Origin of the sequence: Saccharomonospora amisosensis (assembly GCF_011761185.1) — a bacterium.
GTDB classification, from domain to species: Bacteria; Actinomycetota; Actinomycetes; order Mycobacteriales; family Pseudonocardiaceae; genus Saccharomonospora_A; species Saccharomonospora_A amisosensis.
On the sequence record NZ_JAAOYM010000002.1, the window covers coordinates 1 to 113734 of the forward strand.

Here is a 113734-nt window from a genome sequence, read left to right on the forward strand (position 1 = left end):
AGCCTGTAGCTGCAACAGCAGAGTCGTGCGGTCGGCCAGCGACTCGTAGTACCGCGCGCCCATCAGCGCCAGCGCGTCTATGCCTCGGGCATCCCTGGCTGCCTGCGCCATTCCATCGCTGAACCGATCGAAGGCCATGCCGACCAGTTCCGAGAAGAGCGCCTTCTTCGTCCGAAACATCCGGAACACGTAGGCCTGCGTAATGCCCGCCTCGCGCGCGATCGCGTCGATCGACGCGCCGTGAAGTCCATGATTCGCGAACTCTCGCGCGGCGATCCCCAACACCTGGGATCGTCGTGCCGTCCCGCTCATACGTGTGGCCACAGCGAAAAGGTTACTAGTTACTAACTTATAACTGTAGGCTGGGCCGGTGAGCAGCGATCCCTGGGCGAGCTTGGCCGACCGATTCGTTGACGAGGCATATACCTCGGTGAAGGGGTACGTGCGTACGTACGTGATGCACCAACAGCTGCTGGAGCAACTGCCGCCGCCTCCGGCGGCCGTGCTCGACGTGGGTGGCGGCGCGGGTCATCAGTCGTTCCCGCTCGCTCGGGCAGGCTATGACGTGACGTTGCTCGACCCGTCGGCCGCGATGCTGGAAAAGGCTCGACAACGGCTACAGCGGCTGCCCGGCGAGAGCCGACGACGGGTGACGCTCGTGCAAGCCGACGGTGAGCGCGCGGAGGACGCGGTGCGGGGTCGGCGCTTCGCCGCCGTGCTGTGCCACGGCGTGCTCGGGTACCTCGAACAGCCGCAGATTTTGGTCGAGCAACTGTGCCGCTGCACCGCTGCCGGTGGCCTCGTGTCAATCATGACGGGCAACAGCAGGACGATGGCGGTGCGTCCAGCACTGGAGCGGCGCTGGCAGGACGCGCTCGCCTCGTTCGACGCCAGCACCGCGATCGGGGTACTGGGAGTGCCGAGCCGAGCCGACACGGTGGAAGAACTGGGCGAGCTGCTGCGCACCCACGACGTGGAGCCAGTGCGCTGGTACGGGGTATGGCTGTTCGTCGACTGGCTCGAGTTCAGCGGAGCCGAGTTGGACCCGACCGACTCCGAGCAGGTCGCCGCGATGGCGGCGGTCGAACTGGAAGCCGGCCGACGAGACCCCTACCGGCAGCTCAGTCGCGCCTTTCATCTCGTGGGACGCAACGGGTCACCGTAACGGCAGCAGTGAAGCACAGAGCGCCGCCAGGCGGGCGACGACCAAGCCGACGGACTGGAAACCGACAACAGACTCTCGTGCCGCCGTTGGCCCTGGGCTAGGATGAAGTTGAAACTTCAATGGGAGCGGCCCGAATGTCAGTCGAACCCGGCACGATGCCAGTCCTCTACCTCAGCCACGGCGCGCCGCCACTGGCCGACGACACCACCTGGACCCGGCAACTCGCGGACATCTCCGCAGGACTGCCCCGGCCGGAAGCGGTGCTGATCGTGTCGGCCCACTGGGAGCGAGCACCACTGACACTCGGCGCTACCACAACGGTTCCGCTCGTGTACGACTTCTGGGGCTTCGACGAGCGGTACTACCGCGTCCGGTACCCCGCTCCCGGAGCGCCCGCACTCGCGAGCAGGGTGCGTGGCCTCCTGCACGACACCGGCACGCCCTTGCACGAGGACCCCGAACGCGGCCTCGACCACGGTGCCTACGTGCCACTGGTCGAGATGTACCCCGAAGCCGACGTGCCGGTGCTGCAGGTTTCCATGCCGTCGCTCGACCCGCGGCGGTTGTACGACCTCGGGCGCAGGCTCGCGCCGTTGCGTGAGGAGGGGGTGCTGATCGTCGGCAGCGGGTTCTTCACCCACAACCTCGCCGCGCTGCGCATGGTCGACGGCGTCGACTCAACGCCACCGGCCTGGTCCGCAGAGTTCGACCAGTGGGGACGGCAGGCACTGGAGGCAGGCGACATCGACTCCGTGCTCGACTTCGAGCGCAAGGCTCCCGCCGCCCGGCTGGCGCACCCACGCAGCGAGCACTTCGCACCACTGTTCGTGGCTCTCGGCGCGGGAGAAGGCTCCGGCGCCGTCCGCACCGTCGTCGACGGGTACTGGTACGGCCTGGCCAAGCGATCGCTACGACTTGGCTGAACGCGGCGATCCTCACCCGGCGGTTGCACCGAGTTGGCATCGCAGTAACAGCGTTCCCGCTACTGTGTGCCCGTGAGCGAGCCTGAACCCCAACGCCGGAAAGCCACGAACCGGACAGCTTCCGTGGTCGCCGAGGGAGCCGACGTGACGGCGGCGGTGCCGAAGGGATTGCGCGTCAGCGCCGCACTGGCATGGCGGTTCCTCGTCGTCATAGCAGCCCTCTACGTCATCGGCTGGGTCGTCGGCTACCTCTCGGTGGCCGTCATTCCGGTCGCCATCGCCTTGCTGCTGGCCGCGCTGCTGGCCCCGGCCGTGCACCGGCTGGTGCGGCTGCGCGTACCGAGGGGGCTGGCGGCCGCGATCGTGCTGATCGCGGGCCTCGGGGCCGTCGGCGGGTTGCTGACTTTCGTCATCATCCAGTTCACCGACGGGCTGCCCGCGTTACAGCGCCAGCTCAACGAGAGCCTCGATCAGATCAAGGACTGGCTCATCAACGGGCCACTGCACCTGCGCGAAACGCAGATCGAGGAGTTCGTCAACAACGCCATCGGGCTGATCCAGGAGAACCAGGCATCGATCACCGCGAGTGCACTGACCACGGCGGGCACGGTCGGCGAGATACTCACCGGCTTCCTGCTCACCCTGTTCGTCCTCATCTTCTTCCTGATCAACGGCGAGCAGATCTGGACCTTCCTGATGCGCGGTGTTCCCTCCGGCGTGCGAGCCCGCGCCGACACCGCCGGTCGGCGCGGTTTCGCATCGCTCGTCAGCTACGTACGCGCGACCGCGGCCGTCGCCGTCGTGGACGGTGTCGGCATCGGTATCGGGTTGTGGATCGTCGGCGTCCCGCTTGTCGTCCCGCTGGCGACGCTGGTATTCCTCGGGGCGTTCGTACCGATCATCGGAGCCGTCGTCACCGGGGCTGTCGCCGTGCTGGTGGCACTGGTGACCAACGGATTCGTCACCGCACTCGTGGTGCTGGCCATCGTCGTCGGTGTGATGCAACTGGAAGGCCACGTACTACAACCGCTGCTGCTGGGCAGGGCGGTGAAGCTGCACCCGCTCGCCGTGATCCTCGCGATCACCGCGGGCCTCGTCACCGCGGGCATCCCCGGTGCGCTGCTCTCCGTGCCGCTGCTGGCGATCCTCAACTCCGGAATCAAATCGCTGGTCAACGAGCACCATCCGGACCCGGACGCCATTGACGTGCTTTCGGACTCCGGCGCCCGCCCCGATACCGACGCCGATGTGGCCGATGGCGAGCGGGAGCAAGAACGGGCATGACCGGTCGGCGGCTGCGTGATCCGGCGACACCGCTTTGGTGGAGCACGATCGCGCTGCGCTGGGTGACGCTCGGCTTCGCACTCGGTGCGCTGCTGGTGCACCACCACGGCTACCAGCGCCCATGGCTGGCATGGACCGCCTTCGCCGTCATGGTGGTCTGGACCGCTGTCACGAGCCTGTGCTACCTGCGGGGGTCGCTGCGCTTCGCATGGCTTGTCGTCACCGACGTCGCCATCACCTGCGCGCTCATGCTGACCTCGCCGGTTGTGCTTTCCGACGCGCAGTACGCGCGATTGGCGCCTCTGGTCACCACCGTGTGGGCAGCGGTACCGCCGCTGGCCGCGGGCGCCAGATTCGGCGCCACGGGTGGCGTCGTCGCGGGCCTGGCGGTAGCGGTCGCCACGGGGTTCGCCCGGCAGGAGTTGACCCTCGACGTCGCGAGGGACGGCGTGCTGCTCACCGCGAGCGGCCTGCTGATCGGTATCACCGCGACCACGGCACGCCGCTCACAGGCCGCGCTCGCGCGTGCGATGCGTACCGAGGCGGCCACGGCGGAACGGGAACGGCTGGCGCGCTCCATCCACGACAGCGTGTTGCAGGTGCTGGCCAGGGTGCGGCGAAGGGGCACCGAACTCGGCGGCGAAGCAGCTGAACTCGCTCGGTTGGCTGGTGAGCAGGAGATCGCGTTGCGCGCACTCGTCACCACGGGGCATTCCGCCCCGTCGGCCTCAGGCGACGCGGACCTGCGCGGCGCGCTGCAACTACTCGCGACCTCGACGGTGCAGGTCTCCACACCAGCTGGGGAGGTACGGCTGCCGCGAGAGACCGTGACGGAACTGGTCGCCGCCACCAAGGAAGCGCTGTCCAACGTGGAACGGCACGCAGGCACCGACGCCAAGGCGTGGGTGCTGCTGGAGGACCTCACCGAGGAGGTCGTGTTGACCATCAGGGACGACGGTCCCGGTATTCCGGCGGGACGACTCGAAAGTGCCGTGGCAGAAGGACGCCTCGGCGTCGAGAAGTCCATCAAGGGGCGACTCACCGCGCTCGGCGGTAGCTGCGCGCTGGAGACCGAGCCCGGTTCAGGCACCGAATGGGAGTTGCGGGCGCCAAGGACAAGACCACGGAGGGGGAACCGATGACGATCTCGGTGATGATCGTCGATGATCATCCGATCTGGCGCGACGGGGTAGCGAGAGACCTCACCGAACACGGGTTCGACGTGCGGGCGACGGCGGCCGACGCGGCGGCGGCGGTACGGATCGCCCGCGCGGTCAGGCCCGACGTCGTGCTCATGGACCTCAACCTCGGGGAGAGCTCGGGAGTGGCCGCCACCCGTTCCGTCACAACGGAACTGCCGGGCACTCGGGTGCTCGTGCTGTCGGCGAGCGGTGAGCACGACGACGTGTTGCAGGCGGTGATGGCAGGCGCCTCGGGGTATCTGGTGAAGTCCGCGTCGGTCACCGAACTCGTCGACGCGGTACGCAGGACCGCCGACGGCGACCCGGTGTTCACAGCGGGCCTCGCGGGCATGGTGCTCGGCGAGTACCGGCGCATGGCCGGCGCCTCGTCGGGTTCACAACCACCACCGCCGCGCCTCACCGAGCGCGAGACCGAGGTGTTGCGGCTAGTGGCGAAGGGGCTGACAGCACGTCAGATCGCCACGAAGCTCGTCATCTCACATCGCACGGTCGAGAACCACGTGCAGTCGACCCTGCGCAAGCTACAGCTGCACAACCGGGTCGAACTCGCCCGCTACGCCATCGAGCACGGCCTCGACACCTGAGCCGCCGGGGATGATTCTTCGGGGTGGCGTCGGGGTTTTCCCGGATTCGCCTCGGGCGGCAGCGGCATAGCATCGGCTTCGTGAACGAGGCAGAGCCCGACGAGACCAAGGTTCCCGACGAGCAGGAACGGTTGCGCAACCTGCGGGTGTCGGACGCCGAGCGTGAGCACGTGGTGGAACTGCTGCAACAAGCCATCGGGCGCGGGTTGCTCGATCTCGACGAGTTCACCGAACGCACCGACACCGCACTCGCGGCGCGCACCCGCGGCGAGCTCAACACCGTGCTCATCGACCTGCCCGGCCTGGTGCATCCCGACGCCACGATGCGCGGTGGGCACACCTCCCCGCCCGAAGCCGCCCGCACGGCACCGGGTCAACGGGTCAAGCTGCGGGCACACGGCTCCTCACTGGTGCGCAAGGGAAACTGGTTCGTACCAGCCGAGCTGCTCGTGGTCAACAAGTACGGGGAGACCAAGCTCGACTTCAGCGAGGCGGAGATCGCGGCGCCCGTCGTGCACGTGGAACTGGACACCAAGTGGAGCGCGGTGCACATCGTGATCCCGGAGCAGGCGGCTGTCGATCTCAACGGATTGACCGAACTCAAGTGGTCGTCCATCGACGACAAGACCAACTCCGCGGGCAAGTTGGGTAGTCCGAGGTTCGTCTTCACCGGCAAGGTGACGGGCGGTTCGCTGTCCGTGCGTTACCCGCGCCGGGGATGGTTCTCGGCCTGCTAGGCCTGCCCCCCGGGCGTGGCCGCCGCGCGCGCTGCCCGTGCCGTCGGTGCGGCCAGCGCCGCCTGCGCCGCCGCTGCGCATTCCGCCGATGTCACGGCCGCCAGGCTCGCGCCGACAGCACGCACCGAGGCGGGGTTCATGGAAAGGCTCGTCACACCCAATCCCACCAGCACCCGCGCAAGCAACGGGTCCGCCGCCGCCTCGCCGCACACACCCGCCGGTTTGCCCTTCGCCGTCGCCGCCTCACCGACGAGGGCGAGCAGCCGCAGCAGCGCGGGTTGCCACGGATCGTTCAACGTGGCCACCGCGCCGAGTTGGCGATCGGCGGCGAAGGTGTACTGGGCGAGGTCGTTGGTGCCCACCGAGACGAAGTCCACGGCGTCGAACACCTCGCGCGCCGTCATCGCCGCGGCGGGCACCTCAATCATCACGCCCGCGCGCGCGATTCCGGCGGCGCGAACCCGCTCGGCGAACCAAGAAGCCTCCTCGGCGGTAGCCACCATCGGCGCCATCACGGAAACCTCGGCACCGGATTCGGCCGCCGCGCCCGCTATGGCATCGAGTTGGCGATCGAGCACGCTGGTTCGGTCGAACGCCACGCGGATGCCGCGCACGCCGAGCGCGGGGTTGGGCTCGGGTTCCTGCGCCAGGAACGCCAGCGGCTTGTCAGCACCGGCGTCGAGGGTGCGGACGACGACCGGCTTGCCCGCGAACGGTTCGAGCACCGCGCGGTAGGCATCCTGCTGTTGCCCCACACCCGGTTCGTCGTCGGCGTCGAGATAGCAGAACTCGGTACGGAAGAGTCCGACCCCCTCAGCACCTGCCTCCGCGGCCGCGCGGGCGTCACCGGGAGCACCGACGTTGGCGAGCACCTTCACCTCATGCCCATCGGCGGTCCTGCCCTCGCCGTCCCACTCCGCGGTTCCCGTGACACTGCTGGCCACCGCGGGAGCCGAAGGGTCCGCCGCCCGCACCGTGCCGGTGTCACCGTCGACGGCGAGCGCTTCGGCCTCGACCGCCAGCGCGCCACGCACGGCCACGACGGCGGGGATGCCCAGCGAGCGTGCCAGTATGGCCGTGTGGCTGGTGGGCCCGCCTTCCTCGGTCACGAGCGCGAGCACCTTGGCCGGGTCCAGACTCGCCGTGTCGGCCGGAGCGAGGTCGCGCGCGAGAAGCACGCTCGGGGTGTCCAGGCGGGGTACTCCCGGCGGCGCTATGCCGAGCAACTCGGCGATGATGCGGTCGCGCACGTCCTCGATGTCTCGGACACGCTCAGCCATGTAGCCGCCCGCGCTCGCCAGCGCGTGCGCGAAGTTGTTCGCCGCCTCGTACACCGCCCTCGCCGCGGGAATGCGCTGCGCGGTTACGAGCTGCTCCGCCTGGCTCACCAGCGCCGGATCACCCGCCATCGCGGCGGTCGTGGTCAGGATCGTCGCCGCGTCACCGCCCGCGGCCTCGGCCATCGCTTCCAGTCGCGCGGCGACGTTCTGCGCCGCGGGCGCGATCCTTGCCGCCTCCGCGTGTGCGTCCTCCGGCGACGGCGTGCTCGCGGGTTCCGCGATCGAATCGGTGACCTTGACGACAGGCCCGCTCGCGCGCCCTGGACTGACGCCCACACCGGAAAGCTGCACATCGGACATGCTGCGTCACTCTAGTTCGGCGGCGTTGGGATAGGAGGGTTGGGCGCCGCGCCGCCGAACCGACATCGTTGCCACCTTCACCCCGCTCGTAGCGGCGTCGACGATGTTCGCGCCACGAGCGAGCGCGGTGGAAAACGCCCCGGCGAACGCGTCGCCCGCTCCCGTCGTGTCCACGGCCTCCACTTTGGGGGCGCGAATCTCGCTGCTTCCCTCGCCGGTCACCACCACGGCGCCCGAGGCACCCTTCGTGACCACCGCGGCCTTCGGCCCCAGTTCGAGCAGCCGCATCGCATCGACCGGCTCGGCACCGAGTAGCCAGGCTGCCTCATGCTGGTTCACCAGCAGCACGTCGAGCCCGCTCAGCGCCTGCTCGGCGACCTCTGCGACGGGAGAAAGATTGAGCACCGTACGTACCCCGGCTTCTTTGGCGCTGACCAGCGCGTGTTCGACGGTGGATAGCGGCACTTCCATCGATGCCACCAGGACCCTTGCCCCTGGCAGCGCTGCGGCCACGGCTTCGGGGCACAGTGCCCGGTTCGCTCCGGGCGAGACGAGGATCGAGTTCTCGCCGTCCGGGGTCACGGTGATGTAGGCGACGCCGGTGGGTCGATCAACCGTGCGGACGTGGTCGGCGCGCACACCGCTGTCGCGAAGTGACTCCAGCAACAGCGTGCCGAAACTGTCGTCGCCGACGGCGCCCACCAACGCGACATCCGCGCCGAGCTTGGCGGCGGCGACCGCGGTGTTGGCCCCCTTGCCGCCAGGCAGGACCTCCGTGTCCGCGCCGAGTACCGTCTCCCCGCCCTGGGGCCTGCGTTCGGCCTTCACGGCGAGGTCGACGTTGGCTGATCCGACCACGAGCACCTGTGCCGCCACGCAGCCAGCGTGCCACGAGCACGGCCGCCTGCCGAACAACACGTTTCGAGTTGTGTGGACGTGAAATCCTTTGTAACTTTCAAGACCGCCGGTACGACAAGCCAAGCGGGTGCACCCGAACTACCTCGTTCGGGTGAATGTGGTCCCTCGACGTCATCGACTGGGGACCTGCACACTCTCACAGGCACCACGCGCGTATGCGCGCGGTCTTGTCCGGTGCGGCCCGGTGGGCCTGCCGGGCATCGGGTCGCCGGCACCGGTCGCGTAGCCCCCCGAGTGATCGGTGCCGGCGGCGCCCGACATCCTTCTCCGCGCCAGATTGTCGATCTTCTTCGGCGATTCCCCGCACGTCGCGGCGCTGATCGGCACCCATGGTCCTAAACTGCGTGAATCCGGCACGGGTCGAAGGACAGCCAGCTCAACGGGGTGTGCGATGAACAGGCCAGCACGGCGGGGGCGGGAGCGCGCCGCCACCGATCGCGACATCCGGCACACAGCCCGTTCGCTGCTGGTCGAACACGGTCCCGAAGCGGTCACACTGCGCGCCATCGCGCGGGAGTTGGGAATCACCGCGCCCGCCCTTTACCGCTACTACGGATCAAGGGACGACCTGATCGACCACCTGCGCCGCGACATCGTCTCCGACCTCGGCACCGAACTGGCTGGCGAGATCGCCGACCTGCGAGACGGTGGCCCGCAACAGCTTTTCGCCATCTGCCGGGGTTTTCGGCACTGGGCACTGACCCACACCCAGGAGTTCACGCTCGTGTTCGCCTCCCCCACCGGTGGAGTCGGCTCGGCGTCGGGCAGCGTCGCGACGCTGAACCAGGTGAGCGAGCCGTTCGGCAGGGTCTTCCTGCTGGCGGCGGGCGAGGTGCTCGCGGCACACGACGTCGCGGCGCCGCCCGACAGCGGCGTGCCCCCCGAGCTTCGCGAGGACCTCGCGGCCTACCGCGACTCGCTGCTCTCCGTGATGGCCGAATCGGGCATCAACATGACGTCCGACCAGTTCACGCTCGGCACCACGTACCTGATGATGCAGTTCTGGGCGCGGCTGTACGGCCACGTGACCCTCGAGGTGTTCGGGAACTACCCGCTGCCGGTGTCGAAACCGGACGCGCTGTTCGACGCGATGCTCGCCGACCTGGCCCGCGAGGTCGGCCTCGAACTCGACTGAGCCGCGACCGGCACGCTCAGCGGACCACGTTGACCAGCCGGCCCGGCACCACGATCACCTTGCGCGGCTCGGCGCCCTCAAGCAGCGCGGCGATCTTGGCGTCCGCCAACGCAGCCGCCTTCACCTCTTCCTGCCCCGCGTCTGCGGCGATGATGATCCGCGAACGAACCTTGCCGTTGACCTGGATCGGGTACTCCACGGTGTCCTCGACGAGGTAGTTCTCGTCGGCGACGGGGAACGGACCGTGCACAAGGGAATCCGGGTGGCCGAGGCGGTTCCACAACTCCTCCGCGATGTGCGGGCACATCGGGGCAAGCATCAGCACCAACGGCTCCACCAGACCACGCGGCGTCTGCCCCGCCGACCCGTACACCTTGGTCACGTGGTTGTTCAGCTCGATCAGCTTCGCGCCAGCGGTGTTGAACCGCAGTTGCGCGTAGTCGTCGCGAACACCGGCGATGGTCTTGTGGAGGATCTTCAGGTCGTCCTCGGTGAGGGTGGCGTCGCCGACCCGCAGCGCTCCGGTCTCCTCTTCGACCACCAACCGCCACAACCGCTGCAGGAAGCGCTGCGCGCCGACGACATCCTTGGTCGCCCACGGGCGGGACTCGTCGAGCGGCCCCATGGACATCTCGTATAGCCGGAAGGTGTCGGCACCGTAGTTCTCCGACATCTCGTCGGGGGTGACGATGTTCTTCAGGCTCTTGCCCATCTTGCCGTACTCCTGCTTGACCTCCTCGCCGTGGAAGAAGAACTTCCCTTCGCGCTCCTCGACCTCCTCGGCGGGGACGTAGAAGCCACGCGAGTCGGTGTAGGCGTAGGCCTGGATGTAGCCCTGGTTGTACAGCCTGCGGTACGGCTCCTCGGAGGAGACGTGCCCGAGGTCGTAGAGCACCTTGTGCCAGAAGCGCGCGTAGAGCAGGTGCAGCACCGCGTGCTCCACCCCACCGACGTACAGGTCCAGACCGCCGGGATCGTTCGCGCCGTGCTCCGCGGGCCTCGGCCCCATCCAGTAGCGCTCGTTCTCGGGATCGACGAGGCGTTGTTCGTTGGTGGGGTCGATGTAGCGCAACTGGTACCAGCACGAACCCGCCCACTGCGGCATGACGTTGGTATCGCGGCGGTACTTCTTCGGCCCGTCGCCCAGATCGAGAGTCACCTCGACCCAGTCGGTCGCCTTGGACAACGGCGGCTGCGGCTCGGAGTCCGCGTCGTCCGGGTCGAATGTGGTGGGCGAGTAGTCCTCCACGTCGGGCAGCACCACCGGCAACTCCTCCTCCGGCAGCGGGATCGGCAAACCGTCGGAGTCGTAGACGATGGGGAACGGCTCTCCCCAGTAGCGTTGCCGCGCGAACAACCAGTCGCGCAACTTGTACTGCACGGTGCCCTCGCCGTAACCGTGTTCCTCCAGCCACGCGATGATCGTCTTCTTGGCGTCCTCGACGCCCATACCGTTGAAGTTCAGGTCGCCGTGAGCGGAGTTGATGGCCGGGCCATCTCCGATGTAGGCCTGCCCGTCGAAGCCGTCGCCGGGCTGCACCGTGCGGATGATGTCCAGACCGAACTTCCCCGCGAAGTCCCAGTCCCGCTGGTCCTGGCCCGGCACCGCCATGATGGCTCCCGTGCCGTAGCCCATGAGCACATAGTCGGCGATGAACACCGGGATGCGTTCGCCGTTGACCGGGTTGATGGCGTACGCACCGGTGAACACACCGGTCTTCTCCCTGCTCTCCTGCCGGTCCAGATCGGACTTGCGGGAAGCCTGTTTGCGATAACCCGCGACGGCTTCCACCGGGGTGGCCGCGCCACCGGTCCAGCGTTCGTCAACGCCTTCCGGCCACTCCTCCGGGGTCAGCTCGTCCACCAGTGGATGCTCCGGTGCCAGCACCATGTAGGTGGCACCGAACAACGTGTCCGGCCTCGTGGTGAACACCTCGATGACCCGGTCGCCCGCGGGGAACCGGACGTTAGCGCCACGCGAGCGGCCGATCCAGTTGCGCTGCATGGACTTGACCTTCTCCGGCCAGTCCAGCCGGTCGAGGTCGTCCAGCAGCCGGTCGGCATAGGCGGTGATGCGCATCATCCACTGCCGCAGGTTCTTGCGGAACACCGGGAAGTTGCCGCGCTCACTGCGCCCGTCGGCGGTGACCTCCTCGTTGGCCACCACGGTGCCGAGGCCGGGAGCCCAGTTCACCGGAGCCTCGGAGATGTAGACGAGCCGGTGGGAGTCGATGATCTCGCGCTGCTCAAGACGGGACAGTTCCTGCCACGGCCTGCCGTCCGGGGTGGCGCGCTTGCCCTGCGCGAACTGTTGCTCCAGCTCGGCGATGGGACGGGCCTTGTCCTGTTCCTCGTCGTAGTAGGCGTTGAAGATCTGCAGGAAGATCCACTGCGTCCAGCGATAGTACGGGATGTCGGTGGTCGCGACCGAACGCCGCTCGTCGTGGCCAAGGCCCAACCTGCGCAACTGGCGGCGCATGTTCTCGATGTTGGCCTCGGTCGTGGTGCGCGGATGTGTCCCGGTCTGCACCGCGTACTGCTCCGCGGGCAGGCCGAAGGCGTCGTAGCCCAGCGTGTGCAGCACGTTGCGACCGATCATCCGGTTGTACCTGGCGTAGACGTCGGTGCCGATGTAGCCGAGTGGATGCCCGACGTGCAGCCCGCCCCCGGACGGGTAGGGGAACATGTCCTGCACGAACAGCTTGTCCGACGGCAGCGGCTTGCCCGACTCCGAAAGCGGGCCGACCGGGTTGGGGGCGTGGAAGGTGCCGTTCTCAGACCAGTGGTCCTGCCAGCGCCGCTCGATCTCCCCGGCGAGTTCCGCCGTGTAGCGGTGTGCCGGAGTCGTCTCGGTGCCGTCTGTCATCGCCGATCCTCCCGTGTGCCTGCCTCAGAAAGAACGCAACCCCCCAGCCCGAGGGCGTGAGGGGTTCGCCGCGCAGCCGGTTGGTCCGGTCAGCGCGGCCGGCTAAGGAGCAGGCTCGCCGTCGTCATCGAACTCATGGTAACCGCTCCCACCACGGCGTTTCGGTAAGCCCCCGGTATCCTCGGCTTGTGTTCGTGCTCGCCTTGATACCCGCCCTGCTCGGTCTCCTCGTCGGCTGGGGCGGCTTGCTCGGTTGGCGGGAGCGGCTGCCCCTGGAGCGGGGCGCTGGGGTGCGCACGCGTGCGACCCTGCGCAGTGACGAGGCCTTCCGGATCGCCAACAAGGTGGCCGCCGTGCCGACGATGGCGGCGGGCGCGGTTGGCGTGCTGGCCGCGGCTGCGGGACTGGCTATGCCAAGCCTGCTCGGCACGGTGATCGCGGCTGTAGTGGGGCTGCTCGGCATGTTCGTGCTCGTCGCGGGCGGCGGGTTGCTCGGGCACCGCGCCGCCGAGGCAGTCCCGGCACCGAGCGCACCCGCGGGCTGCGGTGGTTGCGGCTGCGGTGGTGGTGGTTGTTCGACTCTCGCCGGGGGTGCCGAAGCCCCCTAGCGGTCGCTTCACGCCGGCGAGCGGGTCGAATCCGGGGAGCCGGGCAACCGGAACCGGCGCAACGGCCTGTTCAGCAGCCCCAGTCCTACCACCCCGGCGACACACATCAGGCCACCGCAGACAGCCGCGAACGCGGGCGAGGTGGCGCCTGCCACCACGCCCGACCGGAAGTTGCCCAGGTCCGGACCCGAGATCCCGAGCGCCAACTCGGCGGCACTCACCCTGCCCCGGTGGGAGTCAGGGGTGGCGGCCTGCACCAGCGCACCACGGGCGATCACACCGAAAGTGTCGGCAGCACCGGACACGGCGAGGCAACCTAGCGCGAGCCACAACGGCTGGGCGAGGCCGAACCCGATGATCCCCACACCCCAGACCCCGGCGGCAAGCAACTGGATCAGCCCTGCCCCGCGGGATCTGGTGACCAGCCCGGACGCGGTGCCAGCGGCGATGCCGCCCACGGCGATCGCGGAGAGGAACAGCCCCAACGTGTCCGGGTTGCCGCCGAAACGCTCGGCATTGATCGCCGGGAACAGCGCGACCGGCATGGCGAGCACGGTCGCGAACACGTCGGTCAGGAACGACCCGGCCAAGGCCGGGCTCCGCCCGATGAACCGCCAGCCTTCCCAGATCGCGCGCGGCCCGGGGCGGGTCGGCTCGCCACCGGGGCGAGCAGCGGCGGGCAGTCGCCACACCCCGTACAGCGCGATCGCCAGCGCCAGCACATCGAGCGCGTAGCAGGCTCCGGCGCCCCACCGCGCGGTGATCACGCCCGCGGCCGCGGGCCCCGCCAGCATCGCCGCCTGCGAGCTGAGGTGGGTCAACGCGATTCCGGCACCGACCAGCCGAGGCGGCAGCAAGGTCGCGACGAACGTCCGCCGTACCGGCGCGCTCAGTCCCAGGAAAGCCGCGTGGACAGCCACCAGGATCAACACGGTCGGGAGTGACCGAATCCCGGCGAAGGCGTGCCAGGCCAGCAGTGCGGCACTGAGCAGTTGACCCACGGTGGACAGCACCACCAGCCGCCTGCGGTCAAGGCCGTCGGCGAGCGCACCGCCGATCATGCCGAACACCACGGTGGGCACGGCGTTGGCCAGCCCGATCGCCCCTACCGCGACCGAACTGCCGGAGAGCTGCCACACCTGAGCGAGCACACCGACCACCAGCAGTTGCCCGCCGAAGGTGGAACTGGTCGTGCTCACCCAGAGTCCGCGAAACGCCGCGCTGTCGCGCAGCGGTCTGGTGTCGACAAGGCCGCCGATTCTCACTGTGGCGGTTGCCGTACCGAACGCAGGTGCCGGGTGATCCGGTCGCGGAACGGCTCCCGCGCCAGTTCCCGCTCGATGTCGTGCACCACCCGTGTCAGCGGGTAGGGGATCTCGGCGTCGAGTTCGGCCACGGCCTCCTCGGTGGCCCGCCACTCGGCCTCAAGGAACGGCACAAGTTCGCTGCCCTTTTCCGTCAGCGTCACCTCGCGGGTGCGCGCGTCGGCGCCAGGACGCGTGGTCACCAGCCCTTCGTTGCGCAGCGCGCTCACGGTCTGGCTCATCGCCGAGTGGGTGACCTCCAGCGACTGCGCGAGCTGGCGGATGGTCATGGGACCGCGGCGGGAGAGGCGGATCAGCGGCATCGTGTGCCGCGGCCGCACACCCCTGACATCGAGCTGTTCGTACAGGCGTGCGATGTCGTCGTCCAGCGCATCAAGCAGCCGGCGCAGCGGTCGCCAGTGGCTGATCTCGGTGGGGTCCTGGGCTTCTCGATCGTCCGGCTCGGTCACGACGGCGATCGTAACAGCACTTATATAACCCCTGTTACAAGTGCGGTCCTCAGTTGCGTTGCAGATCTCCCGGATGCGTAGCCAGCAGCGCGGTCGGCAGGCCCTGCCTGCGCAACACCTGACCCCAAAGGTCTCTGGTCGGCGTGGCCAGCACATCGCTCGGCAGCGCGGGCACTATCAACCAGTCGCCCCTGTCGATCTCCCCCGCGAGCTGCCCGGAATCCCACCCCGCATAACCGGCGAACACCCGAAGTCCCCGCACCTTGGCCACGAGCGAGTCCGGGTCGGCATCCAGATCCACCAGCGCGACCGGGCCACGAACCGCGATCACACCCGGCACGCTCGCCGCGGTCTCGCCCGTGCGCAGCGCCGCAAGGCACAGCGCCGTCTTCTTCTCCACGGGGCCCCCGACGAACACCGCCTGCGGCTCCACAACGTGCTCGCCCCAGTTCGGCAGCACCTCGTCCACGGGGACGTCACTCGGCCTGTTGAGCACGACACCGAGAGTGCCCTCGTCGCGGTGGTCGATCACGAAGACCACGGTCCGACGAAAGTTCGGGTCAAACATCGTGGGGGCAGCGACCAGGAGTGTTCCCGGCTCAACCTCGGCGTCCGCTCGCACTCCTTCATGATCCCACCCACGCCCTGGCGTGACCTCGCGGTGTTGCCGGGCGCGCCGCGTTAAGCTGGAGCATCGTGACCGCGCAGGCGCAAACCGGGGCAAAGCTCGCCACCTCTCGCGCGCTGCTCACACTCCGCGACTTTCGCAAGCTGCTGTACCTGCGCTTCGCGATGCACTGGGGGGACGGGCTGTTCCAGGCCGGACTCGCGGGCGCGGTGCTCTTCAACCCCGAACGCGGCGCCGATCCCCTCACCATCGCGGGCGGGTTCGCCGCGCTGCTGCTGCCCTACTCACTCGTAGGACCGTTCGCTGGGGCCCTGCTCGACCGCTGGGACCGCAGGCGGGTGCTCGTCGTCGCGAACCTGTTGCGCGGAGCAGCCATCGTCGCGGCCGCTGCCGCGGTCGCGGCGGGAATGCAGGGATTGCCGCTGTTCACGCTGGCGCTGCTCGTCATGGGCATCTCCCGATTCGCAGGCGCAGGAGTCTCCGCGTCGCTGCCGCACGTCGTGCCAGCGCGGCGGCTGGTGGCCGCCAACGCGCTCTCCGTCACCGCGGGCGCGATGGTGGCCGTGCTCGGCGGTGCGTGCGCGATCGGACTGCGCGCCGTACTAGGCAGTGGGGACACCGGTTCGGCCTGGACCACCTCGGTCGCCGTCGTAGGCTCGCTGGTCGCCGCCATGCTGGCCACCAGGTTCGTTCGCGGCAGCCTCGGCCCGGACACAGTGGACGAACCCGCGAACGTGTTCACCGCCGTCGCATCGGGTCTCGCCTCCGGCGCGCGGACCGCCGCGGGCACCCCCACCGTCCGAGCCGGGCTCGTCGCCCTGCTCGCCCACCGCGCGGCGTTCGGCATCTCGCTGCTGCTCACCGTGTTGCTGATGCGGTACTCCTTCTCCGCTGTCGGCCCGCTCAAGGCGGGGCTGGCCGGGCTCGGCGAACTCGCCGTCATGGGGGGCGCGGGCATCCTGCTCGCCGGGCTGGTCACGCCGAAACTCGTGGCCCGCTTCGGCAGGCGCGCGGTCGTCACCGGCGGTCTTGTTGTCGCGGCGGCGGCACAGGCGGGACTCGGCCTGCCGATGGTGCTGCCCACCGTGTTGCTGGCGGCCTTCGCCATCACCGCAGCAGGGCAGGTACTCAAGCTCTCCGTCGATGCCTCGATCCAGCGAGACGTGGGCGACGAGACCCGCGGCCGGGTGTTCGCGCTCTACGACACGCTGTTCAACGTCACCCAGGTCGCCGCGGTGTCGTTCGCCGCGTTCTTCGTTCCACTCGACGGGCACTCGGTGGGGCTGCAACTCGTTGCGATCGCGATGTATCTGCTCGGGGTCGCCGGTCACCTGGCTACTTCCCGTTAAAGTGAGCCCTTGTGACCACGGCTGGCAACGACGCGTCGACGACCGTCACATCACGGGACGGGCTCGTCCGCGCCACCCTTGATTCCACCGGCTCGCTCACCGGACTCGAGTTCGCGACGACCGCGTTCGACCACGGCGACCCGGCGACACTCGCGCAGACGGTGCTCGATGTCGTACGGGAGGGCACCGAGCGGGTGCGGCAACGGATCCACAGCGCTCCACCGCCGCCGGTCCCGCCGAGACCGACACCGAAACGTGCCCGTCGAGCACGCTAGATTAACTCGGTGTGAAGCGCGCCGGAGAAGCGTGGGAGTTGCTGGGGACGCACTGAAACGAGGGGGAAGCGTGCGCTACCGAGTCGAGGTGGCCGATCGACCCGATGCGCTGTACGCGTTGTGGAGCGGTGGCATCTACCGCGCGCAGCGCTCCACGGCGGACGGCACAGTGCTGCTCGTCGTCGAGGAAGGCGAGCAGCCGCCAGAGGGCTTCGACACCGAATCGCAGGGCCGTCCCGCCAAGGTCGTGCCCGCATCCGAGGCGGGCGCCACCTTCGCGATCCACACCTACTGCCACTACGACGACGAGCCCTACCGCGTCGAGCCGCGCTCAAGCGACGGCGAGCTGACACTGCGCTGGGTGGGCACCGACGAGCGGGTGGCGGCCCAGCTCGGGCTCTCCGGTCTCAGCACCACCACTGACGACCCTGAGACGCTGACAGCACTTTGGCAGGAGCGGCACGACTTCGCCGAGGAAGGCACACCACGCAGCGCGCCGGGTAGCGGCGACACGCAGGCGCTGCTACGGGCGATCGGCCGCACGCTACAGGGGTTCCTGCCGCACGGGTGGCAGCGTGTCGGCGCGCAGTTCCGCCAGGTCGGTGACTACTCCGAGCTGGAGGTGCGGGCGGTCGCAGGCGACGTGATCGTTTCGCTGTCCGCTCCACCGCGACTGGGACAGCTGTTCACGCAGTTGCGCTCCGCGATGTACGAACCGGACGTCGGCACCTGGTGCCAGGGCACGTTCACGCTGGACTCGGAGTCGCAGTTCGACTTCGACTTCGACACCGAGGCGGAGCCCGAGTGGCGGCTGCCGCCGCACGGGCGCACCACCGCCCGCAGCTACGACGTGGAGCTGAGCTACTACCCCCGCAAGCAGGTGCCCAGCTGGCTCGCGGCACGCGCCGGACTGCCGCTGGACGTGCCGTTGCGGTTGGCGAAAGTCGTCGACAGCCAAGCTGACGGCGAACCCCCTGTGGTGAACCGGCAGCCCGTACCAAGGGACGAGGTGCCGCGCATCCTCGCTTACCTCTACCGCGCGCCGGTGGCGGTGAGCAGGCCAGGCGCGCTGCCGGACATCTTCCGCCCTGGATCGTCCAGCGTGCCCGACGCCTTCCACACCGACGGCAGCTGGATCTGGCCCGCCGCCGTTCCGCACTATCTACGCACCTACGGCGTTCCGCCGGAAACCGACCTGCTGGAGCACATCAGGGCGAACAACTACCGGCCGTCCTACGTCGGCGCCCTGCTTCGGGCCACGGCGGAGGCTGACGTGCTCGGCAACCCGCGACCACCGCGAACCCCGGAGGACCTCGCGGAGCCGGAGCCCGTGGGTCTTGTCGAGCGCGGCCTGCTTCCCACGCGGCCACTGCGGGCAAGTGAGGTGCTGCGAGTGCTGCGTACCCGGCTCGCCGAGCACGGCGTGCCGGAGAGCGCGTACCGACTCGGCGAGGCCGCCGACGGCGCCTGGTGCCTGCGCCGCGCACCACACGGTTGGGAGGTGGCACGCCACGAAGACGGTGGCCCCGTGGAGCCGCGCTACTTCCCTCGCGTGCACGCCGCCGCGGAGGCGCTACTCGGTGCGCTGCTGCTGTATCCCGCGCGGGCATGGCACGGTGCTGCCGCCGACGCGGAGGCGCACGAACCGCCGGGCAACGCCACCGACTGGCCGATCCTTCCGCTGCGAGGCGAGCCACCGCTCACCTACTACCGAGGCAAACGCATGCTCACGCTGCCGAGTGACACCGTGGTACGTCGCTTCGGTAACGAGAACGGCAACCTCGTGCACCCTGAGGGCACGCCGTTCCCGGAGACCTCACTTGCGCTCGAGCGGGAGTCCGACCTGCGGCACTACCGCCTGCGGCGGCCGTTGCGGGTGCTCGCCGGCGTGACGCGGGCGTGGGGACCGCTGCCAGGAGGAGCCGTCGCCTACCTGCTGCCCCGCCACATCGGGCACCACCTGGAGACCGGCGCACTTGAACGTGCGAACTGACCGGCGTCGAACCCGAACGGCCTACCTCGGGGGTTCGATGCCCTGCTCCGCCGCCCAGCTGCGCAACTCCGCTACAGCCTCGTCGTGCTCGAGTGGCCCCCGGTCCAACCGCACCTCCTTGAGATGCTTCCACGCCTTGCCGACCAGCGGGCCTGGTTCGATGCCGAGTATCCGCATGATCTCGTTGCCGTCGAGGTCAGGCCGCACCCGCGCCAGATCTTCCTCCTGCTCGATGCGGGCGATGCGCTGTTCCAGATCGTCGTAGGCGCGCTGTAGCGCGATGGCCTTGCGCTTGTTGCGGGTGGTGCTGTCGGCACGCACGAGTTTGTGCAGCCTCGGCAGCAGCGGACCGGCGTCGGTGACGTACCTGCGTACCGCGGAGTCCGTCCACTCGCCCTTGCCGTAGCCGTGGAAGCGCAGGTGCAGGAACACAAGCTGTGACACGTCGCTGACGACGTCCTTCGGATAGCGCAGAGCGCGCAAGCGCTTGCGCGCCAACTTGGCACCGACCACCTCGTGGTGGTGGAAGCTCACTCCGCCGCCCGGTTCGAACCGCCTCGTAGCGGGCTTGCCGATGTCGTGCAGCAGCGCGGCCAGCCGCAACACCAGGTCCGGCTCCAGCTTCGGCTCGTGCGTGGTCTCCAGGTCGATGGCCTGGTCGAGCACGGTCAGCGAGTGCTGGTAGACGTCCTTGTGCTGGTGGTGCTCGTCGATCGCCAGCCGCATCCCCGGCACCTCGGGCAGCACCTGGTCGGCCAACCCGGTGTCCACCATGAGTTCGATACCGCGTCGCGGCGCGATGCCGAGCAGCAGCTTCGACAGCTCCGCCTGCACCCGCTCCGCCGTGATCCGTGCGATCTCGCCCGACATGTCCGTCATCGCCGCGACTACCCTCGGCGCGGGTTCGAACCCGAGTTGCGCCACGAACCTGGCCGCGCGCAGCATCCGCAACGGGTCGTCGGCGAAGGACTCCTCGGGCGTGGCCGGGGTGTCCAGCGTGCGCTGCGCGAGTGCCTCCAGGCCGTTGTGCGGGTCGACAAACGTCTTGGTCGACAACTCGATGGCCATCGCGTTGACGGTGAAATCCCTGCGCACGAGGTCGCCCTCGATCGTGTCACCGAACGCGACCTCCGGGTGACGACGGACGCGGTCGTAGGACTCGGCACGGAACGTGGTGATCTCCAGCGTGTTGCCGTGCCTCGCGGCTCCCACCGTGCCGAACTCGATACCGGTGTCCCAGACCGCTTCGGCCCAACCCGCGAGCACCCGCTGCACCTGCTGCGGTCGCGCGTCGGTGGTGAAGTCGAGATCGGGGGAGAGCCTGCCGAGCAGGGCGTCACGAACGCTGCCGCCGACAAGGTAGAGCCGGTGCCCCCGGTCGGCGAACCTGGCGGCGAGCTCGTCGGCGATCGGCGAGATGCGCAGTAATTCGGCCACCGCGTTGCGCTTCGCCCGCGTCAACCGCCCCTGGTCAGAGGTCCGCTCGGCCTCGTTCACACCGGTTCCACTCCCCACGCGGTCCCCTTACTACACCCCTGGCTCAACTCGGACACGGCAAGCCAGCGTACCGGCGACGCCGTTTGCTCTAGCATCGCAGCATGCCTGGATCGGCCGGTCGCTCCGGTGGCGCCAAACCGGGACGCCGGTCCCGGCGCCGCCGTGGCAAGCGGCTGACCACGGTGAACGAGACCTCGGCGGGCGGGCTCGTCGTCGACTCGCAACGCCGCAACGCCGTGCTCATCGGCAGGCTCGACCGGCAGGGCAAACTGCTGTGGTCGTTGCCGAAGGGCCACATCGAGGACGGGGAAACCACCGAGCAGACCGCCATGCGCGAGGTGAAGGAGGAGACCGGGATTTCCGCGCACGTGCTGCGGCCACTCGGCACGATCGACTACTGGTTCGTCGCCGAGCGCCGCCGGGTGCACAAAACGGTCCACCATTTTCTTCTCGAGGCCAACGGTGGGGAACTCTCCGACGAGGACGTAGAAGTGACCGAGGTGGCGTGGGTGCCGCTTGCAGAACTCGACGGCAGGCTCGCCTACGCCGACGAGCGCAAGCTGGTGCGCAAGGCTCGCGAGTTGTTCGAAGGGGCCCTGGAGTGAGCAGGCAGTGAAGAAGCTCGGCGCGTTCGCGCTGGCACTGGTGTTCCTGATCGGTAACGCCCTGCTCGGTGCTTCCGGGCAGGCTTCGGCGCAGCCGCCGGTGCGGTCGCCGGAATGGCTGCGGCTGGACATCGAGCGGATGACGCCGAGACTGGCCACGCCGGAGGAGGACACGCTGCACGTCACGGGCAGCGTCACCAACGTCGGCGACCGCCGGATCAGCGACATCGTCGCGCGGCTCCAGATCGGGCAACGGCAGGGCACCGAACGAGAGCTGCGATCGACACTCACCGGGTCCCCCGCCACGGACGCGGGCGCTTCCGAGTGGTCGGAGGTGGCCACCACCCTCGAGCCGGGGCAAAGCGCCGAGCTGTCCATCGAGGTTCCCCTCGCCGAACTGGGTTTGTCCGCGCCCGGTGTCTACCCGCTGCTGGTCAACGTCAACGGAACGCCCGCGTACGGCGGCGCGGCCCGGCTGGCCGCGGTGAACCTGTTGCTGCCCGTCATCGACCCGCCAGCCGAGACCCCACCGGTCGCGGCCTCGGTGCTGTGGCCCATCACCTCCGCACCGAAGCTGGTCGCCGACCCCCACGACGGACCGGTGGTGCTCGCCGACGACCAGCTCGCCGAGGAACTCGCTCCGGGAGGCAGGCTCGACGCACTCGTCTCGGCTGCCTCGGCGTACCGCGACAATCCGGACGTTTTCGGGTCACTGTGCTTCGCGGTCGATCCGGACCTGCTCGAGACGGTGGCCGCCATGGCGGAGGGCTACCAGGTGCAGACACCCACGGGGCCGGTGCGGGGCACCGGCAGCGAGCAGGCGGGCCGCTGGCTACAGGCGCTGCGGGAACTGGTTTCTGGCCACTGCGTAGTGCAGATCCCTTACGCCGACGCCGACCTCGGCGCGCTGTCGAAGGTGTCGACAAGGGCCGACCTCGTCGCCGACGCGGTGAACAACAGCGCGGCGATCCTGAACCTGCTGCGCGTGCAGCCGAGGGCGGGAGTGCTGTGGCCGCAGGGTTCGCTCGGTGACGCCGCACTGCGGTCGGCGGCGGGCGCGGGCACCACGACCGTGCTGACCGACCCGGCGCGGCTCGGTGCGGGCGCGTCCGACGGCACGGCGATGACGACGACCGCGGGTGTCAACGCGCTCGGTTACGACAGCCTGGTCGCCTCCGCCTTCGCAGGCACCGGGAGGGCCGACTCGGTGACCAACCAACCCAACGTCGCCACCCAGAACGGGCTGGCGGCACTGGCGTTTCGGGCAGGCCTCGGCGACGAGACGGCCGAGAGGCCCGCACTGATCGCACCGCCGCACGACTGGGACGCCTCGGTATCGGAACTGCACTCGCTGCTCGGCTCGCTCGCGCGGCTGCACGAGGAACGGATGCTGGCCCCGGCTCGGCTGGACGACCTGCTGGCCACGCCCGCCGACGGCAACGCCGCACTGGACGGGGCCGACGGCGCCGACCTCGCGGGTTCGCCGGTATCGGACGAGGTGATCGCGGGGCTTTCCGACATCGAGACCACCGCCGCCGACCTGCAGCGCGCGATGTCGGTGGACCCGACAAGGCAGGTGCAGCCGATCAGCCTGATCCAGCCGCTGCACAACGCCGTGCTGAGGGCCACGTCGACGGCGTGGGACAGCCCAGCCGCACGCACGGCCGCGGCGACGGCGGCACGTACGCAACTGGAAAGCCTCGGCAACCAGGTGACCGTGACGACCCCCTCGCAGCCGGTTTCGCTGGCATCCGGGTCGAGTCCGCTCCCGGTGACCTTGAGCAACGCGCTGCCCGTCGCGGTCACGGTGCGGATCAAACTCGACAACAGCGCTGGGCTGCGGACCGATCGGGTCCAGGACACGCCGCTGGCGGCCAACAGCAGGGTCGGCAGGCTCATCCCGGCGGAGGCGCTTCGGTCGGGACGGTTCAGCGTGGACGTGTCGCTCACCACGCCCGGCGGCACGGAGCTGGGGACCCCGGCGCGGCTGGAACTGACCTCCAACGAGTTCGGTGTCGTCACCGTCGTGCTGACCGCGACGGCGGCCGGCGCGCTGTTCCTGCTCGGGGGCCGCCGTATCTACCGCAGGGTGCGGCAGCGCGGGCAGGAAGGGCAGTCCGGTTCCTAGCCGGAGGAGGTCGAGCGGGCCACGTTTGGCGGAGCACGGCTGAGTTCCCACGGTCGGCCGGATTACCCTGAACCGACCGAGCTGACCGGCGAAGATTGGGTAGGTGTTGGACGAGGAGCTGGGCTGGCCGCCCGAGCGTGGGGGCGGGCCTCCACGCCAGGAGCGGATGCCGCCACGACCTCCGGTCCGTAGGCCACCACCACCGCCGGAGCAATCGCCACGCAGGCGCCAGCAGCCACCCGAGCGCAGGGAGGGGCCGCCACCGAACCGACCCGACGGCGCGAACCAGCCACCCCCGCGCTACCGGGAACAGCCACCGCCGAGGCCGAGGCAACAGCCGGTACGGCAGCCGCCGCCACGGCAGGCGCCGCCGCCCGCTGGCCCGCCGCCCGCTGGCCCGCCGCCCGCTGGCCCGCCGCCCGCAGCGCCGCCGCACCCGCCGCCAGGTCCACCACCGGGACCACCACCGCCTGGTCCACCACCACGGCGCGGCCGCCCGCCCGAGACCAGGTCCAAGCCGGTCCGGCCGTGGCGGCAGGACCAACGGGGTTCGCGGCGGCCCCCGGCCGGGTCCGGCGACGGCGACGCCACCGTGTTCATTCCCCGCCGGGTCCCTCCCGGCGCGCGCTGGCCTGCCGCCGACCCGGATGTGCTGCGCCCGTACGACGAGCTCGCCACGCGCATGATGCCGCGTATCGCCGCCGAACCCATCGGCGAGCGGCTGCCGGAAGTGCAGCTGGAGCGGCCGAAAGCGGGTGCCGAGAAGGCACCCTCGCTTGCCAGGTCCAGCGGTCGCATGGCGATCGCCACGCTGACCAGCCGAATCACCGGCTTCGCGTGGAAGGTCATGCTCGCGTGGGTGGCTACGCTCGGCGTGTTGTACGACTCCTTCACCGTCGCCAACACGTTGCCGCTCATCATCAACGAGCTGCTGCTTGGTGGCGTGCTGACCAGTGTGGTCGTGCCGCTGCTCGTGCGTTCGCAGGACGACGACGACGGTGGCGAGGCCTACACCCAGCGGCTGCTGACGATGGCGATCACGGTGCTCGGCGTCGGCGCGATCGTATCCACCGCCGCGGCGCCGTGGCTGACCGCGCTGCTGATGGACGACACCGGCGACGCGAACCCGCAGTTGGCAACCTGGTTCGCGTACCTGCTGCTGCCCGGTCTGCTCTTCTACGGGCTGTTCGCGGTGCTGTCGGCCATCCTCAACGCCAAGCAGATCTTCGGCCCCGCGCAGTGGGCACCGGTGGTCAACAACCTGGTCATCTTCGCCACGATCGGGGCTTTCGCGCTGGTTCCCGGCGACCCGACCATCGTGCCGACCCAGATGAGCGACCCTCAGGTGCTGGTGCTCGGCATCGGCGTGCTCACCGCGATGGTGGCGCAGGCGCTGTTCCTGTTGCCGCCGCTGCGCAGATCGGGTTTCCGTTTCCGGTGGCGCTGGGGCATCGACGATCGGCTGAAGGAGTTCGGCGGTCTCGCGCTGTGGATTCTCGGCTACGTCGCCGTCAGCCAGGTCGGCATGGTCATCAACACCCGCGTGCTCACCGCGGGAGCCGCGGGCGGACCCTCGATCTACTCCAACGCCTGGTTGCTGTTCCAGTTGCCGTACGGCGTGATCGGGGTCTCGCTGCTCACTGCGCTGATGCCGAGGATGAGCAGGGCTGCCGCCGATCACGACTACCGGCGGCTCATCGGCGACCTGTCGTACGGTTCACGGCTCACCACGCTGCTGTTGCTGCCGGTTTCGGCCATCATGGCGGTCGCGGGCACCTCCATCGGGGTCGCGTTGTTCGCGCTCGGCAGGGGATCGGTGGCCGACGCCGAACGACTGGGGGAGGCGCTTGCCGTCTCGGCTTTCGGACTGCTGCCGTACGCGCTGGTGATGTTGCAGATGCGGGTGTTCTACGCGATGAAGGACTCCCGCACCCCGACACTGATCATGGTCGTGATGACGGCGGTGAAGATCCCGCTGTTGTACCTGGCCTCCTCGCAGTTGCACCCGGTGAACGTCGTACTCGGCGTGATGATGGTGAACTCACTGGTGTTCGTGGTCGGCGCCGTCATGGGCCAGGTGTGGTTGTGGGTGAAGCTGGGCAACCTGCGCAGCAAGCGCGTGCTGGGCGTGATCCTGTTCACCGTGGTCGCGAGTGGTCTCGGAGTGCTGGCGGCCGCGCTGGTGGGGATGCTCGTCCCGGACGCGCTCGGCACGATCGGACAGGCTTGGGTGAAGCTGTTCCTACAGGGAATCGTGGGCATCGGGGTGTCGTTCGGGGTGCTGCTCGCCCTCAAGGTGGACGAGTTGGCTCCGGTCAAGCGACGGATCACCCAGTTGCTCGGGCGCGCTTAACCCGCTTGGCCCAGATGCCACACGGTGAGGGTCGTCGTTCACGTACCCTCACTCACAGAGGAGACGAGCGTTCAGGTAGGGGGTCCGACCGACAGTGGGCATCCGTACACGTGGTGGGTCGCTGGCGCCCGGCGGGGTCGTCGGCGACGGCCGCTACCGGCTGCTCGCCCAGTTCGGCATCGACGAGCGCGCGGGCGCCCACCTGTGGCGAGCCAGGGACGGACAGCTCCGTCGAGACGTCGCGCTCACCATGCTGGTCGGTGACCCCGCGGACGCCGAGGCCGCCAGGCGGGGAAGGCGAACACTGGAGCGGGCCGCTCACGCGGCGAAGTTCAACCATCCCGGTGTGGCCCGAGTGCTCGACGTGCTTTCGCTCGGCAACGGCATCAGCTCCAGCGAGGGACTGCTCGGCATCGTGGTTGCCGAGTGGACGAAAGGCACCGACCTCGTCGACCTCGTCGCGGATCGGCCTGCCGAGCCCGCCACCGCCGCGCGGATGGTGCAAGCGCTTGCCGAGTCGGTCGAGCAGGCCCACCAGTCGGGTCTCGTGCTGGGTATCGACCACCCGCAGCGGCTGCGGATGACACCGAACGGCAGACTGCGCCTCGCCTTCCCGGGGCCGCTGCCTGACACCACACTGCGCGACGACGTCAAGGCACTCGGTGCGGTGCTGTACCTGCTGCTTACCGGGCGCTGGGCACTGGAAGGGGGTCCACCCGCCCTGCCCGCCGCGCCTCGTTCCCCCGGTGGAAGGGTCGTGGCCCCCCGTGCGGTGGTTCCAGGGGTCCCCGAGGAACTGTCCGCCCTCGCGTTGCGCACCATCGAGGACGGTGGCCAGGGCGGCATCCGCACCAGCGCCGCGATCCTGCGTGTGCTCGACAAGGTGGCCGAGGACGCCGAGCGCACCCAGCTCATCAAACAGAGCGGGCAGGAGGGCTCCGACGTCGACTCCGACGGTGCGGTCTGGACCACCAAGAAGCCGGTGAGGGACGCGAGAAGCCGCAGAAGGCTGGCCCTTGGCGTCACCGTGCTCGTCGTCGCCGCGGTCGGCGTCCTCGCCTGGCTCGGCATGATGGCGATCAGCTTCTTCCAGGACGATCCTTCGGCAAGTGGCCCTCCGGTCAACCTGGCGGAGCAGACCCAGACGCAGCAACCGCGAGCACCGCAGCAGACCAAGCCCCCTTCGACGCCAAAGGTCACCACGGGCAACCCGGTACCGCCCGACGAAATCGACGTGTACAACCCGGAAGGTGACGGCGACGGCGTCGCCACGGCGCCCTACGCGATCGACGGTGACGCCACCACCACCTGGCGCACCGACGAGTATCGCCAGCAGTTCCCGGCCTTCAAGAGCGGGGTCGGCCTCGTTGCGACCTTCGACAAGCCGATCAACCTCTCGAAGGTGCGGATCACCGCGGACAGCCCTGGCACCTCGGTGGAGGTACGGGTCGCAGACAGCGCCGACGCCGAACTTGACGAGACCAGGGTGGTCGCCTCCGGCAACCTCAGCGGCAGCCAGACCGAACTTTCGCTGCCGCAGCCGACGCAGGCGCAGTACGTCATCGTGTGGGTGACAAAGCTGTCCGGCCAGGAGCCCGAGTACGCCTCGGAGATCGGTGAACTGCTGTTCCTGCCCGCGCGGTGAACACCACTAGCGGGTCTGCATGGCCGGGGCGGATGACACCCTTAGTAGTCTCTCCGCGTGACCGCACCAGCGCCCACCGATGCCGATCTGATCGCGGCCCACACGGCCGGGGACCCGCATGCCTTCAACGAACTGGTCCGACGGCACCGGGACAGAATGTGGGCAGTCGCGCTGCGCACGGTGAGGGACCCGGAGGAGGCGGCGGACGCGTTGCAGGACGCGTTCATATCGGCGTTTCGCGCCGCCGCGAACTTCAGGGCCGAGTCGCAGGTAACGACGTGGCTGCACCGAATCGTCGTGAACGCGTGCCTGGACAGGGTGCGTAGACGGCAGGCGAGACCTACCGTGCCGTTGCCGGAGAACGGTGGCAACGAGCCCGCCGTGCCCCGAGACTCGATGGCGGAGCGAGAGACGAGGCTGGTCATCAGGCAGGCACTAGACGAGCTTCCCGACGAGCAGCGCGTGCCGATCGTGCTGGTGGATGTGGAAGGCTACTCAGTCGCGGAGACGGCGCGAATGCTCGACATCGCGGAAGGAACGGTAAAGAGCAGGTGCGCCCGAGGACGCGCCAAACTGGCCAAACTTCTGGGGCATCTGCGGAACCCCGGTAGCGAGGGTGACGTCCCAACTCACGAAAGCAAATCCGGGGAGGGACGATGACGGACGAAGGCACGGGGCAGGATCGAGTTGTCGGCCCCCCGTGGTCTGTCGACGTGCTCGCCGACCTGCACGCAGGGGTGCTGGACGAGCGGGAGGCGGAACGGCTGTGGCCTCAGGTGGAGGCCGACCCGCAGGCGCGCGCCATCATCGAGGCCCTCGAGGCGACCACGGCGGATCTCGCCCAGCTCGGTTCGCAACCGCCGCTGGAACCCGTACCCGCCGACGTGGCGGGACGTATCGATGCCGCGCTCGCTCAGGAGCGCGCGGCGGCGAACGGCTCGAACGTCGTGAGCCTTGCCGCCGCCAGGCGACGCCGCAACCGGATCGCGGGCTGGGGAGGTGGCTTCCTCGCCGCTGCCGCCGCCGTGGTAGCGGCCGCGCTGATCGCCGTTCCCGGTGGTAACGACGACACCACACCCGGTGTCGCGCAGCCCGCCCCTTCGGACGACCCGGTTGGGAGCACGCCGTCGTTGACGCTGGACAGCGGAGGCCTCGAAGCTGCGGTCGGAGAGGTCAACGGCGTGCGCGACTTCGGTCCACTCGGCAACGAGGCACGGCTGGACGCCTGCCTGCAGGCGGGCGGTATCGACCCCGACACCAAGCCGGTCGGCATCCGGCCCGCGACCATCGATGGGCAGGACGCGGTCATCGTGCTCTACACCACAGGAGAGCTCGCGCAATTCCGGCTCGTGGCGCTCGCGCCCGACTGCGGCCCTGACAACCCGGACCTGCTCCTCGACAAGACCGTCGGCAGGGGCGGCTGAGCACAGGCGACGACTTGATCTTCCATGGCGTGGAAGGAGTTGCCCGTTCCCCCGCGGCACTCGTCACGTTGGGAACACTCGCACCTAGGATCGTGTTGAGCCGGGTGACAGGTGTTGTCGAAGCGGAGGTCACTGGTGGCTGAAGAGCAAGTCCGTAACCTGATCATCGTGGGGTCAGGTCCGGCCGGGTACACGGCCGCCGTGTACGCGGCGCGTGCCCAACTGGAGCCGTTGGTTTTCGAAGGCTCGCAGTACGGCGGCGCGCTCATGACGACGACCGAGGTCGAGAACTACCCCGGCTTCCGGTCCGGCATCCAGGGCCCTGAGCTCATGGAGGAGATGCGCGAGCAGGCCAAGGCATTCGGTGCCGATCTGCGTGCCGAGGACGTCGAGGAGCTCGACGTGGTGGGGCGGGTCAAGTACCTCACGGCTGGCGGCAAGCGATACGCCGCGAAGGCAGTGATCCTGGCCATGGGTGCGGCCGCGCGTTACCTCGGCGTGCCCGGTGAGCAGGAGCTGCTAGGGCGCGGGGTGTCGTCGTGCGCCACCTGCGACGGATTCTTCTTCCGTGACCAGGACATCGCCGTCGTCGGTGGTGGCGACTCCGCGATGGAGGAGGCCACCTTCCTCACCAAGTTCGCCCGCACCGTCACGATCGTGCACCGGCGTGAGGAGTTCCGCGCCTCCAGGATCATGCTGGAGCGGGCGCGCGCGAACGAGAAGATCCGGTGGAAGCTCAACTCGCAGGTCACCGAGGTGCTCGGCGACAACAAGGTCTCCGGTTTGCGGCTGAAGGACACCGTCACCGGTGAGGAGTCGACCCTGGACGTCACCGGGTTCTTCGTCGCCATCGGGCACGACCCCCGCAGCCAGCTTGTGCGCGGCCAGGTCGACCTTGACGACGAGGGTTACGTGCTCACGAAGGGCCGCACCTCGTACACCAATGTCGAGGGTGTCTTCGCGGCAGGCGACCTCGTGGACCACATCTACCGGCAGGCCGTCACCGCCGCCGGGTCGGGTTGCTCGGCGGCCATCGACGCGGAACGGTGGCTGGCGGAAAACGCTGGTGTGGAGGAAGCTGCCGAGGCATCCGAACTGGTGGGCGGCGGCTACGCGGCCCGCGCGAACTGACCGGTCCAGGCCGACAAACCACGACGGGAGTTACAGATGACCGACACCGTGAAGGTGACCGACTCCAGCTTCGCCGACGACGTACTCGGCAGCGACAAGCCAGTGCTCGTCGACTTCTGGGCCACCTGGTGCGGGCCGTGCAAGATGGTGGCACCGGTGCTGGAGGAGATCGCGACGGAACACGGTGACAAGCTGCGGGTGGCCAAGCTCGATGTCGACGAGAACCCGAACACGGCGAGGGACTACCAGGTCATGTCTATCCCGACGTTGATCCTGTTCAAGGGCGGCAGGCCGGTCAAGCAGATCATCGGGGCGAAGCCGAAGGCGGCACTGTTGTCGGACCTTTCCGACGTGCTCTGAAAGGCACGCGTGACGATTAGGAAACCCGGGGGCGAGTGGGACACGCCCCCGGGTTTCTTGTTGCCCGGCCGGGCGAGCGAACCCCTCGTACGGACCAGCCCTGCGCGCTGTCGCGGAGCCCGCAGGGCACAATAGGGGCCGCGGGGCCGGCCGGCCCTGGACGTTCTGTAAAGCATCGAGTGCACTAGGTGCCCAAGGAAGAGCGAGGAGTGCATGCGGGTACTCCGCCGCGGCGACACCGGACCGGAAGTCGCCGAGATCAGGTCGATCCTCTCCGCACTGGAGCTGCTCCCTGCCGGTGACGAAAGCAACGGCCACGGCGTGTTCGACCAGGCGGTCGAACACGCGGTTCGCGCGTTCCAGCAGCGTCGTGGTCTGATCACCGACGGTGTTGTCGGACCTGCCACCTACCGGGCGCTACGCGGTTCGAGCTACCACCTCGGCAGCAGGCCGCTGGCCTACCTGGTTTCTTCGCCCGTACACGGCGACGACGTGTTCGCGCTGCAGGAGCGGCTCACCGAACTCGGCTACGACGCGGGCAGGCCGGATGGCGGCTTCGGTCCCCAAACGGAGCGAGCGTTGCGCAACTTCCAGCGCGACTACGGTCTCGTCGTCGACGGCATCTGTGGTCCGGCGACCGTGCGGGCGTTGCGGCAGCTGTCGCCGCGTGCGCGTGGTGGCCGGCCGGTGTTCCTGCGCGAGCAGGAACAGGTGCGCCGCGCCGGTCCCCGGCTGCGAGGCAAGCGGATCGTGATTGATCCAGGACACGGCGGGCCTGACCTTGGTGTCACCGTGCAGGGCCTGCGGGAGGCCGACATCGCCTGGGACCTCGCGCGCAGGCTCGAAGGCAGGATGAAGGCGACGGGGATGGAGGCGTTGATCTCCCGCGGCCCGCAGCACAGCCCTTCGGAGCTGGAACGCGCCCAGTTCGCCAACGATGCGGGGGCGGATCTGTTCCTTTCGCTGCACAGCGACGGGAACCGTTCCCCCTACGCGCAGGGTGTGGCGAGCTTCCATTTCGGGACCGGCAACGGCACCACCTCGACGGTCGGTGAGCTGCTGGCGGGCTACATCCAGCGCGAGCTGGCCGCGAGGACTGGCCTGCTCGACTGCCGCACCCACCCCAAGACCTGGGAGATCTTCACCCGCACCCGGTGTCCGGCCGTCAGGGTGGAGATCGGGTACCTGACCAACGCCGAGGACCGTAGGCGGCTATCGGACCCGGCTTTTCGGGACGTGGTGGCCGAGGGCATCCTCGTGGCAGTCAAGCGTCTCTATCTGCTCGGTGAGAACGATCAGCCCACAGGCACGTTCACGTTCGCCGATGTCCTGGCACACGAGCTGTTGAAGGCGGAGTAACCACACCCTGTGGACAACCCTGGAGTTGTCCACAGGAACTGTGGACAACTCTGTGAGCCGTTCCTATGCCCTGGTAGCACTCGATGTCGCCGTGGTGACGGCGACCTGGCCGAGCAACTTCTCCAGCGCCGCTTCGACGTCTTCCTTCCACGAGATCGACGACCGCAGCTCCAGTCGCAGCCGAGGCCACTTCGGGTGTGGACGGACGGTCTTGAACCCGACACTGCGCAGGAATCCCGCGGGCACCACACAGACGTGTTCCTCGCCGTCCGGCTGCGGATCGGCGTCACCGAACGCCTCGACCGCCCGCACGCCGCGCCGGGTCAGGTCCCTTGCCACCGCCTGCACCAGCGCGCGACCGAGCCCGCCGCCGCGGAACTCCGGAAGTACCTGGAAAGCGGTGAGCAAGACCGCGTCAGCGCTCGGTGGGGAAGTGGGGAACGCTGCTGCCCTCGGCACCGCGCTCGGCGGAGCGTAAAGGACGAAACCGACCGGGATGTCGCCGCTGTAGATGATGCGGCCACATGAGCCCCACTCCAGCAGCACGGCCGAGACCCAGGCCTCCTTCTCGACCTCGGTTTCACCGAATTGCTCGGCCTGTTCCCGCAGGTGCGGGGCGAGTTCCCAGTACACGCACCTTCGGCAGCTCAGCGGAAGCTGCTCAAGGTTGTCCAGCGTGACGCCCTCGACGCGTCGCGGCACCGAACCTCCCCCGAAAGATGCGCGGACAGATCGTGGACCAGCGCGCAACCGGGTCGCGACTGGGTATCCACGAAACAGCATATGTCGATGTGAGAAGCCCCGGAAAGGCGGGAGTGCCTGCCGGGGCTGCCGTTACACTCGACAGGTCTACCCGCGGTAGCGAGACCCGAACAGCCGACGCGCTTCAGGCGAAGCAGACGAGAAGTGTGCGATGACTGCCTCCCAGCCTCCCGACCACAGACCGGGCTCCGAACCCGGCCGCCACAACCTCGATCCCCATCTGGACCGCTACGCCGCGCGTACCGCCGGCATGACGGCTTCGGAGATCCGAGCGTTGTTCGCGGTGGCGAGCAGGCCGGAGGTCGTATCGCTGGCGGGAGGGATGCCGAACCTGGCGGCGCTGCCGTTGGATTCGTTGTCCACGCAGATGGCCGAACTGATCTCCGAAGACGGGCTCGTCGCGTTGCAGTACGGCTCCGCGCACGGCGTTCCCACGTTGCGCGAGCAGATCTGCGAAATCATGGCCATGGAGGGCATCTCGGCGCACCCGGACGACGTCGTCGTCACTGTCGGCTCGCAGATGGGCCTCGACATGGTGACCCGGTTGTTCTGCGACCCGGGCGACGTGGTGATCGCCGAAGGCCCGTCCTACGTCGGCGCCCTCGGGTCGTTCGCCGCCTACCAGGCGAAGGTCGTGCACGTGGCGATGGACGACAACGGGCTGATCCCGGAGGCTCTGCGTGAGGCGCTTGCCAACGCCGAGCAGCAGGGCCGGAGGGTGAAGTTCCTCTACACGATCCCGAACTTCCACAACCCCGCGGGAGTGACACTCGCCGTGGAGCGGCGGGCGGAGATCGTCGAGATCTGCGCCGAGCACGGCGTGCTGGTGGTGGAGGACAACCCCTACGGCCTGCTCGCGTTCGACGGGCAGACGTATCCGGCACTGCGGTCGCTCGACCCAGACAACGTGGTGTACCTGGGCTCGTTCTCCAAGACCTTCGCGTCCGGACTGCGGGTCGGCTGGGTGCTGGCGCCACACGCCGTGCGCGAGAAGCTCGTGCTGGCGGCCGAGTCCGCGACCCTGTGCCCGCCCACGCTGAACCAACTCGTCGTGTCGCGGTATCTGGAAACACACGACTGGAAGGGCCAGATCAAGACGTTCCGAGAGAACTACCGCGAACGTCGTGACGCCATGCTGTCCGCGCTGGAGCAGCACATGCCCCAGGGTTCCACGTGGACGCATCCCGATGGTGGCTTCTATGTGTGGGTCACCGTCCCCGAAGGGGTCGACACCAAGGCGATGCTGCCCCGAGCGGTCACCGCGCGGGTGGCCTACGCGTCGGGCACCGGTTTCTACGCCGACGGCTTCGGCAGCAGGCAGATGCGGTTGTCGTACTGCTACCCGACACCCGAGCGCATCCGTGAGGGAGTGCGCAGGCTCGCGGGCGTGCTGGAGTCCGAGATGGAGTTGATGCGGACCTTCGGTAGCGTCCAGACCCGCGCGGTGTCGGGCCCGCAGTTCCCAGGGCCCGACACCGCCTGAGCGACGCGATCGAACTGTAAGGAGTGACCGGGGTGGCCGAACCTACCGTCGCCGTGCTCGCGGGCGGGCTTTCGCACGAGCGCGACGTTTCGCTTCGATCCGGGCGCCGATTGTCCGTCGCGCTGCGAGAGCAGGGGCTGACGGTGGAGGAGTGGGACACCGACGCCAGCCTGCTCGCGCGGCTTCGCAACAACCGGCCGGACGCCGCGGTCGTGGCACTGCACGGCGGTGAGGGCGAGAACGGTTCCGTGCAAACCGTGCTGGAGATGCTCGACGTGCCTTTCGTCGGCACGAGTTCCCGTGGTTGCAGGCGCGCTTGGGACAAGCCGATCGCCAAGGCACTCGTCGCGGGTGCCGACTTCGCCACTCCGGAGTGGGTCGTGCTGCCGCACAGCACGTTCCGAGAACTCGGAGCACAGGGCGTGCTCGACGCGATGGTGGAACGCCTCGGGCTGCCGCTGATCCTCAAGCCAGACCAGGGCGGGTCGGCGCTTGGTGCTCAGGTGGTGCGCGACGCCGCCGAGTTGCCCGCCGCGATGGTCGGCTGCTTCGCCTACGGGGATACGGTGCTCGCCGAACGATTCATCGACGGCGTCGAGGTGGCGGTGACGGTCGTGGAGCGCGACGGTGGCCCACGAGCACTGCCCGCCGTCGAGATCGTGCCGGAGAGTGGCGTTTACGACTACACCGCTCGCTACACCGCGGGCCTCACCGACTTCTTCGCGCCCGCCCGGCTTACCGACGACGCGGCGAAAGCGGTCGGCGAGTTGGCTGTCGGCGCGCACCAGTTGCTGGGGTTGCGCGACATTTCCCGCACCGACGCGATCGTCGCGGCGGACGGCACCGTGTACTTCCTCGAAGTGAACTCTTCACCTGGACTCACCGAGACCTCGACCGTCCCGATGGCCATGGAGACCGCGGGAACGTCGCTCGGCGAGGTGTTCACCGACCTGGTAACCCGCGCCATGCGGCGCGGGAGCTGACCATCCGGTTCGGCAGAATCATCACCGTGACGAAATAACCCGGTGTCATTGGTCATCGGATTTTCGTGTCCGATTTGACTGCTTTGGGTCCATTAGGGCGACAATTCGTTCAAGATCATCGATGGAACCGAACTCGACGATGATTCGGCCTTTGCGGCGGCCGAGGTCCACCTTGACCCGCGTGTCGAAGGTGTCGGACAACCGCTCGGCGAGGTCCTGCAGGCCGGGCGCTTCTGGTTGCTTGCGCGCGGGCGCTTTGGGCTTCGGCTTGGCGTCGCTCTTCGAGAGCGTCACGGCCTCCTCGGTCGCGCGCACGGACAACCCTTCCGCGACGATGCGACCCGCCAACTCCTCCTGCCGGTCGGCGTCCTCCAGGGACAACAGAGCGCGAGCGTGTCCAGCCGACAGCACTCCCGCCGCTACCCGGCGCTGCACGGGCAGCGGCAAGCGCAGCAACCGGATGGTGTTGGTGATGACCGGCCTGCTTCTGCCAATGCGGGCAGCCAGTTCCTCGTGAGTGACCTCGAACTCGTCGAGCAGCTGTTGGTAGGCCGCCGCCTCTTCGAGCGGGTTGAGCTGCACGCGGTGGATGTTCTCCAGCAGCGCGTCCCGCAGCATGGCCTCGTCAGCAGTCTGCCGGACGATCGCGGGAATCAGTTCCAGGCCGGCCTGTTGCGCCGCTCGCAGTCGGCGTTCGCCCATGACGAGCTCGAACTCGTCGGCAGGTAGCTGCCGGACGACGATCGGCTGCATGAGTCCGAACTCGCGAATCGAGTGCTCCAGCTCCGCCAGTGCATCCTCGTCGAACACCTGGCGGGGCTGCTTCGGGTTGGGCTTGACGGCACCGATCGGCACCTCGCGGTAGACGGCTCCGGAGATCTCCCCACCGGAGAGCTCCACCGATCCGTTCGCCGCGAAGGAGCCCGACTCGCTCCCGTTGGAAGGCTCGGTCCGAACGTCCGCGATTGTCGTGCCCTCCGCGTTGACCGGCCCGGTCGGTATCAACGCCGCGAGGCCACGGCCGAGACCGCCTCTGCGCTCGCTCATCGGCGCTCCCTGTTCGCTCCACGCTCGGCAAGCTCGCGTGCGGCGTCGATGTAGCTCATCGCACCCCTTGATCCCGGGTCGTAGGCGAGGATGGTCTGCCCATAGCCGGGCGCTTCGGACACCTTCACGCTCCGCGGGATGATCGTCTTGAGGACCACGTCACCGAAGTGGTTACGGACTTCCTGGGTCACCTGATCCGCGAGCTTGGTCCTGCCGTCGTACATGGTCAGCAGGATGGTCGAGACGCTCAGTGCCTGGTTGAGGTGCCGCTGCACCAGCTCGATGTTGCTCAGCAGCTGACCCAGACCCTCGAGCGCGTAGTACTCACACTGGATCGGGATGAGCACCTCGTGAGCCGCGACCAGCGCGTTCACGGTCAGGAGCCCCAGCGAAGGGGGGCAGTCGATAAAGACGTAGTCCACGCCAAGCTCATCAAGCGCTTCCTTGGACAACGCCTCTTTGAGCCGGGATTCACGGGACGCCATCGAGACGAGTTCGATCTCCGCGCCCGCCAGATCGATAGTGGCTGGCACGCAAAGCAGATTCGAGGACTGCGCACTCACCTGGGTCGCCTCGACGACCGACACCTCGCCAATCAACATCTCGTACACCGACGGTGTACCGGAGCGGTGGTCGACGTCGAGCGCGGTACTCGCGTTGCCCTGTGGGTCGAGGTCTATCACAAGCGTCTTCACACCATGCAGCGCCAGCCCGGCCGCAAGATTGACCGTGCTCGTCGTCTTGCCGACACCGCCCTTCTGGTTGGCCACCGTGAGCACGCGTCGGCGCGTAGGCCTCGGCATGAAGTTCTCGTCGGGGTGGAGCACCCGGGCGGCGCGCTCGGCCTCTTCGGCAATCGGCGTCCAGCCGACTCCACTGCTCATGCTGGTCTCCTGACGTGGATTCACCGGACGCCATCCCTTCCTGGCGACACCGGGTCGTAGCTTCGTTTCACGTGGAACATTCGCCGCTCCGTACTCATCGCTGTTCGCCGGCCATTACTATCAGCGCCTCTTCGAGCTACCTCGCCGCTTACCACCCGACCTTGACCCCGCCACCCGCTCGATCACGACCACCGTGGTCGGTGTTTCGAGTACATCAACACCACAGCGCACGAGCCGGGGCTCACCGCCACCCGCCGAACGCACGGGGTCCCGATCGCGCTCGATCTCCTGGTCGGCACTGGCACCCTTGAGCGCCAGCAGGAAGCCAGCTGGGCGTACCAGCGGAAGACACCACTCCGCGAGCCGCCCAAGGGGGGCAACCGCCCGTGCCGTGACAACGTCCGCGAGACCAATACGCGCCCGGACCGCCTTGTCTTCTGCCCGGCCCCGTTCCACGGTCACCGCAAGCCCCAGCGCCTCCACGGCCTCGATCAGCCAGTCGACCCGGCGAGCCATCGGCTCAAGCAAGACCATATCGAGATCCGGCCGGCTGATGGCGAGCGGTATGCCGGGCAGCCCGGCACCCGACCCGACATCGATCACCCTCGCGCCTTCGGGAATGCATTCGCCGATCACCGCGGAGTTGAGCAGGTGCCGCTCCCACAGCCGGTCCACTTCGCGTGGGCCGATCAGTCCGCGCTCCACGCCATGTCGCGCCAGCAGTCGCGCGAACGCCTCAGCCCGATCGACGTGATCGCCAAAGACGTCAGCCGCCGCGTGGGGGACTGCGGCCCTCAACTCCTCCAGGCCCACCGAATCTCACTCCTCCGTCATTGCCGTTTCACGTGAAACTGGCTCCGCTGATTGTCCCCGATGGAGGACGGGACTCAGCGCGACAGTCCGTAAATGTGGACAACTCCACCGCGTGAAGTTCCGTTCGCGCGCGTTTCACGTGAAACGTGGACACAAAAAAGCGGCCCGCCGCTCACGGCGGGCCGCCCTTGCTCTGCTCTGCTACGCGGGCAGAACCACCACGCGCCGCTTGGGCTCCTCGCCCTCGCTCTCACTCGTAACGCCATCGACTGTGGCAACGGCGTCATGCACTACCTTGCGCTCGAATGGGCTCATCGGCTGCAGCCGCACCCTCTCCCCGGACGCACGCACCGACTCAGCCGTCGAGCGTCCGAGCTCCCGGAGCTCCTCACGCCGATCCGCTCTCCATCCGGCGATGTCGAGCATCAGCCTGCTCCGCGTGCCGGTCTCCTGCTGCACGGCGAGCCGTGTCAATTCCTGCAGCGCCTCCAGCACATTGCCTCGCGGGCCCACCAGCTTGTCGAGGTCCTCGCCACCGTCGATACTCACCACCGCACGACCCGCCTCGACGTCAAGGTCGATGTCGCCGTCGTAGTCGAGGATGTCCAGCAACCGCTCGAGGTAGTCCCCGGCGATGTCGCCCTCACGCACCAGGAGGTCGTCGTCCGGCTCCGCGGTTCGCTCCTCCTTCGCCTCCTCCGCGTCCTCAGCCCCGGCGACCCGCCCCGCCTCGTCTGGCTCAGCCCCGATCGCCTCCGCCGTTTCCGACATGTCGTCTCCTTCCCACCCCGTGAGTGTCAACGCCGCTTACGGCCCTGCGGCTTCTTGCCTTGGCTCGTCGGCCGCTGCTGGTTGCCGCCGTTCTTGGCCCAGGCGCCGCCCCTGGCACTGCCACCACTCTTCGGGGCCTTACCGTTCTCGGTGGTCTCTTTGGCCTTCGTCTCCTTCGCGGGCTCGGCCGCGTCGCCCCTCTCCGTGGACGGCTTCTTCTGCGAAGCGGGCTTCTGGCCAGCCTGTGGCTTCTGCGCAGGCTTCTGCCCTGGCTTGGGCGCGAGGGTGCTGCGCTTCTCCTGAGCCTCCGCCTTCTTCGCCTCTTCTTCCTTGTCGATCCGGGTGTAGACCAACCGCTGCTGGCCCAGCGTCCACATGTTGTTGGCGAGCCAGTAGATCAGCAGACCGATGGGGAAGAAGGCACCGAACACGAGAACACCGGCCGGGAAGATCCACAGCGTCAACTTGTTCATCACGGCTGTCTGCTGTGTCGCCGAGGCCGGGTTCTGCCGAGCCACAGAGTGCCTGGCGGTGAAGTGCGTCGCCACTGCGGCAACGATCATGAGCGGTACGGCGACCGGAGCGACCTCCCAGTTCCACCCGGACTGGCCAGTCCCGCCCATCATGCCGAGGTGGTTGATCGCGTCACCGAGGTTGACACCGAAGATCTTGGCGTTGACGTAGGAGTTGACGCCCGCCTCGTCGAAGAAGTAGTTGCTCTCCCTGCCTGCCTGGAAGTTGCGCAGTACCCAGTTCAGCCCGATGAACACGGGAATCTGGAGCAGCAGCGGAAGGCAGCTTCCCAGCGGGTTGACCCCGTGCTCGCGCTGCAGCCGCTGCATCTCCTGCGCCTGCCGCTGCCGGTCGTTCCCGTACTTCTTCTGGATCTTCTTGATCTCCGGCGCGAAGTCCTGCATCTTCTTCATCGACCGGACCTGGTTCACGAACGGCTTGAACATGATGCCGCGCACCGTGAAGGTCAGGAACACGATGCCGAGGATCCACGCGATCGCGTTGTCATCGCCGAAGACGAACCCGAAGACCTTGTGCCAGACCCACAGAATGAACGACACAGGGTAGTAGATGAAGTCGAGCACTGAGCTACTCCTCGGTAGGCATGCCAGGGCATTGGTGCCGGAAGCTGAACTTCTCTGGCACAGGGTCTCGTCCAGGCGGGGTCCATGGACCGCAACGCAGCAACCGGCGCGTCGCGAGGTAGCTGCCTCGCGCGGCTCCGTGCCGGCTCAACGCCTCCACCGCATAGCCGCTGCAACTCGGGTAGAACCGGCACATCGGCGGAAGATAGGGGGAGATGAACTTGCGGTAGAAACGCAAGGGGAGCAGCAGGACCCAGGCCAGCGGCGTGGGCCGCGCGGGCGCCGTGGTGTCCCGGCTCTCGGCCGTGTCGATACCGGCCATATTGTCTTCACTCACACTGTTGATCCATTTTCTTGGCGGGTGCGCTGCGACAGGCCGAGCCGCCGCAATGCCGCGTCGAGGTCCGCGCCGAGCTGCACACTGCTCGCGGTGGCCGCCGGGGGCAGAGCCCGAACGACCAACGCGGTGCCTGCCGGCACGGTTCCGAGGCGGTCGAAGACCAGGTGTCGCAGCCGCCGTGTCACCCGGTGGCGTACCACCGAGTTTCCCACGGCCTTGCTCACGACGAATCCCGCCTTGGTGTGCTCGCCGTAGTCGGCGAGCGCGTGCAGCACAAGACGGCGGCGCCCGACACGAGCGCCGCCGCGCATCACCGCACGGAATTCCTCACTCCGTCGCAGGCGAGCGTCAGCTGGTAACACGCCGCGCTCCGCGCCTGTCGATACCTGTCGGACCGGCGGCCGTCAGGCGGAGAGCCGCTGGCGACCCTTGCGACGGCGGGCCGCCAGAATCGCCCGGCCTGCCCGCGTACGCATCCGCAGCCGGAACCCGTGGGTCCGCGCGCGTCGGCGGTTGTTCGGCTGAAAGGTGCGCTTGCCCTTGCTCACGGCTGTAGTTCTCCTGGTCTCAGGTGTTCGGTCGTCGTGTGGTCACCCGACGCGGACCTCGCCGAGGAAAAGAACCTGGACAGGCCGAACGGCCCCGCTGTCGGGCAGACCTTACGAGGGTACGCACTCGTCCCGGTGACACCGAAACCGGGCCCCTTGAGTAGCGCAGGACGGCACTTCGCTTCAAGATCGAACCCGGGGTTTCGGCGCCGACCGTCGAGTGCCTGTGCACCGTGGAAGCCTTGCGGGGGAGGATGCCTTGTGGCGATAGGGACAGCTTGTTAGCGTGCCCCTTCTCAACTTGAGTGCGCGGGGGCGCGCCTGCGCCGCCGGAGCATGGGAGACTTCGGCAGGAGTACCTTCGACCCGCGGGCCTCGCTGCCCGCTGGCCGCCGTACGTTAATGCACAGTTGTGGACAACTATGTGGATACCTGCTGCGCAGGTGCCACGCTGACCTGCTATGACGCTCTCCAAGAGTCGTCGAACAGGATGAGGGGAGGGGAGCGGAGCGGCGTGTCTGAGCACCAGTTGAACCTGGCGGTTGTCTGGGAGCAGGTCGTGAGGGAGTTGTCCGACGGAACACTCTCCCCTCAGCAACGTGCTTGGATGCGGGTCACCCGCCCGATCGGTCTGCTGGACGGAACCGCGCTGCTGGCGGCACCGAGCGACTTCGCCAAGGAAGCCATCGAGCGCGCGCTGCGGGAGCCGATCACGTCCGCCCTTTCGCGCAGGCTCGGGCGCGATGTCTCACTCGCCGTCAAGGTCGACGCCGCCGACAATGCCCCGCCGCCGTCCGCGCCCACGCGTTACGGGTCGGCCCAGGCAGGCCTCGACACCGGCAACCGGCCAGCCGGCCAGCGGCTACCTGCGACCGACGACACGCTCACCGTGCCTGTCGGCAGACACGCCAGGATCGACTCTGCTCAGCAACCACTGCCACCGATGCAGCAGTTGCACCATGCGCAACCACCACAGCCGAAGCCGACGACCGATGGAGAAGACGGCGACGAAGAAGTGGACGAGGAGGGCGAGGCCCTCGCAGCCGTCCACGAGATCTGGCCGACCTTCTCAGGGCAGCCGATCGCGGGCCAGCCATACACCGCGCCCGCGCAACCGCAGACCTCGAAGACACGACTCAACGAGAAGTACACCTTCGACACCTTCGTCATCGGTGCGTCGAACCGGTTCGCTCACGCGGCGGCCGTCGCCGTCGCCGAAGCGCCGTCACGCGCCTACAACCCGTTGTTCATCTGGGGCGAGTCAGGTCTGGGCAAGACCCACCTGCTGCACGCGGTGGGGCACTACGCCCAACGGCTGTTTCCTGGCATGCGGGTGCGGTACGTGTCGACGGAAGAGTTCACCAACGACTTCATCAACTCGCTGCGAGACGACCGCAAGGTTGCCTTCCAGCGTCGCTACCGCGACATCGACATCCTGCTCGTCGATGACATCCAGTTCCTGGAAGGTAAGGAAGGAACCCAGGAGGAGTTCTTCCATACCTTCAACACACTGCACAACTCCAACAAGCAGATCGTGGTGTCCTCCGACCGCCCGCCCAAACGGCTGGAAACGCTCGAGGATCGGCTGCGGACGCGGTTCGAGTGGGGGCTGATCACCGACATCCAGCCACCAGAGCTGGAAACCCGCATCGCGATCCTTCGGAAGAAGGCGGCACAGGACCGGCTGGCCGTGCCCGGCGAGGTGCTCGAGTTCATCGCGGCCCGCATCGAGGCGAACATCCGTGAACTCGAAGGCGCGCTGATCCGGGTCACCGCGTTCGCGTCACTCAACCAACAGGCCGTCGATGTGGGTCTCGCCGAGATCGTGCTGCGCGACCTGATCCCGGACTCACAGGCGCCTGAGATAAGTGCCTCCACCATCATGGGCGTGACGGCAGAGTTCTTCGACGTGACGTTGGAAGACCTCTGCGGCCCAGGCAAGACCAAAGCACTCGCCACGGCCCGACAGATCGCGATGTATCTGTGCCGCGAGCTCACCGACATGTCGCTGCCACGGATCGGGCAGACCTTCGGCGGTCGCGACCACACCACGGTCATGCACGCGGACAAGAAGATCCGCAAGGAGATGGCCGAACGCCGCCGCATCTACGACCAGGTGCAGGAGTTGACCTCCCGCATCAAGCAACGCGCCCGCCAGTAGTCGGGCGCGACCGCGCCTCGCCCTCCTCGTCGTTCTCCTCGCACAGCACTGTTATGCCTCGACACCGCGGCGAAAGCGTGCCATAGCTTCACGTTTCGAGCAGACCGAAGGGCTGCCGCGCCCGAGCGGCCGCGCCGTCCATGCGGCACCTGAAGCCCTTCTCACCGACGGATTTCCTCACCCCTACGAGCGATCCGTGTCACGTTTCCGCGGTGGATCCCTTGGGCACAGGCTGGGTACAGCTCGACCCACAACTGGGGACAAGACTGTGGACACCTGGGGATAGCTGTGGATCGGTTGCGGACAGCCGAAAACGGTCCACCGGGCAGCCGACTTCTCCACCGAACCACCACCATACGTATCCACACCACGACAAGCCGGGGGACCTGCGCGGACGTCGACTATCCACACAACCCACAGGCCCTACTACTACGACTGAAAAGATCTCTTTGAAGAAAGAACAAAAGAAAAACAACCGACCTCGAACCTGGGGACATCTCGGCGCTCGCCGACCGAGGGCCGAGATGACGCAGCGGCCGGTCACGCTCTAACGTGGGGACCCACACCCCGGTGCGCTCGGCACCGGCGCCGTTGTCCGGCAACGCCTCGACGCGCCGCTACCGAGCGAAGCCGCACAGCCACAACTCCCGGTCGTCACTGCGCTCGCTGGCGGCCGAGGAGCGGTTTACCCGATCTTTCGAGCCGAACGGGCTCGGCTGTCGAAAGGATGCGCGCATGAAGATCCGCGTCGAGCGTGACGGACTTGCCGACGCCGTCGCCTGGGTGGCCCGTAGCCTGCCTTCCAGGCCACCGGTTCCCGTGTTGGGAGGAGTCCTGCTCGACGCCGGCGCCGAAGGTGGATCCGACGCGCTGACCGTGTCGGGCTTCGACTACGAGGTTTCGGCGACCGTCGGCGTGCCTGCGACGATCGCCGACGGCGGCCGCACCCTGGTTTCCGGCAGGCTCCTCGCCGACATCACCAAGGCGTTGCCCGCGCAGCCGGTGGAGATCTCCGTGGACGGTGCCCGCGCCTCGATCACGTGTGGCAGCGCGCGGTTCAGCCTTCCCACCATGCCGGTGGAGGACTACCCGCAGCTTCCTTCCCAACCCGAGCTGGCGGGTGAAGTGGCGGGCGAGGCCTTCGCGCAGGCGGTATCGCAGGTCGCTGTCGCGGCAGGCAAGGACGACACGCTGCCCATGCTCACCGGTATGCGGGTGGAGATCACGGGCAGCACTCTCACACTCGTGGCCACCGACCGGTTCCGGTTGGCCATGCGCGAGTTCGAGTGGCAGCCAGCGGAAGGCCTCAGCGATGCCGCCGTGTTGGTGCCGGCGCGCACGATCGCCGACGCGGCCAAGTCGCTCGGTGCGTCGGGCGGCACGGTGAGGGTCGGCCTCGCCAGTGGCGACGGCTTGCTCGGCCTGGCGGGGTCGGGCCGCTTCACCACCACCAGGCTGCTCGACGCCGAGTTCCCGCCGTACCGGCAACTGCTGCCTTCGCAGCACACTTCCCGCGCCGTGCTGTACGTGCCCGCGCTGACCGAAGCGATCAAGCGCGTTTCGCTCGTCGCGGAGCGCGGCACCCAGGTGCGCCTCGAGTTCTCGGAAGGTTCGTTGCGGCTTTCCGCGGGCGGCGACGACGAGGGCAGCGCGGAGGAGGAGCTGCCCGTCGACTACGAGGGCGAAGCGGTGACCATCGCCTTCAACCCGGGCTACCTCGTCGACGGCCTCGGGGCGCTGCACGCCGAGCGCGCCGAGCTCACGTTCACGACACCGAACCGCCCCGCGTTGGTCAAACCCGCAGACGACAACGGTGACGTCGTCCCCGGCTACCTCTACCTGCTGATGCCGGTGCGGCTGCCCGGCTAGCGACCACGCGACTGGAGGCGACAGCATCCATGGTTCAGCTCGGACTCGTCGGTCTCGGCCGGATGGGTTTCAACATGCGCGAGCGGTTGCGGGCCGCCGGTCATGAGGTGGTCGGCTATGACCGCAATCCCGAGGCCAGCGATGCGCCGTCACTCTCGGCACTGGTATCGGCCCTGTCGGTACCGCGCATGGTGTGGGTGATGGTCCCGGCAGGCGAGCCGACTCGGCAGACGATCACCGAGCTTCGTGAACTCCTCGACGAGGGCGACCTGCTCATCGACGGTGGCAACTCAAGGTTCAGCGACGACAGGGTCCATGCCGAACTCCTGGCCGAGCACGGAATCGGCTACCTGGACGTCGGGGTGTCCGGCGGGGTCTGGGGCAAGGACAACGGGTACGGCCTGATGGTCGGCGGCGCGGAAACCGACGTGGCGAGGGCGATGCCGATCTTCGACGCGCTGCGTCCTGAAGGGCCGCGTGAGGAGGGGTTCGCCCACGCGGGCTCCGTCGGAGCAGGCCACTACGCGAAGATGGTGCACAACGGCATCGAGTACGGCCTGATGCAGGCCTACGCGGAAGGCTTCGAACTGCTGGACGCGGCAAAGGTCGTCGACAACGTGCCCGCCGTGATCAGGGCGTGGCAACGGGGAACCGTCGTGCGCTCGTGGCTGCTGGAGTTACTGGTCAGGGCGTTGGAGGAGGACCCTGACCTCGACGACCTCGAAGGCTACGTCGAGGACTCCGGCGAGGGCAGGTGGACGCTGGAGGAGGCGATCAACAACGCGGTACCCGCACCGGTGATCTCGGCGGCACTGTTCGCGCGGTTCGCCTCCCGGCAGCAGGACTCCGCCGCCATGCGGGCGGTGGCCGCGCTGCGCGAGCAGTTCGGTGGGCACGCCGTCAAGAAGGTCGGCGAGTAGGTCCGGCGCCGCGTGTATCTCCGTCACCTGCAGGTGACCGACTTCCGGTCGTGGGAGCAGGTCGACCTGCCGCTGGAGCCGGGAGCGACCGTGCTCATCGGCCCCAACGGCAGGGGCAAGACCAACCTGCTCGAGGCGATCGGATACGTCGCCACCCTCGGCTCACATCGTGTCGCGACCGACGCGCCGCTGGTGCGGCACGGCTGCGAGCGCGCGCTCGTCCGCGTCGCCGTGGTCAACGAGGGGCGTGAACTAACCGTCGAACTGGAGATCGCTCCGGGCAGGGCCAACCGCGCGAGGGTCAACCGGGGTGCGGTTGGCAGGCCGAGAGATGTGCTGGGCATCCTGCGCACCGTGCTGTTCTCGCCGGAGGACCTCGCGCTGGTGCGTGGTGACCCCGGCGAGCGCAGGCGGTTTCTCGACGAGTTGCTGGTGCAGCGCGCGCCGCGCTACGCGGGGGTGCGCGCCGACTACGACAAGGTGCTCAGGCAGCGCAACGCCCTGCTCAAGACGGCGGGCAGGCGTAAGGGCGGTGACGATCCGTATGCGCTTTCGACCTTGGATGCGTGGGACAAGCATCTGGCCACCGCCGGCGCGCAACTGCTGGCGGCTCGGCTGAATCTGGTCGCCGACCTGGCGCCGCATACCGCGGCGGCCTACGCGGACGTGGCACCGGATTCGCGTCCGGCGCACATCGGCTACCGATGCAGTCTCGGGCCCGCGCTGCCCGCGGAGTACGGCGATCCGGATGGGGCGAGGGTGCAACCGGAACCGCTCGCGCAGATCCTGCTCGATGCGCTCGGCGAGTCGCGCTCGGCTGAGCTGGAACGTGGGGTAAGCCTGGTCGGACCACACCGTGACGAGCTGGAACTCGTGCTCGGTGACGCGCCCGCGAAGGGCTACGCGAGTCAGGGCGAGTCGTGGTCGTTCGCGCTCGCGTTGCGGCTCGGTTCCTACGAGCTGTTGCGTGCGGAGTCGGGAGGTGAGCCGGTGCTGCTGCTCGACGACGTGTTCGCCGAGTTGGACCGCAAGCGGCGCTCCCGGCTGGCCGAGGTGGCCGCGGGTGCGGAACAGGTCATCGTGACCGCGGCGGTGGAAGAGGACGTTCCCAGCGAGCTGGCCGGTGTCCGGTTCGCCGTATCGGAAGGTGAGGTGACACGTGCCTGATCGGGGCGGCGAAGCAGTGTCGGCACGACCGCGGGTGACCGTGGACACAGGAGTTACCCACCGATCTGGGGATAACTCTGTGGATAGTGTGGATAACACCGTGAGGGCGCTATCGCCACGGGTGACTGGCTCACCAAATAGTGACGTCAATAGCCCTCAGGTGGGCGACTTTCATCGTGATTCCCCAGAACGAGACACAGAGCGTAACACCGCCTCTGGGCCGAACGAGGCGGGGGTGTCCGATCATCCACAGCAGGGCCGTGACCTGGCGCACGAAGCTCTTCGGGCAGCCAAGGAGCGGGCGGCTGCCCGCGGCAGGGAGCCGGGTGTTCGTAGGCAAGGTGTGCCGAGGTTGAGTGGGGGACAGAACCCCCGTAGGCGCAGGTGGTCGGGACCGGGCGGCGACGAACGGGACCCGCAGCCACTCGGCAGGCTGGTCTCGCGCATGTCGGCCGAGTTCGGGTGGCGCGATCGGCTGGCCAGCGGCCGGGTGTTCGGCCAGTGGGCGAGTCTCGTCGGTGACGAGGTCGCCGAGCACGCCCATCCGGTTACGCTGACCGACGGTGAGCTGACCGTGAGGGCCAGCTCGACGGCGTGGGCCACCCAGTTGCGGTTGCTGCAGCGGCAGCTCCTCGCGAGGATCGCGAGTGGCGTCGGCCACGGTGTGGTCAAGCGGATGCGGATCCAGGGCCCGACGGCTCCGAGCTGGCGGAAGGGCCCCCGTCACATAGCGGGCAGGGGGCCGCGCGACACTTACGGCTAGCGCGCCGTTGCGGCCCGAGAGGTCCGTCGGCCACGGCCTGACCCGTCCGAGTTTGAGATCGTCGCTCTGTGACGGAATCAGGGGTGTCCTTGGTGCCTGTGAGCGCAAGTAGCCAAGTAAACTTGTAGAGGCGAACCGGATTGGTGCCGCAGCGAGTGTCAACTGGTTGCCCGGCGTGGGACAGACATCACGAGTGTCCGTTGGGCGAGACGAGGAGAAATCAGGCCGGTGGCAGCAAACAAGAGCGAATACAACGCGTCCTCGATCACGGTGCTCGAGGGTCTGGAAGCGGTCCGCAAGCGCCCCGGCATGTACATCGGTTCCACCGGTGAGCGAGGCCTGCACCACCTCATCTGGGAGGTAGTGGACAACTCGGTCGACGAGGCGATGGCAGGGTTCGCGTCACGTGTTGAGGTCACGCTGCTCGCCGACGGCGGGGTACGTGTCGTCGACGACGGCCGTGGCATCCCCGTCGACATACACCCCGTGCACGGCAAGCCCACGCTCGAGATCGTGCTCACCCAGTTACACGCGGGCGGCAAGTTCGACAGCGAGTCCTATGCGGTGTCCGGCGGTCTGCACGGTGTCGGCGTCTCCGTGGTGAACGCCCTCTCCTCCGCGCTGGATGTGGAGATCCACGTGGGCGGAAAGATCTGGGCACAGCACTACGACCACTCGGTGCCAGGCGAACTGCTGGAAAAGGGGCCGACGGACCAGACCGGGACGACCGTGACGTTCTGGGCGGACCCGAACATCTTCGAGACCACCTACTACAGCGCGGAGACCGTAGCGCGCAGGCTGCAGGAGATGGCCTTCCTCAACAAGGGTCTCACCATGGTGCTGCGCGACGAGCGCGTCAGTGACGACAACGGCGAGGACGCCAGCGGCCAGCGGGCACGGATCACCGAACGCACCTACCACTACCCCGGCGGGCTCGAGGACTTCGTCAAGCACATCAATGGCTCGAAGGAACCCATCCACCCCAGCGTGGTGTCGTTCGAAGCCAAGGGAGACGGCCTCGAGGTCGAGGTGGCGATGCAGTGGAACAACGGCTTCACGCCGTCGGTCTACACCTTCGCCAACACGATCAACACGCATGAGGGCGGCACACACGAGGAGGGGTTCCGTGCCGCACTGACACGCGTGGTGAACAGCTACGCGCGTGACAAGAAGCTGCTCAAGGAGAAGGACGCCAACCTCACCGGCGACGACGTGCGCGAAGGACTGGCGGCCATCATCTCCATCAAGCTGGCCGAGCCGCAGTTCGAGGGCCAGACCAAGACCAAGCTCGGCAACAGCGAGGCCCGTTCGTTCGTGCAGAGCACCTGCAACGAGTGGCTTGCCGACTGGTTCGAACGCAACCCCTCCGAGGCCAGGGTCATCATCAACAAGGCGGTGTCCAGCGCGCAGGCGCGGCTGGCCGCGCGCAAGGCACGCGACCTCGTGCGACGCAAGGGCGCGATGGACATCGGCGGCCTTCCCGGCAAGCTGAAGGACTGCCGTTCCACCGACCCTGAAGAATGCGAGCTCTACATCGTCGAGGGAGACTCCGCGGGCGGCTCCGCCAAGGAAGGACGCGACTCGCGGTTCCAGGCGATCCTGCCCATCCGCGGCAAGATCATCAATGTCGAGAAGGCCCGCATCGACAAGGTGTTGAAGAACAACGAGGTGCAGTCGCTCATCACCGCGCTCGGCACCGGCATCCACGACGACTTCGACCTGTCGAAACTGCGCTACCACAAGATCGTGCTGATGGCCGACGCCGACGTGGACGGCCAGCACATCCGTACGCTGCTGCTCACCCTGCTGTTCCGGTTCATGCGACCACTGGTGGAGCACGGCTACGTCTACCTGGCGCAACCTCCGCTCTACAAGATCAAGTGGCCCCGTTCGGAACCGGAGTACGCCTACAGCGACAGGGAACGTGACGGGCTGCTCAAGGCAGGACTGGAGGCAGGGAAGAAGCTGCCGAAGGACGAGGGCATCCAGCGGTACAAGGGGCTCGGCGAGATGAACGCCGACGAACTGTGGGAGACCACAATGGACCCGAGGAACCGGGTGCTGCTCCAGGTGAGCCTCGACGACGCCGCCACCGCCGACGAGCTGTTCTCCGTGCTCATGGGCGAGGACGTGGAGGCCCGCCGCTCCTTCATCACGCGCAACGCCAAGGAAGCCGGACTGCTCGACATCTGAGCGTGACGAAAGCGTATGAACGTGGCGAAGCGGGCCGAACACTTGCCAACCAGCACGGTCATCTCCACCGTGGCGGGGAAGGAAGCACTACAGCATGACTGAAACTCTGCCGCCGGAGCACAGCCGGGTCGAGCCGGTCGACATCCAGCAGGAGATGCAGAACTCCTACATCAATTACGCCATGAGCGTGATCGTGTCGCGTGCGCTGCCCGATGTGCGCGACGGGCTCAAGCCTGTGCACCGCCGGGTGTTGTACTCGATGTACGACTCCGGATTCCGGCCGGACCGCGGGTACAACAAGTGCTCGCGCGTGGTCGGCGACGTGATGGGCAACTACCACCCGCACGGTGACTCGGCCATCTACGACGCACTGGTGCGGCTGGCGCAGCGTTGGTCGATGCGCTACCCGCTCATCGATGGCCAGGGCAACTTCGGTTCTCCCGGCAACGACCCTGCGGCCGCGATGCGGTACACGGAGTCGCGTCTCGACCCGCTTGCCATGGAGATGCTGCGGGACATCGAAGAGGAGACCGTCGACTTCTCCGACAACTACGACGGCCGCACTCGCGAACCCGATGTGCTGCCGAGCCGTATCCCCAACCTGCTCGTCAATGGTGGCTCGGGCATCGCGGTGGGCATGGCGACCAACATCCCGCCGCACAACCTGCGCGAGGTCGCCGACGGCGTGTTCTGGGCACTCGACAACCCCGAAGCCGACGACGACGAACTACTCGCCGCGCTGATGCAGCGCATCAAGGGGCCAGACTTCCCGACCAAGGGGCTGATCCTCGGCACGCAGGGCATCGCCGACGCTTACCGCACGGGCCGTGGCTCCGTGCGGATGCGGGCGGTGGTCGAGGTAGAGGAGGACAGCAAGGGTCGCACGATCCTGGTGGTCACCGAGTTGCCCTACCAGGTCAACCCCGACAACCTGGTGGAGAACATCGCCGCACTCGTGCGCGACGGCAAGGTCACCGGGATCGCCGACATCGCGGACGAGAGCAACAGCCGACGCGGCATGCGCATCGTGGTCGCGCTGAAACGTGACGCGGTGGCCAAGGTCGTGCTCAACAATCTCTACAAGCACACCCAGCTTCAGTACAACTTCGGCGTCAACATGCTGGCGCTGGTCGACGGCGTGCCGCGAACGCTGCGCCTCGACCAGTTGGTGCGTCACTACGTCAAGCACCAGATCGAGGTCATCGTCCGGCGCACGCGGTTCCGGCTGCGCAAGGCCGAGGAGCGCGCCCACATCCTGCGTGGCCTGGTGAAGGCGCTCGACCAACTGGACGCCGTCATCGCGCTGATCCGTCGCTCGCCGAGCGCCGACGAGGCCAGGACCGGCCTGATGCAGCTGCTCGACGTCGATGAGATCCAGGCGACAGCGATCCTCGACATGCAGCTGCGCAGGCTGGCCGCGCTGGAGCGGCAGAAGATCGTCGACGAACTCGCCGACATCGAGAACAGGATCGCCGACCTGAACGACATCCTCGACAAGCCGCAGCGGCAGCGGGCCATCGTCCGTGCCGAGTTGGAGGAGATCGTCGACAAGTACGGCGACGACCGGCGTACCGAGATCATCCCCTTCGACGGAGACGTCTCGATCGAGGACCTGATCGCGGTTGAGGACGTCGTCGTCACCATCACCCGCACGGGCTACGCCAAGCGGACGAAAACGGACCTGTACCGCTCGCAGAAGCGTGGCGGCAAGGGCGTGCAGGGAGCGACGCTCAAGCAGGACGACATCGTGCAGCACTTCTTCGTGTGCTCGACGCACGACTGGATCCTGTTCTTCACGAACAAGGGCAGGGTTTACCGGGCGAAGGCGTACGACCTGCCGGAGGCCAGCCGCAACGCGCGCGGACAACACGTGGCGAACCTGCTCGCTTTCCAACCCGACGAGCAAATCGCCAGCGTGATCCAGATCCCGAACTATGAGGTGGCGCCCTACCTGGTGCTGGCCACCAAGAAGGGCCTCGTCAAGAAGTCCAGGCTCAGCGACTTCGACTCGCCCCGATCCGGAGGGCTGATCGGCATCAACCTTCGCGAGGGTGACGAGCTGGTCGGCGCGGTACTCGCCGCCGCGGAGGACGACCTGCTGCTGGTGTCATCGGACGGGCAGTCGATCCGGTTCCACGCAACCGACGACACGCTGCGTCCGATGGGGCGGGCGACCTCTGGTGTGCTGGGTATGCGGTTCAACGAGGGCGACGAGCTGCTGGGCATCAGCGTCGTGAAGGAGGACACGTTCCTGCTCGTGGCCACTGACGGTGGGTACGCCAAGCGCACGCCGATCGACGACTACCCGGTGCAGGGCAGAGGCGGCAAGGGCGTGCTCACCATCCAGCACGACCACAAACGTGGCAGGCTGGTGGGGGCACTCATCGTCGAAGCCGACGACGAGCTGTATGCCATCACCTCCAGTGGTGGGGTCATCCGGACACCGGCGGGCGAAGTCCGCAAGGCGGGCAGGCAGACCAAGGGTGTGCGGTTGATCAACCTTGATGAGGGCACCACACTGCTGGCGGTGGCGCGCAACGCGGACAGGCCGTCGGACGTCCCTAGCGGGGAAGCCGACGACGCGGAGGCTGACGAGCCGACGGAACAACAGTAACGGCGTGCGATTCACAAGGGACTGACCATTTGTGACACCACCTGACAACACCGAACGGCCGGCCTCGAGCGGGACCACGGACACCGACGACGCCAACCCGCCGTGGCAGCGTGTCGCCAAGGACGATGGCACGCCCGCCGAGGAGGGCGAAGGGTTCGGTGACCGCTGGTCGGCGGGCAAACTGCCTGCCGAGGAGGGCGGCCAGCAGGGCCAGTCGCAGCACGGCGTGGGCAATGCGGATGCCGACACGCAGTTCCTGCCGACCGGTTCGGCGAACCCGGTGTTCGTGCACGAGAGCGAAGGCATGCGGACACAACCGGTGGCCGCACCTGCGCCGGGAATGGGCGGTGCTGCCCCCGCCGAGGGCCGGACACAGCCGGTGAGCGCGTTGCGCAGGCCGGGCCGCGGGCCGCGCAGGGCCAGCCTGCAGGTGAAGCGCTTCGACCCGTGGTCGGTGCTGAAGCTGTCGCTGGTGCTGGGTGTCGCGCTGTTCTTCGTCTGGCTGGTCGCCGTGGGCGTGCTGTACACGGTGCTTGACGGTATGGGCGTGTGGGACAAGCTGAACGGCACCTACAGTTCGCTGGTGCAGGGCGACGGATCCGAGGGCGGCGAGCCGCTCATCAGCGTGGGCAGGGTGTTCGGCGTCGCGGCTATCGTCGGCGCCATCAACATCGTGCTGATCTCTGCGCTCACCACCGTCAGCGCGTTCATCTACAACGTGTCCGCCGATCTGTCGGGCGGCCTGGAGGTGACGCTCTCCGAGCGAGAGTGACCCGGTGCGGTCCCGCTGTTGTGCCTGCTGTACGCTTTCTAAGCGTTACGGGCCCATAGCTCAGGCGGTTAGAGCGCTTCGCTGATAACGAAGAGGTCGGAGGTTCAAGTCCTCCTGGGCCCACACCAGATCAGCCCCCGTCTCCCCACCAGGGGAAACGGGGGCTGCCTGACTAAGTGCCTGACCAACGCGCTGGCACCTCAGCAGTCGCAACCACTCCGGGACCGGCCGTTGGTAGTGTCACCAACCGGTGCGGCTCAGCGGGTCCGGTAGCGCGCGTAGATCAGTCCGCTGTCGAAGGCACGCTGCTCGACCAGTTCGAGATCGAGGCGCACGCCGTCGGGAAAGAACCGCTTACCGCCGCCGACCACGCTCGTGGTGATGAACAGGTGGTACTCGTCCACCAGGCCGGCGGCGATCGCCTGGGCGGCGAGGTTCGGGCCGTCGACGGTGAGGTCGTGATCAGACTCGGCCTTGAGTCGGCGGACCGCATCCGGGTCGAACTTCCGCTCGATCTTGGTTTTCGTGCTGGACACCGACTCGAGAGTCGTGGAGAAGACAATCTTCTCGGCGGCCTGCCAGTCCCGGGCGTACTGCAGGATGTGCGCAGGCACGTCGGGCTTTTTGTGCACGGTCTCCCAGAAGACCATCGTCTCGTACATCCGTCGGCCGTAGAGGTACGTGCCGACCGGGCGGAAGACGTCGCCGATAAAGGTGTGCACCTCCTGGTCGTCGGCTCCGCTGCCGAGGTCGCCTTCGGCTGCCTCGGCGTAGCCGTCGAGCGAGGTGATCATCGAGTAGATGAGCTTTGCCATGCTTCCCCTTCGGGTACGAGTGCGTCGGTCTCTAAACAGTCCCGCGGGTTATGACCCGCGCAGGACCCGGAACTTATCGATCGGCCGACCGGGTTCCGGAAACCGTCAACTCCGGACTCGGCCACCGCTTCGGCGGGTTGCCAGCGCACTCGCTCAGATCGGTGACATTCACGCAAGCCAAACTCGGCAGTTCTATGGGGCTCCGGCGATCCGTGCCGCATCCCGCAACGCTTGCCGTACGGCTTCCGCCTCCGGCACACCCCGAACCCCCGCGGCTGTCCGGTACATCCGGCAACTCAGGCTTACCTGCTGGCCGGGCTCGACGAATGGGTCCCGCCCGTTGAGGCGGATACTCGGCGACCCGACGAACCCGATCTCTCGTGCCTCCGCTTCGGACCTGACGGTACGCGTTACAACGGCAGAACCGTCGAGCCCGATCTCCGCCAACGCCTGGCGCAGCACATTCCTCGCCGCATCCGCGTTGGGGCAATCCGGGACGACGGCCAGCTCGATCTCCATATGTCCAGTGTCCGCGGATTCTGACGCGCTCCAACCTCCCGCGCCGAGCTTGTGGCCCGGGTTCATTCACCCCCGCCAACCGCGGCGCCGCCGTGGAGAGCCCGTGCGGTCAGCCGTACCGGATCGACGACTGCGCCTGCTTGATCGGCTCAGGACATGCCATTTCGTAGCTCGACGGCCAGGTCGTTGTACCCCTCGACAATGTCCGGCTCCGGACAATCTTCGATGTCGTCCAGATAGCCGTACGCCGCGGCGAGCTCAGCAGGCAGCTTCCCCGCGATGGTCAAAGAGTGACTGCTGGGGGAACGGGCAAGGCAGATCCACGGGCCTTCTCAACGCGATGGGTTCGGTTTCGTGCGCTGAGGTTCGCCTCGGCGTAGCGTTGCTTTCGTGCCGGACGAAGTCGACGCCTACCTCGCCACACTGGACGGCCCCGCGCGCACCGCATTCGAACGTGTCCGTGATACCGCACTGACGGCTGTACCGGCGGCGGAACAGGGCAAGAGCTACGGCATGGCGGCACTGACTTTTCGCGGCAAGCCACTACTGGCCTTCCGGGCAGCGAAGCAGCACCTGAGCGTCTTCCCGTTCAGCGGCGAGATCGTGGAGGCCGTGCGCGGCAGGCTCGACGGGTTCGATTGCTCAAAGGGCACGATCCGGTTCACGGCCGGCGAGCCGTTACCCGATGATGTCGTGGCTGACATCGTCCGGCTCCGCGTCGCGGAGATCACCGCATCCTTGACCGCTTGACGGTTGTGTCTCGCCGCGGCCGTCAAGCCGCTGGCCAGGCTAGTCTGCAGCGATGACCACGACGGCGAAGGCAGACCTGCACCGCTACCTGCGCGCGGCGCGCGAGGCGATGCTGTGGAAACTCGAGGGGCTTTCGGAGTACGACATCCGAAGGCCGATGACCCCGACGGGCACAAACCTGTTGGGCTTGGTGAAGCACCTCGCCGGGGTCGAGTATGGCTACTTCGGCGAGACCTTCGGCCGCCCGGACCACGAGGAATTGCCGTGGCTGGAAGGTAGTGCGGAAACGAACGCGGACATGTGGGCGACCGCTGACGAGTCGCGTGACTACATCGTTGGACTGTACAAGCGGGCGGCCGAGCACGCGGACACGACCATCGAGGGACTCGAACTCGATGCGGTGGGCCACGTGAAGCACTGGCCGCCGGAAAAGCGAGAGGCAACGCTGCACCGCATCCTGGTCCACGTCATCGCGGAGACGAACCGACACGCAGGCCATGCCGACATCGTCCGTGAGTTGATCGACAGCGCGGTCGGCCTGCGGCCCGACAACGACAACATGGTTGAGGGCGATCGGGACTGGTGGGAGTCCTACCGGCTGCGGCTGGAACAGGTGGCCAGGGAGGCCGACGCTTCCTGACGCTCCGCCATCGTCACGTCACTCACGAGCACCGCGGTCGAAGCCGGGGGATTCGGGCCGCCCTCAGCGGGTAGCTACCAATTGGTGACATGACGTGAACGGAGATGAAGGAGATGACCGGCAGACGCGCGGACTTCCTGTTACAGGCTTTTGTCGATGCCGCGAACCAGATGGACGACTTCAGCATGGCACTGACCCTGAGCGTGCCAGGCGGCATCGTGACTGGTGACCTCGTCACGGCGTCCAGATGGATGAATGAGGTGGCGACCCTGGTGGAGATGGACGGGTCAGAGGCTGCCTATCACGTGGCAAACGTGTACCGAGAGCAGGCGGGCCTCTATCGGAGGCGCCGTGCTCAGAACCGGGGCGAGGTGCTTGGTGAGGTGACCTACATCCATCTGCGTGACGCGCAGTGGGTGACCGGTTCCGGCATGTTGGGCCCGGAACCGGGGATTCACTGGCGCGGGCTCATAGTCGATGTTGCGGGATGGTCGCTTGGCCGCCTGCCCTTACCTGCCATGCCGGAACAGGGGGCTATGCAGGGGGTGTATTGACGTGTTCCACGTGGAACCGTGACTCAACGCTGCTTGCGGGATTCCGCCTCCTTCGCCTTCTCCTCGGCGCGCTTGGCCTCCTGCTCCTTTTCCGCGGCCGTCTGCTGCGCACGGCCCTTCTCTTGCTGGGCGCTACCTTCACGCTCCATGTCGTCGCGGCCGAGGAACGTGCCAGCGGTCTCCTTGACCCGGCCCTTGATGTCCTCAACGGCGCCCTTGATGCCTTCCTGGCGTTCGTCGCGTTCAGCCATGGGTTTGCCTCGCTCTCGGCAGAAGGTTGTGCAGGGCAACTACCCGCGACCAGTACCGGATAAACGTATGGGTGGGCGGGTGCAGTAGCATCGCGATGGCACGGTCAGCAGGTTGTCGTCGAGGAGGGCTTCACCGTGAAGAAGCTGTTGGCACTCGCGGTTGTCGCGGGCGGCGTGTTCTTCGTGATCAAGCGCAACAGGGACGCCAAGGCGGAAGCGGACCTGTGGCGCGAGGCCACCGCACCTACCGAGCGTCCGATGAGCGGTGTGTCTCCGAACGGCAGCACACCGGCGAAGGCGAGCTCGGATTCCGCGAGCAAGAACTGAACTTCACCGCGGGCAGCTCAAGCTTCCCGCGGTGCGGGGCTGTAGCTCAATTGGTAGAGCGCCGCTTTTGCAAGGCGGAGGTCAGGGGTTCGATTCCCCTCAGCTCCACAGGGTTTGCCTGGGGTTGGCCCCGACCAGTCGTCGTTGTTCGTGCGCTGGGAATCACGAGCGGGCAGAACCGCCGGTTTTGGTGACATCAGGTTGCCACCACCGGGCGCCCGAACAACCGAACGTCTCGAACGACCGAGGCCGACAGTCGTGAGTGTTGCGCCGGGTTAGCACCCAGGGCAACACTCACGAGCGGCTGACTTGCTTCGGAGGTCAACGTGTGGGTTTGCCGACGCCGGTGAACGTCGCGAACGCGATGATGTTGTCACGGTAGCTGTGGGCGGTCTCGTCGAACGGCCCACCGCACGTGATCAACCGCAGTTCCGGCCCCGCCGTGTCTCCGTACACGTCATCGGTGGGGAACCGGTCCTTCGGCACCTGTGCCATGCGCTTGACGGTGAACCGCGCCACCGTCCCGTCCTCCCTGCCGACGCGGATCTCGTCTCCCCGCTCGAGTTCGCGCAGACGCACGAAGATGCCGTCCCGGCCGTCGCCGTTGACATGTCCGAGGATCACCGCCGGACCTCGTTCTCCCGGTGTCGGGCTGTACCGGTACCAGCCCGCCTGCATCGGCTCGTGGACGGGAGGGACGGCAACCGTGCGATCGGGGTTGAGCCCCAACGGGACCAGCGACGAGTGCGCGTCGATAGCAGGCACGTCGAGCCACGCTGGCTCCGAGCGCGGCAAGCCGGTCGAGCCCTGTCCCATCTCGTGCCCCGGTGCCCGGCCCGAGTCCGTGGTAGTGGTCGTCTCACCGGTCGTGGCCGGATGCTGTGGCGCGAGGTCGATCTCCTGGTCGGCCGGTGAGCAGCTGGAGAGCGCGACGACCGCGACGAGCGCGAGGAGCGGGGAGGCCACGGCGCTGCCGCGACCTCCCCGTGTGCCCCATGCGCGGAACCGCACGTTCATCGGCGGCGCCTCGTACGTTCGGTGGCGACCGCGTGCCGCCGACTGCTTCGCGGACCCACCGTCACTGCTCGCCCGTACGGCGACGGCGCAGCATCAACACGGTCCCGCCCCCGGCGACGGCGACGACGGCGAGCCCGCCGGCGAGCAAAGCCGGGGTGGCGTCCGACTCTGGCCCGCCACCGGTTTCCGCGGCACCCACCGGCCGCTCGCTCACCTGACCTCGCTGCTCGGGCTCCGCGATCGGCTTCGCTTCCCGCGGTTCACCCACCGCGGCCGACGGCTCCGCAGGCGCTTCCGTGGCCGTCGGCTCCGTCTGCTCGCGGCTGGGTGCCTCACGCTGGTCCTGGGTCGGCGAGCTCGTCGGGCCGGTGCCCTGCCCGTCGGCCCAGGCGACTGTGGCCGTCAATGGCAGCGTCAATGCCCCCAGCAGCGTCGCCGCCGCACATGCTCGACCAAGCTTCATGGATCGCGTCCTTCCGGTTCGACTTTCGTCCCACTTCGTTGCGGACGACGCTCAGCCTGGCGGCCGGTTTTCAAGATCCAGTCTGGCTGCTGTGAAGAAGTTGTTCGATTCTTCGGTCCGGCTGTCGAACCACCACCTTTCCGAGGTGGCGGCAGGCAACAATGTGCCGCGTGTGCGCACAGGTGCTGGTCGCCGAGGACGACCCGAAGCAGGCCGAGCTGATCAAGCGCTATCTGGAACACGACAACCATCTCGTTGTCGTCGTCCACGACGGACGCGCGGCGATCGACGAGGCACGGCGGCGGCAGCCCGACCTCGTCGTGCTGGACGTGATGATGCCGAAGGTCGACGGTCTCGACGTCTGCCGCGTGCTGCGCGCCGAGTCGGACGTGCCGATCGTCCTGCTCACCGCGCGCACCACCGAGGACGACGTGCTGCTCGGCCTCGACCTCGGCGCCGACGACTACGTCACCAAGCCCTACAGCCCGCGGCAGCTCGCGGCCAGGGTCCGCGCCATCCTGCGTCGGTCGGGCCGCGGACAGCAGCGCGAGCGGCCGTCACTCGAGGTCGGGGGCCTGGTGGTGAACGAACAACGGCACGAGGTCACCCTCGACGGCGCACTCCTGGACTGCACACCCGCGGAGTTCCGGCTGCTCGCGACCCTGGCCGCCGAGCCCGGCCGCGTGTTCACCCGCGGCCAGCTGCTCAGTCGGGCGTTCGGGATGGACCGTTTCATCACCGAGCGCACCATCGACGTGCACGTGATGAACCTGCGCCGCAAGCTCGAAGTCGACCCGCGCAGGCCCGCCCGGCTGCTCACCGTGTACGGCGTCGGCTACAAGCTGCACGACGTTACCGACGGCAGAGGCGGCACAGCCGATGCGGCGACCGCATAACAGACCGGGTCGGCAAGCCCAGCGCGGCAGGCACGGGCTGCTCACCCGCCTGCTCGTGATGTCGGTGGTCGTGGCCGGGTGCTCCATCGGAGCCACCGCGTGGCTGGCCGCGCAGAGCACAAGCGGCGCGATCAACCGGGAGCTCGGCGAGACACTAGCCAGCGATGCCAAGATCTACGACCGGCTGCTCGGGCACGCCGCCACGCACACCCGATGGTCCGGCGTGCAACGGCTGGTGGACGAGCTGGCGGGCCAGACCGGCCGCCGGATCACGTTGACCACCACGACGCGGGTGCCGATCGCCGACTCGGGCGGTTCACAGGACGCCGCATTGCCGCGAACGCCGTCCGCCGTGGTCGACCCGCTCGCCGTCGACGCCGTACTCAAGCCCGACGCGTCGGCCTCCGGGATCGACGCACGCGCGGTGGGCCCGTACCGCCTCACCGCGCAGGAGCGAGCGCGGCTGAGGCAGGCCGCGCAGCGGCAGCTGGGCTGCCTGCGCCGGTACGGCGAGGACGGCAGGATCGTCGAAAGACCCAACGGGCGGTCGGTCGTCGAGCGTGTGACCAGGGCGTCGAACCCCTCGTCGCGGCCGACGCAGCCGGGGCCGGTGGCCGAGCCGGCGGAAGCCACCCGGTCGCCCGTCGACGCGGGACCGTCAATGGGACTGGACAGCATCTGCGCGGGGCCGCCGCGGACGACGCCTACCGAGCGGCAGGCGAGCGCCGCGCTGCTGAAGCTGGTGAATGCCTGCCTCAGCAGGCAGGGTGGTGGGCCGTTGCCCGTCGCGGCAGTCGACCTGACTTCGCCGGACGAGCTGAATGCCGCCCCCGACACCAAGCGCTGTGTGGATTCGGCGCGACGGGAGCAGCTCGGGTCCTACGTCTCGCCCGCGGCGCAGCTGTTCATCACCAGACCCGGCGGCGATGCCCCCGGCGCCGACCTGTCTACCGTGGGCGTGTCACGGATCGTCTGGGCGGCGCTCGCGGTGCTGGTGCTGACGGTTGGCGTGACGGCGCTCGCCGCGGGCAGGCTGGTCCGTCCCATCCATGCGATCACCGACGCCGCGCGGAAGATGGGCGACGGCAACCGGTCGGCGCGTGTGAACACCGGCACGCGCGGCGAGATCGGCGAGCTGGCGGCGGTGTTCAACAGGATGTCGGCGCAGATCGAGAACACCGAGCGGCAGCGCAAGACGATGGTCAGCGACGTCGCACACGAGCTGCGGACGCCGCTGGTGAACGTGCGAGGGTGGCTGGAGGCCGCGCAGGACGGCGTCGCCGAGCTCGACCCGCCGCTGGTCGCGTCGCTGCTCGAGGAGACCGTGCTGCTGCAGCGCCTCATCGACGACCTGCAGGATCTTGCACTTGCCGACGCAGGGAAGCTGCGCGTGCACCCGGAACCGGTCGACGTCGCGTCTATTTTGGACCAGGTCGCGGCGGCGCACCGGCGAAATGCGGAGGCGGAAGGCGTCGAGCTCAGCGTGCGTGTCGACTCCGAGCCCGACCTGTCCGCCGACCCGACCCGGCTACGGCAGGCGCTCGGCAACCTGGTGTCGAACGCGGTGCGGCACACGCCCTCCGGGGGCCGCGTGACGCTGTGGGCCCGGCCCTCCGGCGACGAGGTGCTGATCGACGTGACCGACACCGGCACCGGGATCGAGGCGGAGTCGTTGCCGCACGTCTTCGACCGGTTCTGGCGTGCGGACAAGTCCCGCAACCGCGGCGGCGGGGGCAGCGGACTGGGGCTGGCGATCACTCATCACCTCGTGCAGGCGCACGGGGGCAGCATCGAGGTCCGCAGTACCGTCGGCGAGGGGACTACGTTCACCATCCACCTCGGTCAGCACGACGCTCGTTGACGCCACGCGCGTCAAGCAGGACCGATGACGAAGGATTCTGCGCTGTGCGAGGAGCCCTGCCCGACCGACGCGAGCGCGGCGGTGCACACCGCGGCGGTCACCGGGCACAGGTGACCTCGTGCATCCACCTGCGTCACAGGCGGCAGCGCCCGCCGATGCCTGACGGGAGCTGGGTTGACTTGATTCCCTCAGCCGGCTGCTCGCACGGCGACCAGCGCATCGAGGGCGACGGTGGTCGCGGTGTCGGCGGGGAGGTAGGCGGTGAGCCGGTGCTCGTCGCCGCCGGACAGCACGAGGCACTCGTAGGCCAGGTGCAGCCCACCCGCCTCCGGGTGCGCCCACCGCTCGTCGCCGGTCCCGGCGGGCAGTGCGGCCGCGGCGGTGAACCGGCGACCGAACTCGCGGCCCACCGTGATGGACAGCTCCTCGGCGAGCACGGCCGCGCCGTGGTGACCGAGGTCGGCCGCGGCACGCAACGCGGCGGCGTGCCGGTCGGCCACCCGCTCCCACTCCGGAAACGTTGTCCGCGCGCGAGGGTCGGTGAACACGAACCGTGCGAAGTTCGGCGGATCGGCGTCGAACAGCCCGGCTGGAGCCGCGAGCCGCCGGAATCCCTTGGTGCAGGCAAGCACGTCGCCCTGCGCGTCGGCGACGAAGGCGGGCGTCGGCTCGAGCCGGTCGAGCAGGACCCGCACGGTCGGCCGCACCGTGCGGGCAGGCGGGACCGCGAACGCGCACGCGCCGCCGGCGCCCGCTTTCACCAGTCGGTGCAGGTGGCCCCGTTCCTCTGGGGCGAGGCCGAGTACGTCGGCGAGTGCGCCGAGCACTTGAGCCGAAGGGCGGCGGTCGCTGCCGCGTTCCAGGCGAGTCAGGTATTCGACGCTGATGCCCGCGAGCACGGCCAGTTCACCACGGCGCAGCCCCGGGGTCCGCCTGCGCGGCCCGGCAGGCAGCCCGACGTCGGCGGGCGTGACCGCCTCTCGCCGCGCACGCAGGAACCGGCCGAGTGCGTTTTCGGTCATGCCCGAACTCTAGGCGCGCGGGCGCCCGAAGGGGTCCCCTTCCCGGTCTCCCTACGCGGACCGCGCGGCGCGAGGCTGGTGCGCATGGATATGCGATACCACCTCTTCGGTCGTACCGGCCTGCGCGTTTCCGAACTGCTGCTGGGCACCATGGGGCTCGGCTTCCGCGACCCTGGCGAGGTCCGGCGCGTCGTCGACGCCTACGCCGACGCGGGTGGCAACGTGCTCGACACCGCCTCGGCCTACGGTGAGGGAGAGGCCGTGCTCGGCTCCTTGCTCCAGCGGCGCGACCGATTCGTCCTCGCCACCAAGTACACGCTGTCGCGGGACGCGGCAGATCCGAACGGTGCAGGAAACCACCGCAAGAACCTGGTGCTGTCATTGGAACGGAGTCTGCGTCGGCTCCGCACCGACTACGTCGACATCCTCTGGGTGCACGTCTGGGACCGGCACACGCCGGTCGAGGAGACCATGCGCGCCCTGGACGACCTCGTGCGCGCGGGGAAGGTGCTCTACGTCGGCATGTCGGACGCCCCTGCGTGGGTGGTGGCGCACGCGAACACGCTCGCACAGTGGCGCGGCTGGGCACCGTTCGCCGGGCTGCAACTGCGCTACAACCTGCTCGATCGCGACATCGAACGGGAACTGCTACCCATGGCGGAGGCGTTCGGGCTGAGCGTGGCGGCCTGGGCGCCGCTGGCGGCGGGCAAGCTCTCCGGTGCCGCCGAGACGGGCGCCTCCAGCCGATTCGACCCCGGCGCGCTCACCGAGCGGGAGCGTGCGGCGGCGCGGACTGTGCGTGAGGTCGCCGACGAACTGGGTGCCACCCCCGCCCAGGTGGCGCTCGCCTGGACCCGCGCCAAGTCGCGGGCGGTGCTGCCACTCGTCGGCGTGAGCACCGTCGATCAGCTCACCGACAACCTCGGCGCGCTGGCGCTGACGCTGCCCGCGGAGGCGATCGCGCGGCTGCAGAGCGCGGTGGAGTTCCGGCTCGGTTTTCCGCACGACTTCATCGCCGAGTCGGAGTCGTCGTCGTTCGTGTTCGGTGACGCCGCGACTCGGGTGGTGCCGCGGGGGTGAGTCCTGCGGGCTGTCCATCCCTTGTGGATGGTGACGGTCGAGCGGATCATTGATCAGAGGTCAGCCGAGTCATCCTGCCGTCGACCAGTTCGGTGATGCCCTGGCCACGGCTGTTACAGCAGCGGTGTCAGGACTGCAACGATGTTGATGGCGCCATGGACGACCAGGATGGGCCACATCGTGCGGTACTTGCTCGACAGTCGGTGCTCTGGATGCCGTGTGCCAGGCGGCCCACAGCAAAGAGGCGAGCACGAGGAACTCCCACCTGGCACTGGATCTGCCGTGCCGTGACGGCTGAGTAGGAATACGGCTCGGCGTTGACAAGGCGGCGCGGCAGTCGGACCCAGAGCTTGGGGCCGCGCCCCTCGGCGCGGGCGGCCTGCGCGACTGGTGGGAGCCGTAGCTCTTCCGTACCGATGTCTGGTATAGGGGCAGGTACTGAATTCGGAGCACCTGGGGAATGCCAGCAGGGCCGCATAGAGTCACCGCACCATGGAACTGGCTGTGGACACAAACGTCATCACTTTCCAGGTGAACGGCGGGGATGACGACTTGCTCCAGGGAATGGCGCCGGCCAAGGCCGCAGACGCCGTCCGGCAGGCATGGAGTCAGGTACAGCAGGAGCGGCAGATCCAGGCAGCCGAGATAACCAAGGTTCACAGCACCTGGCAGGCCTCGCGGGCGGATCGGGTCTTCCTGGCCGGGATGTTCCCCAGCGCCGAGTACACCCATCAGTTCGATCGTCCCGATGGCGATGACTGGAGTGAGGCCTTCGAGGTCGCGGGCAAGGTGATGGCGAAGGCGCTGTTGGAGCGCAGCGCGGAAACCGAAGAGAATGGTGAATGGCTGCCCATTCTCCACACCTATGACGGCCCGTTGAAAGTTTACGCTTCCTTGCCGATTGTGGACGGAAGGCTGTACCTCGGGTTCGCCAAGACAACGGTCACACCCACAGGCCGGGTCGGGATGTCCCACCTGCTGCGAAACACGTTGGAGGAGATGAGCGAGGACGAGTTCCTGGAGCTGGCCGCCGAAGCATGCGACAACCTCAAACGCGGGCTGTCCTTCACTGGAAATGCGGACGCGGAGAAAGGGATCCTGATCACCCTGGAGCGCGACGACAACAACCTCTGTGCCGGGTCAGTGATCGTGCTGGACGACTTTCACGAGCAAGCCGCGCAGCATGTCGGCGAGGACAAGCTGATCGTGGGGCTGATCAGCCCGGACCATATTTGCGTGGCGGGCGCGAGTTCGGGCTGGGGCGAGGAGATCAAGGACTGGGTGCGCGCCTCGCCCGATACGAGCGGCGACCTGGTTCCCTGTGCCCTGCTGATCGACGGCTCCAAGAGGATGGAAATCGTCGCGGAGCGTCCCACTGGACGACTTCCGGCTGCCACACCCAGTTGATTGGGCACGGCCACGGCGCTTGCGGTAGGGACGACATCGCGGCTCCGCCGATCCGGCCGGGTTGGCGGCTGAATCAGTTTCCCAAACCCGCTGACGTTCCCGGTGTAATGAAAGCTGTGCCGTGGCGCCCGCCCCACGGGCATCCCGGCTTTGCTATGCGTCGCCGCGAGGCTCGGGTCTGCCGTTCCACCGAATCGGGTCCGGATGGTCGAGGGACTTTCGCAGGTGCTGCTCCTCCGGTCGGACGTGTAGGCGGAAGGTGAAACTCGAGCCGTCGGGCCAGTTGAGTGTGCGCGTGCGCAAGCTGATTTTGGGAGTTCGCGGTTCCCTGGCTTCCCAGACGACCTGGGGTGTCATAGCGTTGGCCGGATTGGCGATCGTCGATCCGGTGTCCACGATCGCGAGGCAGGACGGCGAGCACGCCAGCCACGGCCCCCTGGCGGTCCGGAGCTTGTCGACCAGGTCGAGCGCCATCGCGTCGGCCGGGCCCTTCACGTGCACCTAGCCCTGTTTGGCGAAGGCGCCCATGATCCCCCATGCCTCGTCGGTCACGTCGGCGGCGTCGACGAGGTCGCGGAACTTGTCAGCTTCCTGTTCGTAGTGCGGAAGCTTCCTGGCGTATCCGGAGATGGCTTCGATGTTGGTCTGCATTCCGGGTGACATCGGCGGTCCCTCGCGAAATGTGTTCAGTTGCGGAGAACGGCGCTCTGCTCGAAGTAGTCGTCGTCATCCGGCGTGCTTGGTCGGCGCGATTATGGCACCTATCGAGCATGCCGCGTGTGCGAAACAAGCATCGGCCTGCGCGAGGCGTTGCGGGGACCAGCTGATGGTAGCTGGACGTACCAGCCGCACCTGCCCGACGCTTTGGGCGAATCAGGACAGCGCAGGTCCCAATTCGCCCAGCGAACGCGCCATTACGCGATCAGCTCTTCCACAGGATCGGCTTCTCGTCGTAGTCACCCTGGTCGTACCTGGCTCCCGCGATCTGGTCGCCGGAGGCGGCTGCGTCTAGTTCACACGTCTCGAACTTGGCACCGACCTTGGTGAACGAGCCCGGCGTGAGCGTTGTCTCGCAGGCCTCGATCGAGCCGGTGAGGAACGTGCCGGTGCCCGAGCCGTCCGGTAGCGCGGCCCTGACCTGCGGCGGGTTCTTTACGGACAGATCAGTGCCACCGAGGTTTTCCAGTGTGAGGCGCACGTAGTACGGCTGCATACCTTCGGCATCGGCGCCGTACGCCTTGCGAAACGCGTCGGTGTCGCCGGACTCGACAGCCGTCACGGTGATGGAGATGTAGCCGTCCTGCCACGGCACCACCGCGGGCTGGCCGACCTCCAACTCGGTGCCGGGTTCAGTGATGTTGTCCGGCACGACCGTGGTGGGCGGTGTTGAGGGGGTAGGGGTCGTGGCAGCGCTGTCGTTGTCGTCGGAAGAACCGCACGCGCTGATGGTGACCAGGCACAGGGCGGCTCCGCCGAACGCGATGAACTGCTTGATAGGCGGCTTGATGGGCGGCACAGTGTTCCTCTCGATCGTTGGGAGCTTGAGTCTTGCGCAACCCGTTCCCGAGCGATCGTTCAGGTGGCCGCGATGTGACCGGTGTCAATGCGGTCGGCACATCGCGAGTGTCCACAATGCCTGGAAGGCTCAGTCGGTCACCGCGCCGCATGTCGTCCCAGCCCTCCCCGTCGGCGTAGAAGCTGCTGACCACGCGTACGACGCAGCTACCGTGCTCGCGAGCCTGGACGAGGAACTCGGTCGCGATCACCGGCCCCGGTGGTTGCGCCCGTTCCTCGTAGGAGAACCGGTTCGGCGGTTCCCACGCGGTCACCGTGGCGGAGGCATCCGGCCCGAACGGTCCTCTGTGGATTTCTACGCGACCGCCTTCGTGCGGCTCGACGTCCGAGCGGAACGACCAGGCGGCGCTGCCGGACGCGAGAGAACTCTTGACAATTTGATTTGTCAAACCGTCTCACGCGTCAACGGGTGTGGTCGGCGCCTGGCTGCTCCTGCCAGTCGACCCGGTAGTCGTAAAGCCATCGCATGCTGGCCTCACTGGGTTTGAAAAGCCTGAAGAACAACGGGATCACCTGCCGCGTCACCGGCCCGAGCGATTTGCCGCTGCCGTTGCGCTTGCCCTGCCGGACCACACGTTCCACCCGCGTGCGGCGCAACCGCTCGTAGTGCTGGAACGCGGTGGGAATGTCCACGCTGTCGCGCAGGCACTTGGCGAGGGTGACCGCGTCCTCGACGGCGAGCGACGCGCCCTGCCCGGACGCCGGTGAGGTGGCGTGCGCCGCATCTCCGACAATGATCATCCGGTCGCGATGCCAGGTCGGCACCTTCGGAAAGTCGTAGGTGCTCCAGCCCGCGAAGATCTCGGGGGATTCGGTAACGAGGTCGCGCGCCGGACCGTCCTCGTCGGCGAAGAGTTCGAGCAACTGCTCCCGCCAAGGGATCCGCGCCAGTTCGGTTCGGGACAGCTCGCGTGGCTGCCTCGGGTTCGCGAACCACCACACGTCGCCGCCCGGGTGAAGGACGTAGGCGTAGAAGCACCGCCGTCCGAACACCATGCGCAGGTGGCCCGGTTCGGTGTCGAGCACGAGGCCACGCGCGTAGCCGCCCGCATTGAGTAACGGGACGTATCGAGGGGCGGGCGCGTTCGGGTCGATGATCGTGCGGGTGGCCGAGCGCAGGCCGTCCGCACCTACCAACAGGTCGCTGGTGGCCGACGAGCCGTCGGCGAACCTGGCGACCACACCGTCGCGCTCGGCTTCCGCTGACACGAGCCGCTTGCCGTGTACGACCGGTATGCCTCGGCGGACGGCTTCGTCGCGCAGTGTGGAGTAGAGCACCGCACGGGTGACCGTCTGGCTGACCGTGCCGTCCGGCAGCGGATCGCCCAGCCTGAATTCTGCCAGCGGTTTGCCGCCCATGCCGATGGACATGCCGGGCGTGTCGAACCCCTTGTCACGTACGGCGGTGTGCAGATCGAGTTCGCGCAGCGCGGCAAGGCCGTTCACCGCGAGGGTGAGGAAGGCCCCGACTCCCTCGGCCGTTCGGTCGTACGCCTCGTACACCGTCGCGTCGATCCCGGCCTTGCGCAGAGCGATGGCCGTGACCGGTCCCGCGATCCCGGCGCCGATTACCAATGCTGAAGTCATATTATGACTATACATAAAATGACTACTTTGCCAAGCGGTACTAGAGTTGGCCCCGTGGCGAGGCGCACCGTTCGACGATCACCGCTGGCACTCGTGTTGCTCTCCCTGCTGGCGGAGGAGCCGATGCATCCGTACCGGATGCACGAGCTGATCAAGGCGCGCGGCAAGGACCGGATCGCCAACGTGGCGCAGCGCAACAGCGTCTACCAGACCATCGACCGGCTGCTACGGCTCGAACTCATCGCTGTACGAGAGACAGCGAGGGACGAACGCCGCCCGGAGCGAACCGTCTACCAGATCACCGACGCGGGCTGGGAGGCGTTGCGTACCTGGACCGCGGAGATGCTCGCGAGCCCCGCGCGGGAGTACCCGGAGTTCCCCGCCGCGCTTTCCTCGCTCATGGTGCTCACGCCGGAGGAGGCCGTCTCCCGACTGCGGCAGCGGGCCGTCGAACTCGACGAATCGCTCGCCGAAGACCGCAGGGCGATGGCGGCCGCCCCGGATCTACCCCGGCTGTTCCTGCTGGACGAGGAGTACCAGATTGCGGTGCGCGAGGCGGAACTCGCGTGGGTGCGAGACGTCATGGAGGCGTTGCGCACAGGTGAGCTGAGTTGGTCGCGGGAGTGGATTCGCGCGGTCGCCGAGAAGTTCTCCTGACGTACGCGTGCCCGGCCACCTGCGAAACGGTCAACTCTCGCAGCCGACCCCGTCGCCGTCGCCGTCGAAGCCGTGCGGGTCACCCTCCTGGACGCGGAAGTCCTGCTCCGGGATCTGCGAGCAGTCCAGATCCGGCGGGTAGGGGTAGCTGACAGCGCCGTGGTCGGGCTCGGGCTCGGGCTCGGGTTGCGGAGCGGGTTGCGGAGCGGGTTGCGGAGCGGGTTGTGGCTCCTGCTCCCGAGTATCGGAATGCGCGCACGCTCCCCACAGCCCGGCGCGCGCGGCCCGTGCCTTGTCGCCCGCGGCGCTGATCCGTTGCCAGTGTCGGTCGTTGGGTTCGTAGAGGGTCGGCCGTGCGTAGCCCTCGCTGACCAGCTTGAGGTTCACGAACACGCCCTCGTCGTTGTAGAGGTAGAGCAGGTAGCGGCCGTACTTGTCGCGCGGTTCCTTGTCGCGCTGCACCCACACCGTGCTGCCCCGCGGTGCGAGTTGCGCCAGCCGCGCGGTCGCCTCCTCGCCGTAGCACTGCCGCGGCTCGGTCGGGTGTTTGGTTTCCGGCGTGTCGATCTCCAACAGTCGCACGTCCACCTGGGCAACGCTCCTCAGCACGGGGCCCGCACTGACGGCGGCGATCTCGAGTGTGTCGCCGTCGACCACCCGCCGTACCCGCGCCTGCTGGACATCGTCGGGTACGCCCGCAGGGGTGGGAGCCACCGAGGTGGTGGGGGAGGCGGTCGACGGCGTGGTTTTGGTGGGCGTGGTTTTGGTGGGCGTGGTTGGTTGAGCCGGTGCCGTGGGCGTCGCGGTCTCCGCCGCGTCGTTGGTCGAGTCCTGTTGTGAGGTGGCCGTGCCCAGGCCCACCAGTACCAGCAACACAGCCACCCAGGTGAGGATCGACAGCCCGGCGGCGCGGCCAGGGCGTTGCCTGGCCGCATACCACTTGCGAACCGGACTTCGCGGGATCAGTGCCAACACGCCGAGGACGATCGACGCCAGGAGGAACAGGACGATCACGACTGCCATGGCCCGCGCTCCTCGGTTGTCTGGAGTAGCTGTGGCATACCAACGGCCTACCCAGGCAACGGGCACTTCAGCCATTGTGATGCGTTGAGGTTGAAGTCCCTGGAAAAAGGCCTTGCTTTATACCCCTACCCCGTATAGTAATATATGAGCGAACGAGGGGAAGGGGTTGCAGCGATGTCGAACGTCCATCAGCACGCCACGGCGCCGAACGAGGAGCACGGGTCAGACCACGCGGACCACATGGGGCATGCTCGCCACGCGAGCCATGCGGATCACGCGGGCCACCCGGCAACCTGGGGCGTGGCGGCGTCGGCCACATTGCACTGCCTGACCGGGTGTGCCGTCGGCGAGATTCTCGGCATGGTGATCGGCACCGCGCTCGGTTGGAACGCCGTCGCGACCATCGTGCTGGCCGTGGCGCTGGCGTTCTTCTTCGGCTATGCCTTCAGCATGCGCGGGGTGCTGAGGGCGGGCGTCGGCTTCAGGCAGGCGTTGAAGGTGGCGTTGGCGGCGGACACCGTCTCCATCGCCGTCATGGAGATCGTGGACAACGGCGTGATGGTCGCGGTGCCGGGTGCCATGGAAGCCGGACTCGACATGGCGCTGTTTTGGGGAGCGCTCGCGTTCGCGTTCCTCGTGGCCTTCCTCATCACGATGCCGGTGAACAAGTGGCTGATCGGTCGCGGGCGCGGGCACGCCGTCGCGCACGCGTACCACCACTGAACCCAAGGCGGTGGCGGTGGCCGTGAAGGCCGCCGCCACCGCGACGCTCCGGCCGGGCCCCGGAGGTCATCTGGTTCACTGTGCTACTTATGCGCAGACTGGTCGTGCTCGCGGCGGCGGCCGCACTACTGGCGGCCTGCTCGGGTGAGCAGCCCACCGCCGAGTCCTCGAACACCACGGAGCTGAGTCCCCAGGCATCGTCGGCGGTTGAGCTGCCGCCCGATCCGGAGCCAGCGGCGGAAGGGCCATGCCCATACCTGGAGACCGACTACGTGTCGCGGGCCAACGGTCAGCGAGTAGCGCGGGTCATGGTCTCGGACGAGAAGCCGTACCCGGCGTGCTTCTTCTACCGGCCGGATGGCGGTCTTCAGCTCACCGTACGTGTCTACGTCGGTGAGGCCGGCATCGCGACCGCGCTGGTCGACAAGGCGGCACCGGTAGACACGTCGAACCCCACCGGGCAGCCCCCTGGCTGGAAGGGCGGCTACGAGTCAACCGACAAGGGGGCCGTTTACGCGGTCTCCAAGGGTGACACGGCCGTGATCGTGTCGACGAATCAGCAACAGAGTGTGAAGGCTCGATCGGTCGCCACGGAGGCCATTTCCGCGCTCGGGACCTAAGCGTGACGGCAAGATACCACTGCGTGCAGGCCAAGTTGATCTTGTACTACTCTTTCCCGCACGTGTAGGCAGCAAGTAACCGGCATCACCCATACGGGCACGCCGGAGCTGCTAGCGAACCGTGCGACACCCGATCGTTGATCTCGACATGACGAAGGATAGGAATCCGTGGCTGACACCCTGAAGGAAATCCTGCTCGAATCCAGCCGGCGCCCGACCGTCGTGGCGGACCTCGAAAAGCTGATCGACGAAGAGGTCGCCGACAAGAGCGGCGTCTCCGGCACCGTCATCAAGACCGGCTTCTCGGCCGTGAAGAAGATCAAGCCGGGCATCATCGGCTCCGCCGTCGACAGCCTGCTCGACGACTTCGCCAACGCGCTCGAGCCCATCTACGCCGACTTCAAGGCCAGCGGGGGCAGCGACTTCGGCTCCTACCTGCCGAACAGGTCCAGCGAGGCCGCCGACGCACTGCTCTCCGTCACCGACGCCCGCGCGGAGCAGAGCAGCCGCGACAGCATCAAAAAGGTCTACGGCAAGCTCCGCCCGAAGGGCAAGGAGAACGTCGAGGAGGCACTGCCGCGCCTCGGCAAGCTGATCGACAAGCACGCCGCCGCCTGACGGCCGCCTAGCCAGCCCGAGGCCGCCGAGCATCGCCGACGTCCAGCGCCGCGATGCTCGGCGGCCTCGGTGTGTTCGGGCTAGCTCTTGCTCTGCTGCCCGTCACCGCGTGTCGACGACTTGGCCGAGGAAGTCCTGCGCTCGGAGCTCGCGGAGCCTGTCGTGGAGGGTGCGGGTTCGGAGGCGGAAGCCGGTCGTGAGGAAGTGGGCAGGTCGGTGCTGCGGGGCGGTGCGGGCGCCACGGGCTCCTCCCGCTGCGGCCGGGTCAGGTAGCCAACTGCGGCCACCAGTGCACCCAGGCCCAGCAGCCACGGCCACCGCCTGCGCTTCTTGCTCTCACCCCTGGCCGCGACCTTCGCCTCGGCCATGGCCGCCTTGAACTCCTTCTTGGCGTTCTTGAAGTCACGCTTGGCCCTGCGTTTGGACTGGCCCGCCGACCTCGCCGCCTGGATCGCGGCCCTTCTCGCCTTACGGGTGGGCTCCCGCAGTTCCTCACGCCGCTCGGCCGCGACCTTTCGAGCGTGTTGCGTGCTCTTGGCTACGTCCTTGCGGGTACGCTCCGCGCGGCGTGCCAGCTCCTTGCGGGCTCGGCGGGAGTTCTTGGCCCACTCCTTGCGCGCTGCCTCCGTCCCCTCTGCAAGCCTGTGCTCGGCGAGCTGTGCTGCCTGTGTGGCCACCTCGGCCCCCACCTTGCCGACCTCACGGGCCCGGCTCTTCAGCGCACGCGAGCTGGTCCTGAACGAGTCACCGGCCGTCTCCTTGGTTCGAGCCATCGCCTCCACCTCGTCGATCGTTGATCCAGCTGTGTCGTGTTTGTGACCCATCCTGCCCCTTTCCTGGCCATCTCGCCGTGGATGGCACGATGATTCGCGTGACTGAAAACAACGAATCCCTCAGTGGCACCGGGGCGAAGGCGACCCTGCACACCAATCGTGGCGACATCCGGCTGAACCTTTTCCCTGATCACGCGCCAAAGACCGTCGCGAACTTCACGGGGTTGAGTGAGGGGACGAAGGAGTACACCCAGCCCAACGCCAAGGGCGAGAAGTCGGGCCCGTTCTACGACGGCTCGATCTTCCACCGGGTGATCGACGGGTTCATGATCCAGGGAGGCGACCCGACCGGCACCGGACGCGGCGGACCCGGTTACAAGTTCGGCGACGAGTTCCACCCGGAACTGCAGTTCAACCGCCCTTACCTGCTGGCGATGGCGAACGCGGGCCCCGGCACGAACGGGTCGCAGTTCTTCGTCACCGTCGCACCGACGCCTCACCTCAACTTCAAGCACACCATCTTCGGTGAGGTCGCCGACCAGGAGTCGCGCGACGTGGTGGACGAGATCGCGCGGACCGCTACCGGTCCGGCCGACAAGCCGCTCGAGGACGTCGTCATCGAGCACGTGAGCATCGAGCGCGGCTGACCGGACGCGAACAACGGGTAGGTTGGAAAGCGGACGCGGTGGTTCCCGCCGCGTCGTCCAGCCATGACCGCGGACCGCGAGGATCATGACCCAACCTCCGCACCCCCCACCGTACGAGCAGCAGCCGCAGCAAGAGGCTCTGCCCGGTTGCTGGTGGCATCCGAACAGGCAGACCGGCCTTCGTTGTGTCAGGTGTGACCGGCCTGCCTGCCCCGACTGCCTGCGGGAGGCGTCGGTCGGCTACCAGTGCGTCGACTGCGTTCATGCCGCCAGCCAGGAACACCGTGCGAGGGCCATGCAGTACCGCCGCGCGGGGTACGGCGCGAGAACCGTGGCAGGCGCCCGCGTGTCGCAGCGGGCGGTGGTCACTCCGGTGCTCATCGCACTCAACCTGCTGGTCTACGTCCTCACCGCCGTGCAGGCGCAGGACTTCATGCGCAACGACGTCTCCCGGCTGTTCAACGACGGTGTGTTGTGGCCGGTGGGCATCGCGGCCGCCGACGAGTGGTGGCGGCTGGTCACCTCGGGTTTCCTGCACTTCGGCCTGCTGCACATCGGCATGAACATGCTCGCGCTGTGGATACTCGGCCGAGACCTCGAACTGCTGCTCGGCAAGGTCAGATTCCTGGCGGTCTACTTCGTTTCGATGCTCGGCGGGTCGGCGGCGGTGTTCGCGTTCGGCGCCGTGAACACCGGAACCGCGGGCGCATCCGGGGCCATCTACGGCCTGATGGGCGCGATCCTGGTCGCCGTGCTGCGCCTTCGGCTCAACCCGACGGCCGCGATCGGCATCATCGTGCTGAACGTGGTGCTCACGATCTCCATCCCGGGGATCTCGCTGCTCGGTCACCTCGGTGGGCTCGTCGTGGGTGCGCTCGCGATGGTGGCGATGGTGTATGCCCCCGCCAAGAACCGCGCGACCTACCAGACCGTCGCCATACTGCTGCTCACCGCCGCCATCGCCGGGCTCGTGCTGTATCGCGACGCGCAGTTGTCGGCCCAGTTGCTGCCGTAAGCCCCGCGGCTTCAGGCGGGGCGCAGCGCGAGCAACTCCTCGTGCACGTCACGCGGGTCGGCACCCAGTTCGGTCCAGCCGAGCACCACGAGGTCGGACGATTCCGGATCGAGCGGCTCGACCTCGAGCACGGTCACCTCGCGACCGAAGCGCCTGGCCGTCGACAGCGTCAGCCGTACTTCGGACCAGCCGAAGGCGCGGGTACCGCCGAGCGTGCGCACGCGCAGGCCGGTGCTACCGGCGGTCAGCCTGGGACGAAGAAGGGTGCCGTGCAGGGCCGCGGCGAGCAGGGCCAGCGCCGCCACGGCGAGCAGCAGCGTGCCCGGCCGGTCGCCGAAACGCCCCGTCAACACGGCACCGGCCGCTGCCGCGACGGCCAGCACCCAGCCCGCGCCGACCAGACCGGCGCGCGGAGCCCAGCTACGGGCCGAGTTATCCACAGGCCTCATCCACAGTGGGGATTAATCACACCGTTGTCATTCGGTGTCAAGCCGCCGTTGCGACGATCGCGGTCCTCTCAACGCCAGCGCATTGTCATGAGTAGGCCGGTGACCATGAGCGCGAAGCCGATCGCGAAGTTCCAGTTGCCGAGCTCCAGCATGAAACCGATCTTGTCCCCGGCCAGGTAGTTCACCACCAGCCAGGCCAGTCCTAGGAGCATCAGCCCGAACATCACGATCTTGTAGATCGGGTGGGACGGCCCCGCCGCGCGCACCTTGACCGGTGTGCGGCGATCGGCAGGCGGCGTGTATGCCGTCTTCTTGCGGACCTTGGACTTGGGCATGGGAGTCCTCGCGTACTGTCGGGCAAAATCCTGGGGCAGTGCGAAACCGCCGCTTTCTGAACACGTTAACGTAATCAAGCAGGTGCTAGAACCGGGGAGCGAGCGCCGCATCAGCAGATCGTTATCGCGGGCATCCCGCTCGTGCCCGAGGAGGAGCTCTCTTTGTCGAGGTACGAGGAACCAAGGACTCAGGAGATCGCCCGCCCAGACTTCGGCGGCCGTCAATCGGTGGACGCACCCGCGGCTGGCCACCGCCGTCCGGCAGGGTTTTCCGAGCAGGCGACACAGCGGATGCGACCGGTCGCCAGATCGACTCCACCACCTCGGAGGCCGACCCGCCCGCCCGCGCCGCCGTCTGGCAACGGCGACGGCAAGGGCCGGGTGATAGTGCGAACCATCGGCGAGATCCTCATCACGTTGGGGATCGTCGTTCTGCTGTTCGTTGGCTACGAGCTATACGTCACCAACTGGATGTCCGCCCAGTTGCAGCGAGAGGCGAGCGCTGCGCTCGACGACCGCTGGCAGCAGGAGCGGGAACTGCACGCTGGGCCCGTTGACGGTGAGGCGTTCGCCCGCATCTACATTCCGTCGTTCGGAGCCGACTGGGGGTTCACCATCCAGGAGGGCACCGACGCCGCGGCACTGGAGGTGGGCCCAGGTCACTACAAGGGATCGGCTCTGCCCGGCGAGCCGGGCAACTTCGGCGTCGCGGGCCACCGGGTGGGCAAGGGCGCGCCGTTCAACGACTTGGACCTGCTGAACTCGTGTGACGCGATCGTCATCGAGACGGTGGACAGCTTTTTCGTCTACCGCGTGTTGCCGATGACCGACGAGATCGACGGTTGGAGCCAGAGCAGGGGACGCGACCCCAGGTGCGCCGACGTCGAGCCGCTGCGCGGCGAGGCATACAGCAGCACGGTCGGGCGGCGAATCGTGCTTCCCGAGCGCGGTGACGCGGTCGCTCCCGTTCCGTACCGGCCTGCCGATGTGCTGCCCAAGGCTTCTCAGGCGTCCCTGCTCACGCTGACCACCTGCCACCCGCAGTTCTCCGACCGCGAGCGCATGATCATCCATTCGGTGCTGACGAACCAGTTCAAGAAGCAGCCGGGCGCGAGTTATGAGGACCTGCTGCGAGAGATCGGAGAGGCCTGATGTACGGCTGGATCTGGCGGCACCTGCCCGGCCCCGTCGGCGTGCGGGCGGCCATCGCCGCGCTGCTGGTGCTGGGCGTAGTGGCGCTGTTGATGCTGGTGGTTTTCCCCTGGGTGGAACCGATGCTTCCGTTCAACCAGGTGGCGGTCAACGGCGAGTGACCACAACAGGCCGCGAGTCGCGTGCCTGCCCACCGCTAGGCTGTCGACATGCGCGTACTCGTCGTCGACAACTACGACAGCTTCGTCTACAACCTGGTGCAGTACCTCGCCCAGCTCGGCGCGGACTGCACGGTGCGGCGCAACGACGTGGTGGAGCTTGACCAGATTCGTGATTTCGATGGCGTGTTGATCTCCCCCGGACCCGGCACACCGGAGCGGGCGGGCAGCAGCATCGACGTCGTACACCGTTGCGCGTCCGACGGCGTCCCGCTCCTCGGTGTGTGCCTTGGCCACCAGGCCATCGGCGTCGCATGGGGCGCGACGGTCGACAGGGCGCACGAACTACTGCACGGCAAGACCAGCCTGGTGCGGCACAGCGGCGCGGGTGTGCTCGCCGGACTGCCGGACCCGTTCACGGCCACCAGGTACCACTCGCTGACGGTCCTGCCCGAAACCATCCCGGACGAGTTCGAGGTCACCGGCCGCACGGACTCCGGCATTGTGATGGGAATGCGGCACAGGGAACTTCCGGTCGAGGGCGTGCAGTTCCACCCCGAGTCGGTACTCACCGAGGGTGGCCACCGGATGCTCGCCAACTGGTTGGGCTACGCGGGCCACCCGGTGTCGGAAGGCGTGGTGACCGAGCTGGAGCAGGCGACCCGCGCGTTGCAGCGGGCGGCCACCGCCGCTGCCTGATCCACCCGCTCGGGCGGATCAGGCAGCGCCCCGAAGCTCAGCCGCCCGGTCCTGGCAGGTCGAAGGTCGGCCTCGACTGCGACGTCTCCGTCGACCCGTCCTCGTCCTCGCCGATGTAGAGCGTCACCGGCTGGTTCTTGGTGATCGTGTTACCTGGCGAGGGGTCGGTGTTGGTGACCCTGCCGACGAGGTCGGAGTCGCTGACCTTCTCCGTCTTGGTCTTCACCGAGCCGCTCCAGCCGGCGTCACGCAGCGTCGCCAGCGCCTGGTCCTGGGTCATGCCCCGCAGGTCAGGCATCTGGATCTGCTGCTCGGCGCCGTTGGACACCTCGAGGGTGATCGTGGAGCCCTTCGCCACGCTGCCGCCGTTGGGCCGCTGGTTCACCACGGTGCCCGCTGGCTGGTCCGAGTCGACGTCCGAGCGGCTGACCTGGAAACCCGCGGCCTCCAGCCCTGCCTTGGCCGCGTCGAAGCTCTCGCCGGTGAAGTCGGGGACCTCGACCAGCTCCGGCTCGACCCCGACGGTGATCTTGACGGTGCGGCCCTGTTCCACCTTGGCGTCCGGTTTGGGGTCCTGCTCCACCACCTTGCCGTACTGGTTGGGGTCTTCCACCTCGACCTCGGCGATGTCCTGGTCGAGCACCAGATTCGCCTGCTTGAGCTTCTGCTCGGCCTCGTCCCTGCTCAGTCCGGTCAGGTCGGGCACGGCCACCTTCGCGGGTGGTGTGCCGACGCGCAGCGTGATCTGGGATTCGAGCGGAACCTGCTCGGTGGCCTGCGGGTCGGTGCTGATGACCTTGCCGATCTGGTCGGGCGAGCAGGCAGGCTCTCCACTGACGTCGTCGCGGCAGACCACCTTCTCCTCGGCGAAGCTGCTGAACCCCGCCGCACGCAGCTCGCGTTTGGCCTGCTCGACGGTCTTGTCCCGGACATCGGGCACGGTGGCCAGGGACGCCTCGCTGCTGAACGCGCCTGCCAGCCACATCACGAACACCACAAGACCGACGCCGAGCAGGGTGAGCAGCGCGATCAGCAGGCCACGCTTCCTGCGCCTGCGGCGGTCGGCTTCCTCGTCGTCGTAGCCGTTGGGGTCGTAGTCGTCGAACGGGTCGCCCTGCTGCCCGCCCGCGCCGAGCACCTGGGTGCGCTCGTCGTCGGACATGACCATCGGGGCGGCCGGCCGCTGGCCAGACAGCGTCCGCACCAGGTCGGAGCGCATCTCGGCGGCCGACTGGTACCGGTTGGCCGTGCCCTTCGACAGCGCCTTCAACACCACGGCGTCGAGCTCGGGGGAGACCGCGGGGTTGACCGCGGACGGCGGTCTCGGGTCCTCCCTGACGTGCTGGTAGGCGACGGCGACAGGGGAATCGCCCGTGAACGGCGGCTCGCCCGTGATGAGCTCGTAGAGCACGCAGCCTGCGGCATAGACGTCGCTGCGGGCGTCCACCTGCTCACCGCGTGCCTGCTCGGGGGAGAGGTACTGGGCGGTCCCGATGACGGCGGCCGTCTGCGTCATGGCGGCCTGACCGTCGTGAACGGCGCGGGCGATGCCGAAGTCCATGACCTTGACCGCGCCGTTGCGGGTGATCATGACGTTGGCGGGCTTCACGTCGCGGTGCACGATGCCGTGCCGGTGTGAGAAGTCCAGGGCGGCGCAGACGTCGGCCATGACCTCCATGGCTCGCTTCTGCGACATCGGCCCCTCGGTCTTGACGATGTCCCGCAGCGTCCTGCCCTCGACGTACTCCATGACGATGTAGGGCAGCGGGCCGTACTCAGTGTCGGCCTCGCCGGTGTCGTACACCGCGACGATCGCCGGATGGTTCAGTGCGGCCGCGTTCTGCGCCTCCCGGCGGAACCGTTCCTGGAACTGCGGGTCCCGCGCGAGGTCGGCACGCAGGATTTTGACCGCAACCTCCCGGCCAAGTCGCACGTCATGACCATGGTGGACCTCGGACATGCCACCGTAGCCGAGCGTCTCGCCCAGCTCGTAGCGGTTTGAGAGCAGTCGGGGTGCGCTCATTGCCTGGTGCCGTCCCATTCCGTCAGTCTGCTTCCCACGCGGGCGTGATCACGTAGCCGGGGCGCCGCCGAGGCAGGTCGCTTCCACGCAGCGCGAACCGGTGACCGGAGTCCGGGGTCACGGGGCCTTCGGTCGGTGCGTGTACGCGGTGCACGTCCACTATCGGATCTCACCTGCGGTTCTCCATAGGAAGTGTGCCCATCATGCCTTGTCCGCCGTCTTCATCGGGTGAACGCCCACCATTGTTCGACCAGTTGTCCTCGACGCCGGTCGAGCCGCCCTCGCCACCGGGTGTGCGACCGTCACCGCCGGTACGCAGCACCACTGTCAGCAGCACGGTCACGAGCGCGACCAAAAGCACGAACGCCAGCCCGAGAAGTATCCACGCTCCCGAAAACCGGCGGCGTTGACCCGTCACTGTGAGGGGTGTCGCGGTGGGTGCGGAAGGGGGTCCTACCGGCCGCATCGACGGGTGAGAGCTGGGACCGACCGGTGTCATGGCGCTGGCCGGGACAGGACCACTCGTTGGTGTGAGCGGATTCACAGGTAGTGCCACGTATCCGGCGCTGACCAAACCGGACGGAGGTGGTAATGGGTGGCCCGCCCTCACGGCGGCAACGGCGCCGGCGAACTCGCCGCCGCTGGCATAGCGCTGCCTAGGGTCCTTGATCATTGTAGCTTCGATCACAGCTCGCGCCCCTGGTGGAACGTCGGGCGGCAGCGGCGGCGCGATGTCCCTGATGTGCATCATCGCGACACTGACGGCGTTCTCCGAAAGGAACGGCCGGTGGCCAGCCAGGCACTCGTAGCCACACACGGCGAGTGAGTACACGTCACTGGCGGGCTCGGCGTCGTGCCCGAGTGCCTGCTCGGGGGCGATGTAGTGGGCGGTGCCCATGACCATGCCCGACCGGGTGACCGGTGCCGCGTCGGCGGCCTTGGCGATACCGAAGTCGGTCAGCTTGACCGTGCCCGTCGCCGTGACCAGGATGTTTCCCGGCTTGACGTCGCGATGCACCAGGCCCCGCTCGTGCGCGGCCTGTAGCGCCCGCCCCGCCTGCTCAAGAATGTCGAGCGTGCGGTCGGCCGACAGCCGCCGCTCGCGAGCAAGGATCGCTGCCAGCGGCTCGCCCGCCACCAGTTCCATCACCAGGAACGCGATCGAGTGCTCACCGGCCTGGGTCTCGCCGTAGTCGTGCACCGCCGCGATGCCGTGGTGGTTGAGCGAGGCCGTTGTGCGCGCCTCGGTGCGGAAGCGATGCAGGAACTCCGCGTCGCCGGACAACTCGGCCTTGAGGACCTTCACCGCCACGGTCCGATCGAGCCGCGTGTCGCTGGCTTCCCAGACCTCCCCCATTCCGCCGACCGCGATGCGTCCGGAGAGGCGATACCGCTCCGCGATCAGTTGTCCGGACGACAGCATCGCCTCACCCGGCTCCGAGTGCGGCGGCGATCGTGGCCCTGCCGATCTCGGCGGCCACGGTGCCGCCGGTGGCGGCCAGCCCCCGGTTACCACCGGACTCGACGATCACGGCGATGGCCACCTTGGGGTCGTCGTAGGGAGCGAAGGCGGTGTACCAGGCGTGCGGCGGCGTCGCCTTCGGATCGGAGCCGTGCTCGGCGGTCCCGGTCTTCGAGGCGATCTTCAACGAGGAGTCCTTGCCACCACCGCTGGTGTTGGCCTCCGAAGCGATCATCATGTCCCGCAACACCGCCGCGTTCTCCGCCGACAGCGCGGGCTCGCCGGTGAGCTCCTCCGGGCTGAACTCCTCGATGGTGGACAGATCCGGCGCCAGCAGCGCCTTCACCAACTGGGGTTTCATCGCGACGCCGCCGTTGGCGACCGTGGCCGACAGCAACGCGTCCTGCAGCGGGGTGAGCCGGACATCGCGTTGCCCGATCCCGCTTTGGTACAGCGCGGCCTGGCTCTCCAACTCGCCGAGCCCCGACGGCACGACGTTCATCGGAATCTGCAGGTCGGAAAGGCCGATACCGAAGTTGGCCGCGGTCTCCTCCAGCTTTTCCTTGCCGAGTTGACCCGCGATCTCGGCGTAGGCGGTGTTGCACGAGTAGGCCAGCGCGTCGGCGAGCGTGTTACCGGGGCAGGTGTTGCCCGCGAAGTTCTCAAGGGTCGTGCTGGTGCCCGGCAGTGTTACGTTCGAGGCTGTGGTCACCTCGGTGTCGGCCGTGGCGCCGTTCTCGAGCGCGGCCGCCGTCGTCACGATCTTGAACGTGGAGCCGGGAGGGTAGGTCTCACGGACGGCCCGGTTCAGCATCGGATTCGCCGGGTCGTTGTTGAACGCCTCCCACGCCTTCTGCTGCTTCTCCGCGTCGTGCGAGGCCAGCTTGTTGGGGTCGTAGGAGGGGGTCGAGACCATGCCGAGGATGTCGCCCGTCTTCGGGTCGAGCGCGACAACAGCGCCGGTGTAGCCGTTGGCGACCATCGCCTGGTACGCCGCTTCCTGAACCGAGGGCTTCACGGTCAGTCGCACGTTGCCGCCGCGGGGATCCCTTCCGGTGATCATGTCGGAGAGCCTGCGTACGAACAGCCTTGGATCGGAGCCGTTGAGGAACTCGTCCTGGGCTCGCTCGAGCCCGCCCGCGCCGTAGAGCACCGAGTAGTAGCCGGTGACCGGCGCGTACAGCGGACCGTTGCTGTAGGTGCGTCGGAACTGCAAGGTGTCGTCCGTCGGCTCCACGCCCGCGAGCACCTGGCCTGCTTCCTCGGACACGATCTTGCCGCGCTCGCGGGAGTACTCGTCGAGCAGCACCCGAGCGTTGCGTCCGTCGCTGCGGTAGTCGTCAGCGCGGACGACCTGGAGGTAGGTGGCGTTGGCCAGCAACAGCGTCACCATGACGAGCATCGTGATGCCGACCTTGCGCAGCGGCGTGTTCACTGCTGCCTACCCCCTTCACCCACGGCGCCTGGCTGACCTTGAGCCGGTGGACGCTGCACCATCACGGTGTGGGCCTCCGCAAGCGGAGCCTGCGACTGTGGCCGTGGCCGTGCGGGCTGTTGCGGCCGACGCGCCGCGTCGGAGATCCGCAGCAGCAGCGCGATCAGCACGTAGTTGGCCAGTAGTGAGGAACCACCGGCGGAAAGGAACGGCGTGGTGATGCCGGTCATGGGGATCAACTTGGTGACACCGCCGACGATCACGAACACCTGCATGATGATCGTGAAGGACAACCCGCCGCCGAGGAGCTTGCCGAAGGTGTCGCGTACCGCGAGCGCGCTGCGCATCCCACGCATCGCCAGCAGGAGGTAGATCATCAGGATCGCGCCGAGGCCGACGAACCCGAGTTCCTCACCGAGTGCGGCGGAGATGAAGTCCGTGCTGGCCTCCGGGACGGTCTCCGGCCTGCCGGAGCCCAGACCGGTACCGAACACCCCACCCGTGCCGAGGCCGAAGAGCCCCTGCGCGATCTGGTACCCGCCGCCCGCGTCGTTGTACGTGGCCAGCGGGTCGATCCAGTTCGCGACGCGCTGCTGCACGTGTGTGAAGAGCTGGTATGCGATCAGCGCGCCGACGAGGAACATGCTCAGCCCCACGACCACCCAGATCACGCGCTCGGTGGCGACGTAGAGCATCATCAGCACGATGCCGAAGAACAGCAGTGCGGTGCCGAGGTCCTTCTCGAACACGAGGATGCCAAGGCACACAACGGCCGCGATGATGATCGGGCCGAGGTCGCGGGCTCGTGGCAGTTCCACATTCATGACGCGCTTGCCCGCCGTCATGAACAGGTCTCGCTTCGCCACGAGGAACGAGGCGAAGAAGATCATCAACAGGATCTTGGCGAACTCGCCGGGCTGGATGGAGAAGCCCGGCAGCTTCAGCCACACCTTCGCGCCGTTGACCTCGGAAAGCGAACTGGGCAGCAGGGCGGGCAACGCCAGCGCCGCGATGCCGATCAGGCCGAACGTGTATGCGTAACGGGTCAGCGTTCGGTGATCCGAGACGATCAACAGCACACCGAGGAACAGCGCGAGGGCGAGCACGGTGAACAGCACCTGCCGCGGCGCGTTGGAAGTGATTTCCTCACTGAGTGCGAGCGCCTTCTGCTCGCGCGCCAGGTCGATACGGTAGATCATCACCAGACCCAGGCCGTTGAGCAGTGCCACGCACGGCAGGATCAACGGGTCGGCGTACGGCGCCCAGCGGCGCACCGCGAGGTGCGCGACGGCGAAGATCGCCAGGTAGGCCAGCCCGTACCAGATCAGTGAGAACGACAGCTCACGTTCCTGGTTGGCCTGTACGAGCATGAACGCCGAGGTGACGATTACCGCCGCGAAGGCGAGCAGCCCCAGTTCGGTGCCTCGCCTTGTCGGCAACTCACGTGGCGGGTTGGTTGTGTACGCGTCCGCCGCCCCCGACATCGCTGCGGGTTGAGCCATCAGTTACCGCCTGCGCTGGGCGCCGGGCGGCAGTCCACGCCCGGCCGCTGGCCGCCCTCCGGCTGTTGCGCCGCTGTCGTCTCAGTCGGTTGCCGCGACGACCCGCCCTGCTCGATCCCGCCGAGGCCGCCGCCCTGCGGCTGGTCGGTGTCGCAGATTTCGAGCATGTTGTTGCGACGGAGAGTGTCGATATAGTCGCGTGACTCCGACAGCCCGTCGCGCTTGACCCCGTTGCGTACCGCGACGCGGGCGTCCTGTTGCAGGTCCTGCACCCGCAGCGGCTCGCACAGCGACGCACCGGGCGGGCAGGAACCCTCCGAAACCCGGTGCAGGTCGAAGCCCAGGATGCTTCCGGGAACGCCCTGGAAGACGACGACTTCCTGGTTCGTGCCGACGCCGACGTAGTACTGCCTCAGCACGAAGTAGCGGGTGGCGATCACGGCTGCCGCGAGCAGGATCAGCGCGAGCCCGAGGGCGACGAGTAGCCGAATCCGCTTACGGCGCTTGGCTTTTGGGTCCGGCGCCTGCTCGGCCTGCTCCGACTGTTGCTGCGGTGGGGGCGGCGGCGCCGTGAGAGCCCTCGCCCTCGCGGCGGGTGAGTCGCCCTGATGGCCTTCGTCGCTGCCATCGCCTGCCGCGCCGCCGACGATGGGCGCGTCCTCGCCGAAGTCCACGTCGACGACGTCGGCGATGATCACGGTGACGTTGTCCGTGCCACCGCCCTTGAGCGCCAGTTCGATCATGCGGTCGGCGCATTCCTGCGGGTCAGGGATGCGCATGGCCTCGGCGAGAGTCTCGTTGCTGACCATGCCCGACAGCCCGTCGGAGCACAGCAGGTACCGGTCGCCCGCGCGCGCCTCCCGCACGGTGAAGCTCGGCTCCACTTCGTGCCCGGTGAGCGCCTTCAGCAACAGTGACCGCTGCGGGTGGGTCGCGGCCTCGTCCTCAGTGATGCGGCCCTGCTCGAGCAGTTCGTTGACGAAGCTGTCGTCACGGGTGATCTGGGAGAACTGCCCGTTGCGCAGCAGGTAGGCACGTGAGTCGCCGACATGCACGAGGCCGAGTCTCGACCCGGAGAACAGCACGGCGGTGAGCGTCGTGCCCATTCCGTCGAGGTCCGGGTCGTTGGCGACGAGTTCGGAGATCGCCTGGTTGCCCTGGTGTACCGCCTCACGCAACTGCGTGACCAGGTCGTCGCCGGGTTCGTCGTCGTCGAGGGGGGCAAGCGAGGCGATGACCACCTTGCTGGCGACCTCACCGGCGGCGTGGCCGCCCATGCCGTCTGCGAGTGCGAGCAGGCGCGGGCCGGCGTACACCGAGTCCTGGTTGCTCGAACGGACCAGGCCACGGTCACTGCGGGCCGCGTAGCGAAGGACGAGAGTCATGGGCGAAGCTCGATCACCGTCTTGCCTATCCGGATGGGGACGCCGAGTGGAACTCGGAGGGGTGCAGTGACCTTAGCCCGGTCCAGGTAGGTCCCGTTCGTCGAGCCCAAATCTTCCACATACCACTCGTTGCCTCGCAGTGAAAGCCGGGCGTGCCGGGTCGAGGCGTAGTCGTCGTCGAGGACAAGGGTCGAGTCGTCCGCCCGCCCGATCAGGATCGGCCTGCCGTCCAGGGCGATCCGTGTTCCGGCCAGCGCACCGTGGGTAACCACCAGTTGCCGTGGCGTCTTGCCACCGCGCGGCCTCTTCTCCTTTCCGCGCCGAAAGCTCGGCACATTGACCCGCAGCCCGGATGCCGCATAGAGATCCGAGCGCACCACGCGTAACGCTGCGAACACGAACAGCCAGAGCAGCAGCAGAAACCCCGCTCTGGTGAGTTGTACGACCAGCTCCGGCACCTGTTGTGTCAGCTCCCGCCTTTTCGCGCCCATCCCGTGGCGCCGTGCTCTTCTCCTGGTTGGTTCCAGCGACTCGCGGCCCACGGGACCCCCGCATGGCCGCCATTATGCGGGACGAACCCGCGCGGGCCATGCGGGATGGGGGAAAAGGCCGCCTCAGCCCTGGGTACGGAACACCAGGGAGGAGTGTCCGACCCTGATGACATCACCATCGGCGAGCTGCCAGGTTTGCACGGGCGTGCCGTTGACAGTGGTGCCGTTGGTCGATCCGATGTCGGCGAGTGTCGCGCTCTGGCCGTCCCAGGTGATCTCGAGGTGACGTCGCGACACCCCGGTGTCCGGCAGGCGGAAGTCGGCGTCCTGACCCCGGCCGACGACGTTGCCGCCCTGCTTGAGCGCGTAGGTGCGGTTGGAGCCGTCGTCGAGCTGCAACATGGCGTTCAGTTGCCTGCCGCCACCTGGTCCAGGGGGCGCGTATCCCTGCTGTCCGTAGGGGTCGCCACCGGGGGGCGGAGCCTGTGCCGGGTAACCACCGGGCGGGCTCGGCGGGGCCGCGTAGCCCTGGTCGTAGCCGGGAGCGGGTGGTTGGCCGTAGCCCTGGTCGTAGCCGGGGGCCGGTGGTTGGCCGTAGCCCTGGTCGTAGCCGGGGGCCGGTGGTTGGCCGTAGCCCTGGTCGTAGCCGGGGGCCGGTGGTTGGCCGTAGCCCTGGTCGTAGCCGGGGGCCGGTGGTTGGCCGTAGCCCTGGTCGTAGCCGGGGGCCGGTGGTTGGCCGTAGCCCTGGTCGTAGCCGGGGGCCGGTGGTTGGCCGTAGCCCTGGTCGTAGCCGGGGGCCGGTGGTTGGCCGTAGCCCTGGTCGTAGCCGGGGGCCGGCGGTTGGCCGTAGCCCTGGTCGTAACCGGGCTGTCCCTGTCCGTAGCCGTACTGGCCCTGCTGGCCGTACGGATCACCCTGGTCGTATTGGCCGTAGCCGCCGGGCTGGCTCATTGGTCGGTCTCCTGCGTCGCTGGGTCGTGCTGACCGTGCCGAAGCCCCGGCGCCGTGTTGTTTGACGTCGGGGTCGACGGTCGAGCGGGTCCTGAACTTTCCAGTATGCAGCGCCTCGTTGCGCTCGAGCGAAACTACGACGTCACCATAGGTGTCCCAGCCGTGCTCGGCGAGGTGCTGTGCGACTGCTTCGGCGAGCACTCGGGTGACCCGCTGCTCGTCTTCGGCCATCCGGTCGTAATCGGTGACTCCCAGAGACACGATGTAGTGATTGGGCGCGAGTCTGCGCCCGCCGGCGAGCTCACGAACGTTGTCCTCACACTCACGCTCCAGTTCATGCGCCACCTCGGCAGTGACGACGTTGCCACCGAATATCCGCGCGAAGGCGTCACCCACGAGCGACTCGAGGCGCCGATCGAAGCGCTGTACGCGTCCCACCGGGCGACCTCCTCCCTCCTGGTTGGCCTTCCGAACGCATCGTATCTGGGATCGGGGCTCGAAACACCGGGGCCGGTGAAACGGCCATCCGGCGCCTGCTACGCTGATCTGGCTGCTGCGGTTACTCGGGCGAGTGGCGGAATGGCAGACGCGCACGGTTCAGGTCCGTGTGTCCGGAAGGACGTGAGGGTTCAACTCCCTCCTCGCCCACCAGATCCTCATCACGCAGGTATATCCTCACAAGCTCTGATCGGGTCTTCCCTTTCATGGTGCCGCACGCCGTTGAGCTCGAAAGTGCCTCGACCCTTCGTGGGTCGGTTCGCGGTGACAGGCCTGCCGGCGGAGTCCACCGCGCATCGCACCCCTTGCGTCTGATCAATATCAGGGTTTCGGCCACACCCATTTGGTGAGGTGGACAGCACGTTCGAGAGTCCGCGGCTTGCAGCCGCGCTATCCGTTGCCTGCGTGAACCGCCCTTGTCCGGTCGAGCGGAGCTTCACCCATAATCATGCGGTTTGGATCAGGTAACGGCGGGAGGCATTGTCCGTTGGAAAGCCAGTGGTCGGCGCGAACGCGGGCGGTTGTCGCCGGACGACCCGCCGGTGACACGGAACCGATGAACGTTCCCATCGTCGCGGCAAGCAGCCTCGGTCTGGGCTATTCGAGGGAGGACGGCACCGCGACGTGGGCCGCACTCGAGGAGGCGATCGGCGAACTGGAGGGTGGAACGGCCACCGCGTTCGCATCGGGCATCGCTACGGTTTCGGCGGTGCTCGACCAGTTCAGCGTGCCGGTGACCGTCGCGGTGCCCGTCGACAGTTACGCGGGCACCCGTGGTGTGCTCGAGCACGGTGAGCGCACCGGTCGCGTGCGGACCGTGCGGATCGCACCCGAGGACACCGGTGCGTGGATCGCCGCCTCTGCCGAAGCCGACCTGCTGTGGCTGGAGTCACCGACCAACCCCAGCCTGCGCCTTGTGGACATCACCGCCGTCGCGAACGCCGCGGCCACGCAGGAGCGGCCACCCAAAATCGTGGTGGACAACACGTTCGCGACACCGCTCGGGCAGCAGCCACTCGCGTTGGGGGCCGACATCGTGGTGCACAGCGCGACGAAGTTCATCGGCGGTCACAGCGATCTCCTGCTCGGGCTCACGGTGACGGCGGACGAAACCCTCGCCGCAGGCCTGCGCGACGCGCGAACCAGGGGTGGTGCCACTCCTGGCGCGCTGGAGGCTTGGCTGGCGCTTCGCGGGCTGCGCACCCTTGCGGTGCGGTATGCCGAAGCGTCGCAGACGGCCACGCTGCTCGCTCGGCGGCTTTCCGAGCACCCGGCGGTGACCGTGGTGCGCTACCCGGGATCGGGCGCGATGCTGGCTTTCGAGGTCGCCGATGCCGAGTCGGCCGACCGGTTGTGTGCCGGGCTGCGGCTGATCCGGCACGCCACGAGCCTCGGCGGTGTGGAGAGCACCATCGAACGCAGAGCCGCGCGGGCCGGTGACGCGCATGTGCCCGGTGGTCTACTCCGGTTGAGTGTGGGGCTCGAGGACCCCGAAGATCTGTGGCGCGATTTGGACTGTGCGTTGTAGTCAGTGAACTTGGGGGCCACAATTTTCACTCAAATGAGTGCCGCTTAACACTGCTTTGATGCTCTGTGTATGCTCCGCTCTCGCTGGGAAGTCTGATCTTCACTCGAGCCGGGGGAACGAAATAGTCCCGCGCTCCCTGGAATGTGGGCTAAGGAGATTCATGCGCAGCAGAAGAGGCAGAACGGGCAGCAAGGGGGCTGCCAGATTCGGCGCCGTCGTCGCCGGTGTGTCGATCGCCGCCCTGCTCGGCGGTGTCCCCGCCGCGGCCGACGAGGCGCAGGGCAGGATCGACAACAACAACGGCACGCAGGGCCACCGGGTCAACCTTGGCCATGGCTACGCGGGCATGAAAACGGTGCTGTTCAAACTGGATCTGGACGGCGGCAACTCGTTGCGGTCCTACTGCGTGGAGATCGATGTGCCCATTGATCCCAAGCGGTCCATGCAGGAACGGCCGTGGGACGAGTTCCCCAACCCGGACTCGCCGTTCCACGAGAACCGGAACGAGATCAACTGGGTGCTGCACCACGGCTACCCCGCCAGCGACCTGGACGCGCTCGCGGGGGTGCTGACCGAACAGGGCGCCGAACTCCATGACGGTCTGGACCAGAAGGAAGCCATCGCGGCGACCCAAGCCGCCGTGTGGCACTACAGCGACGGCAAGAACCTCGACCGCGACAACCCGGTGAAGGGTGACGACGCCGACGCCGACGCGGACGTGCTCGCGCTCTACGACTACCTCACCGGTGAGGCCAACGTCGGCATCGGCGAGCAGCCCGCCCCCGCCCTCGAACTGACTCCCGAGGAGATCGCGGGCAACGCGGGCGAGCGGCTCGGGCCGTTCACCGTCTCCACGACCGGTGACATCACCGGCCTCAGCAGCGAGCTGCCGGAGGGCGTGACGCTGACCGACTCCGAGGGCAACGAACTCGACGGCGGCGATATCGCCGACGGCACCGAGATCTACGTCGACGTGCCCGCCGACGCGCAGGACGGGGAAGGTTCCTTCGAACTCCAGGCCAGCGCCCACCTCGACACCGGCAGGCTTTTTGTGAGCGAGAACTACGACCGCAAGCCTGCGCAATCGCTGATCGTCGCCGCCTCGCAGCGCACCAAGCTGACGGCGGGCGCGGGCGTGCAGTGGCAGGCCGCACCGCAGCCGACGTCGCCGCCCGAGACCACCACGCCGGAGGCACCGAGCACGACGTCGCAGGTGGCCGCCCCGCCGACGACCGAGGCCCCGGTCTCGCCGCAGGCCAGTGAGGACTTCCTGGCGCAGACCGGCTTCTCCGCGCTGACACCGATCCTGATCGGCGTCGGACTCGTGGGTGCGGGTGTGGCAGCGCTGCTGCTACAGCGCCGCCGCAAGAACGCCTGACGGCCGAGTGGCCATGAGAAGGCCCCTGAAGCCGCGCGGCTTCAGGGGCCTTCCTGGTTGGTTCAGTCCTGCTTCTCGATGGCCTCGGCGAGGGAGAGGATGCGGCGGGCGTTCTCGACATGCAGGTTCTCGATCATCCGGCCGCCGACGGTGACCACACCGAGCCCCCTGGCGCGGGCCTGCTCGAACGCGTCGATGATCTCGCGAGCCTGCTCGATCTCCTCTTCCGAAGGCGCGAAAACCCGGTTGCAGGGCTCGATTTGCCCGGGGTGGATCAGCGTCTTGCCGTCGAAGCCGTACCGCCTGCCCTGCAGGCACTCGACCTCGAAGCCCTCGGGGTCACGCACGTCGTTGTAGACGCCGTCCAGAATCACCTTCCCCGCGGCGCGAGCCGCGAGCAGGCACAGCGACAACCCGCCAAGCAGCGGGCCTCTGCCGGGCACGAACTCGGCGTGCAGTTCCTTCGCCAGGTCGTTGGTGCCCATCACCAGCACGGTCAGCCGGTCGCTGGCCGTGGCGATCTCCTCCGCCCGCAGCATCGCGACGGGTGTTTCCAGCATCGCCCATATCGTGGTGTGCTCGGGCGCGCCGCCGAGTTCGAGAGCGCGCTCGATGTTCTGCACATCGCGGGCCGAGTTGATCTTTGGCACGACCACGGCCGCCGGACCTGCCTGCGCAGCGGCCCGCAGGTCGGCGTCGTGCCACTCGGTGTCCAGCCCGTTGACTCGGATCGTCACCTCTCGCGAGCCGTAGTCGCCGGAGGCTGCGGCCGAACACACCCGGTCCCTGGCTTCCTCCTTGGCTTCCGGCGCGACCGCGTCCTCCAGGTCGAGGATCAGCGCGTCGGCGGGCAGCGCCTTGGCCTTCTCCAGCGCGCGCTCGTTGGCGCCGGGCAGGTAAAGAACGGAGCGGCGGGGTCTCACGAGAGGGCCTCCTCGGTGGCGGCGTCGTACGCCTGCGCCAGTTCAGGGTCACGTTCGGCAAGGGCATCGGCCAGTTCGGCCACCACCCTGCACTGCTTCACCGACGCGTCATCCTGCATCTTGCCGTCGATCATCACCGCGCCGGTGCCGTCGCCCATGGCGGCGATCACCTTGCGTGCCCATGCCACGTCGTCGGGCGCGGGGGAGAACACCTTCTTGGCGATGTCGATCTGCGCGGGGTGCAGGCTCCACGCGCCGACACAGCCGAGGAGGAACGCGTTGCGGAACTGGTCCTCGCAGGCCACCACATCCCGGATGTCGCCGAACGGTCCGTAGTAGGGCAGGATTCCGTTCAACACGCAGGCGTCCACCATGCGCGCCACGGTGTAGTGCCACAGGTCCTGCTGGTAGGTCGTGCGACCGGCGTGCAAGTCGTCGCCCACCGGGTCGGTGCGAACCAGGTAACCGGGATGCCCGCCGCCGACCCTGGTGGTCTTCATCCTGCGGCTCGCGGCGAGGTCGGCGGGTCCCAGCGAGATGCCCTGCATCCGAGGGCTCGCGCCCGCGATCTCCTCGACGTTCGCGACGCCGCTCGCGGTCTCCAGGATCGCGTGAACCAGCAGCGGCCGGCGTAATCCGGCCCGCGCCTCCAACTGGGCGAGCAGCCGGTCGACGTAGTGGATGTCGGCCGCACCCTCCACCTTCGGCACCATGATGACGTCGAGCTTGTCGCCGATCTCGGTGACGAGAGTGATGAGGTCGTCCAGCACCCATGGCGAGTCGAGGCTGTTGATTCGGGTCCACAGCTGGGTGCCGCCGAAGTCGTTCTCCTTGGCGATGCGCACCAGCCCTGCCCTGGCCGCCTCCTTGCGGTCGGCCTTGACGGCGTCCTCGAGGTTTCCGAGCAGGACGTCGACCTTCTTCGCCAGGTCCGGCACCTTCGTCGCCATCTTCTCGTTGCTGGGATCGAAGAAGTGGATCATCCTCGACGGCAGCGCCGGGATCTGCCTCGGCGGTTGTGGCGCACCCACGGCCAGGGGTGCGAAGAAGTCCTTCGGCGAGCGCATCGTGCTCCTTGCAGCAATCGGTACTACCGGCCCGTAACCCTAGCCCGGCCGTTGAGGGAACCGCTGCGGCAGTGGTCACCTCACAGTCGCATGAGTGAGTGGTCGTTGCCGGGTTTCACCGAGACCGCGCTGCTCGGCGAGGGCGGGTTCGGCCGGGTCGTGCTGGCGCGGCGGGACGTCACCGGTGAGTACGTGGCGATCAAGTACCTGTACCCACGCCACCTCGCAGACCCGGCCAAACTCGCGGAGTTCCGCGCGGAGGCGCAGGTGTTGAGCAGGGTGAGCAGCCCGCACGTCGCGCGGCTGTACCAGTTCGACGAGACCGGCCAGGGCGCCGCCATCGTCATGGAGGCGGTGGCGGGGGTGAGCCTTCGTGCGGTGCTGTCCGCCGCGGGCGTGTTGCGGCCCGAGTCGGCGCTCGCCGTACTGAAGGGCTCGCTGCTGGGACTCGCCGCCGCGCACGCCGAGGGCATCGTGCACCGCGACTACAAGCCACCGAACGTGCTGGTCTCACCCGACGGCCAGAGCAAGCTGGTGGACTTCGGGATCGCCGTGCTCGCGGGTCAGGCAGGCGCGCCGGTCGGCACCCCGGCCTACATGGCTCCCGAGCAGTGGAGCGGACTCGCGGTGGGCCCCGCCACCGACGTCTACGCCGCCACCTGCGTGTTCTTCGAGTGTGTCACCGGAAGGCGGCCGTACGAGTCCACCGACACAGAGTGGTTGCGCTCACTGCACCAGCAGGCGCCGGTGCCCTCCTATGCGGCTCCGGAGGCGGTGCGCGGGCTGATCAGCAGGGGCATGGCCAAGGACGCGCGGCAGCGCCCCGCTACCGCCGACCTGTTCGTCGCCGAGTTGGAGGCCGCCGCCAGATCGGCCTACGGCGAGGACTGGGAACGGTGTGGCAAAGGTTCGCTGGCCGCGCGGGCGGGCGTGCTGCTCGCCGCGTCCCCGCTGGCGATGCTCGCGGCGAGTTCGGCGGTGACGCCCGCCACCGGGGCCGCGGTGGCGGGAGCGGGCAAGGGCATCGCGGCCGCGGCCGGAGCCAAGATCGCCACGTCGGTGGTGGCCGCCGCGGTGGTGGCCGCTACGGCCACGGTGGTGGTGATCATCAACCAGGACACGGGGACGCCGCCGGCGACCGGGCAGCCCTCCGTGGAGCAGGTCGCGCTACAGGCGTCGGTGCGTGAGAGGGAGGAGGACTTCGGCGACTTCACGTTCAGCGGTCAGTACGTGCGGATCAGCGGTCATCCCGACCAGGAGATCCAACGCAGGGCCAACGAACTTCTGATGGCTCCGCTCGACGACTGGATCGAGCACGCCCGCTCCGGGCTGCTCGGCCCTGACCCGGGTGGCGGGGTTCCCGAGGCGACCACGCGGGTGGAGATCCTGCGCCAGGACGAGCGGGTGATCTCCGTGCGATACAGCCGCATGATCGCCTCCCCGCAGTTCGGCAACCGGGGAGGTTACGGCTTTCGGCTGGTCACGGTGGATCTCACGACCGGTGGGCCGCTCAACGCTCCTGAGGTGTTCGCCGACGCGGCGAGCGACGCCGCGGCGGCGGGGCTGCTCGAACAGCGCGTCCTGGCGCACGCGGGCGGCTCCTACTGCCCCGGCTCACCGGAACAGCAGGCACCGATGTCGCCGCTGTTCCTGACGGAGCCGTACACGGCCGGAGGCGGTGATCCTGCGGTACAGACCGGCTTCACGGCCGGTGGTGTGGAGTTCCTGGTCTACGCCCCGGCCTTCGGGCACGCGATGGCCTGCGACTTCCAGTCCTACCTCGTGCCGTACCGCGAGGTCGAGGCACTGATGACTCGCCACGCCAGGGAGGTGTTGGTGAAGTGACCGCGGTCGAACACCCACACGCTTCGAAAGCGACCGTTCGGCCGGACGTCACCCATCCGGCCGCACCGTCGGGCCGAAGTCCCGAAACCGCCCACCGACCGATCACCGACCGTTCAGCGCCGCCGATCGCAGGCACGCGCTCAACCCGCAGACCTGCTCCGTTGTCGCTGGTACCTAACTTATGTGCCGTTTGTTCGCGGCACGGAGAAGCAAATGCGTGGCTCGCACGAGAACGGCAGAGGGAGGCGGACTTCGTGGCGGTAACACGTGGGCAGACCGCGGTGACGAGCGGTTCGAACAGCACCCGGTCGGTCCCCAGCCGTGTCGTGCCGCCTGTCGAGCTTCCGGCGGACCCCGACCGGCTCGCCCGTGAGGCGGCCGCCCGGCTGGGCTGGGACGGGGTCGTGCTCCCGCACCGAAAGCTGTTCGGCAGGCACGTGTCCGTCGTGGCGAGGCTGCGTTCCGAGGCGCACGCCGAGCGGATCGCCATCGGCGTGGAGCCGGTGACCGATCGGGCCACCGTGGCCACGTGGACCTGGCCGGAGCTGGCGGCCACGGCCCCGCCCACCGCGGTGCGTGTCGTGGGTGTGCTGGCCGTGGCCAGGCACTGGCGCACCGGGATGGCGGCGGTGGTCCCGTTCGCTCGCTACGGCGAGGCGGCCATGGTTCTGCCCACCTCCGCGGCGCTGAGCCACGACTACGTCGACAACTGCCTGCCCCGCGCACGCGCCTACGGTCTTGGAGTGGTGACAGCGGCCGAGGACGCCACCACGGAGCTGGACCTGGCCTCCCGCGTCGACCGGATCACGCTCGGCGAGGACCCCGTGTCCCGCTGGATCAACGAGATGGCCTACGAGCAACTGCTCGCACTGGAAGCGCCCGCCCCGGCCGAGTGAACCCGAGCACGACGGATGCGAGTTGTCATAGCCGGTGGTCACGGCAAGATCGCGGTGCGGCTTGAGAAGCTGCTCGCTGCGAACGGTGACACAGCAGTTGGAATCATCCGCAATCCCGACCACGCGGCCGACCTTCGTGACGCGGGAGCACACCCCGCGGTACTCGATCTCGAACAGGCCGATGCGGACGAGGTAGCCGAGGTGCTTTCGGGTGCCGACGCGGCCGTGTTCTCGGCCGGTGCCGGCCCCGGCAGCGGTGTCGCGCGAAAGGACACTGTGGACCGTGCTGCGGCCGTTCTGTTCGCGCGCGCGGCCGAACGCGCTGGTGTGCGCCGGTTTGTACAGGTCGGTTCCATGGGAGCGGGCCGACCGATCGACGCCGGGCAGGTGGGCGAGGTGTTCGCGGCATACCTGCGGGCGAAGGCCGCGGCCGAGCAGGACCTGCGCGAGCGCGAGCTGGATTGGACCATCCTGCGGCCGGGCAGGCTCACCGACGAGCCGGGCACCGGGCTCGTCCACCTCGCCGACGAGGTGGAGCGGGCGGACGTGCCCCGTGACGATGTCGCGGCCGTGCTGCTGCGGTTGCTCGCAGACTCGACCACCGTGGGCCGCACTCTGGAGTTGACCTCCGGGAACACCCCGATCGAGGAGGCCGTGGCGCGGCTGTAGTCGCGCTCGCGACACCGTTCCCACCTCAACCGACCGGCCCAAGCACCCGATCGAGGTAGGCGTTGGAGAACGTACCGCCCGGATCGACCTGTGCGCGCACCCGTACGAAGTCGTCGAAGCGCGGGTAGCGGTCGCGCAGCGCGGCCGCGTCGAGGTCGTGCAGCTTGCCCCAGTGTGGCCTGCCGCCGACCTCGCCTGCGATCCTGGCGAACCGCTCGAAGTACTCGCGGTAGGGCATGCCGACGTACTGATGCACCGCGATGTAGGCGCTGTCCCGACCGTATGCCGTGGACAACCAGATGTCGTCGGCGGCCGCGACCCGGACCTCCACCGGGAAGGCCACCGGGTGCCGCAGCCTCGGTACCAGGGCGCGAAGCTCGGCGAGTACGTCGAGCGCCGCTGACCTCGGCACCGCGAACTCCGACTCGACGAACCGCACCGCGCGCTGGGTGGCGAAGACGCGATGAGAGGCGTCGCTGTAGTCGCGGGCGGAAAGCACAGAGGAGGCGAAGCCGCCGAGGGAGGGCACCAGCCGAGGGACGGCGCGGCCGACCCGGCACAGCGCGCCGAAGGCCGCGTTTTCCATGACCGTGTAGTCGACGAACTCCCGAACTCGGGACAGCGGACGCGGTCGCGTGCCCGCAGGCTGCCGGTTGTTCCGCTTGACCAGCGCGTTCTTGCCGTAAGGGAACCAGTAGAACTCGAAGTGGTCGTTGTGTTCGGCGAACTCGTGGAATTCGGAAAGCACTCGTTCGAGTGGTTCTGGACGCTCGCTCGCCGCGAGCACGAAGGCGGGCTCGCAGCGCAGGGTCACCGTGCTGATGACCCCGAGTGCGCCGAGGCCCACCCGCGCGGCGTCGAACAGTTCCGGCCGGAGTTCGCGCGAGCAAGTCACTGTCGACCCGTCGGCCAGTACGAGCTCAAGGGCTTCCACCTGGGTGGCGAGGCCGCCGAACCGGGCACCCGTGCCGTGCGTGCCGGTGGAGATGGCGCCCGCGATGGTCTGGGCGTCGATGTCGCCGAGATTGCTCATGGCGAGCCCCATCGAGGCGAGCGCGGTGTTCAGTTCCCGCAGCGTGGTCGCCGAGCGAACGGTCACAAGGCCGGACGCGGAGTCGGCCGAAACGATGCCCTTCCACGCCCGGAGGTCGACGGCGTCCCCGTCGGCCACCGCGATGCCGGTGAACGAGTGCCCGCTGCCTGGCACCTTGACCCGCCGTCCCCGCACGGAGGCATCGGCGACGATCTTCGCGATCTCCTCGGTGTCCATCGGCCGGTGGACCCGGCGCGGCAGAGCGCTCTCGGTTCCCGCCCAGTTGGTCCACGGCTTCATCTGCGCATCACACCCTTGCGATCTCGCCAACACGATAGGTGAACAGCATTCGTGTTTCAACGTTTCTTGACGTACCGTGGGCCGCGTGACCACGGGAAACGCCAGCTACGACTCGGCGACGAAACATCTTGACCCGCCATTGGCGATTGTCGACCTCGACGCCTTCGACGCCAACGCGGAAGACCTGACGCGCCGCGCGGCAGGGTTGCCCGTGAGGTTGGCCAGCAAATCGGTGCGGTGCAGACACCTGCTGGAACGCGCCCTCGCGCGGCCAGGATTTCGCGGAGTGCTGGCCTATTCGCTGGCCGAAGCGCTGTGGCTGTTCCAGCAGGGCAGCTGTGACGACATCGTGGTCGGGTACCCGTCGGTGGACCACTCCGCACTGCGCGCTCTCGCCGCTGACGACGCCGCGCGCGCAGCCATCGCGATCATGGTCGATTCGCCGGAGCACCTCGACGTCGTCGATGCCGCACTCGGCCGCGAGCACCCCGAGATCAGGGTGTGCCTTGAGTTCGACGCGTCGTGGCGACCACTGCCCGGCGTGCACGTGGGAACGCGCAGATCACCCGTGTTCACGCCGCGACAGGCGGGCAGGCTCGCCGCGACGATCGCGGCGCGCCGGGGATTTCGCCTGGTCGGCGTGATGGGGTACGAGGGCCAGATCGCCGGGGTGCCGGACGGGGCGCCTGGCGTCCGGGGTGCCGTGGTGCGCTCGATGCAGCGGCGTTCCGCCGCCGAACTTGCCCCTCGAAGGGCAGCCGTGGTGGAGGCGGTGCGCGCGGTGGCGGACCTGGAGTTCGTCAACGCAGGTGGCACCGGAAGCCTTGAACTCACCAGTGCCGAACCGGCGGTCACCGAGGTCACCGCCGGGTCCGGGCTGCTCGGACCCGCGCTGTTCTCCCGCTACTCCCGCTTCACCCCGCGACCGGCGGCGCTGTTCGCGCTACCCGTGGTGCGCCGTCCCACCTCCCGGATCGCGACGCTCTTCGCCGGTGGCTACGTCGCCTCCGGCAAGGCGGGGCCGTCACGGCTGCCGTCGCCGTACCTGCCATCCGGGTTACGGCTGCTCGGGGTTGAGGGCGCAGGAGAGGTGCAGACCCCGGTTACCGGTGGCGCGGCACGGTCGTTGCGGCTCGGTGACCGGGTGTGGCTGCGCCACGCGAAATCCGGGGAGTTGGCCGAACACTTCACCGAGTACCACCTGCTGTCGAGTGGCCGGGTGGTGTCCACGGCGCCGACCTACCGGGGAGAGGGAGAGTGCTTCGGCTGACAGCGAGGCGATGAGTTTTTCGGCGCGGGCGGGCCTAACTGCCGGAAGCCGGAACGGAAGGAAGACGCCCGATGCGTAAACGTCAAGCTGTGGATGCAGGTCTCACTCGACGGCTACATCGAAGGACCGAACGGCGAGTTCGACTGGCCTGCCTTCGACGAGGAGATGCAGACCTTCGCGGTTGACCAGGCGGCGGACATGGGCGGTTTCCTGTTCGGCAGGAAGGTCTAGGAGGGGATGGTCGCGTACTGGCCGGACCCCTCGCGCTTCGGCGAGGCGAAGGAACTCGATCTGGAATACTCGCGGATCTGGCAGCCGATGCCCAAGGTCGTCTTCTCTAGTGATCTCCGACAACATCGCAGAAGAGGTCGCGAAGCTGAAGGAGCAACCAGGGGGCGACCTGTTGCTGTTCGGCGGCGCCGAGATCGCCGCGACGTTCATCCGGCTCGGTCTCATCGACGAGTTCTGGCTGTTCGTGCACCCGGTCATGCTCGGAGGTGGCAAGTCGCTGTTCCCCGAGCTGGAGCAGCGGCAGAACCTGCGCCTGCTCACCACCCGCACCTTCGGCTCGGGTGCGGTACACCTGCGCTACTCGCCGAACTTGCCGGCCAAGTAGCCCTTGATGAGTGACTTGGTCTCGGCGATCACGTCGGGGTCGCCCTGCGGGTCCGTCCGAAACGCCAGGTTGAGCAGCCCGTCCGCGGCCTCGACCGCGATCGAGATGGGAAGGATGAGTTCGTCCCGCTCTACCTCGACGTGCTCGATGATCAGGTCGGCGAGGGAATCGGTGATGACCCTGTTGTTGGTGCGGCGGTCGTCGAGCAGCCGGACGTCCACCACATCACCGAAGTGCACCCGGGAGAACCCGGGCACTTCCCGGTGCATTCGCAGGTAGATGTCGAGCAACGAGTCGACGACATCCCACCAGTGCTTGGGATCGAGGGTGCTCAGCCGCTCGTTGACGGCTGCGATGAACCGTTCGAGGTTGCGCTGTGTCAGTGCCTGTACCACGGCACGCTTGTCGGGAAAGAACTGGTAAAGCGAGCCCACCGCGACCCCCGCGCGTTTGGCGATCAGCGTGGTGGTCAGCGCCTCGTAACCGAGTTCCTGCAGCAGTTCGGCACTGGCGTCCAGCATTCGTTCGACACGTTGCGCGCTGCGTTGCTGGACGGGTCGCCGCCGCAGCGGCGTCGTCTCGGTGGGCTTCACGGCCTGGTTCTCGGACACGTCGCGCTCCTTGCTGTGCAGGTCAGCGACTTTATCGTGTCCGTTACCGCGATCACTTCCGAGTGAACGCTTACCGATGGGCAGCGTCCGCGGCTGGGACCGCGGGCCGGTGCCGGTCGGGGGAGGGGAGTGCAACGGCACCGGCCCGCGGAGTATCGGGGCCACCTCGGGCGGGGAACACCCTGGTGTGTTGTGAAGTTGTCGGGCGATCGCGCGGCCGAACATAGCCGTGGAATAGCCCGCCCGCTAGGGGTTGGATCACAATTTTCTCGATTAATCGCCGGAGGGGACCGGCGGCCGGACTCGTCACGCTCGGGGGTACGCACGAGCCGGCCGCCGGCGACCGGGGCGCCTCTGCCGGTCGGCTATGCCCTTAAGCCGCCGACAACGGCGCGTCGGGGAGCCGGTGGGGAAACCAGGGAGTGCTTACCGGTCTGCTCCGGCACCTGCCGGGTCCGGGCCGGGCTGGTGCTGCCGTCGTGTGTCGGGGACACGGCGGAGTGCCTGCGCGCCCCGCGGGTGTCCTGCTGGGGCGCGAGACCACCGGCGACGAGGTGCTCGTGGGCCACCTGCCACACGGAGCAGGGAGCCTTGCACCTGTGCCACCGGGTGGAGCAGGTGGGGCAGTCGCCACGCTCGTCCGGTTCGTGAGCGGTCAGCATGGCGCGCCAGCCCGCGGTGAGGCGGGGTAACTCGGAGCGCGCGACGGAGATCAGTGCGGGTGCGTCGGCACGGTCCGCGAGGTCGGAGAGCATGTCAAGGCGCTCCCACACCGCGTTGCGAAGGACCTGCCCGAGGATCTGATCCACCTTGAACTCACCGTCACCTTTCCGCCAGTTTCGCGGCTTCGTTGAGCGCGGCTCGAAGCTGACCGAGCTGGCCTGCCGTGAGCCGTGCTGTCTCGCCGGGCGGGCCGACGAGGACCACCTCACCCTTGTCCACGAACACCGTCACACAGCGTTCGCGGCTGATCAGGTCGCCGCACTGCACCCGCCACACGACCTGGCCGCCCTCGTACCTGCGGCCGCTGGTGCCACGCGGGTCCACTGTCGACGTCGACGAAAGCGGCTGGCGCGGCTTGTCGCCAAGAGCGGGCCTGCGGACGGGCGCCGTGCCGGTCGCAGCACGTCCTGCTGTGATCGAGTGCACGAACTCCACGTCTGTGTCTCCCGCTCTCCTTCGCCGACATCCGCGCCTGTGGCGTGGTCGCCGGACCTGCCTGCCTGACTATGACGCGATCCCCGCGGTAGCCGTCCGTGTTCGCCCGGCCACGGAGATCTGGAACTACATTGCGCCGAAAACAACTCCGATAGAAGCCTCGCCGGAGGTCATAGCGGCGACCGGCTCCCGTTGACCGTTGAGCGGTCAGCCGAGTTCACCTCAGCCGATCAGTGCCCATAATCGAGCCTTCGCGCGGTTCAATAGGTGTTGCTTACGCTGCACACCGACGCCCGACGGGACTGTGGAGGGGCGCGCATGGACGCCAACGACGCGAAGCAAAGTCGCATCAAGTCCGAGGTATGGGAAACCGCGGAGATGCGGGACGCTCTCGCGAACCGCAACATCAGCGAGGTTTACCGACAGCTGCGCAAACACGGTGTGTCGCAGCGCCAGATCGCTGCCATGACCGGCCAGTCACAGTCCGAGGTGTCGGAGATCCTCAAGGGTCGCCAGGTGATGGCCTACGACGTGCTTTCCCGGATCTCCGAAGGCCTCGGCATTCCCCGCGGGTACATGGGCCTCGCCTACGACGAGGCCACGGAGATCCAGGTCGTCGGCGCCGCCGACGAGCAGCAAGCTGAGGAGGACGAGTCCGTGAAACGGCGGAAGTTCCTCGCGCACGCAGCCCAGGTGACGATGGGGGCCGCGGTCTTCGGGCCTGCCTCGGACGCGTGGGCGGCGAGTCCGGCAAGGACACCCGCACCAGGGCGGATCGGGATGACCGACGTGCGCCAGGTGGAGGCGGCGACGAGAGCACTACGCGCGCTCGACTACCAGTACGGCGGTGGGTTCTGCCGGGACGCTGTGGTCGCCCAGTTGTCCTGGGGGCAGCAGATGCTCCAGGCGAGCGGGACCGAAGGCGTGAAGTCCCGGCTTTACGTCGCGCTCGCCGACCTGCACAGCCTCGCCGGATGGACCTCGTTCGACATCGGGCTGATCGACTCGGCCCGTGGTCATTTCGCCAACGCCCTCGATCTGGCCAAGCAGGGCGAGAACCACCCACTCGTCGCCAACGTGCTGTACCGGATGGGCAGGGTCTACCTGCACCAGGAGGCCCCCAACGATGCGCTCAAGCTGTTCCAGCTCGGTCAGATCGCGGCGCAGGAGTCCGGTTCGGAGCTCGCCGTCGCCGTGCTGTGTGCGAACGAGGCGTGGGCCTACGCGATGATGGGTAACGCCGAGCAGGCCATCAAACTGCTCGGCAGGACAAGGGACGAGTTCGCGCGCGCGGATCTGGCCAATGCCGAGTCGTGGGTGCGCTTCTTCAACGAGACCGACGTCTACGCCATGATCGGCACGGTTCACACCGCGCTGGCGCAGCAGGCCGACGTGTCACACACCAAGTACGCGATTCCGGCGCTGGCGAAGGCCACCGACGCCTACGGCGACGACATGGCCCGCAGCAAGACGTTCAGCCTGAGCATGCTCGCGACCAACCACCTGCTCGAGGGCGACATCGACCACGGCGCGAAGGTCGGAGGCAAGGCGCTGGACTGCGCGGAAGGGCTGAAATCAAAGCGTGTCGAGCAGCGGATGCGCCCACTGAAGGAGGAAGCACAACGGCGCAGCAACAATCCCGACGCGCGCGATCTCGTCGAGCGGATGTCGACGTTCTTCTCCTGAACGCCGGGGTTCACCGCCTAGGTGCAACGTTCTTGGACGGCCGGTTCACCAGGCAGAAGCTGGATGACGTGCTCGCTCGGGTCTGTGATCTGCTGGGCCTCGACGCCAGGAACGCCACTCTGCTGCGATTCACCAACAACGCGGTGTACTCGCTGGCACGCGACCCGGTGGTGGTGCGCATCGTCGGGTCGCGTGCGCTGGCGCATCGGGCTCACAAGGTGGTGAAGGTCGCGCGGCACTTCGAGCGCCACGGCGTCGCGGCCATCCGGCTGTTCGGCAACCTGCGGCAGCCGCTATTGATCGGCGAGAACGTGGTGACCGTCTGGCACCGGGTCGAGGAAACGGGCAGGCGGGCGACGTCGGCCGAGTTGGCGCGGCTGCTGCGCGAAGTCCATGCCTTGCCGCTGCCAGAGGGCATCGGTGACTGGGCACCGCTGGCCGACGTGCGTGCTCGCGTGTCCGACGCGGAGGAGTTGGATCCGGCCGACAGGCGGTTCCTGCTGCGACGCTGCGCGGAGGTGGAGGAGCACCTGCTGGAGCTGGAGTTCCCGCTGCCCAGGGGGTTCGTACACGGCGACGCCCACCCCGGCAACGTGATCGTCGGTGCTGACGGCCCCGTGCTGTGCGACTTCGACTCCTCCTGTATCGGACCGCCGGAGTGGGACCTCACCCCGCTCGCGGTGGGAAGGGAGCGTTTCGGTGACCCCGACGCCTGGTACCGCGACCTCGCGCGTACCTACGGCTTCGATGTGACCGAGTGGGATGGGTTCCCCGTGTTACGCGCGGCGAGGGAGCTGAAGCTCACGACGAGCGTGCTGCCCATCGTGCGTAGCCACCCTTCCGTGCGGCACGAACTGCGGCGGCGGCTGGAGGATCTGCGGTTGGGTCGCACGCACACCCGGTGGGTTCGGTACCGCTGAAACGGTTCGTCCGGCCCTCATTCAGCGACCAAATGTGACCGCTCGCCGTTTTCGCCGGGTCGCGCGTTAAGAAGACCCGGTTTCGGCTCAACCGATCACCCGAACGGCGGATGGCAGGTGTATGCCGGTGGCGTTAGGCCTGACGGCCTCAGCCGACAGGGGTGCGGGTGAGAACCGTGGCGAAACCCAGTGCCAGCCCCATCACGGTCAGTTCCAGGGTCAGCCACATCGCGACCGTCGTGCGATGGTGCCGGACGATGCCGGGCAGCAGTTTCAGCCGCACGTACCCGCCGAGCGCGGCGATGAGGCCCGCGGCGAGGAACTTGAGCAGCACGAGGACGCCGTACGGCGTGGTGAACAGTGCCGACCACAGGTTCGTGCCAGGGGCCAGCACGATCTGGACCACCCCGTTGAAGACGCCGGTGCCCGCCGTGATGAGCAGGCACAGCGTGGCGAGCCGGGAGAAGCGGGGCAGCGCGTGCGCGAGTAGCACGCGGTTGGCAGGCAGCAGCACCGCCAGCGCACCCAACCCGCCTACCCAGGCGATCGCGGCGAGCACGTGCAGTTCGAGCGAGATCAGCGTGTAGTCGTGCAGGCTCCAGTCCGACGAGTGCCCGGTCACCGGTAGTGCGAGCAGTGCGAACAGGCCGAGTCCGACTCTGACCTCCGGGGGCACCCGTTCCCCCCTGCGCACGGCCAGTAACCCGACACCCACCTGTACCAGCGCGAACGCGGCCACAATCAGCAGTGCCTTGCCCGCGGCGGCCGCGCCAACGTACTCGGCGATGTCCCCTGTAGAGACCGAGGTGTCGGCAGGCCGGTACTCCGCCGTTTGCAGCACCAGCGTCACCAGCGCGGCCAGCGCCCACAGTAGGGCCGCCGCGACAGCGGCCCTGCGCGCGACGGTGAGGACGGGTTCGGTGATCCTCGGCCGGTCGTAGCCGACGAGCACCGAGAGCAGCCCCAACCCCACCGTCGCCGCAGCCGCGATGTTGAGCAGCACCCGCGCGATGGGCAGGCCGACCGAGACCACCTCGGACACGTTCGCCACACCGCTGACCGGTGCGGTGGCGGTGAGCGCCACGCCGACGAGCACACCGGCAAGGGCTCCGGTGAGCACGCTCAGCAGCGGAGCCAACCGCATCGAAGGCGTGGTCTCGGTCCTGGCCACGGCTATTCGTCCGAGGATTTGCCCATGCGCAGGGCGAGGGTCAGCCCGGCACCGAGGAGCACGACGGCACCGACAACCCACACCCACACCGGAATGCCGGAGTCCTCGGCGGGTTCGCGCTGTCGCACGGTGGCGGTCGCCTCGGGCTTGGCCTGCCCCGTCGGTTCCGCTGTCATCGAGGTGTCCGGGGCCGAGGGGGCTGCCGCACCGGGCGTCGTCAGCGTGAAGCGGATCTCCTCGGAGACCGGGTGCCCGTCGGCCGACAGAATCCGGAACCCGATGATGTACTCGCCCGCTGGCCCGAGCGGTCGCAGTGGCGCGGTGACGACGTTACGTGCCACCCGCACTTCGCCCGTTGCCCACTGCTCACCGTCCGGCCCGGTGACGGCCAGCTGGTTGACGTCAGCGTCCTGCACCGGTTGGTCGAAGGTGAGCGTCACCACCGCCGGAGCGGTGTCGAGCCGGTCCCCGTCGGCGGGGTCGGAGGATACGAGCGCGTTGTGAGCGGCGGCCTGCCCGGCGATGCCGAGCAGTGCCAACGCCGCCACCCAGACCACCAGCAGTGCGTTGCGTACCGTCCTCATTTCGCCACCTGCTTGCGTGCCAGCGGCGCCGCACCCGCGCCGACGGCGAGCCCGGCCCCACCGTGGCCGGCGCTCGAGGGCCCGGCCAGCGCCACGACGGGAGCCGGCTCCGGCTCCTCGCTCTCGGGTAGCGGGCCCGCCGTGAACTCGAACTCCTGGTAGGAGGTTGTTCCGTCCTGCTCCACGTTGGGCAGCCGTAGTGCGACGGTGCCGTAGCCGCCCTTCTCGGGTCGGCTGCCATAGCCGTTTGCCGTGACGTGCGCTGCGGCGGGTGAGGTGGTGGCCAGTCCTATCGAGCCCGCCGTGGCCGCGAGCGCGCCCGCGCGCAGCATGAATCGATTTGTCGACATCAGAGATTGCGCTCCTGAACTCGGTGGCGAGTGGGTTTCGATTCGGTTCAGTAGCGCTGGGGTGGCCCGCGCCTGCGGTGCACCCGTCGCAGCAGCACCTCGACGGCGTGACCGCCCTCGGCCGGACGCACGGTAGCGACGGCGACGGTGGTGGCTGGCGCGGCGTCCGAAAGCCACACCGAAGGCAGCAGGAGCCGAACCGCGGCGATGCCTCTGACCAGTACCAGTTCGGCGTGTGTGAGCACCAGCGCGGTGACCAGGGTGGCGACGATGTGGCTGGCCGTCATCGCGGCGCCACCACCGGAATGGCCGGAAAGCTCGCTCAGCACCAGGTGCGAGGCGAGCTGCGCGCTTGCTAGCACCAGCATGATCCCGGGCAGTCCTCGCGTGTGTTCCGCGACGGCGGTGGAGACCCAACCGATGAGCGCTGTCAGCAGCACGGTGGTGGGTAGCTGGGGCAACTGCCCGTCGGCAAAGGTGTGCGCGCTCACGGTGAGCGCGGCAGAGCAGCCCGCGAGCAACCCGCCTCGGACGCGGCGCGCGGGCAGGGCCGCGCGGAACGGGCTGCTCACGGCACACAGCCTACGCAGCCGGTGACGGGGAAAGGAACGTGCCGCCCGGCACGCCGAGAACGTGCGGTGAGGAACTTTCCGCCCGGCGATCCGCTCACGAAGGTCTATGGTGCTCTCCTGACGCCGCCGAGGTGAGGGAAGGAGGCCGCGCTCACAGCGCGCCCGTATGTCCGAACAACACGACGGAACCGACGCGCCGAGCACGCTGGGGCCGCATTCGAACCCGCCAGAGGCGACCGGCGCGGGCACGCCGGACGCCGCAACAGGGCACGGCGACCGACCCCATCGGGAAACCGGGATCGACCGGGTGGTGTTCGGCGTGGCAGCGGCACTCGCCGTGCTCGTGATCGCGTGGGGTGCCTCTTCCCCCGCGACGCTCGCCTCGTTCGCCGACAGCCTGCTCAACGACGCGGTGATCCCCTATGGCGGCTGGCTGTTCGTACTGACGGCAAGCGGTTTCGTGCTGTTCGCTCTACTGCTGGCGGTCAGCAGGTACGGCCGCATTCCGCTTGGCCGCGACGACGAGAGACCGGAGTTTCGCACCTCGTCGTGGGTGGCGATGATGTTCAGCGCCGGGATGGGCATCGGCCTGATGTTCTTCGGGGTTTACGAACCGGTGACTCACCTCACCAACCCGCCGCCCGGCTCCGCGGCACCGGGCTCGGACGAGGCAGTGCACACGGCCATGGCCACGACGTTGTTCCACTGGACCGTGCACCCGTGGGCCATCTACGCCGTCGTCGGGCTCGCCATCGCCTACAGCACGTTCCGAAGGCGGCGCGGCCAGTTGATCAGCGCGGTGTTCGAACCGCTCATCGGTGCCCGGCGCAGCAACGGCCCGCTCGGCAAGGCGATCGACATCATGGCGATCTTCGCGACCCTCTTCGGGTCGGCTGCGTCGCTCGGTCTCGGCGCGTTGCAGGTCGGCGGCGGGCTCGCGGCCGTGGGGTGGCTCGACAACCCGGGCACCGGCCTGCTCGTCGCGATCATCGCTGTGCTGACCGTCGCCTTCGTCGCCTCCGCCGTTTCCGGCGTGGCAAGGGGCATCCAGTGGCTGTCCAACATCAACATGGTGCTCGCCGCGCTGCTCGCGGTATTCGTGCTGGTTGTCGGCCCGACCGTGCTGATCCTCAATCTCGTTCCGAGCGCCATCGGCGACTACTTCCGCGAGTTCGCCGAGATGTCGGGCCGCACCGGCGTCACCGGCGGTGAGGAGATGCGGGAGTGGCTGGCCGGCTGGACGGTCTTCTACTGGGCCTGGTGGATCTCCTGGACACCGTTCGTCGGCATGTTCATCGCTCGCATCTCACGGGGACGTACCATCCGGCAGTTCATTTTCGGTGTGATCGCGGTGCCGAGCGTGGTCAGCCTCGGCTGGTTCGCCATCTTCGGCGGTGCCGCAATAGACCGGCAGCGGTCGGGCACCGACATCGCGGGCGCGGGTGGTTCGGAGGCTGCGACCTTCACGCTGCTGGAAACCTTTCCGCTGTTCCTGCCGATCGCGGTGATCGTCATGCTGCTGGTGTCGATCTTTTTCGTCTCCGGCGCCGACGCCGCCTCGGTGGTGATGGGCACGCTGTCGCAGCGAGGCTCGGTGGAACCGGGTCGCGGCGTCGTCGTGTTCTGGGGTGTGCTGATGGGCGCGGTAGCCGCGGTGATGCTGCTCGTCGGTGGTGGGAACGCGCTCACCGGCCTGCAGAACCTGACGATCCTGGTCGCCGTGCCGTTCGTGGCGGTCATGATCGCGTTGTGCGTGTCGCTGTGGCGCGACCTGCGGCACGATCCACTGATGATCCGGGAGGACGAGATGATGCGCTCGCTTGCGGAGATCCACGCCGAACGAACCGGTGGGGCGACTCCACCGCGTCGCAGGAGTGTGCGGGGTCGCGCCAGGTGAACCTCCTCGAATACGTCGCCGATCGCTGGGATCGGCTCTCGTTGCAGGCCTGGCTGCACGTGAGTGAGGTGGTGCAGTCCACCCTGCTGGCCGCGGTCATTGGCGTGCTGATAGGGGTGGCGGTCTATCGAAGCCCCGCGGGTTCCGCCATCGCGACCGCGCTGGCCAGCACGATCCTCACCATCCCCTCGTTCGCGTTGCTCGGCCTGCTCATCCCTGTGGTGGGGCTCGGTGCGACGCCGACGGTGATCGCGCTGGTGCTGTACGCGCTGCTGCCGATCACTCGCAACACCATCGTCGGCCTCGCCGGGGTCGACCCCGCCATCACCGACGCCGCGCGGGGTATCGGAATGAGCCGCTTCGGCGTACTCACCAAGGTCGAGCTGCGGTTGGCGTGGCCGGCGATCCTGGCGGGGATGCGGGTTGCGACCCAGTTGCTGATGGGCATCGCGGTGATCGCGGCCTATGCGAAGGGTCCCGGGCTCGGCAACGAGGTTTTCTCCGGCCTCACCAGGGCGGGCAGTGCGAACGCGACCAACCAGGCGCTCGCCGGAACGGTCGGCGTCGTGATGCTGGCCCTGTTGTTGGAGGGCGGCTACTTCATCATCGCCCGACTCACCGTCTCGAGGGGTATCCGTGGCTGACAACGTAAGTGGTGTCGAGATCCAGTTGGACAGGGTCACCAAGCGCTACCCGGGCAGCAGGGAACCCGCGGTGAAGGACTTCACCATGACCATCCCGGCAGGCAAGATCGTCATCCTCGTCGGGCCGTCCGGCTGCGGCAAGACAACCACGATGCGGATGATCAACCGGTTGATCGAGCCGACGTCGGGACGGATCACGATCGGCGGGGAGGACGCGCTCGAACTCGACCCGGACAAGCTGCGCCGCAAGATCGGCTACGCGATCCAGCAGGCCGGGCTGTTCCCGCACTTCACGGTGGCGCAGAACATCGGCGTTGTCCCCGGCCTGCTGCGGTGGGACACAAGCCGCATCCGGGAGCGGGTCGACGAACTGCTGGATCTGGTCGGACTCGACCCCGCCCAGTACCGCGATCGCTACCCACGCCAGCTCTCCGGAGGCCAGCAACAGCGCGTCGGTGTGGCGCGAGCCCTCGCGGCCGACCCGCCCGTGCTGCTGATGGACGAGCCGTTCGGTGCGGTGGACCCGATCACGCGCGGAAACCTGCAGGACGAGCTGCTGCGGCTGCAGGACGAGCTGCGCAAGACCATCGTCTTCGTCACCCACGATTTCGACGAGGCCGTGAAGCTCGGCGACAAGATCGCCGTGCTCGGGGACGCCTCGACCATCCAGCAGTACGACACCCCTGAGGCGATCCTGGCCAACCCGGCCAACGACATGGTCGCGGGCTTCGTCGGCGCTGGTGCCTCGCTCAAGCAACTCACCCTGCTGCGGGTGCGCGACGTCACCTACAGCGACGACGCGCTCGCCGTGGTCGCCGGTGAGGTGACACCGCAAGCACTGCGGCAGCGCATGATCGAGGAGGGCAGAACCTACGCGCTGGTGCTCGATGCCAGGCGGAGGCCACTGCGCTGGGTCCACGTGCGCGACCTGACCACCGCGCGTTCGCTCACCGACGCCGGCAGGCCGGTTGGCGACCCGGTGAGCACCCGCTCGACCCTGCAGGACGCGCTCGAGGCGATCCTCGCGGAGGGCGGCAACGCCGTGGTCACCGGCGCAAGGGGCGAGTACGTCGGCACGATCGACATCACAACCGTCACCGACACCGTGCGGCAACTGCGTGAGGAACACCTCGACTCCGAAGGCGCCGCGTCGTGACCGTCACCGGAACGCGGGAGGCGTTGGGGTTCTCGACGGAGTCCGGCTCGCGGCGAACCGAGCGACTCCGGTTGCTGGTCCAGCCCTCGGTCGTGATCCTCGTCGCCGGTGGCGTGTTGACCTGGGCCTTCAGCCGAAGCAACGACGCCATCGAAGCCGAGTCGATCAATGCCGACGTGCTGCTGACCAAGACCTGGGAGCACCTGGCGATCACCGCGGTGGTGACCGTGATCGTGGTGGCACTCGCCGTGCCGCTAGGGATGGTGCTGACCCGGCGGTGGGCGAGACCGTTGGCGCCGCTGTTCATCGGGATCGCCAACATCGGGCAGGCCGCGCCCGCACTCGGGGTGCTCGTGCTGTTCTTCCTGTGGAGCGAGTGGGAAGGGTTGTGGGCGGCGGCCCTGCCGATCGCCTTCTACTCGTTGCTACCGGTGCTGCGCAACACGATCGTCGGTATCGACTCGGTCGATCCGGCACTGGTGGACGCGGGCAGGGGTATCGGCATGTCGTCGACGGGTGTGCTGCTGCGCATCGAGGTTCCGCTCGCGGTGCCGATGATCCTGGCCGGGCTGCGGACGGCACTCGTGCTCGCCGTCGGCACGGCGACCCTGGCGTTCTTCGTCAACGGCGGCGGGCTCGGCGAGCTGATCGACACCGGGTACAAGCTGAACCGCGTGCCCGTCCTCGTCGTCGGCGCGGTGCTCGCCGTCGGGCTCGCGCTGATCGTGGACTGGCTGGGTGCGGTGCTCGAGGAGTTCCTCGGACCGAGGGGGCTGTCATGAAGCGCGCGGCGAGCGCACTCGCCGGGGCGGTACTGCTGCTGGTCACCAGCGCGTGCGGCCTCAACGTCAACGCCGCGCTGCCGTTCTCCGTCGGTCCCGGTTCCATCAAACCGGTTCCGCAGTTGGAGGGCGTCGAGGTGACGGTGGGCTCGAAGGACTTCACCGAGCAGGTCATCCTCGGCTACATCGCCGAGCTGGCGCTGGAGGCCGCGGGCGCCGACGCCATCGACCTGACCAACATCAACGGCTCCAACAGCGCCCGCTACGCGCTGCTGGACGGCCAGATCGACCTGCAGTGGGAGTACACCGGCACCGGCTGGCTCTCCTACCTCGGTTACGACGAGCCGGTGCCGACCGAGCGCGGGCAGTACGAGGCGGTGCGCAAGGCCGACCTTGAGCGAAACGGGATCGTGTGGTTGCCGTACTCGCGGGTGAACAACACCTATGCCTTCGCGACCACCGAGGAGTTCGCACGCGAACACGAGCTGCGCACCACCACGGACATGACCGAGTTCCTGAAGCAGCACCCGGAGGAGGCCGTGTTCTGCGTGGAGACCGAGTTCGCCAGCAGGCCGGACGGGATGCCAGGCGTGCGCAAGACCTACGGCTTTCCCGTCACAACCACCAAGACGTTCGGCACCGGGGCGATCTATGCCGCTGTGGACAACGGGACGTGCAACTTCGGCGAGGTGTTCACCACCGACGGCCGCATCGCTGGGTTGAACCTGCGGGTGCTCGCCGACGACAAGCGGTTCTTCCCGCAGTACAACGCCTCGGTCACGCTGCGCGCGGAGTTTATCGCCGAGCATCCGCGCATCGCCGACGTGCTGGCGCCGGTCTCGGCCGCGTTGAACAACGAGGAGATCATCGAGCTGAACAAGCAGGTCGATGTCGACGGAAGGGACCCGGCGAAGGTGGCGAGGGACTGGATGGTGGGCAAGGGCTTCATCACCACCTCCGGTGCCGGCTGAGCACGGCGAGCGGCGGCCTCCTCAGACACCGAGGCGATGAAGCAGCTGCTCCTCGATCCTCTCCAACTCCGAGGCAACCGCCTTGTGAGCGGCCCTCCTGCGGGTCGCGGGCATCCGCTCCGCTGCCCGTACGGACGCCGTGAGCTGTTCAAGGGTCCCGCCGGAGCGCTCGGCGAACGCGAGATCGTCTTCACTGGCTTGCGGTGACCGCCGCAGCGCGCTGAGCCCTTCGGCGGCGCCCGCGAGTCGGGCGAGCAGCGCACCGCCTCGGCCGGAGAATTCCGACAGCCGCTCGACCCCGACCCCCATGCGTCGTGCCTGGTAGCGGTCGTAGGCCTCCCTCGCGGCGCCGGCGGCCTTCAGCGCGGCAGGCGCAAGTACCGGCACGGCGGCAGGCAGTACGACCTTGGCGACGCGCACCGCGTTGCGGGCCTTCCTCGGCGTGAGCCCCGGCTCCTGCTCGGCTTTGCCTGACCGGTGTGATCTGCGCCCCATCGCGACCGCCCTCCTCACGCTGCGTGTGACTGCCGCCAACTTACTTGGCGCCTCCGAAGCGGGCACATCGGCAACGTGTCGGTGCTTTCTCATACAGTGAATACATGGCTGATGAGGTGTTGCTCGACGCGGGAGTCGTCACGTGCTGCCGCAGGCGAGTGCACCTCGACCATGACCCGACCATGCGTGACGCGCGGCTCGCGCCGCCCGATCCGGCCGCCGAGCAGCGCATCGCCGACGCTTGGGCACACCGGGTGGAGATCGCGCAACGGCTGCGGGAAAGCACCCCGGGCAGTTGGGCTGTCGTGCCAAGGGAGCTTCCCCACAGCGAACGGGTCGAACTGACTCTGTCCGCCTTGCGGGAGGGTGTGAGCTACCTGTGGGGCGGGTTGTTGCCTCCCGACCGCGCCGGAGGCAGGTGGGGTGGCGCCGAGTTGCTGGTGCGCACGCCGAACGGCTACGTGCCGGTGCTTGTGGTGCGTCACCGCATCACCGATCCCGGCGACGGCGCGCGCACCGCCGAGCTGCCGGACCTGGACCCGGAGCGCGCCGCGGTCGACCCCGCGCGCAAGGTGCGTTCCCAGCCACGTGACCAGCTTCGGCTGGCGCACGTGCGGCGGCTGCTGGAGGCGGCGGGGGTGGCCGAGCCGCAGCGGGCCATCGGCGGTGTCATCGGGCTCGATGCCGACGTGGTGCTGTGGCACGACCTCGACGCGACCACCTGGCCGGGCGGGCGCACGGCACTGACCGAGTACGACGAGCGTTTCATCGACCGTCTCGCTGTGGCACGGGCGGCCGCGACCAGGCGGGAGTCACTCACCGAGCCGTCACGGGTGCTGGAGTGCAGGCGCTGCCAGTGGTGGCCGGTGTGCGAATCGCAGCTCACCCAGACCCGTGACGTCAGCCTCGTCGTTCGTGGGGAGGACGCGGTTGAGTTGCGCAACGCGGGCGTCTCAACGGTGGACAAGCTGGCGGCGCTGAATCCGGCGGAGGAGTCACCGATCCAGTGGACCGGCACGAGCTTCACCGACGCGGTCGCGCTGGCGCGCGCGTGGCTCGCCGATCTCACCGTCGTGCGCAAGGTCAGCGAGGTGACCGTGCCGAGGGCCGACGTCGAGGTCGACATCGACATGGAGAGTTTCGGTGACTCCGGCGCCTACCTGTGGGGTTGCCTGCTCAGCGGCGCCGACATCGGTGTGCGGCCCGGCTACCGCGCCTTCGCCACGTGGGACCCGCTGCCGACCCCGGACGAGGGGCGTTCGTTCGCCCGGTTCTGGGCGTGGCTTTCCGACGTGCGGGCAAGGACCGCGGCCGAAGGACTGACCTTCCGGGCGTACTGCTACAACGCGCTTGCCGAGAATCGCTGGCTGTTCTCCTCCATCGAGCGGTTCGGCGACATGGACGGCGTTCCCACGCGGGAGGAGATGCGTGAGTTCGTGGAGTCCGACGAGTGGGTTGACCTCTTTCGTAGCGTCACCGACCAGTTCCTGTGCTCGCACGGCAAGGGACTGAAGGTCGTCGCGCCCGCGGCGGGTTTTCGGTGGCGCGACCCGGAGGCCAGCGGTGAGGCGTCGATGCGGTGGTATCGCGACGCGGTCGGCATGGACGGCGCCGAACCCGACCTCGGCCAGCGGGAACGGTTGCTGCGCTACAACGAGGACGACGTGCTGGCCACCCGAGCACTGAGGGAGTGGATCAGCGGCGAGGCCGGGCACGCCGTCCCGTACATGGGAGACCTGTAGCGCGAATCAGGACCGGCTCGGTCGACCGAGCCGGGTCCGTTCTGGCTCGGTCGGTTCGAGCCAGACGAACTCCTGTGCGGTGCCCGTCAGCGTCGCCACCATGTCGTCGCGGAGCCCCGACAACTGCCTCGCCATGGCAGGTGGAAGTCGAAGTGCAGCAGCGGCGACGGAGGTCTCGTTGGGAGTGAGCCGCTGCGCGACCACCAGGTCCGCCTGGGCCAGCATGGGACCGTGGGGCGGGATCAACTGACGCAGCACGGTCAGCTGTGTTCGCCATGGTGCCGGTGTCTCGTTCGCGGGCGGGTGGGGTGCGTCGTGCAGCCGCAGCACCGGCCTGCTCGCCGAGGCAGTCACGTCGGCGGCCATGTCGGCGGCGAGCACTACGACACGGTCGGCGCGGCCTGTCGCTGCCCTCCCGAGGTCGGCCCAACCGTCTGGCTCGACCGATGAGACCACCACCCGAGCACCCAGCCTCAGCGCGCGAAACGCGACCAGCTTCGCCACCCACGCGCCGCCGATGAGGCAGGCCGTTATCGGTACCGGCTGGAACAGGCTGAGCGCCGCCGGCAGTCCTGATTGGTTGCGGCCCAACCGGAAGCCGAACGAGGCGCCGGTGAGTTGCAGCTGATCCAACGCGTGGTCCGGGGCGTAGTGGGTGCCGATCCGCAGTCGCGGGATCGCCCGGTGCCTGCGGACTCGCCAGTCGCGATGGCCGCGATCGGACGCCGGCGGGCTCTGGGTAGGGCCAGCGCCGCCGGGTGCGCTGGGTGGAGCGCCTGCGGGGGCGGCTACCGCCAGCGCCTGTGGCCGCACCACCTCCGCGGTTGTCGCCGAGGCGTAGCCGTATCCCGCTTCCGTTCCTGCCTCGGGCTGGGCGGCCGGTCCGGCCTGCTGTCGCTGCTGTGACGGGGGCGGTTGCGGCGCGCCGAGTACGGCCGGTTGCGCCGGTGCGGGAGTGGGCGGCTGCGGTTGCTGCTGCTGTTGCGGTGGGGGCGGCGGCGCGACCGCCGCGGTTGGCTGCTGTGGTTGCGGTGTGGCGGGATAGGGCTGCACACGCTGCTGCTGATGCTGCCAGTTCACCGGGCACCTCCTCCGCTTGGCGCTGAGGCGTAGACGGCCGGGGCGTGCTGGCCGTCCAACCTGGTCAGTTGAGCACCGGTCCAGCCGACTATACGTTCCGCGTTGGCACACAGCGCCTGGTAGTGGTCGCGTGCGGCGGCCAGCCGTACCAGGCAGCGAAGCGTGGTGCCGTGGAAGGACGGTTCGATCAGGAACGAGATGCTGATCAGCGCCGCCGGCAGTTCCAGCAGTGTGGCGAAC

Annotated in this window: 115 protein-coding genes and 3 tRNA genes (1 of these 118 cut by a window edge); 66 read left to right on the plus strand and 52 right to left on the minus strand. The window is 68.1% G+C overall.

The window, feature by feature from the left end:
• Positions 1-324 (minus strand): TetR/AcrR family transcriptional regulator (locus FHU38_RS23345; RefSeq protein ID WP_313886888.1); only part of this gene is annotated, 324 nt, incomplete at its 3' end.
• Positions 325-370: 46 nt separating this feature from the next.
• Here FHU38_RS23345 and FHU38_RS23350 point away from each other — a divergent pair.
• The 6 genes from FHU38_RS23350 (at position 371) to FHU38_RS23375 (ending at position 5895) form a co-directional block, all read left to right on the plus strand.
• Positions 371-1165, plus strand: a complete 795-nt coding sequence (locus FHU38_RS23350) for a class I SAM-dependent methyltransferase (RefSeq protein ID WP_167176465.1) — start codon at positions 371-373, stop codon at positions 1163-1165.
• Positions 1166-1299: 134 nt separating this feature from the next.
• Positions 1300-2088 carry a dioxygenase family protein gene (locus FHU38_RS23355; protein ID WP_208416913.1) on the plus strand — a complete coding sequence of 263 codons (789 nt, stop codon included), beginning with the start codon at positions 1300-1302 and terminating at the stop codon, positions 2086-2088.
• Between the two features lie 72 nt (positions 2089-2160).
• Complete coding sequence (locus FHU38_RS23360; RefSeq protein WP_390623327.1) at positions 2161-3372, plus strand: AI-2E family transporter; 1212 nt, start codon at positions 2161-2163, stop codon at positions 3370-3372.
• Positions 3369-4514 (plus strand): MacS family sensor histidine kinase, encoded by a 1146-nt coding sequence (macS, locus tag FHU38_RS23365; protein WP_167176467.1) that lies wholly within the window; start codon positions 3369-3371, stop codon positions 4512-4514. Before FHU38_RS23360 ends, macS begins: the two co-directional genes overlap by 4 nt.
• A complete protein-coding gene (locus tag FHU38_RS23370) occupies positions 4511-5158 on the plus strand; it encodes a response regulator (protein ID WP_167176469.1) in 648 nt (215 codons plus the stop codon). Before macS ends, FHU38_RS23370 begins: the two co-directional genes overlap by 4 nt.
• A gap of 80 nt (positions 5159-5238) precedes the next feature.
• Positions 5239-5895 carry a DUF1707 SHOCT-like domain-containing protein gene (locus tag FHU38_RS23375; RefSeq protein ID WP_167176471.1) on the plus strand — a complete coding sequence of 219 codons (657 nt, stop codon included), beginning with the start codon at positions 5239-5241 and terminating at the stop codon, positions 5893-5895.
• Here FHU38_RS23375 and ptsP read toward each other — a convergent pair.
• Both ptsP and FHU38_RS23385 read right to left on the minus strand, forming a co-directional pair.
• Positions 5892-7535 (minus strand): phosphoenolpyruvate--protein phosphotransferase, encoded by a 1644-nt coding sequence (ptsP, locus tag FHU38_RS23380; protein ID WP_167176473.1) that lies wholly within the window; start codon positions 7533-7535, stop codon positions 5892-5894. The genes FHU38_RS23375 and ptsP overlap by 4 nt on opposite strands.
• A gap of 6 nt (positions 7536-7541) precedes the next feature.
• Positions 7542-8411 (minus strand): ribokinase, encoded by an 870-nt coding sequence (locus FHU38_RS23385; RefSeq protein ID WP_167176475.1) that lies wholly within the window; start codon positions 8409-8411, stop codon positions 7542-7544.
• 433 nt (positions 8412-8844) lie between these two features.
• Here FHU38_RS23385 and FHU38_RS23390 point away from each other — a divergent pair, with 433 nt between their 5' ends.
• The gene (locus FHU38_RS23390) at positions 8845-9588 is read left to right on the plus strand and encodes a TetR/AcrR family transcriptional regulator (protein ID WP_167176477.1); all 744 of its coding nucleotides are present in this window, start codon (positions 8845-8847) and stop codon (positions 9586-9588) included.
• Between the two features lie 16 nt (positions 9589-9604).
• On the opposite strand, the gene leuS is transcribed toward FHU38_RS23390, so the two are convergent.
• Complete coding sequence (leuS, locus tag FHU38_RS23395; RefSeq protein ID WP_167176479.1) at positions 9605-12454, minus strand: leucine--tRNA ligase; 2850 nt, start codon at positions 12452-12454, stop codon at positions 9605-9607.
• A 188-nt stretch (positions 12455-12642) separates the two neighbouring features.
• On the opposite strand from leuS, the gene FHU38_RS23400 reads away from it, so the two are divergent.
• Positions 12643-13062: an SdpI family protein gene (locus FHU38_RS23400; RefSeq protein WP_167176481.1), complete on the plus strand. Its 420-nt coding sequence runs from the start codon at positions 12643-12645 to the stop codon at positions 13060-13062.
• Positions 13063-13070: 8 nt separating this feature from the next.
• On the opposite strand, the gene FHU38_RS23405 is transcribed toward FHU38_RS23400, so the two are convergent.
• The 3 genes from FHU38_RS23405 to FHU38_RS23415 are packed head-to-tail and all read right to left on the minus strand — an operon-like array spanning position 13071 to position 15458.
• A complete protein-coding gene (locus FHU38_RS23405; RefSeq protein ID WP_167176483.1) occupies positions 13071-14327 on the minus strand; it encodes an MFS transporter in 1257 nt (418 codons plus the stop codon).
• Positions 14324-14836 carry a MarR family winged helix-turn-helix transcriptional regulator gene (locus FHU38_RS23410; RefSeq protein ID WP_167176485.1) on the minus strand — a complete coding sequence of 171 codons (513 nt, stop codon included), beginning with the start codon at positions 14834-14836 and terminating at the stop codon, positions 14324-14326. The genes FHU38_RS23405 and FHU38_RS23410 overlap by 4 nt, the downstream gene beginning before the upstream one ends.
• 49 nt (positions 14837-14885) lie before the next feature.
• Positions 14886-15458, minus strand: a complete 573-nt coding sequence (locus FHU38_RS23415) for a YqgE/AlgH family protein (protein ID WP_167176487.1) — start codon at positions 15456-15458, stop codon at positions 14886-14888.
• A 74-nt stretch (positions 15459-15532) separates the two neighbouring features.
• Between FHU38_RS23415 and FHU38_RS23420 the strand changes: the two genes are divergently transcribed.
• From FHU38_RS23420 to FHU38_RS23430, 3 genes are all read left to right on the plus strand, one after another.
• The gene (locus tag FHU38_RS23420; RefSeq protein WP_313886889.1) at positions 15533-16813 is read left to right on the plus strand and encodes an MFS transporter; all 1281 of its coding nucleotides are present in this window, start codon (positions 15533-15535) and stop codon (positions 16811-16813) included.
• Positions 16814-16824: 11 nt separating this feature from the next.
• Entirely contained in the window at positions 16825-17088 is a 264-nt protein-coding gene (locus tag FHU38_RS23425) for a YbaB/EbfC family nucleoid-associated protein (RefSeq protein WP_167176489.1), read from the plus strand.
• Positions 17089-17158: 70 nt separating this feature from the next.
• Entirely contained in the window at positions 17159-19081 is a 1923-nt protein-coding gene (locus FHU38_RS23430) for a TNT domain-containing protein (RefSeq protein ID WP_167176491.1), read from the plus strand.
• 21 nt (positions 19082-19102) lie between these two features.
• On the opposite strand, the gene FHU38_RS23435 is transcribed toward FHU38_RS23430, so the two are convergent.
• Entirely contained in the window at positions 19103-20596 is a 1494-nt protein-coding gene (locus FHU38_RS23435) for a CCA tRNA nucleotidyltransferase (protein ID WP_390623328.1), read from the minus strand.
• Positions 20597-20679: 83 nt separating this feature from the next.
• Between FHU38_RS23435 and FHU38_RS23440 the strand changes: the two genes are divergently transcribed.
• The 9 genes from FHU38_RS23440 to FHU38_RS23480 all read left to right on the plus strand — a co-directional run bounded on the left by FHU38_RS23440 (position 20680) and on the right by FHU38_RS23480 (position 31583).
• Positions 20680-21183 (plus strand): NUDIX hydrolase, encoded by a 504-nt coding sequence (locus tag FHU38_RS23440; RefSeq protein WP_009157255.1) that lies wholly within the window; start codon positions 20680-20682, stop codon positions 21181-21183.
• A gap of 7 nt (positions 21184-21190) precedes the next feature.
• Positions 21191-23311 (plus strand): DUF6049 family protein, encoded by a 2121-nt coding sequence (locus FHU38_RS23445; RefSeq protein WP_167176496.1) that lies wholly within the window; start codon positions 21191-21193, stop codon positions 23309-23311.
• A 592-nt stretch (positions 23312-23903) separates the two neighbouring features.
• Complete coding sequence (murJ, locus tag FHU38_RS23450) at positions 23904-25664, plus strand: murein biosynthesis integral membrane protein MurJ (RefSeq protein WP_167176498.1); 1761 nt, start codon at positions 23904-23906, stop codon at positions 25662-25664.
• Between the two features lie 94 nt (positions 25665-25758).
• Entirely contained in the window at positions 25759-27309 is a 1551-nt protein-coding gene (locus FHU38_RS23455) for a protein kinase family protein (RefSeq protein ID WP_167176500.1), read from the plus strand.
• A gap of 57 nt (positions 27310-27366) precedes the next feature.
• Positions 27367-27969 (plus strand): RNA polymerase sigma factor SigM, encoded by a 603-nt coding sequence (sigM, locus tag FHU38_RS23460; RefSeq protein WP_167176502.1) that lies wholly within the window; start codon positions 27367-27369, stop codon positions 27967-27969.
• Positions 27966-28733, plus strand: a complete 768-nt coding sequence (locus tag FHU38_RS23465; protein WP_167176504.1) for a hypothetical protein — start codon at positions 27966-27968, stop codon at positions 28731-28733. Before sigM ends, FHU38_RS23465 begins: the two co-directional genes overlap by 4 nt.
• A 135-nt stretch (positions 28734-28868) precedes the next feature.
• Positions 28869-29864: a thioredoxin-disulfide reductase gene (gene trxB / locus FHU38_RS23470; RefSeq protein WP_167176506.1), complete on the plus strand. Its 996-nt coding sequence runs from the start codon at positions 28869-28871 to the stop codon at positions 29862-29864.
• A gap of 36 nt (positions 29865-29900) precedes the next feature.
• On the plus strand, positions 29901-30224 hold the full coding sequence (gene trxA / locus FHU38_RS23475; RefSeq protein WP_167176508.1) for a thioredoxin: 324 nt from the start codon (positions 29901-29903) through the stop codon (positions 30222-30224).
• 213 nt (positions 30225-30437) lie between these two features.
• On the plus strand, positions 30438-31583 hold the full coding sequence (locus tag FHU38_RS23480; RefSeq protein ID WP_167176510.1) for an N-acetylmuramoyl-L-alanine amidase: 1146 nt from the start codon (positions 30438-30440) through the stop codon (positions 31581-31583).
• A gap of 63 nt (positions 31584-31646) precedes the next feature.
• Here FHU38_RS23480 and FHU38_RS23485 read toward each other — a convergent pair whose 3' ends face one another.
• On the minus strand, positions 31647-32285 hold the full coding sequence (locus FHU38_RS23485) for a GNAT family N-acetyltransferase (RefSeq protein ID WP_167176512.1): 639 nt from the start codon (positions 32283-32285) through the stop codon (positions 31647-31649).
• Positions 32286-32496: 211 nt separating this feature from the next.
• On the opposite strand from FHU38_RS23485, the gene FHU38_RS23490 reads away from it, so the two are divergent.
• Together FHU38_RS23490 and FHU38_RS23495 are read left to right on the plus strand one after the other, a co-directional pair.
• On the plus strand, positions 32497-33828 hold the full coding sequence (locus tag FHU38_RS23490) for an aminotransferase-like domain-containing protein (protein ID WP_167176514.1): 1332 nt from the start codon (positions 32497-32499) through the stop codon (positions 33826-33828).
• 32 nt (positions 33829-33860) lie between these two features.
• Complete coding sequence (locus FHU38_RS23495) at positions 33861-34811, plus strand: D-alanine--D-alanine ligase family protein (protein WP_167176516.1); 951 nt, start codon at positions 33861-33863, stop codon at positions 34809-34811.
• Between the two features lie 45 nt (positions 34812-34856).
• On the opposite strand, the gene FHU38_RS23500 is transcribed toward FHU38_RS23495, so the two are convergent.
• The 8 genes from FHU38_RS23500 to rpmH form a co-directional block, all read right to left on the minus strand.
• A complete protein-coding gene (locus FHU38_RS23500; RefSeq protein ID WP_167176518.1) occupies positions 34857-35858 on the minus strand; it encodes a ParB/RepB/Spo0J family partition protein in 1002 nt (333 codons plus the stop codon).
• Positions 35855-36742, minus strand: coding sequence for a ParA family protein (locus FHU38_RS23505; RefSeq protein ID WP_167176520.1), 888 nt, complete (start codon positions 36740-36742; stop codon positions 35855-35857). Before FHU38_RS23505 ends, FHU38_RS23500 begins: the two co-directional genes overlap by 4 nt.
• Before the next feature lie 120 nt (positions 36743-36862).
• On the minus strand, positions 36863-37555 hold the full coding sequence (gene rsmG / locus FHU38_RS23510; protein ID WP_167176522.1) for a 16S rRNA (guanine(527)-N(7))-methyltransferase RsmG: 693 nt from the start codon (positions 37553-37555) through the stop codon (positions 36863-36865).
• A 201-nt stretch (positions 37556-37756) separates the two neighbouring features.
• A complete protein-coding gene (locus FHU38_RS23515; RefSeq protein WP_167176524.1) occupies positions 37757-38326 on the minus strand; it encodes a Jag family protein in 570 nt (189 codons plus the stop codon).
• 26 nt (positions 38327-38352) lie between these two features.
• Positions 38353-39423, minus strand: coding sequence for a membrane protein insertase YidC (gene yidC / locus FHU38_RS23520; protein ID WP_167176526.1), 1071 nt, complete (start codon positions 39421-39423; stop codon positions 38353-38355).
• Positions 39424-39427: 4 nt separating this feature from the next.
• Positions 39428-39745, minus strand: a complete 318-nt coding sequence (gene yidD, locus FHU38_RS23525; RefSeq protein ID WP_167177176.1) for a membrane protein insertion efficiency factor YidD — start codon at positions 39743-39745, stop codon at positions 39428-39430.
• Between the two features lie 11 nt (positions 39746-39756).
• Positions 39757-40125 carry a ribonuclease P protein component gene (gene rnpA / locus FHU38_RS23530; RefSeq protein WP_167176528.1) on the minus strand — a complete coding sequence of 123 codons (369 nt, stop codon included), beginning with the start codon at positions 40123-40125 and terminating at the stop codon, positions 39757-39759.
• A 42-nt stretch (positions 40126-40167) separates the two neighbouring features.
• Complete coding sequence (gene rpmH / locus FHU38_RS23535; protein WP_083841012.1) at positions 40168-40311, minus strand: 50S ribosomal protein L34; 144 nt, start codon at positions 40309-40311, stop codon at positions 40168-40170.
• A gap of 514 nt (positions 40312-40825) precedes the next feature.
• Here rpmH and dnaA point away from each other — a divergent pair.
• From dnaA to FHU38_RS23580, 9 genes are all read left to right on the plus strand, one after another.
• Positions 40826-42472 carry a chromosomal replication initiator protein DnaA gene (gene dnaA / locus FHU38_RS23540; RefSeq protein ID WP_167176531.1) on the plus strand — a complete coding sequence of 549 codons (1647 nt, stop codon included), beginning with the start codon at positions 40826-40828 and terminating at the stop codon, positions 42470-42472.
• A gap of 735 nt (positions 42473-43207) precedes the next feature.
• Positions 43208-44341, plus strand: a complete 1134-nt coding sequence (gene dnaN / locus FHU38_RS23545) for a DNA polymerase III subunit beta (protein WP_167176533.1) — start codon at positions 43208-43210, stop codon at positions 44339-44341.
• A 29-nt stretch (positions 44342-44370) separates the two neighbouring features.
• Positions 44371-45261 carry a phosphogluconate dehydrogenase (NAD(+)-dependent, decarboxylating) gene (gnd, locus tag FHU38_RS23550; RefSeq protein ID WP_167176535.1) on the plus strand — a complete coding sequence of 297 codons (891 nt, stop codon included), beginning with the start codon at positions 44371-44373 and terminating at the stop codon, positions 45259-45261.
• 12 nt (positions 45262-45273) lie between these two features.
• Positions 45274-46428, plus strand: a complete 1155-nt coding sequence (gene recF / locus FHU38_RS23555; RefSeq protein ID WP_167176537.1) for a DNA replication/repair protein RecF — start codon at positions 45274-45276, stop codon at positions 46426-46428.
• Positions 46429-46663: 235 nt separating this feature from the next.
• Positions 46664-47191, plus strand: coding sequence for a DciA family protein (locus FHU38_RS23560; RefSeq protein ID WP_167176539.1), 528 nt, complete (start codon positions 46664-46666; stop codon positions 47189-47191).
• Between the two features lie 228 nt (positions 47192-47419).
• Positions 47420-49384 carry a DNA topoisomerase (ATP-hydrolyzing) subunit B gene (gyrB, locus tag FHU38_RS23565; protein WP_167176541.1) on the plus strand — a complete coding sequence of 655 codons (1965 nt, stop codon included), beginning with the start codon at positions 47420-47422 and terminating at the stop codon, positions 49382-49384.
• 94 nt (positions 49385-49478) lie between these two features.
• Positions 49479-51998 (plus strand): DNA gyrase subunit A, encoded by a 2520-nt coding sequence (gyrA, locus tag FHU38_RS23570; protein ID WP_167176543.1) that lies wholly within the window; start codon positions 49479-49481, stop codon positions 51996-51998.
• A 31-nt stretch (positions 51999-52029) separates the two neighbouring features.
• Positions 52030-52770: a DUF3566 domain-containing protein gene (locus tag FHU38_RS23575; RefSeq protein WP_167176545.1), complete on the plus strand. Its 741-nt coding sequence runs from the start codon at positions 52030-52032 to the stop codon at positions 52768-52770.
• A gap of 49 nt (positions 52771-52819) precedes the next feature.
• Positions 52820-52893: transfer RNA gene (locus tag FHU38_RS23580), tRNA-Ile, on the plus strand.
• Positions 52894-53027: 134 nt separating this feature from the next.
• Here the strand turns inward: FHU38_RS23580 and FHU38_RS23585 are convergent.
• The 3 genes from FHU38_RS23585 to FHU38_RS23595 form a co-directional block, all read right to left on the minus strand.
• Positions 53028-53585 carry a dihydrofolate reductase family protein gene (locus tag FHU38_RS23585; RefSeq protein ID WP_167176547.1) on the minus strand — a complete coding sequence of 186 codons (558 nt, stop codon included), beginning with the start codon at positions 53583-53585 and terminating at the stop codon, positions 53028-53030.
• Positions 53586-53777: 192 nt separating this feature from the next.
• Complete coding sequence (locus tag FHU38_RS23590) at positions 53778-54104, minus strand: hypothetical protein (protein WP_167176549.1); 327 nt, start codon at positions 54102-54104, stop codon at positions 53778-53780.
• A 149-nt stretch (positions 54105-54253) separates the two neighbouring features.
• Positions 54254-54391, minus strand: coding sequence for a hypothetical protein (locus tag FHU38_RS23595; protein ID WP_167176551.1), 138 nt, complete (start codon positions 54389-54391; stop codon positions 54254-54256).
• Between the two features lie 103 nt (positions 54392-54494).
• Here FHU38_RS23595 and FHU38_RS23600 point away from each other — a divergent pair, with 103 nt between their 5' ends.
• The 3 genes from FHU38_RS23600 (at position 54495) to FHU38_RS23610 (ending at position 56048) form a co-directional block, all read left to right on the plus strand.
• Positions 54495-54854 carry an iron chaperone gene (locus tag FHU38_RS23600; protein ID WP_167176553.1) on the plus strand — a complete coding sequence of 120 codons (360 nt, stop codon included), beginning with the start codon at positions 54495-54497 and terminating at the stop codon, positions 54852-54854.
• Positions 54855-54906: 52 nt separating this feature from the next.
• Positions 54907-55494, plus strand: a complete 588-nt coding sequence (locus FHU38_RS23605) for a DinB family protein (protein WP_167176555.1) — start codon at positions 54907-54909, stop codon at positions 55492-55494.
• A gap of 113 nt (positions 55495-55607) precedes the next feature.
• Positions 55608-56048 (plus strand): hypothetical protein, encoded by a 441-nt coding sequence (locus FHU38_RS23610; RefSeq protein WP_167177178.1) that lies wholly within the window; start codon positions 55608-55610, stop codon positions 56046-56048.
• A 23-nt stretch (positions 56049-56071) separates the two neighbouring features.
• Here the strand turns inward: FHU38_RS23610 and FHU38_RS23615 are convergent, their stop codons facing one another.
• Positions 56072-56299 carry a CsbD family protein gene (locus FHU38_RS23615; RefSeq protein ID WP_167176557.1) on the minus strand — a complete coding sequence of 76 codons (228 nt, stop codon included), beginning with the start codon at positions 56297-56299 and terminating at the stop codon, positions 56072-56074.
• A gap of 135 nt (positions 56300-56434) precedes the next feature.
• Here FHU38_RS23615 and FHU38_RS23620 point away from each other — a divergent pair, with 135 nt between their 5' ends.
• Together FHU38_RS23620 and FHU38_RS23625 are read left to right on the plus strand one after the other, a co-directional pair.
• A complete protein-coding gene (locus FHU38_RS23620; RefSeq protein ID WP_009151730.1) occupies positions 56435-56626 on the plus strand; it encodes a DLW-39 family protein in 192 nt (63 codons plus the stop codon).
• A 35-nt stretch (positions 56627-56661) separates the two neighbouring features.
• Positions 56662-56734: transfer RNA gene (locus FHU38_RS23625), tRNA-Ala, on the plus strand.
• A gap of 213 nt (positions 56735-56947) precedes the next feature.
• On the opposite strand, the gene FHU38_RS23630 is transcribed toward FHU38_RS23625, so the two are convergent.
• Complete coding sequence (locus FHU38_RS23630) at positions 56948-57643, minus strand: class F sortase (protein ID WP_167176559.1); 696 nt, start codon at positions 57641-57643, stop codon at positions 56948-56950.
• Between the two features lie 61 nt (positions 57644-57704).
• A complete protein-coding gene (locus tag FHU38_RS23635; protein WP_167176561.1) occupies positions 57705-58106 on the minus strand; it encodes a Tat pathway signal sequence domain protein in 402 nt (133 codons plus the stop codon).
• A gap of 170 nt (positions 58107-58276) precedes the next feature.
• On the opposite strand from FHU38_RS23635, the gene FHU38_RS23640 reads away from it, so the two are divergent.
• Together FHU38_RS23640 and FHU38_RS23645 are read left to right on the plus strand one after the other, a co-directional pair.
• Complete coding sequence (locus FHU38_RS23640) at positions 58277-59002, plus strand: response regulator transcription factor (RefSeq protein ID WP_313886890.1); 726 nt, start codon at positions 58277-58279, stop codon at positions 59000-59002.
• A complete protein-coding gene (locus tag FHU38_RS23645; protein ID WP_208416916.1) occupies positions 58986-60863 on the plus strand; it encodes a sensor histidine kinase in 1878 nt (625 codons plus the stop codon). The genes FHU38_RS23640 and FHU38_RS23645 overlap by 17 nt, the downstream gene beginning before the upstream one ends.
• Before the next feature lie 188 nt (positions 60864-61051).
• Here FHU38_RS23645 and FHU38_RS23650 read toward each other — a convergent pair whose 3' ends face one another.
• A complete protein-coding gene (locus tag FHU38_RS23650; RefSeq protein ID WP_167176564.1) occupies positions 61052-61885 on the minus strand; it encodes a helix-turn-helix transcriptional regulator in 834 nt (277 codons plus the stop codon).
• 84 nt (positions 61886-61969) lie between these two features.
• On the opposite strand from FHU38_RS23650, the gene FHU38_RS23655 reads away from it, so the two are divergent.
• Both FHU38_RS23655 and FHU38_RS23660 read left to right on the plus strand, forming a co-directional pair.
• The gene (locus FHU38_RS23655) at positions 61970-62965 is read left to right on the plus strand and encodes an aldo/keto reductase (protein ID WP_208416917.1); all 996 of its coding nucleotides are present in this window, start codon (positions 61970-61972) and stop codon (positions 62963-62965) included.
• 492 nt (positions 62966-63457) lie between these two features.
• Entirely contained in the window at positions 63458-64372 is a 915-nt protein-coding gene (locus FHU38_RS23660; RefSeq protein WP_167176565.1) for a hypothetical protein, read from the plus strand.
• A 153-nt stretch (positions 64373-64525) separates the two neighbouring features.
• On the opposite strand, the gene FHU38_RS23665 is transcribed toward FHU38_RS23660, so the two are convergent.
• The 4 genes from FHU38_RS23665 to FHU38_RS23680 form a co-directional block, all read right to left on the minus strand.
• Entirely contained in the window at positions 64526-64873 is a 348-nt protein-coding gene (locus FHU38_RS23665; RefSeq protein ID WP_167176566.1) for a hypothetical protein, read from the minus strand.
• Positions 64874-65035, minus strand: a complete 162-nt coding sequence (locus tag FHU38_RS23670) for a hypothetical protein (protein WP_167176459.1) — start codon at positions 65033-65035, stop codon at positions 64874-64876. It abuts the gene before it with no gap.
• 259 nt (positions 65036-65294) lie between these two features.
• Positions 65295-65888, minus strand: a complete 594-nt coding sequence (locus tag FHU38_RS23675) for a hypothetical protein (RefSeq protein WP_167176567.1) — start codon at positions 65886-65888, stop codon at positions 65295-65297.
• A 461-nt stretch (positions 65889-66349) separates the two neighbouring features.
• Positions 66350-67534, minus strand: a complete 1185-nt coding sequence (locus tag FHU38_RS23680) for an FAD-dependent oxidoreductase (RefSeq protein ID WP_167176568.1) — start codon at positions 67532-67534, stop codon at positions 66350-66352.
• A 54-nt stretch (positions 67535-67588) separates the two neighbouring features.
• On the opposite strand from FHU38_RS23680, the gene FHU38_RS23685 reads away from it, so the two are divergent.
• Positions 67589-68191 carry a PadR family transcriptional regulator gene (locus FHU38_RS23685; RefSeq protein WP_167176569.1) on the plus strand — a complete coding sequence of 201 codons (603 nt, stop codon included), beginning with the start codon at positions 67589-67591 and terminating at the stop codon, positions 68189-68191.
• 30 nt (positions 68192-68221) lie between these two features.
• On the opposite strand, the gene FHU38_RS23690 is transcribed toward FHU38_RS23685, so the two are convergent.
• Positions 68222-69214 carry a thermonuclease family protein gene (locus tag FHU38_RS23690; RefSeq protein WP_167176571.1) on the minus strand — a complete coding sequence of 331 codons (993 nt, stop codon included), beginning with the start codon at positions 69212-69214 and terminating at the stop codon, positions 68222-68224.
• Positions 69215-69388: 174 nt separating this feature from the next.
• Here FHU38_RS23690 and FHU38_RS23695 point away from each other — a divergent pair, with 174 nt between their 5' ends.
• The 3 genes from FHU38_RS23695 (at position 69389) to FHU38_RS23705 (ending at position 71175) form a co-directional block, all read left to right on the plus strand.
• Complete coding sequence (locus FHU38_RS23695; RefSeq protein WP_167176573.1) at positions 69389-69937, plus strand: DUF4396 domain-containing protein; 549 nt, start codon at positions 69389-69391, stop codon at positions 69935-69937.
• Between the two features lie 89 nt (positions 69938-70026).
• Positions 70027-70557, plus strand: a complete 531-nt coding sequence (locus FHU38_RS23700) for a DUF2020 domain-containing protein (RefSeq protein WP_167176575.1) — start codon at positions 70027-70029, stop codon at positions 70555-70557.
• A gap of 168 nt (positions 70558-70725) precedes the next feature.
• Complete coding sequence (locus tag FHU38_RS23705; protein WP_167176577.1) at positions 70726-71175, plus strand: DUF6918 family protein; 450 nt, start codon at positions 70726-70728, stop codon at positions 71173-71175.
• 80 nt (positions 71176-71255) lie between these two features.
• Here the strand turns inward: FHU38_RS23705 and FHU38_RS23710 are convergent, their stop codons facing one another.
• On the minus strand, positions 71256-71948 hold the full coding sequence (locus tag FHU38_RS23710; RefSeq protein ID WP_243852753.1) for a hypothetical protein: 693 nt from the start codon (positions 71946-71948) through the stop codon (positions 71256-71258).
• Between the two features lie 89 nt (positions 71949-72037).
• Between FHU38_RS23710 and FHU38_RS23715 the strand changes: the two genes are divergently transcribed.
• Positions 72038-72595, plus strand: coding sequence for a peptidylprolyl isomerase (locus FHU38_RS23715; RefSeq protein WP_167176581.1), 558 nt, complete (start codon positions 72038-72040; stop codon positions 72593-72595).
• An 85-nt stretch (positions 72596-72680) separates the two neighbouring features.
• Positions 72681-73610, plus strand: coding sequence for a rhomboid family intramembrane serine protease (locus FHU38_RS23720; RefSeq protein WP_167176583.1), 930 nt, complete (start codon positions 72681-72683; stop codon positions 73608-73610).
• An 11-nt stretch (positions 73611-73621) separates the two neighbouring features.
• Here the strand turns inward: FHU38_RS23720 and FHU38_RS23725 are convergent, their stop codons facing one another.
• Positions 73622-74059, minus strand: a complete 438-nt coding sequence (locus tag FHU38_RS23725; protein WP_208416919.1) for a PH domain-containing protein — start codon at positions 74057-74059, stop codon at positions 73622-73624.
• Positions 74060-74127: 68 nt separating this feature from the next.
• Positions 74128-74394: a cell division protein CrgA gene (gene crgA, locus FHU38_RS23730; protein WP_167176587.1), complete on the minus strand. Its 267-nt coding sequence runs from the start codon at positions 74392-74394 to the stop codon at positions 74128-74130.
• Between the two features lie 291 nt (positions 74395-74685).
• Between crgA and FHU38_RS23735 the strand changes: the two genes are divergently transcribed.
• The 3 genes from FHU38_RS23735 to FHU38_RS23745 are packed head-to-tail and all read left to right on the plus strand — an operon-like array spanning position 74686 to position 76403.
• Positions 74686-75546 carry a class E sortase gene (locus FHU38_RS23735; protein ID WP_390623341.1) on the plus strand — a complete coding sequence of 287 codons (861 nt, stop codon included), beginning with the start codon at positions 74686-74688 and terminating at the stop codon, positions 75544-75546.
• Positions 75546-75707, plus strand: a complete 162-nt coding sequence (locus FHU38_RS23740; protein WP_167176589.1) for a hypothetical protein — start codon at positions 75546-75548, stop codon at positions 75705-75707. The genes FHU38_RS23735 and FHU38_RS23740 overlap by 1 nt, the downstream gene beginning before the upstream one ends.
• 48 nt (positions 75708-75755) lie before the next feature.
• A complete protein-coding gene (locus FHU38_RS23745) occupies positions 75756-76403 on the plus strand; it encodes an aminodeoxychorismate/anthranilate synthase component II (protein WP_167176591.1) in 648 nt (215 codons plus the stop codon).
• 37 nt (positions 76404-76440) lie between these two features.
• Here the strand turns inward: FHU38_RS23745 and pknB are convergent, their stop codons facing one another.
• From pknB to FHU38_RS23780, 7 genes are all read right to left on the minus strand, one after another.
• Positions 76441-78426 (minus strand): Stk1 family PASTA domain-containing Ser/Thr kinase, encoded by a 1986-nt coding sequence (pknB, locus tag FHU38_RS23750; protein WP_167177186.1) that lies wholly within the window; start codon positions 78424-78426, stop codon positions 76441-76443.
• Between the two features lie 169 nt (positions 78427-78595).
• The gene (locus FHU38_RS23755; protein WP_167176593.1) at positions 78596-79849 is read right to left on the minus strand and encodes a serine/threonine-protein kinase; all 1254 of its coding nucleotides are present in this window, start codon (positions 79847-79849) and stop codon (positions 78596-78598) included.
• A 4-nt stretch (positions 79850-79853) separates the two neighbouring features.
• Positions 79854-81323 (minus strand): peptidoglycan D,D-transpeptidase FtsI family protein, encoded by a 1470-nt coding sequence (locus tag FHU38_RS23760; RefSeq protein ID WP_167176595.1) that lies wholly within the window; start codon positions 81321-81323, stop codon positions 79854-79856.
• Complete coding sequence (locus FHU38_RS23765) at positions 81320-82825, minus strand: FtsW/RodA/SpoVE family cell cycle protein (protein WP_167176597.1); 1506 nt, start codon at positions 82823-82825, stop codon at positions 81320-81322. The genes FHU38_RS23760 and FHU38_RS23765 overlap by 4 nt, the downstream gene beginning before the upstream one ends.
• Complete coding sequence (locus FHU38_RS23770; protein ID WP_167176599.1) at positions 82825-84210, minus strand: PP2C family protein-serine/threonine phosphatase; 1386 nt, start codon at positions 84208-84210, stop codon at positions 82825-82827. Before FHU38_RS23770 ends, FHU38_RS23765 begins: the two co-directional genes overlap by 1 nt.
• The gene (locus FHU38_RS23775; protein WP_040925493.1) at positions 84207-84668 is read right to left on the minus strand and encodes an FHA domain-containing protein FhaB/FipA; all 462 of its coding nucleotides are present in this window, start codon (positions 84666-84668) and stop codon (positions 84207-84209) included. The genes FHU38_RS23770 and FHU38_RS23775 overlap by 4 nt, the downstream gene beginning before the upstream one ends.
• 156 nt (positions 84669-84824) lie before the next feature.
• Complete coding sequence (locus FHU38_RS23780) at positions 84825-86090, minus strand: FhaA domain-containing protein (protein ID WP_167176601.1); 1266 nt, start codon at positions 86088-86090, stop codon at positions 84825-84827.
• A gap of 127 nt (positions 86091-86217) precedes the next feature.
• On the opposite strand from FHU38_RS23780, the gene FHU38_RS23785 reads away from it, so the two are divergent.
• From FHU38_RS23785 to FHU38_RS23795, 3 genes are all read left to right on the plus strand, one after another.
• Positions 86218-86303, plus strand: a tRNA-Leu gene (locus FHU38_RS23785).
• Between the two features lie 295 nt (positions 86304-86598).
• Positions 86599-87678, plus strand: coding sequence for a trans-sulfuration enzyme family protein (locus tag FHU38_RS23790; protein ID WP_167176603.1), 1080 nt, complete (start codon positions 86599-86601; stop codon positions 87676-87678).
• 160 nt (positions 87679-87838) lie between these two features.
• The gene (locus FHU38_RS23795) at positions 87839-89056 is read left to right on the plus strand and encodes a Cys-Gln thioester bond-forming surface protein (RefSeq protein ID WP_167176605.1); all 1218 of its coding nucleotides are present in this window, start codon (positions 87839-87841) and stop codon (positions 89054-89056) included.
• Between the two features lie 62 nt (positions 89057-89118).
• Here FHU38_RS23795 and FHU38_RS23800 read toward each other — a convergent pair whose 3' ends face one another.
• Both FHU38_RS23800 and FHU38_RS23805 read right to left on the minus strand, forming a co-directional pair.
• The gene (locus tag FHU38_RS23800) at positions 89119-89979 is read right to left on the minus strand and encodes an HpcH/HpaI aldolase/citrate lyase family protein (protein WP_167176607.1); all 861 of its coding nucleotides are present in this window, start codon (positions 89977-89979) and stop codon (positions 89119-89121) included.
• Positions 89976-91046 (minus strand): HpcH/HpaI aldolase/citrate lyase family protein, encoded by a 1071-nt coding sequence (locus FHU38_RS23805; protein WP_167176608.1) that lies wholly within the window; start codon positions 91044-91046, stop codon positions 89976-89978. Before FHU38_RS23805 ends, FHU38_RS23800 begins: the two co-directional genes overlap by 4 nt.
• Before the next feature lie 90 nt (positions 91047-91136).
• Here FHU38_RS23805 and FHU38_RS23810 point away from each other — a divergent pair, with 90 nt between their 5' ends.
• The 3 genes from FHU38_RS23810 (at position 91137) to FHU38_RS23820 (ending at position 94456) form a co-directional block, all read left to right on the plus strand.
• On the plus strand, positions 91137-92891 hold the full coding sequence (locus FHU38_RS23810) for a serine/threonine-protein kinase (protein ID WP_167176610.1): 1755 nt from the start codon (positions 91137-91139) through the stop codon (positions 92889-92891).
• Between the two features lie 254 nt (positions 92892-93145).
• Complete coding sequence (locus tag FHU38_RS23815; protein WP_167176612.1) at positions 93146-93787, plus strand: hypothetical protein; 642 nt, start codon at positions 93146-93148, stop codon at positions 93785-93787.
• A 15-nt stretch (positions 93788-93802) separates the two neighbouring features.
• On the plus strand, positions 93803-94456 hold the full coding sequence (locus FHU38_RS23820; RefSeq protein WP_167176614.1) for an NAD(P)H-binding protein: 654 nt from the start codon (positions 93803-93805) through the stop codon (positions 94454-94456).
• A 25-nt stretch (positions 94457-94481) separates the two neighbouring features.
• Here the strand turns inward: FHU38_RS23820 and FHU38_RS23825 are convergent, their stop codons facing one another.
• Entirely contained in the window at positions 94482-95789 is a 1308-nt protein-coding gene (locus FHU38_RS23825; protein WP_167176616.1) for a D-arabinono-1,4-lactone oxidase, read from the minus strand.
• Between the two features lie 76 nt (positions 95790-95865).
• Here FHU38_RS23825 and FHU38_RS23830 point away from each other — a divergent pair, with 76 nt between their 5' ends.
• The 3 genes from FHU38_RS23830 to FHU38_RS27560 all read left to right on the plus strand — a co-directional run bounded on the left by FHU38_RS23830 (position 95866) and on the right by FHU38_RS27560 (position 97675).
• Positions 95866-97059, plus strand: a complete 1194-nt coding sequence (locus FHU38_RS23830; protein ID WP_313886891.1) for an amino acid deaminase/aldolase — start codon at positions 95866-95868, stop codon at positions 97057-97059.
• A gap of 93 nt (positions 97060-97152) precedes the next feature.
• A complete protein-coding gene (locus tag FHU38_RS27555) occupies positions 97153-97290 on the plus strand; it encodes a hypothetical protein (protein WP_243852755.1) in 138 nt (45 codons plus the stop codon).
• Between the two features lie 109 nt (positions 97291-97399).
• Complete coding sequence (locus FHU38_RS27560) at positions 97400-97675, plus strand: dihydrofolate reductase family protein (RefSeq protein WP_313886892.1); 276 nt, start codon at positions 97400-97402, stop codon at positions 97673-97675.
• On the opposite strand, the gene FHU38_RS23840 is transcribed toward FHU38_RS27560, so the two are convergent.
• The 3 genes from FHU38_RS23840 to FHU38_RS23850 all read right to left on the minus strand — a co-directional run bounded on the left by FHU38_RS23840 (position 97648) and on the right by FHU38_RS23850 (position 99444).
• Entirely contained in the window at positions 97648-98286 is a 639-nt protein-coding gene (locus tag FHU38_RS23840; protein WP_167176620.1) for a TetR/AcrR family transcriptional regulator, read from the minus strand. The genes FHU38_RS27560 and FHU38_RS23840 overlap by 28 nt on opposite strands.
• 365 nt (positions 98287-98651) lie before the next feature.
• Positions 98652-99095 carry a hypothetical protein gene (locus FHU38_RS23845; protein ID WP_167176622.1) on the minus strand — a complete coding sequence of 148 codons (444 nt, stop codon included), beginning with the start codon at positions 99093-99095 and terminating at the stop codon, positions 98652-98654.
• Between the two features lie 13 nt (positions 99096-99108).
• Positions 99109-99444, minus strand: coding sequence for a hypothetical protein (locus FHU38_RS23850; RefSeq protein WP_167176624.1), 336 nt, complete (start codon positions 99442-99444; stop codon positions 99109-99111).
• A gap of 318 nt (positions 99445-99762) precedes the next feature.
• Between FHU38_RS23850 and FHU38_RS23855 the strand changes: the two genes are divergently transcribed.
• The gene (locus tag FHU38_RS23855; protein WP_167176626.1) at positions 99763-101130 is read left to right on the plus strand and encodes a helix-turn-helix transcriptional regulator; all 1368 of its coding nucleotides are present in this window, start codon (positions 99763-99765) and stop codon (positions 101128-101130) included.
• A gap of 32 nt (positions 101131-101162) precedes the next feature.
• Complete coding sequence (locus FHU38_RS23860) at positions 101163-102050, plus strand: aminoglycoside phosphotransferase family protein (RefSeq protein WP_167176628.1); 888 nt, start codon at positions 101163-101165, stop codon at positions 102048-102050.
• Positions 102051-102198: 148 nt separating this feature from the next.
• On the opposite strand, the gene FHU38_RS23865 is transcribed toward FHU38_RS23860, so the two are convergent.
• Genes FHU38_RS23865 through FHU38_RS23880 form a run of 4 tightly spaced genes read right to left on the minus strand, consistent with a single transcriptional unit; the run spans position 102199 to position 104727 of the window.
• Positions 102199-103221, minus strand: a complete 1023-nt coding sequence (locus tag FHU38_RS23865) for a copper resistance D family protein (RefSeq protein WP_167176630.1) — start codon at positions 103219-103221, stop codon at positions 102199-102201.
• A 2-nt stretch (positions 103222-103223) separates the two neighbouring features.
• Positions 103224-103805, minus strand: a complete 582-nt coding sequence (locus FHU38_RS23870; RefSeq protein WP_167176632.1) for a copper resistance CopC family protein — start codon at positions 103803-103805, stop codon at positions 103224-103226.
• Positions 103802-104155, minus strand: a complete 354-nt coding sequence (locus FHU38_RS23875; protein ID WP_167176634.1) for a hypothetical protein — start codon at positions 104153-104155, stop codon at positions 103802-103804. The genes FHU38_RS23870 and FHU38_RS23875 overlap by 4 nt, the downstream gene beginning before the upstream one ends.
• A 47-nt stretch (positions 104156-104202) precedes the next feature.
• Positions 104203-104727 carry a hypothetical protein gene (locus FHU38_RS23880; protein ID WP_313886893.1) on the minus strand — a complete coding sequence of 175 codons (525 nt, stop codon included), beginning with the start codon at positions 104725-104727 and terminating at the stop codon, positions 104203-104205.
• A gap of 166 nt (positions 104728-104893) precedes the next feature.
• On the opposite strand from FHU38_RS23880, the gene FHU38_RS23885 reads away from it, so the two are divergent.
• Genes FHU38_RS23885 through FHU38_RS23905 form a run of 5 tightly spaced genes read left to right on the plus strand, consistent with a single transcriptional unit; the run spans position 104894 to position 110177 of the window.
• Positions 104894-106624, plus strand: coding sequence for a BCCT family transporter (locus FHU38_RS23885; protein WP_208416920.1), 1731 nt, complete (start codon positions 104894-104896; stop codon positions 106622-106624).
• A complete protein-coding gene (locus FHU38_RS23890; protein ID WP_167176636.1) occupies positions 106621-107268 on the plus strand; it encodes an ABC transporter permease in 648 nt (215 codons plus the stop codon). Before FHU38_RS23885 ends, FHU38_RS23890 begins: the two co-directional genes overlap by 4 nt.
• Entirely contained in the window at positions 107261-108424 is a 1164-nt protein-coding gene (locus tag FHU38_RS23895) for an ABC transporter ATP-binding protein (protein ID WP_167176638.1), read from the plus strand. The genes FHU38_RS23890 and FHU38_RS23895 overlap by 8 nt, the downstream gene beginning before the upstream one ends.
• The gene (locus FHU38_RS23900) at positions 108421-109206 is read left to right on the plus strand and encodes an ABC transporter permease (protein ID WP_313886894.1); all 786 of its coding nucleotides are present in this window, start codon (positions 108421-108423) and stop codon (positions 109204-109206) included. The genes FHU38_RS23895 and FHU38_RS23900 overlap by 4 nt, the downstream gene beginning before the upstream one ends.
• Positions 109203-110177 (plus strand): glycine betaine ABC transporter substrate-binding protein, encoded by a 975-nt coding sequence (locus FHU38_RS23905; RefSeq protein WP_167176640.1) that lies wholly within the window; start codon positions 109203-109205, stop codon positions 110175-110177. The genes FHU38_RS23900 and FHU38_RS23905 overlap by 4 nt, the downstream gene beginning before the upstream one ends.
• A 21-nt stretch (positions 110178-110198) precedes the next feature.
• Here the strand turns inward: FHU38_RS23905 and FHU38_RS23910 are convergent, their stop codons facing one another.
• Positions 110199-110672 carry a DUF6474 family protein gene (locus FHU38_RS23910; protein ID WP_167176642.1) on the minus strand — a complete coding sequence of 158 codons (474 nt, stop codon included), beginning with the start codon at positions 110670-110672 and terminating at the stop codon, positions 110199-110201.
• 104 nt (positions 110673-110776) lie between these two features.
• On the opposite strand from FHU38_RS23910, the gene FHU38_RS23915 reads away from it, so the two are divergent.
• Positions 110777-112414 carry a TM0106 family RecB-like putative nuclease gene (locus tag FHU38_RS23915; RefSeq protein ID WP_167176644.1) on the plus strand — a complete coding sequence of 546 codons (1638 nt, stop codon included), beginning with the start codon at positions 110777-110779 and terminating at the stop codon, positions 112412-112414.
• A gap of 6 nt (positions 112415-112420) precedes the next feature.
• Here the strand turns inward: FHU38_RS23915 and FHU38_RS23920 are convergent, their stop codons facing one another.
• Positions 112421-113494: a hypothetical protein gene (locus tag FHU38_RS23920; RefSeq protein ID WP_167176461.1), complete on the minus strand. Its 1074-nt coding sequence runs from the start codon at positions 113492-113494 to the stop codon at positions 112421-112423.
• On the minus strand, positions 113491-113734 hold the final stretch of the coding sequence (locus FHU38_RS23925; protein WP_243852756.1) for a type VII secretion protein EccE. 914 nt of this gene lie beyond the right edge of the window; the window shows 244 of its 1158 coding nt (coding positions 915-1158); its start codon lies off the right edge, out of view — the gene reads right to left on this strand; it ends in the stop codon at positions 113491-113493. Before FHU38_RS23925 ends, FHU38_RS23920 begins: the two co-directional genes overlap by 4 nt.

Bases quoted from the DNA above. Each gene is read 5' to 3' on its own strand.
- leuS (WP_167176479.1), bottom strand. From the start codon at position 12,454: ATGACAGACGGCACCGAGACGACTCCGGCACACCGCTACACGGCGGAA.
- FHU38_RS27555 (WP_243852755.1), top strand. From the start codon at position 97,153: ATGCAGGTCTCACTCGACGGCTACATCGAAGGACCGAACGGCGAGTTC.
- FHU38_RS23500 (WP_167176518.1), bottom strand. From the start codon at position 35,858: ATGAGCGAGCGCAGAGGCGGTCTCGGCCGTGGCCTCGCGGCGTTGATA.
- pknB (WP_167177186.1), bottom strand. From the start codon at position 78,426: ATGAGCGCACCCCGACTGCTCTCAAACCGCTACGAGCTGGGCGAGACG.
- FHU38_RS23735 (WP_390623341.1), top strand. From the start codon at position 74,686: ATGCGACCGGTCGCCAGATCGACTCCACCACCTCGGAGGCCGACCCGC.
- FHU38_RS23805 (WP_167176608.1), bottom strand. From the start codon at position 91,046: ATGCGCTCGCCGAAGGACTTCTTCGCACCCCTGGCCGTGGGTGCGCCA.
- FHU38_RS23810 (WP_167176610.1), top strand. From the start codon at position 91,137: ATGAGTGAGTGGTCGTTGCCGGGTTTCACCGAGACCGCGCTGCTCGGC.
- FHU38_RS23660 (WP_167176565.1), top strand. From the start codon at position 63,458: ATGGAACTGGCTGTGGACACAAACGTCATCACTTTCCAGGTGAACGGC.
- FHU38_RS23795 (WP_167176605.1), top strand. From the start codon at position 87,839: ATGCGCAGCAGAAGAGGCAGAACGGGCAGCAAGGGGGCTGCCAGATTC.
- FHU38_RS23645 (WP_208416916.1), top strand. From the start codon at position 58,986: ATGCGGCGACCGCATAACAGACCGGGTCGGCAAGCCCAGCGCGGCAGG.
- FHU38_RS23715 (WP_167176581.1), top strand. From the start codon at position 72,038: ATGATTCGCGTGACTGAAAACAACGAATCCCTCAGTGGCACCGGGGCG.
- FHU38_RS23915 (WP_167176644.1), top strand. From the start codon at position 110,777: ATGGCTGATGAGGTGTTGCTCGACGCGGGAGTCGTCACGTGCTGCCGC.
- FHU38_RS23610 (WP_167177178.1), top strand. From the start codon at position 55,608: ATGACCGGCAGACGCGCGGACTTCCTGTTACAGGCTTTTGTCGATGCC.
- FHU38_RS23515 (WP_167176524.1), bottom strand. From the start codon at position 38,326: ATGTCGGAAACGGCGGAGGCGATCGGGGCTGAGCCAGACGAGGCGGGG.
- FHU38_RS23585 (WP_167176547.1), bottom strand. From the start codon at position 53,585: ATGGCAAAGCTCATCTACTCGATGATCACCTCGCTCGACGGCTACGCC.
- FHU38_RS23670 (WP_167176459.1), bottom strand. From the start codon at position 65,035: ATGTCACCCGGAATGCAGACCAACATCGAAGCCATCTCCGGATACGCC.
- FHU38_RS23490 (WP_167176514.1), top strand. From the start codon at position 32,497: ATGACTGCCTCCCAGCCTCCCGACCACAGACCGGGCTCCGAACCCGGC.
- FHU38_RS23465 (WP_167176504.1), top strand. From the start codon at position 27,966: ATGACGGACGAAGGCACGGGGCAGGATCGAGTTGTCGGCCCCCCGTGG.
- FHU38_RS23480 (WP_167176510.1), top strand. From the start codon at position 30,438: ATGCGGGTACTCCGCCGCGGCGACACCGGACCGGAAGTCGCCGAGATC.
- FHU38_RS23680 (WP_167176568.1), bottom strand. From the start codon at position 67,534: ATGACTTCAGCATTGGTAATCGGCGCCGGGATCGCGGGACCGGTCACG.
- FHU38_RS23765 (WP_167176597.1), bottom strand. From the start codon at position 82,825: ATGGCTCAACCCGCAGCGATGTCGGGGGCGGCGGACGCGTACACAACC.
- FHU38_RS23650 (WP_167176564.1), bottom strand. From the start codon at position 61,885: ATGACCGAAAACGCACTCGGCCGGTTCCTGCGTGCGCGGCGAGAGGCG.
- FHU38_RS23440 (WP_009157255.1), top strand. From the start codon at position 20,680: ATGCCTGGATCGGCCGGTCGCTCCGGTGGCGCCAAACCGGGACGCCGG.
- FHU38_RS23690 (WP_167176571.1), bottom strand. From the start codon at position 69,214: ATGGCAGTCGTGATCGTCCTGTTCCTCCTGGCGTCGATCGTCCTCGGC.
- FHU38_RS23770 (WP_167176599.1), bottom strand. From the start codon at position 84,210: ATGACTCTCGTCCTTCGCTACGCGGCCCGCAGTGACCGTGGCCTGGTC.
- macS (WP_167176467.1), top strand. From the start codon at position 3,369: ATGACCGGTCGGCGGCTGCGTGATCCGGCGACACCGCTTTGGTGGAGC.
- FHU38_RS23505 (WP_167176520.1), bottom strand. From the start codon at position 36,742: ATGAGCAGTGGAGTCGGCTGGACGCCGATTGCCGAAGAGGCCGAGCGC.
- FHU38_RS23725 (WP_208416919.1), bottom strand. From the start codon at position 74,059: ATGAGGCCTGTGGATAACTCGGCCCGTAGCTGGGCTCCGCGCGCCGGT.
- FHU38_RS23630 (WP_167176559.1), bottom strand. From the start codon at position 57,643: ATGAACGTGCGGTTCCGCGCATGGGGCACACGGGGAGGTCGCGGCAGC.
- FHU38_RS23740 (WP_167176589.1), top strand. From the start codon at position 75,546: ATGTACGGCTGGATCTGGCGGCACCTGCCCGGCCCCGTCGGCGTGCGG.
- ptsP (WP_167176473.1), bottom strand. From the start codon at position 7,535: ATGTCCGATGTGCAGCTTTCCGGTGTGGGCGTCAGTCCAGGGCGCGCG.
- dnaN (WP_167176533.1), top strand. From the start codon at position 43,208: ATGAAGATCCGCGTCGAGCGTGACGGACTTGCCGACGCCGTCGCCTGG.
- FHU38_RS23875 (WP_167176634.1), bottom strand. From the start codon at position 104,155: ATGTCGACAAATCGATTCATGCTGCGCGCGGGCGCGCTCGCGGCCACG.
- FHU38_RS23655 (WP_208416917.1), top strand. From the start codon at position 61,970: ATGGATATGCGATACCACCTCTTCGGTCGTACCGGCCTGCGCGTTTCC.
- FHU38_RS23355 (WP_208416913.1), top strand. From the start codon at position 1,300: ATGTCAGTCGAACCCGGCACGATGCCAGTCCTCTACCTCAGCCACGGC.
- FHU38_RS23910 (WP_167176642.1), bottom strand. From the start codon at position 110,672: ATGGGGCGCAGATCACACCGGTCAGGCAAAGCCGAGCAGGAGCCGGGG.
- FHU38_RS23700 (WP_167176575.1), top strand. From the start codon at position 70,027: ATGCGCAGACTGGTCGTGCTCGCGGCGGCGGCCGCACTACTGGCGGCC.
- FHU38_RS23790 (WP_167176603.1), top strand. From the start codon at position 86,599: ATGCGGTTTGGATCAGGTAACGGCGGGAGGCATTGTCCGTTGGAAAGC.
- FHU38_RS23695 (WP_167176573.1), top strand. From the start codon at position 69,389: ATGTCGAACGTCCATCAGCACGCCACGGCGCCGAACGAGGAGCACGGG.
- crgA (WP_167176587.1), bottom strand. From the start codon at position 74,394: ATGCCCAAGTCCAAGGTCCGCAAGAAGACGGCATACACGCCGCCTGCC.
- FHU38_RS23745 (WP_167176591.1), top strand. From the start codon at position 75,756: ATGCGCGTACTCGTCGTCGACAACTACGACAGCTTCGTCTACAACCTG.
- FHU38_RS23615 (WP_167176557.1), bottom strand. From the start codon at position 56,299: ATGGCTGAACGCGACGAACGCCAGGAAGGCATCAAGGGCGCCGTTGAG.
- FHU38_RS23905 (WP_167176640.1), top strand. From the start codon at position 109,203: ATGAAGCGCGCGGCGAGCGCACTCGCCGGGGCGGTACTGCTGCTGGTC.
- trxA (WP_167176508.1), top strand. From the start codon at position 29,901: ATGACCGACACCGTGAAGGTGACCGACTCCAGCTTCGCCGACGACGTA.
- FHU38_RS23825 (WP_167176616.1), bottom strand. From the start codon at position 95,789: ATGAAGCCGTGGACCAACTGGGCGGGAACCGAGAGCGCTCTGCCGCGC.
- FHU38_RS23710 (WP_243852753.1), bottom strand. From the start codon at position 71,948: ATGGCTCGAACCAAGGAGACGGCCGGTGACTCGTTCAGGACCAGCTCG.
- FHU38_RS23720 (WP_167176583.1), top strand. From the start codon at position 72,681: ATGACCCAACCTCCGCACCCCCCACCGTACGAGCAGCAGCCGCAGCAA.
- FHU38_RS23390 (WP_167176477.1), top strand. From the start codon at position 8,845: ATGAACAGGCCAGCACGGCGGGGGCGGGAGCGCGCCGCCACCGATCGC.
- FHU38_RS23820 (WP_167176614.1), top strand. From the start codon at position 93,803: ATGCGAGTTGTCATAGCCGGTGGTCACGGCAAGATCGCGGTGCGGCTT.
- FHU38_RS23605 (WP_167176555.1), top strand. From the start codon at position 54,907: ATGACCACGACGGCGAAGGCAGACCTGCACCGCTACCTGCGCGCGGCG.
- FHU38_RS23755 (WP_167176593.1), bottom strand. From the start codon at position 79,849: ATGCTGTCGTCCGGACAACTGATCGCGGAGCGGTATCGCCTCTCCGGA.
- FHU38_RS23870 (WP_167176632.1), bottom strand. From the start codon at position 103,805: ATGAGGACGGTACGCAACGCACTGCTGGTGGTCTGGGTGGCGGCGTTG.
- FHU38_RS23370 (WP_167176469.1), top strand. From the start codon at position 4,511: ATGACGATCTCGGTGATGATCGTCGATGATCATCCGATCTGGCGCGAC.
- FHU38_RS23635 (WP_167176561.1), bottom strand. From the start codon at position 58,106: ATGAAGCTTGGTCGAGCATGTGCGGCGGCGACGCTGCTGGGGGCATTG.
- FHU38_RS23885 (WP_208416920.1), top strand. From the start codon at position 104,894: ATGTCCGAACAACACGACGGAACCGACGCGCCGAGCACGCTGGGGCCG.
- yidD (WP_167177176.1), bottom strand. From the start codon at position 39,745: ATGGCCGGTATCGACACGGCCGAGAGCCGGGACACCACGGCGCCCGCG.
- FHU38_RS23590 (WP_167176549.1), bottom strand. From the start codon at position 54,104: ATGGAGATCGAGCTGGCCGTCGTCCCGGATTGCCCCAACGCGGATGCG.
- gyrA (WP_167176543.1), top strand. From the start codon at position 49,479: ATGACTGAAACTCTGCCGCCGGAGCACAGCCGGGTCGAGCCGGTCGAC.
- gnd (WP_167176535.1), top strand. From the start codon at position 44,371: ATGGTTCAGCTCGGACTCGTCGGTCTCGGCCGGATGGGTTTCAACATG.
- FHU38_RS23855 (WP_167176626.1), top strand. From the start codon at position 99,763: ATGGACGCCAACGACGCGAAGCAAAGTCGCATCAAGTCCGAGGTATGG.